This window comes from Psychrobacter sp. AOP22-C1-C5, assembly GCF_052378885.1.
Classification (GTDB): Bacteria; Pseudomonadota; Gammaproteobacteria; order Pseudomonadales; family Moraxellaceae; genus Psychrobacter.
Map to the genome: position 1 here is coordinate 115,343 of NZ_JBQSYC010000005.1, position 115,343 is coordinate 230,685.

The window sequence follows — 115,343 nt, forward strand, 5'->3', positions numbered from 1 at the left end:
TGATTGAAGATGGCGATGTGGTGATGGTGTGCGTGTCAGGGGGAAAAGACAGCTATACCTTGCTAGATATTTTACTGCTGTTAAAGCGTATCGCACCGATTAATTTTGATATCGTTGCGGTCAATCTTGACCAAAAACAGCCAGGTTATCCTGAAGACATTTTGCCTACGTATTTAAACGAGCAGGGCATTGCTCACTATATCTTAGAAAAAGATACCTATAGCATTGTCAAAAGCGTGGTTCCAGAGGGTAAGACCTATTGCTCAGCGTGCTCGCGTCTGCGTCGCGGATCATTGTATGGCTTTGCCAAACAGATTGGCGCAACCAAAATCGCTTTAGGGCATCATCGAGACGACATGCTGGCAACTTTCTTTTTGAATTTGTTCCATGGCGGCGCCCTCAAATCAATGCCGCCAAAACTGCTCAGCGATGATAAGCAAAACCTTCTTATTCGTCCGCTAGCGTATGTTGAAGAAAAAGATATCATTGAATATGCCCGTTTAAAAGAGTTTCCTATCATTCCATGCAATTTGTGCGGCAGCCAAACCAACCTACAACGTGCGATTATCAATGATATGCTACGAGAATGGGATGATGCCCATCCACAGCGTTTGGCCTCTATTTTTAAAGCCATGCAGAACGTAGCGCCATCGCAACTGGCCGATCGTGAATTGTTTGATTTTGAAAAATTGAGTCTTGAGCGTGATGACAACGAGCGTGTCTTTGAAGGCGATAATATTCAAGCAGGGCAGACTGATAGTTTGGCTGAGATTGGCTTGCCCGTGTCACCAAGAACGCAGACTTTCAACCCGAAGTTTGCTAGCGATAAACCGTATGAGGCTAAGACAACAGAAAACCATCGTACAGCGCAAAAAATTCCGACGATTAACCCTGTGCTTTAACGCTTTGCTCTGATTGACTCAATTTTAAAAATACAGTAGTGCCGGGATAAATTTTAAAATTTTTTGTCAGCTAGACAATGTACAATCATAAAAATATAAAAAACCAGCGCATTATTATCAATGGCTGGTTTTTTTACATCTATAGATTATGTAATATCCATAAAATTAACTGTTTGCAAACACAGGCAATGGATTAAAAGTGACTTCCGAGCGCGGCAGTTTTGCCACATCTTGCATGCGCCAATCATCTTGCCCATCGCTACTTACTTGCAAGTAATACTTAGCTTTTATAGGATCAATATCCACTTTTGCACTGTACTTATTGCCTTCTTGATGCTCTAGTACCACATCACGATCTTTTTTGACATCAGTTGCGTGCGAGATTGATAAAGCCAGCTTGTCAGGATACGTCAAAGGTGTTCCATTCAGCAGTTTGCCGGATTGTAAGCTTTGCTCAGGATAGTTCAAATAAAATAAAATATCGCCATTGTCTGCGAACTGCATTTTACCATGCAAGTCTAAGTCATAAGTAAGCTTGTCACGTGACACATCTTGGTAAAGAGTCTTACCATCCATGTACCAATCGTCACGTACCACACTGTCACGGATTTGATAAGAGTAGTAAACAAACCAGAGACAAGCGATCACAACCATACCTGGCATGCCAATAACAAAAATCAAAACCATGTAGTTTTTATACCATGGCTGAGCATCTTGGTGCTTAAAGTTCGGTGCTGGAGTAGACATAAAGTACCTATTAACTGTATCAACGGATAATCTGACGGCTAAATGCGGCCAGCTTAATAGTAAACTGTCACCTACTAGCGCTTGACTAATAGATGACGTATTAAAAATTAAATTGCTGATTTCTCAAGAAATTACTGACCTTGGGTAGTAAAAACATTTTGTTTACTGACCTTGTACTGACCATCTTCACTAGTCACATTTAAGGTTACAGGGGTTTGGCCAAACTCAATAACATCAGGGTCGCCATAAATACTGACTGACATATTGAAGCTTTCTCCCGCTTCTAATGGCACATCATTAAAGCGTAACTCTAAGCTTAGACCATCTTGCGGTGCAAGCGTTATCTTATAGTTATGAGCATCCTGTGTTTTATTGGTCAGTTTGATAATATAGCTATTTTCAATCATGCCCTGAGTGTTGACAGACGACAATTGATTTCGGTCACGACGAATATCGAGCTCTAATGGAACGCGATCCGTCAGTGCATATACAATGCCCCCACATAATAGCGTTAATAATGCCAGATAGGCAAATAGACGTGGACGCAGGATGCGACTTGGTTCTTTTTCGGCCAATTGGCGCTCTGTCGTATAACGAATAAGCCCGCGTGGATAGCCAACCTTGTCCATAATCTCATTACAAGCATCAATACAGGCAGCGCATTGGATACAGCCCACTTGTAAGCCATCTCGAATATCAATACCAGTTGGACAAACCTGAACACACATCTGACATTCGATACAGTCGCCTAGATCATCAGGATTTGTGCCTTTTTTACGTGCACCGCGAGGCTCACCGCGTTCATAATCGTAAGAGACAACCAAAGTATCCTTATCAAACATTACACTTTGGAAGCGGCCATAAGGACAGATTTGGATACACATTTGCTCACGCATATAACCTGCGTTGGCATAAGTTGCAAACGTAAAGATAAACATTGATACCCATACCCATGTTGGCCAGTCAGGGATTGGCATAAAGCCCATCATTTGCCAGCTCTGATACAAATAATCAGTGCCAGCCACGTAGCTTACAAAGGTTGCCGCAGTAATCACTGAGAAGACAAACCAAATAAAATATACCAAAGAACGTTTAAAAACCTTCTTCGCAGTCAACGGTTCTTTGTCAAACTTAATCCGTTTGTTGCGATCGCCGATTACCCATTTTTCGACATATTGATACAGATGCGTCCAAATCGTTTGTGGACAAGCATAGCCACACCATACGCGACCTGCATAAACGGTCACCATAAACAAAGCGAAGGCTGCGATAATGGCAAATGCGGCAATAAAATAAAAGTCTTGGGTCAAAAAAGTCATGCCAAAAATATAGTAATGCTGTGAGGGAACATCAAACCATATTGCTTGCCTATCGTTATAACGTAACCATGGCAAAAGCAAAAAAGCAGCCAAAAGCGCATACATCGTGATGACACGAATGTTTTGATAAAACCCTGTGACAAACCTAGGGTGTACGCGATGTTTGGTCGCATCTAGATCGATTTGCTGTACAGGAATTTTATTGGATTGTTGAGCTGACATAAACGTGCCTCTTCTAAAAAAGAATCAGTTTGCTGGCATGATGAACAAACACCTGTGTGAATCAGATGTATGAATGTGCGATGTTATCAATGTCAGTAAGTAGCGGATAAAACTTTGATCAGAAAAATTTTATAGACCAGCTACCAAGTGATCGATTGCAAATAAATAGCTTAATAAAAATCAGTGATTACCCTTAAACCAGCAATTAATAAGCTGATGGTACATACGATTATTTTAACATTCTCCCTACTTTAAATGGGGTAATAATGATAAAAAGCAATCTTTGGGTAAGAATAACTGTCGATATAACAGTCATATTTTGCATACTGATTTATAGTAAATAGAGTCCAAATAAAGTTATATAAAAAAGGGAGGACTGTTACGACAGTCCTCCCTTTATTCAATCCTATCCATTTATACTAGAGCCTGACTTAAAAATATCAGTTAGCTGTCGCTGTATCAGTTGTTGCTGCTGGTTGAGAAGCTGTAGCAGCATTATTGCCAGTAGCAGTAGCAGTAGCAGTAGCAGTAGCAGTAGCAGTAGCAGTAGCAGTAGCAGTAGTAGCGCTAGTAGAAGTAACAGGTTGAGCGGTCTTATCTGATAGTGAATAAACATAAGCAGCAAGAAGCATAATACGCTCGTTACCTAGTTTAGTTTGCCATTCAGGCATAACACCTGCGCGTCCATAACGTAAAGTCTCACGAACAGTCTCGCGGTCTCCGCCATATAACCAGATATTGTCAGTTAAGTTTGGCGCGCCAGTTGAGTACATGCCTTTAGCATCTTTACCATGACAAAGTACACAGTTAGTAGGCTCGTTAAAGATTACCTTACCCTGAGCCACTTTTGTCTGATCAAGCTCATAACCTTCTTGGTTGCCAGATATGGCCAATACATACTCAGCTACCGCACGTACACCATCTTCACCGATCTGATCACGCCATGCTGCCATACCACCCACACGACCATTATGCAGCGTCGTCAAGATATTTTCAGGTGCACCGCCATATAACCAGTCATTATCAGTCAGATTAGGAAACCCAGGTGCGCCTTTAGCATTTGAGCCATGACATACCGAACAATTCTGCAAGAACAAACGGCTACCAACCTTTAAAGCATTTGGATTTTCAGACAGCTTTTCAACATACGGAGCAAGTTCTGCAACTTTGCCGTCAATTTGCGCCTGTAAGTCTGCTGGTGGGTTTTCGCTATGATTTCTTGCTGATTGAAGCTTAGTAAGTTCAGTCAAAGTAGCAGTAGCACCGCTGGCATCGGCTTGCGCTAGAATGTTTTTTTCAAAGTTATCAGTAAATACTTTGTTATTACTTTCTAAATCGCTAAACAGCTCGTTTTTAGACGTCCATGGTACAGTTTCGCCATCGACTTCTACCGTAGCAAGTCCTTCCCACTTCGCTGGAAACATAGCTGGAAAAAATACCCAATATGCAATACCCCAGATGATAGAGCCAAAAAATATTACTAACCACCACTTAGGTAGTGGCTTGTCATATTCTTTAATACCATCATAGGCGTGGCCTGTTGTACCGTCGTCTTCTAGTTCTGGCTTGTACTTCAATACCATTATTAAGATGCCGAGGATAAACGCCCAGCACGCAAAACTTATTAAGGTAATCCAAGAACTCCAAAAAAATGTCATCGTTTATCCTTATTGCGCTGCTCTTCAGACAAGGATTTGACATCCTCATCATCAAGCGCAAGTTGTGCATCTTCTTCGAAGCGTTTTTTGTTTTTTGGCGAATATGCCCACCATGCAATACCTATGAAGGCAATAAAGGCGGAAACGGTCGCGATTATTTGTAATTCACCAATGCCCATTAGCGCTGTCCTTCCATCGCGGTACCTAACTGCTGTAAATAGGCGACCAAAGCATCAAGCTCGGTGGCACCAAGAACGGCATCAGGCGCTCCTTCGATATCTTCTTCAGTATAAGGCACACCGAAGCGATCACGGAATAAACGCATTTTAGTTTGAATTTTTTCACCACTCAACTCATTAGTAGCTAGCCAAGGAAACCCTGGCATGACTGACTCAGGTACGAGTGAGCGTGGATCGATCAAATGCTGCTTTTGCCAATCTTCAGAGTAGCGTCCACCAACTCGTGCTAGATCCGGCCCAGTACGTTTTGAGCCCCATAAGAATGGGTGATCCCACGTAGATTCAGCAGCGCGAGAGTATGGTCCATAGCGTTCAACTTCAGCACGTAGCGGACGAATCATCTGAGTATGACAAACATGACACCCTTCACGAATGTAAATGTCACGACCTTCGAATTCTAGTGCGGTCCATGGCTCCATTGAGGGAAGGGGTGCGTTCACCCCACCTTCTTCAGGGCCCTTGTAATCATATATTAGTGGTACGATTTCGACTAGCGTTGCAAAGCTAATAGCAATAACGATACCGATGACCAACAAGCCCGTGTTTTTTTCAATAATCTCATGCGGTGTACCAGCCATGATCGCTCCTTATACGTTAGCAGCTGTCGAGGATTTATCGACACTAGGTTCATGATCAGTTGGATCTGCAACATCTACAGGTTTACCTTCCGGCATCTTGAGTGTTTTATAGCAGTTATATGCCATAACAAACATACCTGACACATAAAGCAATCCACCAAAAGCACGACCCATATATGGAAAATGTGAGAATTCAACAGTATCAACAAAACTGTATACCAAAGTACCATCAGGGTTGGTTGCAAGCCACATCATGCCTTGACCAATACCTGAAATCCACATAGATACGATATAGAAGATAGTACCCGCGGTCGCCAACCAAAAATGCGTTGTGATCAAGCTAATAGAGTACATTTTTGGCTTGTTATAAATACGTGGTAATAACACGTATAGCGAGCCAATCGTAATCATACCAACCCATCCAAGCGCACCTGAATGCACGTGACCGATGGTCCAATCTGTATTATGTGATAATGCGTTAACCGTTTTGATAGACATCATTGGGCCTTCAAACGTTGACATCGCATAAAACGATAATGCCACGATCATAAAGCGAATGATGGGATCGGTACGCAGCTTATCCCAGCTACCTGATAAAGTAAGGACACCATTGATCATACCGCCCCAAGATGGCGCGAATAGGATAATAGAGAACACCATTGCTAGCGACTGTGTCCAATCTGGCAATGCTGAATAATGCAAATGGTGACCACCAGCCCACATATAAGAAGCAATTAGTGCCCAAAAGTGAACGATAGATAGGCGGTATGAATAAATAGGACGACCAATCTGTACAGGGACAAAGTAATACATCATCCCAAGGAAAGCTGCCGTCAGATAAAAACCAACCGCATTATGACCGTACCACCATTGCACCATGGCATCAGTTGCACCACTAAATATTGAGTACGACTTAAATGCACTAACAGGAATTGCCATGCTGTTTACGATGTGCAATAGAGCAATCGTAATAATAAAGGCTGCAAAAAACCAGTTAGCCACATAAATATGTGAGGTTTTACGTTTGATGAGCGTACCAAAGAAAACAATGGCATAAGATATCCATACCAAAGCAATCAAGATATCAATCGGCCATTCAAGCTCAGCGTATTCTTTAGTCGAGGTCAAACCTAGAGGAAGCGTAATAACGGCTGATACAATAACCGCTTGCCAACCCCAAAAGGTAAACCAGGCAAGATAAGGGGCAAACAATCTTGTCTTACAGGTGCGCTGAACAATATAGTAGGACGTTGCGAACAGGGCAGAACCACCGAACGCAAAAATGACCGCATTGGTATGTAGCGGTCTTAAACGACTAAAGGTCAGCCATGGAATGTCAAAGTTAAGTGCTGGCCATACTAACTGTGAAGCAATGAACACCCCGATACTCATACCGACGATGCCCCAAACAACGGCCATTGTCGTAAAGAATCTTATGACAGTAATTTCGTACTCACGGTCCACTGGGGCGACTGCTGTGTTTTGTAAACTCATTGGATGATTCCTTTACAGCCCGAATTATCAACAGAATTAACTAACGCTCCGCGTCATCTGTATCATAAAAAATAATAACCAGATAATAATCGCGGTACATGCTGCTTTTTGACTTGCCTATCACTGTAACGCCTATTAACTACCGACTGAAATTGCCACTTCCTATTAATACGTAATAGAAAAAACAGCATTTGAGACACTTTGCGCTCATTGCTAGTCGATAGTAGGATTGTTAATAAATCGTTAGGGTAAATAAGAAGATGCGCCGTTTTTGAGCATCAAACATCTAATGAGGCTAAGTATTTATCTTAATTATTACTAAATTTGTACTAATGAAGATAGATACCAATATTCATAAAAACGTAATGCCATAGAAGTGTGCTAGCGGCGGCTGACAAAAAAACATGTTTGAGTAATGTTTAGTTAAAACTCCCGACTCTGTTTAAGGGTATTGTAACGCAATCTTAATGAAATATCATTAGGACTATGCGGCAAAATACAAACTCTTTAGTAAAAATCTTGGGAACCATTTATTATTGCTATGGTAACTGTCTATTTTATACCCAATTGTGTCACTATTCTAGAGGTATGTTTGACTCAAAAAAAGACACTATTCTTCAATTCTAGACACAAACTTAGCAAGAAATTTTGTAACAATGACAGTAAAAGCTGTATGAATGGGTTTTACTTATGATCAAGTCGACCCTTATAATGAGACTGAACTGGATTGATAATAGTGTTTTTTATCTTATTATTATCAGCTCTATTTTGTGATCATATATTCAGTCGGGCAAGGGCAAGACCTTTGGCCTCACATAATACTAATTAAGGACTATAACATGGCCGTATTTTTGACAAATGAATGGTTTGAGCAAGTTGAGCAGATGGGTAGTGAAGCGGGTGAGCTTAACTTACCTCCTGCACTTGCCAATATGATCGTTAATCTAAAAGTGTCTGACGCTGAGCAAGACATTGAAGCCAATTTTGCCAATGGTTTATTGCATCGCGGTTTAAATGATTCAGCAACAACGACTCTATTACTTGATCGCGATATCTTACAATCCATCATCACAGATTTTGATACCAATCAAATCATGGGTGCATTTATGAGTGGTAAGATTCGTGTTGAAGGCGATATGTCACAACTGATGGCAGTACAGACCGCTCGTCCAAGTACAGAGCAAAAAGAGCTGTACACTCGTATCAAATCAATGACAACGATGGCTTAATATTATATTTTTATTCATATTAAAAGATTATGGCGACCAGCAAAAAGCCCCTAATTTATATTAGGGGCTTTTTATTGCTTGATACGTTGAGTAATTGCTGGATTAAATAACCAAATGCTCTTCTATTTGATTAGCTGGCCTTTGATTGCTGTGTTGCGTCTTGCTGGTTTTCTTTATAGATTGCTGCTTGAAGCCATACATTTGCTTGCACGTAGTCATTCACATGAATAGATGCTGTTTCTGGCGTATTGAGCGCACCGATACGCATCACAAATGGATCAGCGTCTTGCTCGCGTAGTACCACCACGTCAAATAAAATGATGGATTTGCCATTGAACACAGTGTCCTGTTTGCCAAGTACCTGACCTTGGCACCATGCTTCGTCCTCTTGCCCTAACGTATCCCCAAATAAATAAGCACACATATGACCCAAGTTGATTTCTACTGGCGCCATTTGTGCATCTGTTTCAGGCTTCCATTCATTGATCTGCGCTTGTAGATCTTCTGGAATCTGCCCGTCGTTAGCGGCGACAATATCATTAAACGCGCGATGATAGCGGATCGACTCTTGGTCTTCTACCATGATCACTTCGTTTTGTTCACTAGGCTTAATCTCATGTGCCCAAGCGCTCAAGTTCACAAAATAAGACGTATCACGTTGATATAAATAGCGGTTGGTTGTATAAAGCTGATCAAAAGCATAGATAATACTACCGTCAGCTGTACGCAAACGTAATACAGCATCGTGTGAGTTGTCGTTGGCGATAATGCGCTCAATTTTACAATTTAAGCCATAAGGACTGTCAACACAAGGGTAGGCATTGATGAAACGCTCAGGCTTGCCGTCTTTCATCGCCAATACTTGATTGATATGACAAGGCTGATCTTCGGATAGCAATAAGCAGCTGTCTTGCGCGCTCACATTGCCATTTAGACCTTTAGGCATTGCTGCTTGTTCAATCATCTTCTGTAGCCATTCTGGCACGTCTTCACTCATGTCGTCGGTCAAGATACGCCAATGATCAGCATGACCCGCAGATTGCTCGTCGGTTAAAGTGATTTTGGTAGGGGTTTGGATATTTTTATATTGATAATTAATAGTCATGAAAATACTCAAAATTAAGTCAGCGTGAGGTTTGGACCCAAAACTGTCGTTGCTTATAAACCATACAGCATTTCGTAGTAAAGATTTATGATAGAGAGCAACTTTATCCTCAGTGTAGGGTTAACAAACAGCAATGAATGGTTAATGACAGTTGTCCTTAGCATACAATATATAGGTATTGACGCAAGTAATAGCAAGTCCCTCATGAAAAATAGTAACAAAAGCTGATTTATTATCAGAAAATACACCCATTTTTTACTAATCAACGCCACATATCAGCCAAATTGTGTCAAACTAGCTCCTTTTTGACGGCTGTCTTTGGCTCGTCTTAAACCCTGTTTTTGTGTTCGATTTATATGTGAGTATGGCAAGTGCAAACGTATGATGCATTTGATGCTGCTCATTTTATAGCATATATAAAGTCGCACTTGGATAAGATAAAGAGTTTGAATATGTTTCGTCCTTTAGCGTTATTTATCGGCTTGCGATACACCCGAGCAGAGCGTAGTAATCGTTTTATCTCCTTTATTTCGCTCATCTCGATGATTGGTTTGACTCTTGGAGTTGCCGTATTGATTACGGTGTTGTCGGTCATGAATGGCTTTGATCGTGAACTCAAAACTCGGATTTTGGGTATGGTGCCGCAAGCAACTGTGGTCTCAACTGAAATCATCGGTGATTGGAAGCAATTGGCTGATAAGATTAAAGAAGACCCAGAAGTGGCAGCCGTCGCACCTTTCATTCAGTTACAAGGCATGCTGACCTCGAACGGTCAAGTCGCTGGGATTATGGTCACAGGTATTGATCCTGAATACGAAAAAAAGGTATCAATCATCAACGACCACATGATTGAAGGCAGTATTGACACCTTACAAAATGGTGATTTTAGTATCGTGTTAGGTGAAGAGATGGTGCAGTCATTGGGGCTACGTCTTGGCGATAAAGTCACTTTAGTATTGCCAGAGGCGTCGCCCTCACCAGCAGGCGTGATACCGCGTTTTAAGCGTTTTACCTTGACTGGTATTTATACCATTAGTCCAGAAGTCGATAGTCTTATGGCTTTCATCCCTATGAATGATGCGGCAAAACTGCTACGTCTTCCGGATGGAGCACAGGGCGTACGTATGAAGCTTAATGATATCTTCAGTGCCCCTATGGCAGCAGAAAAAGCAGCAGCAATAGCACCTGAGCAGTTATACCCTAATAATTGGACACAGACCCACGGCAATCTATTTGGTGCAATTCAGATGGAAAAAGCCATGGTGGGGTTATTACTTTTCCTCATTATTTTGGTTGCAGCCTTTAATATTGTTTCTAGTTTGGTCATGCTCGTCACCGATAAAAAGGCAGATATTGCTATTTTAAAAACCTTTGGTGCATCTCCTCGTCTGATTACTCACGTCTTTATGGTGCAAGGTGTGGTTATCGGTGTTATCGGTACGATTGCTGGTACGATATTGGGAATTATATTTGCACTCACAGTGAGTGATATTTTAGGTTTTATTAACCAAGCCTTTGGTCTAAATCTATTCGATGCTTATTTTGTTAACTATTTGCCGTCGCAGCTGCGCTTGTTAGATGTTGTGTTGATTACAGGAGCGTCGTTTGTACTGAGCTTCTTGGCAACCATTTACCCAGCACGCAGAGCAGCCAGAATTCAGCCAGCGCAAACGCTACGTTATGAGTAAGTAAGTTTATAATTGACCTAAGCTTGCATCAGTGTGTTCATACTTTCATGCGAGCTTAGGTTTATAAGCGATTAATAAAATTCGATGAAGCATCAATCTTAGTATAAATAGAATAAAGGAAGTGTCATGTCTGCCATCTTAGAGGCAAAAGATATCAATAAGATATACGATGAAGGAGCGGTGAGTACGCAAGTATTGACTGGCCTTGATTTGAGCGTCAATGCTGGCGAGCGTATCGCTATTGTTGGCACCAGTGGTTCAGGCAAAAGCACATTGCTCCATCTACTAGGTGGCCTTGATACCCCAACAAGTGGCGAAGTCTGGCTGCATGGTCAGTTATTGAACAGTATGAATGAGACTGAACGCGGGGCAATGCGTAATAAGCATTTAGGCTTTATCTATCAGTTTCATCACCTATTGGCTGAATTTACTGCCATTGAAAACGTTGCCATGCCGTTGCTCATGCGTCCAAAGGTGTCGATATCAGAAGCACGTCAACAAGCAATTGATATTCTAGAGAGTGTTGGTCTTGAGCACCGTTTGGCGCATAGACCGGGTGAACTGTCGGGCGGTGAACGTCAGCGTGTGGCTATCGCTCGTGCGCTTGTCACCAAGCCATCGCTTATTTTGGCAGATGAGCCAACAGGTAACTTAGATTATGACAATGCACAAAGTGTGTTTGGGCTGCTAACAGAATTGCAGAATACCATGCAAACTGCCTTACTCATGGTGACACATGATCGCAATTTGGCCGCTCTTGCTGACCGTCAGCTTTTGCTACGTAATGGTCATTGGGAGCAGTATTAGTCCTCTTGCATAGTCCTATTAGACGAGCAAGTAACATTCATTTTCAAAGTAAAACTAGATTCGAGTCACATTAGGATTTATCGTAGTCTTAAAAGAAACCGATAAAATACATTATCATAAAAATAAGTGTGATAAGACTGTTTTCTAGTGACCTTGTCCACTGTTATGAGGAGAAATATCATGAACAAAGATGAAGATCCAATCGAAGCTTTTGGTAGTGCTGAAGAAGGCAATGAGCCCTTAAAACCTTATATGGATTCGACGCTATTTGATACGATCGACAAACAAGCGCAAGTAGAGATCTTGACACCTGTTTTTGATGCTATTACTTTGGCTGGCGTTGACTACAATCTAAGAGCTCAAGACAGTGCTACAGGCAAGCGCTATACGTTACTAAAAGACGATAAAGTACTTGAGGTTTTTGCAATGGATACAAACCTTGCTGACAATATTCAAGCAGTCATAGACAGCAGTAAAGAAATAGACTAACTGAGAATCAAAAGAATTCTTTTGATTCTCTCGAAATCATCAGGTTAGAGCGTCATCTATAAAAGTGTTAGACAATTTAAGACAAAAAATATAAAAGGCTATCGCTGATAAGTGATAGCTTTTAAATATGTATAAGCTAAGTTTGCTTGGTATGGGTTCTGGAATGATTAGATTTTACTAAGTTTCGGGCGGTTTATCAGAAGGGTCTTGTTGACGTTTTTGCCAGCTAATAACTGTTTTGTAACGCCAAACTGCTTTAAATGCCAGCCCGCACACAATACTAGTGATAATCGCTAAAAGCGTTAGTCCTATACAAAACGCAGTAAGCGATACGGCACCACGATAAGTGATGAAGGGGTTAGGACCATTTGATAATACCCACAAGCTAAAATCTGCAATCATACGACCAATGAGTCGTAGGCTTACCATCGGTACATCAAGAATCTTGGCACCCACATAGTAACTTGCATAAAAGATAGGTAGGGTAGTAAGTGGATTGGTAATCCAAGTCAAACCAAGGGCCATAGGAACATTGGCACGAAAGACCAGCGAACCGACTAAAGCCAGTAGCATCTGTCCTGGCAACGGGAAAAATGCGCTAAGCACACCAATATAGACCGCTTTATTTAGACTATGACGATTAAAGTGCCATAATCTTGGATCAGCCAAATGCGGTGCAAACAATTTTAAGGTGCGACTTTCTAAGATTTTTTCTGGTGTAGGAAGTAGGTCTTTGAGACGTTTATGGGGCACAGGATCGCCTTTAATCATTAACTACAGTCCGCTCAATCGTATCGATGGACTGGTATAAAGTAATGTTATGAATAGAAAATATATGTGAGAAGATATAGGATAATAAGGTCAGATTGTTATTATCGCAATATGTCTAATCAGTATAGGGTAATATAAATATAAATGCTATTACATGACGTATTAGTTGTTGCTGGTTTGAGTACCAGTCTGTATTCAGACGTATTTTTCCGATAATAAATGGTTGTCTTTAACTACATTGTCATATCTATATTATCGATCAAGGAGCGTGGGTGTATTGGTTGATTGGCAGTTTGGTTGTTATCGCTATGATGGGTGTTCTAGCAGTCGCAGATAGTGTTGCGATGGCGAACAATCCATTTTTGTTGGACATCATTAGCGCGCCTATTTTGTTTTTATCACTCATTATTTTTAGCATCATTCTAGTGCTCATTGCTCAGCTCAATATCTCTTCGACAAGCTCTCAAAACCTTTCTAATGGTCTGCCTTCTAGCTCTAAACCTCCCTTTCGTATTGTCGCTTATATCTTAGTTGCTATACTCGCAACTGGAGTCATTATTGGCAGTGCGTTGCAAGCGATGGTTAGTCATCAGAAAGCAAAAGCTGCCGAAATTACCGAACCCATGCGTGTACAAGCATTGGTAACCGTTGAGGGAATAAGCGATAGCGTTTATGACGCCACCACAGATAGTGGATACCGACAAGTTGCCACTATCAGCCACATTGCACCCTTGGTGTCTAGCTTAACGGAGCAAGAGTTAAATAGCCTTACCAACAGCTATTTAGCGGATAACAAAAATAGCTTAAGCATTAGATCTGCGCATGATACTAATGATAGCAATACCAGTACCAATAATAACAATGGCGGTCATGCCAAATATCGCGTATTACTCAATGCTTATCCAAAAAAGCCATTAAAATCTTCATTTGGCAAACCTGCCAATGATGATCAGTTGACACGCTTAAATCAATTGCATCCGGGTGATCAGCTGTTCATGAGTTTGACATTGGTCCCGCTTTCTACCTCTCAGCAAGCAACAGACAATCCATCAGGCTTTGATAGCTATCGGTGGCTACGAGGTCGTCATATCGATGGGGTGGCAAACATACTAGTGACCAGCACATCAACTGTTACCAATGCCAGTGAATCTCTACTAGCGCCTTCTGCTGATTCGTATTTTCAAGGTTTTCTCACACGTATCGATCAAGGTCGTTGGCAATTACGCCAGCATTTTTATAAGAATTGGACAGAGCAGACTACTGTAGAACAGCAAGCAAAAGCGGTCACTCTAAGTTTGTTGACAGGTGACCGCAGTTTAATTAACCGTGATACTAAAGATCTTTATCAACTGGCTGGTATCTCGCATTTACTCGCAATATCCGGTACTCATATTTTATTTTTAACGATCATGTTATCGGGTGCAGTTGTACTGGTTTTTGATCGACTATGTCCACTGGTTTATCGGTCAGTCCCGCGCTGGCAAGTACGCTGGTGGGTAATGGTTGGTGCGGCGTTTATCTATGCATTATTTACGGGGTTTGATGTACCAGCTGCACGTACCGCATGGATGTTATTGGCAGTAGGGTTGGTGCGTTTAACGTTACTGCCCATTAGTACGATACGTGTTTTGTTTGCCTTGGCAATACTGATGGCATGGCATGATCCTTATGTACTATGGCAAGCAGGTTATTGGTTGTCTTTTATCGCCGTGGCATTATTGCTCAAATACGACGATACGTCAGATAGGTATGTGCAACCTGATGCCACTCACGGGGCCAGCCCCGTAAATGTGTTTTTTAAGCGTATCTGGCTTATTGGTAAACGCCTATTCAAACTACAGTTTTGGTTATTTGTCACTTTATTACCCATCACGTTGCTTTTGTTTGGCAAAGCATCATTGTGGGGGCTCATCATAAATTTATTTGCGATAGGACTGTTCGGCTGGGTGATTGTACCGCTGAATTTGCTGGCAGGAATTTGTTATCTTGTCTCACCTTTTATAGCCGATGGTATTTGGTCGCTTGTTATTGCCATTGTAGCTAGATTGCATGAACTGATAACAGCACTCACATCACTACCTGCATTGTCAAAAGCATGGTTATATACTCCTGTGAATATGGCGATAGTGCTGATGGTATTACTGAGTATGTTGCCTTGGCTATTACCACGAGGGTTTATCAGTCGCTGGCTGGCACTGCCTCCTCTAACTTTGTTAATGATGACGGTATATGCGAATCAGCAATCTTTAGTAACGATGCCGACCTTATATGTTTTGCCAACTGGTGATCATCATGTGAGCGCCACCTTATTGCAGTATCCTATTGTCAATCATGAAGATGCTAGTAAAAACAAGAATGCAAAAAATGCCAGTTGGCTGTTTTTAGCTGACCACAGACCGACCACTGCACGAACGCTGCCCAGTAGTTTGACAGCAGACAAGTTGTCTATAACACTAGAGCAGCAATTGGGAAGTTTGTCTGTTGATAAGCTAGAAGGAATCTTAGTGCAAAGCAGTAGTATTGGGTTAACGACTACACCGATTACTGACAATAAGCGTACTACGTTTGGTGCTGACACCTCTGAGTTACTGCCAATGACAGTTGCACAGTTGCATGGGCGTCTGCCCATCAGTCAGTACTGGCAAGCAGGGCGCTCTGATCGTTGGCATGACTTGCAGCAGGCCTACAAAGTAGCCAGTCGCGCTAAAAATAAAGCGAATATCAATGCGCAACGCTGTGAGCAGGGAAAAACATGGCAGTTAGGGGAGCTATCCATACAAGCCATGACAGGTTGGAGCAAGATAAATGATGCCAGTGTGTGGGATTGTACCGTGGCTATTGATACAAGTTTGCCTATACGAGTACTGAAATATGATGCGTCTGATCCACTCAAATCGTCACCTGTTGATGCTCAAGTATTGATGTCAAAGAATCAATCAATTGCTCATCAAGCGCACAATGTGTCATCACGCATTATTCTAAATGCTGATACCCATCCACGCGTCTGGCAAATGTGGTCATTGCTGTGTGCTACTGAGTTGTCTAACAATGAAACACTATTTAATCACACGACATGGCTTGGTCACAGTGCTTCGCACATAACAGCTGATATAGTAAGTCAGCAAGGTATAGAGGAAGTCATTACCTATGATGATAAAGGGTTAGAGGCGGTATTATCTCTAAGCGCAAAGGTTGAGACTAAACCTTAAAAATAGTGCTTATATAGAGAGCGTTACAATATCGTGATATTTCACAGTTATACTATTGAACCATGAATGAAATACCACCATACTTAGCAACCTATTAATATAGATGATTATGACAGCTCAAAAATAGCTAACGTGAGAATCAGCTTCTCATGCTAAGTATTTTTTATGTCATATTTTTTGTTGTTTTAGATTGTTTCTGACTTAGGAAGTTATATGCCCAATTGGCCACCAGACCCTAACAAACGTCCTGATAATTCGCCAAACCAGCCAGTGTCAATGCAGCAGCCAAATCCGCCGAGTGGACAAGAATGGCGCGTGCTAGAAAACACTTTATTGGCTAGTGTGGTAGAGCAGCGCCGCGCTCGCCGCTGGAGTATCTTCTTTAAACTGCTGACCTTTGGTTATCTCTTGCTATTGTTTTTGATACTTGGTCGCGGTTGTACCAGTAAAGCGCCAGCTGGGTTGGATGGAGTCGATACCAGTAAACCACATTTGGCTGTGGTTGAATTACAAGGCGTCATCAGTAGCGGCGATGTGGCCAATGCGTACGATGTTAATGAAGCATTGACTCGTGCTTTTGAAAACAGCAATTCAACAGCAGTGGCCTTAGAAATCAACTCGCCTGGTGGTTCACCTGTGCAGTCTGATGAAATTTGGCAGAACATGATGGATTTGCGTCAAGAATACCCAGACAAAAAGCTTTATGCAGTGATTGGTGATATTGGTGCTTCAGGCGCTTACTATATTGCGTCAGCAGCCGATGAGATTTATGTAAACCCGTCAAGTTTGGTCGGCTCTATTGGTGTCATTATGCCAAGTTATAATATTGAAGGCTTGATGGATAAGGTAGGTGTAGAAGACCGTACCATCACTGCTGGCGAATATAAAGACATCTTGAGTTTGTCGCGTCCATTGACTGAATATGAAGAAAACCATGTCGAAAAAGTATTGGCCAATACGCACCAGCATTTCATAAACGCCGTTAAACAAGGCCGAGGTGATCGTCTGAAAAATCCTGAACAAAATAAGCTGTTCTCAGGGTTGTTTTGGACAGGAGAACAATCCATTGCGTTAGGTTTGGCAGACAAGAAGGGTAGCATTGCCAGCCTAGAGAAGCAGCTAAACGTTGATGATGTGGTGAACTATAGCCCAACCGATCCGTTCCAGATGTTTATGGATCGTTTCGCCATCAAACTGGGTGCAGGGATTGGTTCTAGTGTCAGTCTTGACGTATTACCAAAAGAAAGTGGTAACGCGCAAATGCGTTAAGCGTTTTATATTTAAAGTTTACTGTGTATGATTACTAAGGCTGAGCATATTATTATGTTCAGCCTTAATTGTAAGTGATGACTAAAAGCATTTGATAACTTGTCAAACGCTTGTGTTAAGAACGACACGAGTGCCAATCACGGTAAAATACATAACTTATTCATAATGATCTAATGCGAGCCTATTATGAGCGATGAAATCAATTTGCAAACCTTTGCTGCTCTGCCTGTATCTAAAATAACAAACAAGCCTGTGATTCATTTTGCCCATGCCAATGGAATGCCAAGCCCAGTTTATGAACCATTTTTTGAAAATTTGGCAAAATATTTTACAATTGAATACATTGTAATGTTGGGCGCTACGCCTGATTATCCAGTAGATGATCACTGGCGCAGTCTCACACGGCAGATTATCGATAGTGTAAGAAGTGTCTGTCAGAAGCATGGTATCACGCAAGTAATAGGCGTTGGTCATTCGCTTGGTGCTATGTGTACTTTGCAAGCGTTGTACCGAGCTCCCGAAATCTTTAGTCAAGCTGTGCTGATGGATCCGCCTTGGATTTATGGCAAAGTTAGTCTGCTTTGGCATTTAGCAAAGACAGCTGATAGGGTGCCATTTATGAATCATCGTCTGATGGATAAGCTGTCACCATCTGGTGTGTCTAAGCATCGCCGTGACGTCTGGAACAGCCGAGCAGAAGCTTATGAGCAGCTACGACACAAAAGCTTCTTCAAAAATTTTGATGAGCGCAGTTTTCAAGGGTATATTGATTTTGGATTACATGAGCGCGCGGATAGCAAAGTAACACTAGCCATTCCTAAAGCGACTGAGGTGGACGTATTTCGTACCAATCCCTCTTGGTATTGGCTCATACCGAATAAAAGCCCAAAGCCGCCTGTTACCTTGATCATCGGTGAAGACAGTCTGTTTTTAAAACGTCGCTTCCCCCAACAGGTCAAATCACGACTGGGCATTCCGTACCAGACCCATGCCGGTGGTCATATGTTCCCGCTCGAGCATCCAGAGTCGGTAGCAATACAGGTGTTGACACTGATTCAGCAGCAATTGCCAAAATAGTCCCTGACTAGTATTTATATTTATGTAGATACAGACTGATAAAAAATTATCTTGAGTAATGATTTATGCTAAAAAACGCGATTGGCTTACACAATGCTACTACTTTGCCTAAACATGCCCCTTTGTTTTCACGCTTAGGAGCATTTTTACTTACTATAGGCATTGTAATGGCGTTTTTTATCAGTCAATTGCTGGGTGTGTATGTCGCAGGCAAGTTAGTATTGCCGTCTACCAAAAACACGACAGTCGCTGATATATTCTTTTTTGGTGGTAACGATGGCACAGTGGTCAGCCTTTCTATCATTATTGGTTGTGTGCTGCTTGTAGCAATTAGTGTCTTAACCATTCAATTAAGAGGAGGCAATAGTCGTCAGTATCTGGCACTAAAGCTACCTTCTTTATCAATAAGTTTAAAAATGCTGGGTCTGCTACTGATATTTATGATTGGCAGTCAGGTATTGACGTATTTTCTCGATGAGACGCCATTAGAGTTCGTAGATCCGTTATACGAGTCTGTTAGCTCCGTATGGCTGCTGATTTTTGCGATGGTGATTGTTGCGCCATTATATGAGGAGCTGGTTTTTCGCGGCATATTGTGGTCTGCCATCTCTGAGCAGTTTGCAGCATCCTTTCTAAAGCATTACGGCGCAATCGTTGCAAGTGTTGTAACTAGCCTGATATTTGCGGTGATTCATGTACAGTATGGCATTTATGAAATCAGCACTATCGTGGTGTTGGCATTGTTATTTTGCTATGCCCGTATTCGATCAGGGTCTCTATTACTGCCGATGTTATTGCATATTGTCAATAATGGAGTAGCCATGGCACAATATCTTATCCAGACTGCCTAGATAAGATATCTGTGGGAAGTAGGGTTGGTGAATGACAGTGAGAACGTCAGCTAGGCATCAGGATTTAACATCAAAACATCATCTGCTGCTCGTTTAATGTCTTCAATCGTCAACTGAGGCTTGCCACTAAGGGCTTGACGCCACTTACGTGCCCCTGTCAATCCTTGAAACAGACCCAGATAATGGCGAGTCATTGTTGGTAACGCTTCACCTTTTGCGATTTGTGCTTCTAGGTATGGATATAGTTGCTCTAAAATCTCTGATCGCTTAGGTGCGGGCTCGCCCCACAAGCTGTTAGCTTCTGCCAGCAAATAAGGATTGTGATAAAACGCTCGTCCGATCATGACACCATCTACGTGCTGTAAATGTGCTTTGATATCTTCGATAGTCTCGATACCACCATTGATCTCGATATCAAGTGTTGGGAAGTCTTGTTTGAGGCGATAGACATCTTCGTAACGTAATGGCGGTATTTCGCGGTTTTGTTTGGGACTAAGACCTTGTAACCAAGCGGTCCGTGCATGGACAATAAAACGTGTGCAGCCCGCTGCGGCTACTGTTTGTACAAAATCTACCATAAACTCATAACTATCAAAATCATCAATACCAATACGATGTTTTACCGTCACAGGAATATCGACAGCCGCTTGCATGTGTTTGACTAAGCCTGCAACAGTAGCAGGCTCTGCCATGAGACACGCACCAATTTTATTGTGTTGAACACGGTCAGAGGGGCAGCCAACATTGATATTGACTTCATCATAACCATGTTGCTGAGCAAATTCTGCACATTGGGTCATTTCGGTTATATCCGCTCCGCCAAGTTGCAATACAATGGGATGCTCAAGCGTATCAAAGCGCAGATGGCGTGCACGATTGCCATGTATCAGCGCACCAGTACTAATCATCTCAGTATAAAGATAAGTATGCGGATTAAACAGCCGCGCAAAATATCTATAATCAGTTGTGGTCCAATCGATCATCGGCGCTACAGAGAGTCGTTTGTTGGTCATATCAACCATGGTTGTTAGGCCTTAATATTAGAATGTTTGAATCTTAACGTGAACGTGGTTTGGAAAAAAATAAGGGGCGTCAAATGAAAGCGCCCCTTATATTGAATCGATGTACGACATATTTGATGCTTAATTAATATAGGAGCACAGGTCAGCTACTCACTAAATAACGTGATCAATCTTTTTAAATTCGGGCAAATTATAAAAGTAAATGCCCATTATGATGCCAACAAAACCGATGAATGCAATATAGAGAGCTGGTGAGAAGCTCACATACAGAGTGGCATAGCCAAGCCCAAACGGCACCAATACCCCCACGATACCGTAGGCCATATTATAACAAAAAGCGATTCCAGTGAGTCGCACATTGGTTGGAAACAACTGTACGAGAATAGCGGGTATCATGCCAACAATGCCCGCACTAAAACCTAAAAGCGCATACATGATTAAAATGTAGTCGCCGCTTGATTGTAAATGATAAAAGAAGGCAAATATCTGGACGATTAGAAGGGTAGAACCGATCGCCAAAATCTTACCAAAGTTTTGATGGTTTGATATTATTCCATAAAACACACAACCAAAAATCATGAAAACGATACCCAGGCTGTGAGAGAACCCAAATAAATCTCTGTCTAGTGTAAAACGCAATTCAATCAAATCAGGCAGTAAAAGTATAACGACAGTCGTTATGCTAGAAATAATTGTCGTCAGCACCATACCGATAAATATTGAATGTTTGCAATGCTTAAGAATCAAGCTGAATGGTTTAATCACATAATCGCTTGGTTTTGAATTCTTCATTTCAATAAAAAATGGTGACTCATCTATCCAGCGCCATACTAATAAGGGCAAGAGACTTAAGACTGCCCCAATGAGAAATGGTAAGCGCCAACCGTAATCGGCCAACTGCTCAGGCGTCATGGTATTGGTCAGCCAAAGAAAAAAAGCGTTAGAGAATAATACACCTACATAAAAACTGGCAGTGACATAGCTACAGGCTACTGATAAATACTGGCGCGGAACATGCTCTGCGACAAAAACCCAAGCAAGTGGCGCATAAAGTCCAAAGGCAATACCTTGTATCAATCGCAATGTAATAAACAAAGCAGGCGCAATCAACCCCCATTCCGCGTACGTTGGTAGTAATGCCATCGCCAATAAGCTGGCTATTGTGACCAACATACTGATCAGTAGCACGGGTTTTCGACCCTTAATATCACCGTAACGCCCAAAAATAATGCCGCCAAGTGGACGCGCCAGATAACCAATGGCAAAGATTCCAAGTCCTTGAAGTCTTGCAACAGTAGGGTTGGCATTAGCAGGGAAAAAAGCGGCCACCACAATATCTGAAATATACAAATAAATCAGAAAATCGAAAAACGCAACTGCGCTGCTAAAACATATGAACAGTAAGGTATTTCTGTCTTTGGAGGACATTAAGGCATATTGAGAACGAGAAGGCATAGTAAGTTGCGCATCCACATATAGAAGTGCTCGTTAAGCCAATTATTGTCGAAATAACTGGCTATAATAAAAAACGACAAATCAGTACAAATAGCTAATGATTTGTCGAAAAAATAAAAATACTGAGCAAAAAAACCGTCAAAAAAAACAAGCACTCTAATGAAGAATGCATCCTTTAAAAGTGACTACTTTAAATACTCTGATGCCGGTTAAACATCAATAAATGCGCATTTTGAAAGTTTTGAGTGTAACTGCTATAGTAGCCAGTCAATAGGTAGCCATGACATGATAGTCAGCCAAACATGATCGCTTATATCAACGCGCGGCTCCGAGTCATAGACCACCTTTTTATCATCTTCCATGGTGTGCCATTGCAGTTTGCCATTGTCTGATATCTTGACTTCGTAAGCTTGGTTCAATAAATCATCACTAAGCGCACCATGCAACTGTTTTGCCAGTTGATCATCATTGATAATTACGCCCATTTCGGTGTTGATATTGGCAGAACGAGGGTCGACATTGTAGGAACCAATAAAGACCTGGTAATCATCAACCGCAAAAGTCTTGGCATGTAAGCTGGTCGAAGATTGACTGCGAGCTTTCCACAGCTTGTTTTCACGTTTTTCTTCAGAAGCCGTCGATTTTAGCTCATAGATTTTGACACCAGCACGAAGCAGAATAGGACGCCATTGGATATAACCAGAGTGGACAGCGGTCACATCAGTCGCATCAAATGAATTGGTCAAAATTTTGATGTCAATACCAGATTCAGCCAGTTGTACCAATGTATTGACCCCATTTTTGGTCGGTACAAAATACGAAGAGATAATGGTTAGCTGTTTGGTTGGACTGCCTAACAAAGTGCGCAGCTGATGTACCAAATTGGTTTCAGATGGGACGGTTTTAGTCAGTTTGCCAACATCATCACTCAAAAATTGCATGTCAGTCCAGCGAAACGGCACGCGCTTATTAATTAAATCCTTATCAATAGTGGATTCTTCTAGAGCCGCTTTGTAAACCGTCAAATCACTACTATCGGCACTTTTATCTTCTGGGCCAAGCTTGTCTAGCCCTTCTAAGAAGTCAGTCGTTGTATTTTCGTCTGCTGTGACCAAGGTTTCGATATCGAAGGATAAGGATGATGACCAGTAGCTCGCAAAACTGTTGTCAATGTCTGCGACGACTTTACCAATAAGTAGAACGTCCAAGTCTGCAAATTGACTGTTTTGGTCATTACTTAGATACTCATTGCCAATATTGCGTCCACCAATGATGGTGATTTGCTTATCAAAAGTCATGCTTTTATTATGCATGCGTCGATTAATACGTGGCAATCCTGTGACATAATTCAATGTTTGCAGCTTACGGTGAACCAAAGGATTGATGATACGTACCGCAATATTTGGGTGACTAGCAAAACGCAATAAATGCTGATCAAATTCGGCATTATTATTAAAATCATCCAATAATAAGCGCACAATCACCCCACGTTCAGCCGCTTTCCACAAATCTCTCAATAGTAGCTGACCGGCTTGATCGTTGTGCCAAATATAATATTGTGCATCAATATTGCGTGTGGCCATATCAGTTAAGATACTACGGGACGCAAAGGCATTGGCACCCGTCACGATAGGATGATAGCCTGACAATTCAGGGTGAATATCGTTCTGCTCGCTGATAGCGGCGACCAAATCGGTATTGTTGGTTGGCGCCGTTTCACTTTGTCCGACGTTTTGGCTGTCTTCAGGCTGATATAAGGCAGCCACGCGTTCTGTTAACGCTACGCTCTCGGGTAAATGCGGCTGCTTTGGTAAAATCTGACACCCACTAAGACCTAAGGTAAGTCCAAGTGCTAGGCTCAACGATAAGTTGCTAGGTTCTATACTGAACATCGACATAAATGAATGACCTTAGTGAGCCTTTATATAATGAATTAAGTTGTTAAAAACGCGCTTGTGCTTACAGTCCGTTTTGCAGATGATAGCACTGATTAAGAGGCTTATGATAATACCGCCTAAGGCAAAATTCAAATCGCCGCTAAGCTTAGCAGCTGTCGTTATCTGTGCCTATTATAAATACGTTATTTTTACGAGATTCAGTGATTCATTTGGCAATCATCTGAAATCGGCTGTTTAGAATAAGTTGACATGTTATGATAACGCTGGTGCATGAGGACATGCCCTAGCTTGATAATCAAAAAAATAAGCAGTTATTTCAATACCCATCAGAGTAACGGAAGATTTATGAGTCAGTCGCAAACGCATGATGAGAATAATATTAATCCATTAGATCCAAACTGGCGCAATGATGCCTTAGATTTAGGGCTGGATTACGGCATGCAGACCATTGCCGTACGCGCAGGCCAACATCGTACTGATGAGGGCGAACATTCAGAACCTATTTTTACCACCAGCTCTTATGTGTATCACTCAGCCGCTGACGCCGCCGCACATTTTGATGGTACCAAAACGGGCAATGTCTACTCGCGCCATACCAACCCAAGTGTGCGCACTTTTGAGCGCCGTTTAGCTGCGCTCGAAAATGGTGAGCGTGCAGTAGCAACAGCCTCGGGTATGGGGGCGATTTTGACCATGTGCTTGGCGTATCTAAAGGCAGGTGATCATTTATTGGCTGCCAATCAGCTTTTTGGCTCGTCCATTGGTTTGTTTAATAATTACATGGTCAAGTATGGCGTTGAAGTCAGCTATGTTGATTGCTTCGATAATGACGCTTGGGCAAAGGCAGTTCAACCAAACACCAAAGTGATTTATTGCGAAAGCCCGAGCAATCCATTGGCGCAGATTTGTGATATCGGTTATTTAAGTCAATTATGCAAGGCCAACGACATATTGCTGGTGGTTGACAACTGCTTTGCCACGCCAGCGCTGCAACGGCCGCTGGACTTGGGCGCTGATATCGTCATTCATTCTGCTACTAAGTACTTAGATGGACAGGGTCGCGTATTAGGCGGAGCGCTTGTAGGTAGCGATAAGTTGATGCAAGAAGCCTTTACGGTGGTACGTTCAGGCGGTATCAGTATGAGCCCTTTTAATGCTTGGGTATTTACCAAAGGGCTTGAGACGCTTAAATTGCGTATGCAAGCGCATTGTGATAACGCCAACCAAGTGGCAGAATTTTTGGTCAATCATCCCAATGTCAGCATGGTGCATTTTTCAGGTTTGAGCGATCATATGTCGCATGAAGTTGCCACACGTCAACATCATATGAAAGGCGCATATGGTGCTATCATGGGCTTTGAGATCAAGTCATCTGATGGCCACGATTCAAAAACTGCTGCTTGGCATGTGATTGACTCCACACAAATGATTTCTATCACCAATAATCTTGGCGACGCCAAAACCACGATCACTCATCCTGCGACCACCACTCACTTTCGCTTGACGCCTGAAGCTCGTGCAGAAGCTGGCGTCAATGATGGTTTGATTCGTTTGTCGGTGGGTTTGGAAGACATAGAAGATATTATCAAAGATTTGGCACGTGGTTTAGACAGTTTATAAAGATAACGGTATAATCACCGTCAACGCATTAACTTTACGTTATCAATAATTACTCACTACTATAAAAGACAAAGAGGCAGTTATGAATATTCAAGCATTGATGCAACAAGCCCAAACGATGCAAAAGAAAGTAGAAGCAAACGTCGAAAACGCCAAAAAAGAGCTGGCGAATAAAGAAGTACAAGCAGAAGCGGGCAGCGGTCTAGTAAAAGTAACGATGACTGGTCGTCATGTGGTCAAGCGTTTGACCATCGATCCAAGCTTGCTAGAAGATGAGCCAGACATGATTGAAGATCTAATCGCTGCTGCCATCAATGATGCGGTTCGCCAAGCAGATGAGCTATACGAAGAAACCATGGCTGGAGCGACTTCAGGTATGGGTCTACCACCAGGCATGCAAGGCATGTTCTAAGCACTAAATACTGTATTTTGAAGACAAAAATGGGGTTGTTATCGGCATGATACGACCCCATTTTTATAGCTACGGTTTACAAATAAAGGAAGTAACTTTGCTGACAGCCAAATTTGATCAGCTGGTCAAACAGCTGCGTGTGTTGCCGGGTGTGGGCCAAAAAAGCGCCCAACGTATGGCGCTACACTTGCTCACCAAAAAACGTCCGCAAGGAATTGCGCTTGCTCAAGCACTTGATGAGGCGATGCGAGATATCGTCGAGTGCCAGCGTTGTCATAGCTTTAGTGACGAGGAAGTGTGTCCTCTTTGTCAAGATCCTAGGCGTGATGACGGACTTCTATGCGTGGTTGAAACAGCAGCAGATGTCATGGCGATTGAACAAACCGCAGGTTATCGCGGCCGCTATTTTGTTTTGGGTGGTCATCTATCGCCCATTGATGGTATTAGTGCGGATGACTTAAATATAGATCAGCTGGTCTGGCGAGTCAAACAAGAACCAGTTGCAGAGTTGATACTGGCAACAGGCACCACTGTCGAGGGACAGACCACTGCGCATTTTATCAGTGAAGCAGTCGGTCGTCATGTCGGTAAAGTTACGCGTTTAGCACAAGGTGTACCGATGGGCGGTGAACTTGAGTATCTTGATAGTATGACGCTTGGTCAAGCCATGCAAAATCGCTCTTTTTTATAGTATTTTTATAAAATCGAAGTCTGGTCTATTTTATGACGTGATATTGTTATAATAGTGCTATTGTTTTTTTTATTCCTTTTTATTAAGACGCTATCTAGTGTTTTATCTACTTTTATTTATGCAGGTATCTGCCCGTGTCCAATCATGCTGTCAACGCTTCAAACCCTCAACAAGACCACTCTGATAATACTGATGACTCAATGGCTAATAAAACAGTGAATGTGTCTTCAGAAATAGATATTGAAGCATTGCTGGAGACGGCTGATAAGGCTGTCGTCACTTGGGTGCGCGAGCAAGACCAATTGGATGAAGTGATTACTGCGCTGACCACGTGCGGGCGCGTGGCCTTGGATACCGAATTTATTAAGCGAGATACGTATTATCCGCGCTTAGCACTAGTGCAGTTAAATACGGGCGATCATATTTATCTGTTGGATGCGCCGCAATTGCAATTAGACGAACTTTGGCAGGCGCTCAGTCAAGTTGATGTCGCTATTTGGCATGCGTGCGGCGAGGACTTGGGTATTTTTTATCTGTTGTCTGGTTGCCCGCCATTGACCAATATTTTTGATACGCAGATTGCGCTGTCTTATTTGACAGGTCAGTTGCAAATCGGCTATCAACAAGGGCTTGCTGATCAGTTAGAGATACACATTGATAAAGAGCAAAGCCAATCTGACTGGTTACAACGCCCGCTGTCTAATGAGCAAGAGCAATATGCCATTGACGATGTGCGATTTTTGCCAGCGCTGTATTTACAGCTTGAAAACAAGCTAAAAGCCCAAGGTTTGTTTGATTATGTGTGGGCGGACTGTCAGCTTTACGCCAGTGATTTGTATGAAGCCCAGCAGGTTGAGGACGAAGCCATGTACCTAACGATGGCAGATTATCGATATACCTCAGAGCAGATGGCAATTCTAAAAGCGGTGGCGACTTGGCGCGAGGGGCTGGCACGTGCGACCAATCAGCCACGTACTTTTGTGATTAAGAAACAAGCCGTGCGCGAAATTATTACGGAAAAGCCGAGCAGTATGCGGGAGCTGGCACACAAAACCACGATTCACCGTAGCATGTTGCGATTGTACGGTGAAGAGCTTCTCAAAGTGATAAGAGACGCAAAAAATCTGTCACCTACTGAGCATCCAGCTTGTTTGTTGCCACCTTATCGCTCAAAAAATAAAATCCTGTCAAAAGCGGTACAACAAGCCATCGATGAGCATGCCGAAGCAATGGGTATACCTGCCAATGTATTGATGCGTAAAAAATGGCTAAGCCAACTCTATGAGGTGATCGCTTTTGATCAAGACATAAGCAATCTGCCGCAAGGGTTGAAGGGTTGGCGCAATGAGTGGGTCGTACAGACGTTGATTCCTGTCATTGAAGCGCATAAAGCAGAGTTACAACAGGGCATGGGTATTAGACTCTGATAAGTTTTAACGATTTTGTTAGTCAAGTGTCTTATGTTTAAAGTGTCCGTGTTCTAAAAAATAGCAGGCCTGTTCGGCGACTTCCTTATTGACCAACATACCCGTATGTGACACTGGCAGGACGATATGATCGCTTGCGCCCTCGATTTTAGTCTCTTCTACATAAACGGTGCCGTCGTGGGCAAGCTGATGTTCTAATAAAGGGTCGCCCGCCTTACGCCGTTTGCGATTATGATACTGCAGAAATACCTGTCCCAAGCCATAAGGGTAGTTGCCAGCAATCACGCCAAGGGTGATGTGTGTCGGTAGGGGCGCGACGGTTCCGTCTAGCGCATCAATGTATGAGCGTCCCACCACAGCGGGCGTTAATCGCCAAATATAATCAGCACAAATACTACCTACGTGCGGCGTCCCCAGTGTGACGCAGCGTCCAATCTGCCACTCAGGATATCGAGCAACAAAATCACGGATAATCAAACCGCCTAAACTATGACCGACAAGATCGATTGGCTGATCTGGGTTGTGATTTTGTTCTAACCATTCATTAAGGCGGGTGCTATGGGTCTTGATATTATCACGTAGACTGCGGTAGCCGTACTGGTGAGTTTTCAATCCTGTCTTTTGTAAGCATTTGGCAAGAGGACGCATAATCCAAGGCGTTTGATGCAATCCATGTATAAGAATGACGCGGTTTCTATGTTTAAGCGCTTTTTGTTGCATAAGAATGTCCAAGTGAGTAATAACATAAGCCTTATTATTGACGCTTGTTTATTATAATAAGCAAATAGATGGTCTTCTTATATTAACGCTTTAGGAGTAAGAGTTGTCAAATCATCTAGGGATTTTTGTCTCAATGTTAGCGGATCTCTTGTTATCAGGATGCGTTAGTCAAAAGTTGGAAAAGCCTGAGTTTATTCAAGGAAGCGTACCGAAGACAATAGAATCGAGCCAGCCGTTAGTAGTTGAACCGCCTCTGCAAATTGCGACTTGGTCTCCAACCAAGTATAACGGTCGATTTACGGCTATGGGACTTGGCTATTTAACAAAATTTAATAATTGCCTTACTTTGACTATGGATATTAAAGGATTGCCGACGAAAGACAACACTTTGTTGTTGGTATTAGCGGATACTTCATTTTCATGGGATGCTGCTAAAGAAATGCTACTGTTTGAAGGAAAGCCATATACAATTGGCGATGAGCTTTATCTTGGTGGTGCGGCGTTTGTTTATCCTAACCCAAATATCACTGATCAAGTAAAAGTGAACTGGATAGACTGTGGTTTGGATAAAGGTTGGTTAGGTGGTTAAAACTAATGGATAGGAAAAATTTTGATAACGTACACACGAAACAAAACCTCCAAATCAGTTGCTGACTTGGAGGTTTTTTATATCATACAAATTATCTTTTAAGTAAAACGGCGATTACATATAGTTTTCGATACTAGGGCAAGAACACATGAGGTTCTTATCGCCATAAGCATCATCGACACGTGCCACACTTGGCCAGAACTTATTCGCACGGATGTAAGGCAGTGGGAAGGCAGCGGTATCACGACTATACGGATGCGTCCATTCTTCACTAGTTACCATAGCAGCGGTATGCGGTGCATTAACCAATGGGTTGTCCTCTAGCGTCCAGCCATCTTCACCTGCTTTGGCTTTCATGGCTTCAGCTTTGATTGATTGTAATGCACTGATAAAGCGATCCAATTCCTCAACAGATTCAGACTCTGTCGGCTCGATCATCAATGTGCCTGCGACTGGGAAACTCATCGTTGGTGAGTGGAAACCATAATCCATCAAGCGCTTGGCGATATCGCTTTCCGTGATGCCAGTCTCTTCTTTTAACGGGCGAATATCGATGATACATTCATGAGCAACGCGGCCGTTTTTACCCGTATACAGAACAGGGTAATGGTCTTTAAGCTGAGCGGCCACGTAGTTGGCATTCAATAGCGCAAGTTCAGTGGCTTTTAGCAGACCATCACGGCCCATCATGGTGATGTACATCCATGATATAGGCAAAATGCTGGCTGAGCCATACGGTGCTGCTGATACGGCTGAGCAATCTTTTTGTGCGTTATGTACAGGACTTAAGACATGGCTGGCCATAAATGGTGCCAAATGTGATTTCATACCAATAGGCCCCATACCTGGACCACCGCCGCCGTGCGGGATACAGAAGGTTTTATGCAGGTTCATGTGGAGTACGTCTGCGCCAACATCGGCAGGTTGCATCATGCCTACCTGAGCATTCATGTTAGCACCATCCATATAGACTTGGCCGCCATGTTTGTGAATGAGATCACAAATATGACGGATACCTTCTTCAAACACGCCATGCGTCGATGGGTAGGTAATCATTAAAGCGCCTAAACGTTCACTGTGCTCTTTACATTTGGCTGTTAAGTCATCGATATCAACGTTACCGTTGTCATCGGTTTTTACCACGATTACCTGCATGCCCATCATCATAGCGGTAGCAGGGTTGGTGCCGTGCGCTGATTGAGGAATCAAGCAAACATCGCGGTTGGTTTCGCCAAGTGATTCGTGATAGCGGCGGATGGCGAGCAGACCCGCGTACTCACCTGACGCCCCAGAGTTTGGCTGCATAGACACATCGTCAAACCCAGTGATAGCTTTTAACTGGTCTTGTAAGCTATCAATCATTGCAATGTAGCCTGTGACTTGATTGCGCGGTGCAAACGGATGCACATTGGCAAACTCAGGCCAAGTGATGGGTAGCATTTCACTGGTCGCATTAAGCTTCATGGTACAGCTGCCAAGTGAAATCATGCTACGGTTCATCGCCAAATCTTTGTCTTCAAGCGACTTTAAGTAGCGCAGCATTTCGTGTTCGGTATGATGAGAATTAAATACTGGATGCGTCAAAATGTCATCAGTACGTAAATGAGCGCTATCAAGCGATACACTCGCCGTTTCAGGTAAGTCATGCGCTTGATTAACAAATAACTGGGTCAAGACACTAAAATCTTGCTGATCACTGGTTTCACTAAAGGCAACGCTTAGCTTAGTGTCACCGAGACGCCATAAGTTGTAACCAACGTTGTCCGCGTTCTCAAAGATTTGTGTGGCCAGTTTTTCTGAGCCACAATCCACAACGACCGCATCAAAGAACTGATCGTGTACCACGTTTAAATTTTCATCGTTGGCATCTTTGATCACTTTGGCGAAGGCAGTAGCAAATGCATGGATACGCGTGGCAATACGCTTGACGCCATTTGGACCATGATAGACAGCATACATACCTGCTAAGTTGGCCAATAATACTTGTGAGGTACAGATGTTTGAGTTGGCTTTTTCGCGGCGAATGTGCTGCTCACGAGTTTGTAGTGCCATACGTAGCGCCGTATTGCCTTGCGCGTCTTTTGATACACCAATGATACGACCAGGAGCAGAACGCTTGGCTTTATCAGAAAAAGCAAAGTAAGCGGCATGTGGACCACCAAAGCCCATTGGAATACCAAAGCGCTGGGTACTACCTAGTGCCACGTCTGCGCCCATTTCCGCTGGTGATTTTAATAGCACCAAGCTCATGATGTCACTGACGACACTGACGTATGTCTTGTTTTCTTTTACCGCTTTGATGACGTCTGTTAAGTCTTTAACATCGCCTTCGACACCAACGTATTGAAATAAGGCACCGAAATAGTCGCCTGATTTTGCGGTTTCAAAATCACCAACGACGACATCCCAACCGAAATATTTGGCACGAGTATTGATGACATCTAGCGTCTGTGGATACACGCGGTCATCAACAAAAAACTGCGTGGATTTGCTTTTACTCACGCGCTTTGACATGGCCATGGCTTCTGCTGCTGCCGTTGCTTCGTCTAATAACGATGCACCAGCCAGCTCAAGACCAGTTAAATCAATACAAACTTGTTGGAAGTTAAGCAAGGCTTCTAGACGACCTTGAGCAATTTCTGCTTGATAAGGAGTGTAAGCGGTGTACCAGCCTGGGTTTTCAAGCACATTGCGCTGAATGACCGCAGGCATACGGACAGGTGAGTAGCCTTGACCAATATAGCTTTTATTGACCGTAATGTCATCAGCCATGGTACGCAGTTTGGCAAGAGCAGCATGCTCACTCATTGCTAATGGCAGATCCAATTCTTTGTGCAAACGTACTGGCTCAGGCACAGTATCATTGATAAAGCTTACCATATCCTGATAGCCGACCGCGTTTAGCAAATCTGCTTGTTTGGTGTCATTTGAGCCGAGGTGGCGATAAACAAATTCAGCTTCGTTGAACAAGCCTTGAAAAGTATCAAACGTTGGGTTTTGAGAGATAGTCATGACAATCCTTGGTTAAGGGAGTAGTAAAGGAATTAACTAAAATAATGACCTATACGTAATGCACGAATTGGTCTTGGTCAAAACGAAATTGAGTGTTGTAAACGCCATTGTCAGCACGCTCGCCTGCGCCAAGCATCATAATAATGTGGTGGTCGTCACCCAAACCTAATAGTTGCTTCATGGCAGGCTCATCAAACCCACCCATCGCACAGCTATCAAAGCCGTAAGCGCGCAGTGCCAATATTAAGTTTTGGGCAGCAAGTGCTGTGTTGTTGGTCGCCCAGTTTTTGACATCTTCAAACGTGTAGTAGGGCGATTTTATTGGGCCTTTGACACGTCTGACCACTTGAGTTGCGCCCCATTTCGCGGCGGATACCACATTGGCGGGACCTCGCAAAAAATCCATCGCGACGACTTTGGTGTAGTAATCTTTAACTTTTTTTGGAACTGGCTTATCAGGATATTCACGCAAGATCTGCTCAGCATGATCGTGCCAAATATCGGTACGGGCAACGATAGCAATTAGGCGGGCTGAGGTTTTAGCTGCGTTTTGATTCATGCAGTTTTTTACTGCTTGCTTGCGACTGTCAGTACTATCAATCACATAAAACTCCCACGGCTGTAGATTGCTAGAGTTTGGCGCTAGCATAGCCAGACGCAGACAGTCTGCTAATACATCGTCAGGGATCGGTGTGTCTGTAAAACGGCGTACTGAACGGCGGGACTCTACCACTTCACGAAACGCTTGTAGCTGCGGCGTATGATTGGGTGTCGCAGCACTGTCTTTATTGTCAGTGTTTGGGTTCATATTAAGATCCATGCTAGTGATTGAGTGATCCACTTGAGTCACTATCGCTTGCACATCTGCAATAATATAGTCCAACAAGTGAGTAATACGAATAAAGTAGATAGCAGTTGAGAGTCGTTAATTAGGCAATGATTTTTTAAAAAAAAGTGTGGATGCCAGCTGACGCCAGTATCTGTAGTAATGGTTAATGATATTAAAAGCGATATTTAAATCAAATACCGCTTTTAACATAGGAAGTGAAGCTGTTATTACAATGATTACAGCTCGCTTTCGTACTCATCAGCAGTCATCAGTGCTTCATAGTCAGCGATATTGTCAGGCTTGATTCGGAAGAACCAACCTTCGCCATAAGGGTCAGAGTTGATGATTTCAGGATCATCTTCTAGCGCTTCGTTGATCTCAACCACTTCGCCTGAAATAGGTGCATAAACGTCAGAAGCGGCTTTTACTGACTCAACCACTGAGATTTCATCATCAACAGCGATGATGTCACCAACGTCTGGTAATTCTACAAATACCACGTCGCCCAGTAGGTCTTGAGCATGATCAGTGATGCCGACCGTGATAGTACCGTCTTCTTCTAAGCGTAACCACTCGTGGCTGGCGATGTACTTTAGTTCTGCTGGAATGTTGCTCATGATGTCTCTCCGAAATAATAGAGGTTAATTAAAAAAATAGGGAAAACTACGGCCAATCGAGGCTAATAATAGAATTTATAAGGCCTATGAGTCAAACTGCTGTTTGCCATTACGGACAAAAGGTAATTTGAGAACGCGCACATCAACGAACTTGCCTTTGCCGCGTAAGTCGACTTGCACGATATCGTCATCCGATATACTGGCAGGTACGCGAGCAATGGCGATTGAGTTTTTTAGGCTAGGTGAGAATGTGCCACTAGTAATGATGCCAGTCTGCTCATTGTCAGTGCCTTGATTGATGGTCACAGTCATGCCCTCACGTAACACGCCGCGCGTCGTCAGTAGTAGGCCGACCTGTTTCATAGCAGTGTTATCATCTTTTGATTGTTGGCGTTTGCTGACAAGTGCCTCGCGACCGACAAAATCACGCTCATCTTTTAGCGCGAGTGTCCAACCCATGTTGCATTCATAAGGGTTGATGGTTTCGTCCATGTCATGACCGTAAAGGTTCATGCCTGCTTCCATACGCAAGGTATCGCGCGCACCAAGACCGGCAGGTTTAATACCGCTCGCTTTTAATTGTTCAAAGAACGCAGGCGCATCATCACCATGCATGATAATTTCGACACCATCTTCACCAGTATAGCCAGTGCGCGCTACAAACCAATCTTTGCCTTCGATGTCTGTTAAATCAGCACCAACAAACGGCTTTAGTGCGGTTAGTGTCTCAGCCCATCTCGGTTTGGTTTGTGCCAACTTTTCAATGGCATTAGGTCCCTGAACTGCCAGCATGGCAAGCTCTGGACGCTCGGTGATGGCAATGTCGAAGCCTTCGGCGACTTTATGGAACTGTGCCATGTCTTTGTCACGTGTGGCAGCGTTTGAGACGATACGGTATTCTGTTGCTTCATCATTCATCAGGTAGACGATCAAGTCATCGATGACGCCGCCTTGCTCATTTAGCATGCCAGAATACAGCGCTTTGCCTGCGGTTTTTAATTTATCGACATCATTAGCAAGTAGTTTTTGTAGCCATACTTTGGCATCCGTACCTTCGATGTCTGTGACGACCATGTGTGAGACGTCAAACATACCTGCATCTGTACGTACGGCTTCGTGCTCTTCGATTTGTGAACCATAATGAATAGGCAATTCCCAGCCAGAAAAATCCACCAGTTTGCCATCGCTATCGACGTGAGACTGGTAAAGAGGAGTACGTTTAGGGGCTTGGTTTTGTGCATTTTGAGAAGCGGTATTTTGAGTGTCGGTCATAACAAATCCTTATGTGTACATCAGTTGTACTCAGTAAAAGTACACGGGCTGATGCGCATTATCATAGTAGCGAGAAGCAATATTGCAGGGTGCAAATACTACATCCGAGGGTGGCACAGAAATCAAATATAAAGCCGTCAGCCAAACAGACGCTGAACGCCAGTTTAAGCAAAAGCCCTATCTGTCCTGTGACCTGAGATTTTCAACACGAACCATCTTGATTGTTTAACCTACAACCGATGATAGCGTATTTTCTCCCCTTCGGTGGGTAAGACGTCGTCCGTACTTACCACTCTCCAGATTTGTTATGCCTTATGGTTGTGTGTCATGCGCGATTGGTGGCAGACAACGAAACCATAATGACATGTGTTTTTCAGTCCTTTTACCTGAGCGATTGGCAGGGTGGATGCGCCTTCGGTGGTCGTGTAGCCATTAATACGTCGTACGACCAATGCAGCCTAGTACGAGGTTTTTGCTCACAAACTCTCTCCTGAAAAACGCTTTTATTATGAAAGGTTCAAAGCGCTTTTACAAGTCATCAACAGCATTAAAATGGATAATTTTAGCAAATGCTCGGTTTTGCGATCATAATTTGTCAAAGCAAAGATATGCTGTCTAGGTAACTTCTACCGCTGTATGGCATCAATTTTAAAGCGATTGCTCATGGTAAAACGTAAAGCAACTACTGATAATTGCCTAAAATATGCTAACCTATGACCATAGTTTCTGATAGGTCATTATTATGCATTGCGATATTTATAAATTCCCGAAACATAACGATATGTACGTCTATATTGCACGTCCTGAGTATCCTGACGATACCGAAGAGCTCAAAGATTGGCTGGGCGTTTTACCAAAAGACTTCCGTGCAAGCTTAGGTCGTAGCGAATTTGTCATGCATTTGGATTTGGCGACCAGGTCGTCACTTGCTCGTGTCGATAAAGAAGAAGTGCTGGCAAAGCTACAGTCGCAAGGGTACTTTGTGCAGATGCCACCGCAAGATGTCATGCGTCGTCAAGCAGAACTACGTGCACGTGAAGCACAAGACAATATTTATGACTAATGTCATTATTAAGAAATACTGCTCATAAGATGCTTTCTATAAAAAGCAACTCATAAAAAATCTGCTAAACATTTGGTCACATGCATTTCATTAGGAAGTCGTGATAAACTAGCACCCTATCAAGTGTGAAGACAAGCGTATAGATTGACGATATATCCAATCTTATTAGTAGTATGGCAGGACGTATCGAATACGACTAAACGTAAAAACGTGTCGCACCATTTATAAATGCAGGTAAAGAAACGCGCATGGACTGGTTAAAAAATATCTTATATAGCTTACCGCTAGAAGGCATCAGTGATATTCTCGGCGAGATTGCTATTTGGTGGGGACAACTGGTAAAAGACGTACCACCCGCCGACTTACCCATGTATGCCTATCTTGGCGGTGTCGTTATCGTACTGGTATTGTGGTTGTTAGTCGCTCGTATGCTGCCTCGACCATTAGGCGGTATGAGCTGGATGATGCTATTTGCCGTTTTATTAGCACCAGGAACCGCTCTAGGTGATCCTGGTGTGATTGCACCGGCCAGTATAGGCGTGGTTTATGCGATTATGATGAAAGACACTACTGGTGCGATTACGAATATGCTACCGATATTAGTCGTGCTAGTGGTGGGCCTATTCGTTGGTTTTGTTTGGCAACTTATTCGCGGGGCATTCGAGTCCAGTTTAGACAAAGCTCGTAGTCGTACGGCAGAGGATACGCAAGCGACGATGCAGTTGACGACAGGTAATTATTTGACCGAGAACGTTGCCTTAGATGAGCAGCCTGTTGCTGACAAGCCTGAGACACAAGTGAACTTAGAAAAAGACAGCACTTTAGCTAAAAATTCTGATAATAAAAACATTGATAAGCGTTAAATGAACATAGCGTTCTAAATAGATAAAAAGGACACCGTGCGTGTCTTTTTTTATGGGAGATTGTTTGTCGATAACGGTATGGTCAGCACAGACAATGTATCTCAGTAGTGCATGATAGGGTTTGTCTTTATTCAGTTTAGGACTGGCTACACCAATAACTGCGAACGCATGAGTATTTTGGCAATGAGTGAGGCTATGCTACTCTAAATAATTATTTATTCTTTATAAATCGCCTTTAAAATATCTAACGTATAACAATAACTGAGACTGGATTATGACGACTGATCACACCAAAAAAAGCTTCACAGGTACACAAAGCTATATTGCTACTGATGATTTGCAACTGGCCGTAAACGCAGCCATGACATTACAAAAGCCGCTACTGATTAAAGGTGAACCCGGCACTGGTAAAACCTTGCTTGCAGAAGAAGTGGCTGAGAGTTTAGGAATGCCGCTGATTACTTGGCACGTCAAATCGACGACCAAAGCTGAACAAGGGCTGTATGAATATGATGCGGTATCGCGTCTACGTGATTCGCAATTGGGTGATGACAAGGTTTATGAGATTGGCAACTATATCAAACCGGGTAAACTGTGGGATGCCTTTACCAGTCAAGAGCGTAGCGTGCTATTGATTGATGAAATTGATAAAGCGGATATTGAGTTTCCGAATGACCTGCTACACGAGCTGGATAAAATGTCGTTTTATGTCTATGAGACGGGCGAGACTATTACCGCTGAGCAGCGCCCTGTAGTCATTATCACCTCAAACAACGAAAAAGAACTGCCCGATGCGTTTTTGCGTCGCTGTTTTTTTCACTATATAGATTTTCCTGAAGAAGACACCATGCGCCAAATTATCGAGGTGCATTTCCCTAATATTCAAGAAAAATTGGTCAATGATGCGTTGGATGTTTTTTATAAACTGCGCAATGTTCAAGGACTCAAAAAGCCACCATCAACCTCAGAGCTGGTCGATTGGTTAACGCTATTACTTGCTGATGATATGGCACAAGAAGAGCTTGAAGAAAATCTGCGCGGTGAGAAATCTATTCCGCCACTGTATGGTGCGCTGCTTAAAAATGAAGCCGATGTAAGCTTGCTACAGCGTTTTGCCAATATGATGCGTCGTTAAGCGCCTGCTAACTTTCAACTTATAACCATATCAGCCAATAAGTGATGCGTATTTTATGTTTATCAAACTGTTCTATACCTTACGTACTTACGGCGTGCCAGTCAGTACGCGTGAGCTGCTAGATCTTAATGCGGCATTAGATCAAGGGTTGATGATGCAGCCGCATCCTGAGAATCCGCAGTTATGCACCTTTGCTAGCCGAGAGGATATGTATCGGTTGATCCGCTTATGTATGGTCAAAGACGAGCGTCATTTTGATAAATTTGATCGAGCGATGGCGGATTATTTTGAAGGGGTTGATAGTCTTGATATGGATGAGTTATTGGCTAAGCTGACAGACATTCCGAAAGAGTGGTTAGATTTAAAGCTCGATCCGAAAAATTTGACGGAAGAGCAGCGCCGATTGCTGAAGAAATACGGCTCGCTTGAAGAGCTAATGAAAGCCCTTGAAGAGCGCTTAAAAGAACAAAAAGCGCGCCATCAAGGTGGCAATAAGTGGGTGGGGACGGGCGGTACGTCACCTTTTGGCGCCTATGGCGACCATCCAGAAGGCGTACGTGTCGGCGGTGAGTCGCGCAAGCGCAGTGCTGCAAAAGTCTGGGAGCAGCGTAAATACCGCAATCTCGATGACGATAGTCAACTTGGCACGCGTCAAATTCAAATGGCACTACGAAATTTACGCCAGTTTGCGCGTACAGGCAGTGCTGATGAGCTCGATATTCATGAGACTATCAAGCGTACTGCCAAAAAGGGCGTGCTCGACATTCACATGCAGGCTGAACGTCGCAATCGTGTCAAGGTGCTGATGCTATTTGACGTCGGTGGTAGCATGGATGTCCATGTCGAAACGCTGGAAAAGCTGTTTTCTGCGGCAAAAAATGAATTTAAAACCTTAGAGTTTTTTTACTTTCATAACTGTTTGTATGACTATGTGTGGAAGGACAACAATCGTCGTCACAGCGCCCCGATGCCGACTTTTGAGCTGCTCAATAAGTATGGCCGAGAGTATCGCGTTATCTTTGTTGGTGATGCGTCGATGTCGCCTTATGAGCTGATGACAGTGGGTGGCAGCGTGGAATATATGAATAATGAAGCGGGTATCGTATGGCTGAAACGGGTGCTTGAGCACTTTGATAAAGTGGCTTGGCTCAATCCTGAAAACCCTGCGTATTGGCAGTATACGCAGACTATCGTCGAGATCAAAAAACTGTTTGATAATAAAATGTATCCCATGACGTTGCATGGCGTGGAAGAAATGACCAATTATATGGCGCGATAGTTTTAGTACTTGCGCTCATTTCTGAAGCTCAAGATTAACTCATGTTTATTAAATCACATATTATACAAAATCGCCGTTATGACATCATAACGGCGGCTTTTTTGGTTTAGAGAAGCCAGTTTTATAATCAAGAGTATTGGTAAATACCATAATGTATGATAACATTCATTTACAATGAATCTTATAAAATGTATTATTAAAATGGGTTCAGTAGCTTTCAAGGCACATAGGTCTTTATTCTATGCTGCTAACTGTAGAGTCCAGTTATTGCCATTAATCCGTTAACGTAAGCAATTCATTTTTTTCTTTTACTTATTAATATGATGAATTATTGGGAGAGATAATATGGCTTCACCTCAGACTTTAGCGATTGTAAAAGCAACCGTTCCCGTACTTGAAGAGCATGGAACGGCAATTACCACTGTATTTTATAAAAACATGTTTGCAGCGCATCCTGAGCTATTGGACATATTTAACGAGACGAACCAAAAATTGGGCCGTCAACAAACGGCATTAGCAACGACAGTGTTGGCAGCGGCTAAACATTTGGATAAATTGGCAGTATTATTGCCGCAAGTGACCCAAATCAGCCACAAGCATCGCGCCTTGCAAATCCTACCTGAGCATTATCCCATCGTTGGTCGGCATTTGATCGTTGCGATAAAAGAAGTGCTAGGAGAAGCGGCGACTGATGACATCATTACGGCGTGGACAGAAGCGTATGATGAGATTGCGTCGGTATTTATCCAAATAGAACATGGCATGTATCAAGAAGAAATGTGGCAAGGATTTGCCGCCTTTACCGTAGTTGAAAAGGTAGCAGCAGCTACGGATATTGCAGCCTTTACCGTTGTGCCCGTGCATGACCAGTCGGAGCGAGGTCAAGAGATTGACCTAAGCAAGTTGAATTTAACTGCTGGTCAATATATCACCGTAAAAACAGACCCAAAAGACAGCGATCATATTGCTCTGCGTCATTACTCTTTATACTCAGCGAGCAACGAAAAAGGCATTCAGTTTGCGGTCAGACGTGATAACCGCAATGAGCACCATGGTTTGGTATCCAATTATCTGCACGACTATGTAGAGATTGGCGATACGGTTTTATTGTCTGCACCTGCTGGCGACTTCGCGCTTAATCAAGATTTGATACAACAAAATGAGATTCCACTGGTATTGGTGAGCGCAGGCGTCGGGGTAACGCCTATTTTGTCCATGCTAGAGACGCAAGTGGCTGCCAATCCAAAACGTCCTATTATTTGGGCATATGCTTGTCAAAATGAAGCACATCACGCCTTCGCGGCTGAGGTGGATGAGTTTTTAGAAAAAGCCGAAACCGTAGAAAAGCATGTCTTTTACTTTGAATCTGGGCAATTATTAGATGAGGCGTGGCTGGCTACTTTACCTAAGCCTGCTGATATTTACGTCTGTGGCTCCATGCCGTTTATGGAAAGTATGATTGATGGATTGGTAGCTTTAGACCATGGCGTCGATAGCGTCCATTACGAGCCATTCGGTCCTAAGATGAGTTTGGGCGGCTAGCATTTAATCGCACTTGAAAAAAGCCCTTAGCATGAACGATTCATGTTAAGGGCTTTTGTATTTGAATCGGCTATATAATGGTAAGTAAGGCTACTCCTCATGCTCAATCACGCCAATCATTACGCCCATCTCTTTTTTATCATGTTGCTCAATACTAGGCGCATATAACGCTGACGCAATCCCGCCGTCCAAAAATAACGCATTGGGACATTGGAGTGTATCTTTGAATAACGCAGCGAACTGATAAAATGTCACAGGCATCTCGCTAGTCACAAATTGGATGCTGCCATCACTGCAAACACCAGCCCCATTACGAATTTTGAGAGAGGTACTATCAGGATTAAACTGTGGGTGTATCTCATCGTTGATGACCAGCATAGGGCCAGATTGAGTCGCATACCAGGGCTGTGCAGTGCCATCATTCATCTGCTTCTTTAAAGTATGGCTTTCGGTAATCTGTACGTTGCCAGCTTTATTCCACCAAAGTACGCCATTGGGCAGTAAGTGAAAATTGCCACCGCCTTCTTTTAGGTTTAGAGCGCGCTTCTCAGTACCTTCGATGACGGTGTAGCCAATCGGTGCATAGTTTTCATTATACATACCCGCATTCATGGCAAAGCTCAATGTTTGGCTGGCAGGCAATTCCGCCAATAACGCATCAAAAGTGAGTAGGGGCTGCGTGCTATCAGGCTGTTGCCAAAACAGTTGTAATGAGTAACGTCCATCAGTCAACGCTTGGGCTTTAATGCTGCAAGTGCTGTAGGCAAAAGGTGCGGTTTGTGACTGACAAGACCAGTTCGCCGTGTCACTGTTAGCGTCATCAGCGCTCATCGGCTGACAAGCACTAATGCTGAGTGAAAGTAGAGCGATTGACCATAAAGGTGAAGGTAGAGTGAAACTTGGCATCAATCAGGTATCTTTTATAATATGGGATGAGATACGGTTGAGACTAAATAAAAAAGGCACAACCATACTGCTAGGGTAATATTTGCTTGCTGTGCCCATGCAGACAAAGTAAAGGATTTATCCTAGCAGCACTGTATCCATTTTATAGTGGATTTACTATGGAAATAATTGGAGTTTGCGTATTTTTAGTCATTGCTAGGCGGAAAGTCGCGAAAGGTATTATTGACATTACCAATGAGCATACCACCGTCGATATTGCTTTCGAAGCTGCCCGTGCCAAGACTTTGCTCAGTCGGTGCGCTGGTTTCTTTGCCTTTGTCTCGTGAGTCTTTATTATAAGCGATAAGTGCATCGTTATTGGCTAAGAAGCTGTCTGGGTTTGCCATGACCCACATCTGATTGAACACGTCCGCACGTGCACTATGGTCAAGTAATGCGTTTTGATCCGTAAAATAAAAGAACTTCGATAGTAGCTTTATCTGTCCATCGTCTAAGCGTCGCGCAATATGATAAGGCTGTAATTGGCTTGGGTGTTGTAGACCAACGGCACCGACGATACTGGCAAGCGATTTTAGCGTATTTTTATGAAAGCTGGCAACGCGCTCAGCTTTACTTGGGACATCCAAGGCTTTTTGACGATAAGGGTCTTGAGTGGCAACGCCTGTCGGGCAAGTGTTGGTATGGCAAGAGCGCGACTGAATACAACCAACGGCAAACATGAAGCCGCGTGCTGAATTACACCAGTCTGCACCCAAGGCAATCATCCGCGCAATATCAAAACCAGAAACGATTTTACCACTCACGCCAAGCTTAATCTTGTCACGAATGCCTGCGCCGACCAAGGTATTGTGTACCAACAAGAACCCTTCAACCATTGGCATACCGACATTGTCCATAAATTCAACGGGAGCGGCACCTGTACCGCCTTCTGCGCCATCGATGACAATAAAATCAGGATAATTTTGTGTCTCAATCATGGCTTTAACAATGGCCATGAATTGCCAAGGTTGACCGACGCACAATTTAAAACCAACAGGCTTACCGCCTGATAACTCACGTAGCTGCTGCCAAAAAGCAACCAGTTCGCGTGGGGTACTAAAGGCGCTATGAGAAGAAGGCGAGACACAATCTTGCTCCATCGGTACTTGTCGCGTGTCAGCAATCTCTTGAGTGATTTTTTCTGCGGGCAGTACGCCGCCTTTACCAGGTTTGGCGCCTTGTGAAAGTTTGATTTCGATCATTTTTACTTGTGGATCGACCGCTTTTTCGGCAAAAGACTGCGGGTCAAAGTTGCCGTTTTCATCGCGGCAACCAAAGTAACCCGTGCCCAGCTCCCAAATCAAATCACCACCGAACTTACGATGATAAGGACTGATTGCGCCTTCACCTGTGTCATGGGTAAAGCCGCCCATTTTTGCGCCTTGATTGAGTGCCATAATAGCGTTGGCTGATAAACTACCAAAGCTCATTGCTGAGATATTAAACACCGACATGTCATGCGGCTGCTGACAACGCTCACCGCCTACCATAATGCGAAAGTCTTGGTTTTCTAATGGCTGACTAATCGCGGACTGCAAAAACCATTCTTTACCATGCGTGTATAAATTGTCTAGCGTACCAAAGGCATTGGTGTCGCTAACATTTTTAGCCCGCTGATACACAAGAGCGCGTTGCTGACGTGAAAATGGCACCTGCTCTTTATCATCCTCTAGCAAATACTGGCGAATCTCAGGACGAAAATCTTCGAGCACGTAACGAATATGTCCCGCAATGGGATAATTGGTTAAAACCGAATGCTTAGATTGAAGCAAGTCATAAATACCAAGTGCGACCCCAAAACCACCGATAACCATCAGCCACCAGTTAGTCAATAACAGACCCGCTAATAGGATAAAAATTGCCGCGCCAAAAGTGCTATAGCGCAGTAATAAACCCACCAAATAAGGGGAGCTGGTCTTGGGTTCAGGGTTTAGATTGGTACGAGATTGGGGCATAGCAACACTCAATAGTCATGACATAAATAATAAAAAAGACAAAAACGATTCAAAAAAATAGGCTAAAAATAGCCTTGTTTGTCTCATCGTGATTGAGCGCGAATAAAGCGCTCACATTTATCGCTTATATCATACACGGATGATACCGCCGCACCTCAGTAATTGAGTAACAGTGTGCAAATGCCGACCCTAGTTATTAGTTACTTTAAACCACGACTTTGACCAATATTTTATTATCATCGATAGTGTTAAACCTAATCTGAACAGGTAAAAACTGCTCAATCAGCCACGCTTGGGTCTCAGTATGACCACTAATCATACGAGTACTAAACTCGCCGCCACCAGCTAAGGCCAATGGTAATAGCAACTGATCGGTTAGATATTCATCAACGAGCGCATCAGTGTTAAACAGATAGCGCTTGACCAATCCTGCTAAGCGACTGCCCATATTTTCTGCTGAGCTGCGCTTTTCACCAAGTAAAGTGAACATCTCTTGATGCTGCTGTTGAGTGGATAGCTCACCAACTTTATGCGTAACCTGTGCATAACAGGTATTACCTTCGCCAATGCCCTGTAATTTGCGACTATGAGTGGTTATCAGTGTCTTATCAATGCCTGATTCCACCAATGACGCTTGCGCGCTGGCAAGCTCGCGTTTGCAAATGTCATAATCCAAATTGAGCACGTTCGCGACCAAAGTGATATTAACCAATTCGCCACGTTCAGTAAGTTTAAATGGCAATGTATTCGCACGTCGCAAAAACGGCGCTATCGTCGCTTTGATCGATCCACCGCCGATGGGCGCAAACCCCACTTGTTGTAATTCAATATCAACCTGCATGCCCAATTTAGCAAGAGCGGGGACAAACGCCTCGGTTAAAAAGTCCGTGGTCGGCGCGAGTGGATTGTGCGTACCACCTTTAATTATGACGGTTGATTTTGAGTGTTCATCGACATTGGCAAAAAGTAGGGCAGGCAACAGCGTTTGCAGTACGAGACTGGTACTGCCTGCTGAACCAATGTCAAAGGTATAATCCCCAGATTTGATTGCATGAGGAGTGAAACGAAACGTCGTACTACCCAAATGTGCGTCTGTCACCGTCGCATCCGATATCGATTGCGAGGCTTGTACACAAACCAAATGCTGACGCATCAATCCGGGTTTGGCACGTCCAGCACGAATATTGATTATCTCAATTGGTGTACCAGTGAGCATCGATAACGACAGCGCCGTACGGATGATTTGTCCGCCGCCTTCGCCTGTGCTGCCGTCGATTTTTAAGAGTTCTTGTGTTGATGCTGGCATGTTAAATATCTTTATGGTTTGGGGTTATTGTCTCGTGATGTTCTTAATAAGGAGACAATAAAATGCGACCCGAAAAGTAACGAGCCGCATAAATAATAAAATTGAAACCGACTGTCAGTGTCTGGTGGTAAGGTCTAAATGGTGCATTGTGCCAAGTGATGTGTACGGGGCATGAATGGTAAAAAAAGCGTTTGCCCGCAACGCGCGGCAGCCACTACAGTATATTTTCAACCCCCTGCTGTGGATCGCGGGGTCTGACACTCGCCCAGTCGGTTCCAAAAGGGGAGTCTACGCGCTTAAAGCAAGCACATAGAAATTCTAAAAATTTGTTATTTAAAAATAATTATTCAACAAGGTCAATCTGCCAGTTATTGGCTTGAATGACAAGGTTAATCTTGCGCAGTTTCATCGCGATATCATCGGCTTGCTTTTGTAAGCCTGCGACTGAGACCATGACATGCCATTTAATCTCGCGGGGACTATAACGATCAATCTCGGTGTCGGTGGCTTCAATCGCCTCAATCAATAGCTTGTGACGCATCTCTAACGTATCACGTTCGATCAATAGCGTCAGCATCGACTGACCTTCATTGGTTTTGGCAATGGCATTGGTACGATGAATACGCTCAATTAAGACACTCAATTCGGTAATGATTTGGCTAGCATCGATCATCAGTGCATTTGGGTCTTCGTTTGGCGTATCGCCTTCTTGGACTTTGATATTACTGCGAATGCGTCCTTTGATTTGCGCCAGCTTTTTTTGCATATCGCTACGGATAAGTAGGGCTTCTGCGAGTTTCATTTTTGTTCCTTATAATTATTGATGCTGATATATGGTGATAGTAATACCTATTTTTTAAATTTAAACTGAAGTAATTAGCTGAAAAACTCAGTAAGCGGTATTACAAACAAGTGGCTATTTTTAATCACTACAAAGCTATCACCACGTGCCCATGGATAAGAAAAGCCTTCTCCCACCTTAAGTATGTTTTCTCCGTCATATTCAAAAATGATTTGTTGAATAATCCGCGCTTGATGTTCTTCCTGTAATTCAATCAAATAAAATAGCGTTCTATGCTCATAACCGCCATCAAATACGGCTCTATTACTATCAATAATAAAAGCACTACTACCAAAAACAGGCATATGCCAATAATCAGTAATCTTGTGGTTTTGAATACGTACTAAATCAAACTCGCCGCAGTAATTATCGTCATTGTAAAAATAATAAGCATAAGTTGCGGTATTTGAGGATACATTTAGTGCATAACAGTCGTCCATATTATATAAACCATCTGAAGGTTCAAACTCATATACTCTTTTACTATCAGTATCCTGTGCAACCAATCCTGTTGACCCTAGAAGGTCATACCAGTTAGAACTATAGCGGCCAAATATACCTTGGTCAAAATAACTGACCCAAATGATATCATCTTCGGTGACTTGCACGTTAGCAACACCATCACCTAACAGAAACTGTTGCTTTAACTTACCATCAATGGAATAGATATAGCCATTTTTATCGTAGTCATTTTCGTCTCTATATTTAGAGTGCTTAGAGACTAATAAAATGTCGCCGTTGGTAAAGCATTGCACGTTATGAAAATCAACCTTTGCCATAATTTTTGCATACAGAGACAATACGCTACTATCATTTGTTGTCTGCCAAATCTGATACGTCTGTTGTTGGTTTAGCGTTTTTTTGACAGAGACAGTATTGTTGAAGTCTTCACTGTTATCTGCCGATTTGATAGATATCAGTATCAATAATTGACCCGCGTAATCTCTAGACAAGCTAATAAACTCGCCTTCAGGTAATTTAGTATATGGCTGGATATTCTTTGTAATAGTTTGCACTTTGTTCTCACTATGTTTATAAGCTCAAATATGGTGGACATGACGGGAGTCGAACCCGCATCAATGCAATAACTGCCGTTTTTAGTCGAACAGCCGAGATATCTCATTGGAAACGCGCGCCAGTGGTAGACCATTTGACATAGCCAGCACCTGCATCCACAACCGTACCGAGACTCCCACTTACGTATCGCACCAGATTTTACTCTGACTACCTCTTTAATAATCATTTTTAGTAGCGGCGTTCCCTGTTTGCCAACATGCCCATATTTTTTTGCTATCAAAACCACTCATGACCAATTACTTTCCAGACTTCATCTCCATAACTATTAAGGTTTTTCGGCATCTTAGGATTACCGAGATAGTCCATATTTTGATTACGCATAAATTCTACAATGCTTAATTTCAACGCTTTGCAAAAAGCCAGTCTATCGAAGCGAAATTTTTCCATATTATTAACTACAGGTATTCCTAAAATTAACCAGTCCATTGGTGGGTTTGGTGAGACTTTAAAGTTAACCTCTTGGTCATAATCGGTAAGAGTAAAGTAGTAAACTTTGTTAACTGGCTCTCGTTGCAATGCAAAACCAACCTCAACTAAATTTAGAATATTTTTGAATAAGTCTAAAAACTCATATTTAAAGATAGTTTTTTGATTAATTTCAAATTTAACGTAGTAAAAGCCTTGAGAGTAACCGATTTCAAAGACTATTTTATCTAAGGTCATACTTTATTCCTTGAGAACTTAGCCTTTAACACAAACCACCTGTCGCAGCGTATGCACCACTTCTACCAAGTCGCTTTGTGCTTTCATGACGTCATCGATATTTTTATAAGCCGCTGGGATCTCATCTATCACATCGCTGTCTTTGCGGCATTCCACACCTTCGGTTTGCGCGATTTGGTCGGCGATCGTGAATTCCTGCTTTGCCTGAGTACGTGACATCACGCGACCTGCACCATGCGAACAAGAACAAAACGACTCCTCGTTGCCTTTACCGCGCACGATGAATGATTTTGCGCCCATTGACCCTGGGATGATACCGTATTCGCCAACGCGAGCCCGTACCGCGCCTTTACGTGTGACAAATACTTCTTCACCGTAGTGCTCTTCTTTATCGACGTAATTATGATGGCAGTTCACCGCTTTCACTGCCGCATCAAACGGTTTTGTCACGATTTGACGCAGTGCTTTGATGGCTTTTTCCATCATGATTTCACGGTTTTTGAAAGCGAAACGCTGCGCCCAGCCTACGGCAAACCAGTAGTCATCGAAGTGTTCAGTCCCTTCGGCGAAGTAGGCCAAATCCTTATCGGGCAAGTTGATAAACCACTTACGCATGTCCTCACGCGCCAACTCAATAAAGTAGCGACCGATGGCATTGCCCACGCCGCGCGAACCTGAATGCAGCATGATCCACACCTGATTGGTCTCATCCAAGCACACTTCTACAAAATGGTTGCCTGTACCAAGCGTTCCCAAGTGCGTCAGGTTATTGGTGTTTTTAAGCTTAGGGTGCTTTTGGGTCAGATAATTAAAATCATCGACCAATGTACTCCAGCCATCCTTAACCGAATTATCAGGATTTGTCCATGCACCGACATCACGACGAGAACCGCGACCACGAGTCTTACTACGACCATGCGGAATCGCTTTCTCAAGTTCTGTGCGCAGACCGCGCAAGTTATCAGGCAAGTCATCAGCGGTCAGCGTCGTTTGCACCGCCATCATACCGCAGCCAATATCGACACCGACAGCCGCAGGGATAATCGCTTCCTTGGTTGGCAATACGGTACCAATCGTCGCGCCAATCCCCACATGCACGTCAGGCATCACCGCGAGCCACTTATAGATAAAGGGCATTTGCGAGGCTTTGATAAGCTGGTCGTGTGCTTTTGGATCGACAGGAACACCCTTCGTCCAAAGTCTGATAGGGGTTCCACCGTCTTGAATAACATTATGATTCGTTGGCTGCATAAATAATTCCTTAATATTTGAAATATTAGCTTCTAAAAATAATTTATTTTCTTATCTTTTATACGATGCGAAGAGTGTGCCAGTTTTCTTGATTTATTAATAAATATATGTAAGTTAATGATATTAAAATAATTAATTTTTTTCATTATTTATACTAGAATGATTTCATAAATAAATAAGGAAAATAAATATAGAAATTTTTCTAAGTAGGTAGAATATAATATAGATAGAATTCACTAAGAAATTACTAATAAGTAGCATTATGAACGATTCTTCAATTAATAAAACCGCCGTTATCGGCTTTCTCGGTACCACTTTAGACAATGGTTTTAGTGAAAACCGTTGGCAACGCTGGCGTCCCACCGTGAGCCTTGGTTTACACGATGAGTTACTCGTTGATGAGCTGCATATCTTATATAGCAAACGCGATAAGCGCCTGTTTAAGATAGTGGCTGATGATGTGGCACAAGTTAGTCCGTATACCAAGGTGATTGGTCATCACGTGACGCTATCGAGTCCGTGGGATTTTGCCGATGTCTATGCTGAGCTATATGACTTTGCAGCGGGGTTTGATTTTCAAGATAAGACGGATTACTTGCTACACCTGACGACAGGTACGCATGTGGCGCAGATTTGCTGGTTTTTATTGGTGGAAGCGGGTTTTATCCCAGCAGATCTGATTCAAACGTCGCCTTGTCCAAGACCCGACCAAACCGATCCGCAAGGTCGCTATCAAGTGATCGACTTGGATGTCTCTCGTTACGATGGCTTGCGCGAACGTTTTGAAGCAGAAAAGCAGCAGCATTGGCAAACACTGCAAGCCAATCTGGTCACACAAAACGCCGCTTATCAAAAGCTGATCTCCGATATCGAAAAGGTCGCCACGCGCTCGACGGCACCAATATTGCTGATGGGCGCAACAGGGGCGGGTAAATCGCAACTCGCAAGCCAAATTTATACGCTAAAAAAGGCTAAAGCCAGCAGTACAATGCAAAGTAAGTACACGCTCGATAAATTCATCGAAGTCAACTGCGCGACTTTACGCGGTGATACGGCCATGAGTGTGTTATTCGGTCATGTGAAGGGTGCGTTTACGGGCGCGGCATCGAGTCGGGAAGGGCTGTTGAAATCCGCCGATGGTGGTTTGTTATTCTTAGATGAGATTGGCGAGTTGGGTCTGGATGAACAAGCCATGCTACTCACAGCGTTAGAAGAGCAGCGCTTTTATCCGCTTGGTAGTGATACAGCAATTACTGTCTCGTTCCAACTGATGGCAGGCACTAATAAAGACTTACGACAAGCGGCTGTTGATGGGACATTTCGTGCGGATTTGTTTGCACGATTGAACACATGGACGTTCTTTTTGCCGTCATTAAAAGATAGGCTTGAGGATTTACCAGCCAATATCGACTATGAGCTGGCGCGTTTGGGTAGTGAGCAGCAACAGCAATATCGATTTACGCCCGAGGCAAGAGCAATGTATGAAAATTTTGCCACGAGTACTGAAGCAACATGGCAAGGGAATTTTCGTGATTTAACCGCCAGTATGGTTCGTCTGACCACATTGGCTGAGAGCAAAGTAATACGAGTCGATGACGTACAGGCAGAGATTGAGCGTTTAACGCATCTTTGGGGCTTATCCAATAACTTGAGTGTCTCAAACCATTTCAATAATGAGATGAAAAATAGCCTAAGTAATAATGAGTCAGAGTTAATATTTAATAGGCAATCCATAGAGCAGGCAAGTCATACGCTTCTAAGTGCCTATCTAGATGCGCAAACTCTAGCTGATATTGACCCCTTTGACGCGGTGCAATTGGCGTATGTCATTGAGGTTTGCATCAACCATAAAAACCAAGCAGCAGCTGGACGTTATCTATATGCCAACTCACGCGATAAGTTAAAAAATCCGAATGACAGTGACCGCTTACGTAAGTATCTAATGAAGTTTGGGCTTAGGTTTGATGAGTTGGGTAGGGTAGGTAATCGTAGCTCATAACCTCAGTGCTAACATTAACTACTATATCAAGGACGTTTATATGGAATCTTTCAAGTCAACATTTTTTGTAATTCTAGCTCTATCATTGACGGCTTGTAATTCAACATACCAATCAGAGCAAATAATTAACTCAATCGTAGATAATTCGACTGTGATGACAGGCATTACGGAGCAGACTGCATTCGAGTGGTTGCTTATTGATTTAAAGAGGCAACAAGTCGCAGATCTTGACTGTTTAAAATTTCGTATTGAGGGTAATGAAGATAGTGATGTAGCTGAGGATACAATAGCAGCAGTTTGGGATTTTGCTGCTATTGAGATTCACGATGAAAATTGTGGTGGTGACCCTAGCATTACTCATGTACGTGACCGCTACCAAATTAGTTCAGATGGTTCAGTGAAGGTCTACGACGTCAAAAATGCTCACTATAAACCGCTTTAAATTCCACTCCCAATCCGTTCAGCCAACGCCTGCAATTTTGGCACAATCATCGCTTTATATTCAGCCGCATCCCAGTTCGCTCGTGGCACACTGGCATTTAATGAGTACGCATACTGTCCAGTTGCGACATCAAAGACGCCAACCGCTACCGCCAATATATCATGAGAAAACTCACCATCAGAAAGCGTATAGCCATGCTCGTTATAGTGTTTAACTGCTTCATCTAAAGCAGCTTGCGCACGGTTATAGTCTTCTTTGGAGGCGTTTTCTTGCAAATTACTGCGAATCACAGTCTGTCTTGTCGGTGAGCTGACAGCATAAAAAGCTCGTCCAATCGCGGTATATGCCACAGGCACTGCTGAACCAACTTGTAAGTTGACTGAGAGGCGCGCAGGGCTACGACAGCAAGCGTGATAGCGCATTTCCCCTGCAACCTCTGTCGCCAAGTTCACTGAAACTTCATTTTCGCTGGCGAACTGCCATAACAAGGGTTCAGCAGATGCGACCACATCATGACGACTCCATGCAGTCACACTGAGTCGAACAGCACTGCTACCTAAGTGGTACTGTCCGTGTTCAGTGCTGCGTAAAAACCCAAGTAGGACTAAGGTATGAATGAGGCGGGTAATGGTCGCTTTTGGTAGTCCAGTTATCTGACATAGCTGCTGATGACTGAGTGCATCGTGATGCTCAAATGCTGCCAATAACATCAGTCCACGTCCAAGCGCAGTCACAAATTGTCTGTCGTTTTCTGCTTTGCTTTGGTCAAGCGTGCTATTTATTTTATCCATCAATGCCATGTTTTTTGATACAGATTTTGTCATTTTATGCCTATCTTTTTCGATAAAGGTTTACAGCGTAGACGAATTTTGCTTAAATGGTTTATATTATGAAACTAAGTTTCGCACAGCGGAATTAGGAAGTCAATAATCTGCTTACCCTGTTTATGACATTTATCAATACTCATCAGTCAAAAAAACCGATATCAAGGAGAAACACATGGCAACATTGACCAGCCCACGTTTTGATTGGGAAGATCCTTTTTTAATGCGCAATCAGCTCACTGACGAAGAGCGCATGGTGACCGACAGCGCTCACCAGTTTTTTCAAAAAGAGCTAATGCCCGGTATTGTTGATGCCAACCGCCATGAGAATTTTGACCGCAATATCATGCGCCAAATGGGTGAGATGGGTCTGCTTGGCGTGACGATTGATGGCTACGGCTGCGCAGGCTTGTCGAGCGTGGCTTATGGTCTGATTGCAAAAGAAGTGGAAGCTGTCGATTCAGGTTATCGCTCAGCGATGAGCGTGCAGTCAAGCCTAGTGATGCATCCTATCTGGGCGTATGGCACAGAAGAGCAAAGAGAGAAGTATCTGCCAAAGCTTGCTACTGGCGAATATGTCGGCTGCTTTGGTTTGACAGAACCAGATTCGGGTTCAGATCCAGCTTCAATGTCAACGCGCGCCCGCGCGGTCGATGGCGGCTACGAGCTGACGGGTAATAAGATGTGGATTACCAACAGTCCTATTGCTGATGTATTTGTTGTTTGGGCGAAAGATGACGCAGGGGACATCCGCGGGTTTGTCTTAGAAAAAGGCATGAAAGGTCTATCTGCACCAAAGATTGAAGGGAAATTCTCATTGCGTGCGTCAGTCACGGGTGAGATCGTTATGGATAAAGTGTTTGTGCCAGAGGCCAATGCTTTCCCGGATATCCGAGGCTTAAAAGGGCCTTTTGGTTGTTTAAATAAAGCCCGTTATGGCATTGCGTGGGGCTCAATGGGTGCCGCTGAATTTTGCTGGAAAGCGGCGCGTCAATATACGCTAGATCGTAAGCAATTTGGTCGTCCGCTGGCAGCGACGCAATTGGTACAGCTAAAGCTCGCTAATATGCAAACAGAAATCACACTTGGTCTACAAGCCGCGCTACGTGTTGGTCGTTTGATGGATGAGGACAATGCAGCACCTGAGATGATTTCATTGATCAAACGCAATAATTGCGGCAAAGCGTTGGATATTGCGCGTATTGCTCGTGATATGCATGGTGGTAATGGTATCTCCGATGAATTCCATATCATCCGACACGTTCTAAACTTAGAAGCGGTCAATACTTATGAAGGCACGCACGATATCCATGCACTTATCCTAGGCCGTGCACAAACAGGTATTCAAGCGTTTTATTAATAAGGCTAAAGGAACATTATGACGGTCGATATGATGAACTCAGTGCTGTCTGAATCTACTGGCGATAATGGTAGTGTTAATAAAGGTGCGCTACAAGGAGCATTGCATGGTATTCGGGTGCTCGACTTATCGAGAGTATTGGCAGGCCCTTCTTGTACCCAAGTGCTCGCAGACCTTGGTGCCGAAGTCATTAAGGTCGAACGTCCTAACATTGGGGATGAAACCCGTCATTGGGCACCGCCAACGTTCAGCGATGACACCTCTGCTTATTACGCCACAATCAATCGCAACAAAAAATCGCTTACTGTAGACATCACTACGCAAGCAGGGCAGACCATTATCAAGCAACTGATCGCAGAGAGCGATATTGTGGTGGAGAACTTTAAGGTTGGTGGTCTAAAAAAATACGGCTTAGATTATGACAGCCTAAAACAAGATAATCCACGCCTGATTTATGCATCATTGACGGGGTTTGGGCAGACAGGTCCAGATGCCAAGCGCCCCGGTTATGACTATATTATCCAAGGTTTGTCAGGGCTAATGAGTATTACTGGGCCAAGCGATGGCGAGCCGCATAAAGTTGGGGTCGCTGTCGTAGATTTGTTTGCAGGTTTGCAGCTGACGATTGGCATTCAAGCTGCATTATTGGCACGCCAAAAGACTGGATTGGGGCAACAAGTTGATGTGGCGCTTTTGGACAGTGCGCTGGCAATGTTGGCAAACGTTGGTATGAATCATTTGGCATCAGACAAAATCCCGCCCAGACTGGGCAATCAACATCCCAATATTGTGCCTTATCAAGTGTTTGCGGCTGAAGAAAATGCTCACTTTATCTTGGCCTGTGGTAATGATCATCAGTTTGCCAAACTCTGCGAAGTGCTTGAAGTAAATTGGCACAAAGACGAGCGTTTTATGACCAATCCCGCTCGCGTTGTCCACCGTGAGCAACTATGTGATGCGCTTAACACGCGATTTGCAAAGCAACCGCGAGCCTATTGGCTAGAGGTTTTGGATCGCGCAGGTGTGCCATGCGGCGCGATACATAATGTCGCTGAAGCATTGGCCATGCCGCAAGTAGAGGCGCGGCAGATGATTGTCGATTTTAAGTCATTTGGCAGTCCTGTTAAAGCTCTAGGCAACCCAATTAAGCTATCTTCCTCACCCATCACTTATCGTACGCCGCCGCCGTGCTTAAGCGAGCACACTGATAGCATGCTTGCTGATTTGGGCTATGACAGTGAGACGATTGCTAAGCTCAAAGCTGATGGCATTGTTTAATATATTTTCAAAGCCACTTCAAATCTGATTTTACGATATAGGTCATGTACGCCATGACCTTATTGTTACTTTACTATACCCTATTAGAATTAAAACCCAAACGCTGCTCCATTTGCTCTGCCAACTCAATCAGTACCGCACTGACTTCCGCCCGCTTAGCTTCATACTCTCCTTGCAAAAAACTGACGGCCATGCCAGCAATAGCATTTCCTGAAGCATTCCTAACATAAGTCCCTAAGCAATACATGCCCTCTCGCAGTTGCCCATCATCAAGTGATATTCGGCTGTCCTGAATCGCTGCAAGCTCAATTGCCAAATCATCAAAGTTATTGACACCATACTGTGTCATGGGCGTGGGAAAGCCTGCGGCGTACATGGATTTTATGCTGTCCATAGATAGCGTTGAGAGCATGGCTTTGCCTGTTGAGGAAAACACCGCAGGTACGCGTACACCAGCACGAAAGGTAAAGCCGAGCGGGGCAGGTGCTTCATGACACGCCAAAAACACCACTTCTCCCAAATCCAATTTAGACAAAGTGACGGTATGCTGCAATAAGATAGGATATTGCGTAATGAGATCTTTGAATAACTGGATAACGCCTTGCTGTTGCTCGTATTTGCCCGCCCAATACATCAGGTAAGAGCCTAGATGAAAACGGTTTTCAGCATCTTTATAGATCACATGCTTGGCTAGTAAGCTTTGCAAAATATTATGAGTTGAGCTACGAGGAAGGTCCAACTCTTTAGCGATGTGAGCAGCTGTTAAAGGTTGCAAGCTGTCTGTAATCAAATCTAGAATTTGAAAGGTTTTGTCTAGTGCAGGAACGGCAGTTAAGCTCATAATAAACCCATAAAGTGAGTAAAATTAACAAGATATAGAGACACTACAAAAAAATCATCACAGAAATGATATTAGGGGTTGCAAATAAAAGAACTTCATTCCTATAATAATGTCTCATATATAGAATTGTTGTTCAGTATATTGAACATATAATCAGTTATCAATCCCTATTTTATATCTAAATTTTTATTTATCGTGATGTTTTTATCTTGATAAATCTACTATTTATAATTGGCAAGGAGCGTTCATATGTCACAGACTACGCTAAAGCTATCAAATCCAGATCTATTAAAACAACAGTGTCTAATCAAAGACAGTTGGCATGATGCCGGCGATCAAACCACCATCGACGTGACCAACCCCTTTAATGGTGAGATTATTGGTACCGTACCAAGTCTCACAACAGAGGACATGAACGAAGCGGTTGCTTACGCTCATGACGTACAAATCGCATGGGCTGCCAAAACTGCGCAAGAGCGTGCAGAGCTACTACAAAAGTGGGCAGACCTCATTGATGCCAATAAAGAAGACCTTGCTATCATCATGACCGCTGAACAAGGCAAGCCTTTAACCGAATCACGCGGCGAAGTTGGTTATGCCAATAGCTTTATTCGCTGGTTTGCAGAAGAAGGCAAACGCGTTTATGGTGATGTCATTCCTGCCACCAAAGCACAATTGCGTCACGTGATCTTAAAACAACCCGTGGGTGTTTGTGCCGCGATTACGCCTTGGAACTTTCCAGCAGCGATGATCACTCGCAAAGTTGCACCTGCACTGGCAGCAGGCTGTACCATTATCGTCAAACCTGCGACCGAAACGCCATTTTCTGCCTTAGCATTAGGGGTATTGGCCGAGCAAGCGGGTATTCCAGCAGGTGTGATCCAAGTAGTAACTGGCAAATCATCTACTATCGGCGACGTCCTAACAGGTGACGCACGTATTCATAAGTTATCGTTCACAGGCTCTACCGAAGTCGGTCGTACGTTGATGGCTCAGTGTGCGCCAACCATCAAAAAGCTGTCATTAGAGCTGGGCGGCAATGCGCCGTTTATCGTCTTTGATGATGCCGATCTCGAAAAAGCGGCTGAAGGCTTAATTGCTTCCAAATATCGCAATGCTGGTCAAACCTGCGTTTGTGCCAACCGTGTTTATGTACAAGACAGCATCAAAGAAGCATTTTTAGAGATATTCGTAAAAAAAGTGTCTGAGCTCAATGTTGGTAATGGCATGGACGAAGGCGTGGATATTGGCCCATTGATCAACAAAAAAGCCTTGGAAAAAGTGCAAGCGTTGCTAAAAGATGCACTAGATAAAGGAGCGACATTGGTTACGGGCGGTAGCACAAACGATGCCTCAGAACTGACTTACAATCCGACCGTGATTACTGATATTAACAGTGAGATGGACATCGCATCGGAGGAAATTTTCGGGCCTATCGCGACCATCTTTACTTTTAAAGATGAAGAAGAAGTCATCCGCGCTGCTAATGACACCATCTATGGTTTGGCCGCTTACTTCTATAGTAGTAGCTATGCTCGCTCATGGCGTGTGACTGAAGGCCTTGAGTACGGCATCGTTGGTCACAATACGGGTCTCATTTCTACAGAAGTGGCACCATTTGGTGGCGTGAAGCAATCAGGTTTTGGCCGTGAAGGCTCAAAATACGGCATCGAAGATTATATAGTGACCAAGTACTGGTGCTCTGATATCAGCTAGCTGTTTGACCAAGCACTTCATAAACTATTTTTTAATGTTAAATGCTAAATCCTCAGTCCTGTATGTTGTTGCACTGAGGGTGTTTATATCAAAAATAAAGAAAAGGATATTTCCATGACAACCACCAATCAATCATTACTTGAGCGCCGCAAAGCTGTTTTACCAACAGGACTTGGGGTTGCTTTTCCTATCTTTGCCGAAAAAGCAAAGAACTCAGAAATTTGGGATGTTGAAGGCAATCGCTATATCGACTTCGTCGGTGGTATCTCAGTGCTCAACACAGGCCATAGTCATCCAAAAATCACTCAGCGCGTACATGAGCAGTTAGATAAGTTCACTCACACTGCCGCTCAAATGATCAATTATGAATGTTATGTTGATCTGGCTGAAAAGCTGTGCGAAAAAGCGCCTATCAGTGGTGATACAAAAGCTTTCTTTTTGACCACTGGCGCAGAAGCAGTCGAAAACTGCATCAAAATTGCGCGTGCTAAAACGGGTCGTCCAGGTGTCATTTCTTTTGTTGGTGGCTGGCATGGTCGTACGTTGATGTGCATGAGTCTCACAGGTAAAGTCTTACCATACAAAAAGAACTTTGGTCCTATGCCAGGCCCTGTCTTTCATGCGCTATTCCCTGCTGAAGAATTAAACGTCACAGAGGCGCAAGCACTACATAGCCTTGAGATGATTTTTCAAGCTGACATCGATCCTAGTGAAGTAGCGGCGATGATCATCGAGCCAGTACAAGGCGAGGGCGGTTTCCATCAAGTGACGCCATCCTTTGCTAAAGCCTTGCGTGCTATCTGTGATGAGCATGGCATCGTACTTATTTTTGATGAAGTACAGTGCGGCTTTGCGAGAACGGGTACGTTGTTTGCCAGTGAGCAATTGGGTGTTGAGCCTGATTTGATGACCTGCGCCAAGAGTTTGGCAGGTGGTTATCCTATCTCTGCGGTCATCGGTCGCGCTGACATTATGGACGCTCCGCAAGTAGGCGGCTTAGGCGGTACTTATTCTGGTAACCCACTTGCCTGCGTGGCAGCGCTTGCGGTCATAGAAGTGATCGAAGAAGAAAAATTGCTTGAGCGCAGTGTTGAGATTGGTGACAAGATCGAGTCATTCTTAAAAGATTTGAATCTCGACAGCATCGGCAATATTCGTCACAAAGGCGCCATGCTTGCGTTTGACTTGATCGATAGTGAAGGCAAACCAGATACTGAGGCAACCGCCAATCTAAAGGCAAAATCGTTTGAGCAAGGTTTGCTACTGGCGTCTTGCGGCATGTACGGCAACGCGATTCGTGTGATGGTGCCGTTGACGGTTGAAGATGAAGTACTACAAGAAGGTCTGGATATCATTAAAGGCATCTTGACTGCATAGATAGATATCTGTGTTATAGATATTGAACATTTATATTTAGTTACTGGGTAATGCATCACTTTTAGCCAAGTATGGACATGGGTTAAAAGGCTATCGTTAGTACAACAGCAAGGTTGCTCTTATGGCACTCATTTCGAGTGCATTTCCATCGCGGCGCCTTGCAAGTCAAGACGCCGTTGCTGTTTCTGATATTTGAAAATTCAACAAGTATCAAACGACTGTTTTGATGACCAGATATACGTGATAACTGTGATTGAGGCTACCCTGCTAAACAAAAAGTAGTGTCACTTTAAAAGGTGCACACGGATGACACAGACAAGGAGTAAGTTATGTCTGAATTAAAAAAATCGTTAGGTGTGTTTGATATCATCGCGTTGGCATTTGGTGCGATGGTCGGTTGGGGCTGGGTCGTACTAGCGGGTGGTTGGATCATCTCGGCAGGTATATGGGGTGCAGTCAGCGCCTTTTTGATTGGCGGTCTCGTGGTGGTATTGATTGGGGTGACCTATGCTGAACTGGCAGCATCCATGCCCATTACGGGAGGTGAGCACACGTATACACACCGAGCACTTGGGGTAAATGTCTCCTTTATCTGTTCGTGGAGTATTTTGTTTGGTTATTTTTCCGTGGTGGCCTTTGAAGCGGTAGCATTGCCTACCGTTGTCGAGTACATCGTTCCCAATTATAGCCAAGGTTATCTTTGGAATATCGCTGGCTGGGACGTCTATGCCACGTGGGTGGCGGTCGGTATGATCGGCTCAGTGATTGTCACATGGCTAAACATACGTGGCATGGAAGTCAGTGCTTGGTTCCAAAAACTGGCAGTCGTTGGCATTTTCCTTGTTGGTATATTGCTGTTCGTGGGCGCTGTATTGTTCAATCCTGAGACATCAAACTCAGTACAAGCCTCAGCCTTTATTGGTGGCATGGGTGGCATCATGACCGTGATGGTCATGGTACCGTTTTTGTTCGTCGGTTTTGACGTGATTCCGCAAGCGGCAGAAGAAATTAACCTGACCCGTCCAAATATCGGCAAATTTTTGATTGTCTCTATTATCATCGCGGTACTTTGGTATATTGGTGTTGCTTGGAGTGTCGGTAAGACATTACCGCTATTACAAGCACAAGATTCAACATTGGCAACAGCAGATGCAATGACCAATGCTTGGAATGGTAAATGGGCTGGTACCTTACTGGTTATCGGCGGTGTGCTCGGTATTTTATCAAGTTGGAACGCGTTTCTTATCGGTGGTAGCCGCTTGTTATATGCCATGGGTAAAACGCACATGTTGCCGCAGTTTTTGTGCAAGCTACACCCTAAGTACAACACGCCAGTCAATGCGATCTTATTGATTGGTGGTTTGGCAACATTAGCACCATTGTTTGGTCGCAAAATGCTTGTGTGGATTGTTGATGCTGGCGGGTTTGGTATCGTTATCGCTTATACTTGCGTAGCATTATCGTTCTTGGTGCTGCGCTACCGTGAGCCTGATATGGTACGTCCGTTTAGAGTACCAGCAGGTAAATTGGTTGGTATTATTACTATTCTGCTCAGTCTTGGTATGTTGGCGCTTTATCTACCGGGTATGCCATCAGCCCTCGTCGCTATTGAGTGGTGGATCTTCCTTGGTTGGACGGTTCTAGGTGTTGCATTGTATGGTTATGCCTCAATGAAAAATCCTGGTAAGAGTAAAGAAATTATGGATCATGAGTTGCGTGAATTAAAAGTTGCTAATCAGCAATGGTTAAAAGAAAATCCATACAAAAAATAGTTTTACCTATCTTCGTAAGTCAGTCAAATCGTAAAAAAAGCCTAGCGTCAACGCGTTAGGCTTTTTTATTGTCTCAGTTTTTTCTTAAAATCAATTGGCATATTTAGGATACAAGAACAGGATTGAAAGCCAGCTCCCTTTGGTTTGAAGGCTCATTCATGTTTGGATAGTTGCTAAATCGTTTTGTATTAATCATCTACTGCAAGATTATCTGTTAATTTCGGATAAGAAATATTGAATAATAGTTAGCCAAAAAATATAAAAATCTCTTTTATGAACCCTCAATCGTTAAATATCTTTACTATTTTTTATTAGAAATAAGTGCTTAATTTATAACTTTATATAAAGTTACATAATACAATTTTTAACTTATTGACATTTGTCAGTATAAAAGCCAAATTAGTCACGCTTATTTACTTTTTCAATGTCATGGAGGATATATAAATGGTTAAGAGTGGTGATAAACTAAAATGTACTTGTGGTAACGACTTCTTTTCGGAAGGATGCGTTTATACAGTAGGCAACATTATAAACGAGAAGTTTTTCCAGATAAATGTCGGCTTAAACGATGAGTGTTGGTACGCTACAAGAGATAGTGAAGGAATATATGTGCGATTTAATGCAGAAAACCACCTCGTAAACGATGCGTGGTTTTCTTTAGTAAAATATCAAAACTAGCGTTTCAATAAAAAGTCTTCAGGACTTAATTCTTTGTTTGAGAGGTAGTAGATGAAGTAACGGATTACTAACTCTACCCATATATCGATTTTATTCTTTATTGTCTATGAAATATCAGCCAGAGGATAGTGACACTAATATGTATTGAGTAATGAATGGTTAATATTATTCTAATGTTAACCTTATTTTTTTCTATTTCCAGAAATGTCATCGGTATTGCTTTGCTCGGTAAGCTGATTTACCCTAAGTTTATAGGGTGCTATCGTCTCGAAGCGTTTCCATAGCAGTTTCTGTCTTTAGAGTATTCATTGTCTTAGACGTGTCTTTGAGCAGTTTCACTTTTGAGCTTTTACTAATAGGTGCGCGCTCTAATTGATCGATTGAGCCACCTTTATCAGTCAACTCATCGTTAGACTGAGGAGCAGATTTAGCAGCCTTTTTTAAACTTTTCCGGATTCTTTTTAACGCTATAGCATCGATTGCTGCTTGTTCTTCTGCTATTGCCATATCGTGGAGACCCTGATAGACGGCAAGAGTTTCCTCAATCATCTCGCGCATGGTGAATTTGTTTGTCATTTCAGGACGTGTGACACTTTCTAGCTGGTTTCTGACGGCCTTACAAAGGGCATTGGCATTGTATTTTTTTACCAGACCTTGCGGATAGAGCGGCTGCAAAATTTCACTAAAGGCTGCTTGATCCCAACCAATCACGGGCGTTCCCAAATGAATGGCTTGCAAGGCATTAATACCAATTGATTCAGGCTCATTAGCCAATGCCATAACGATATTTGCCGCTGAGAGCCACTCGCGCATGTCGTTACGTTTGCTACCGACATAAGTGATACGGTCAGCCAAACCTAGCGTATTGGTGCGCTGACGAAAGTCTTGATGAGCAACGTCATTTTCCCGATAGTCTTCGTCCATGATGATGGCATGAATGTTAGGAAACTGCTCTTGCAAATTGCCTAAGATATCAATCAGCCACTCTTGACCGTATTCATTACCGATAATGGTGGGAAATACCAGCCACTTTTTATGTTCAAGCTCAGGATATTCAGCAAACGTGTGCCGTAACCAATACACAGAAGGGTTGTGCCGATAAGGATAACGGCGAGTATCGACCCCGCGGTAAATCCGTTTGATCGTTTTTGGGTCAGCGTCTTCGAGCCGCAGACCCTTTTTTAGATAATTGGTCACACTATCAGACACAGTAATGATGGTATCGACATCAAGCAGTGCTTGCGAGTATTTATTGATAGGATAAAAGCCATACATGGTCGACACCAGCTTTGGCCTACGTTTAACGCGGGCACGGCGTAGTGCTAAATGCAGTATCCATGCAGGTGTACGTGAGTGAACATGAATGACATCAGGATCGTATTTTTCAATCAAGTGTCGTAGTGCGGTGACTTTCAATAACGCCAGCCAAGACTTTTTATTCATGTGCAATTGATGATAGATATTACCGTCACGCTTAAGACGTCTTACTAAGTCATTGTCTTCATCTGCGCTTGAAATAATGATGGAAGTATGTCCATTTTTGACCAATGCGCGTCCAATATGAAAAATACCGCGCTCGGATTCATCATGCTTTAAAGACGATAGTAAGCGCATAACTTTCATAATAGCGTAGGTCACTGGTTAATGATATCAAGCTGCTATTGTCAGTTAAAAGTGGTAAAAACTCAACCATCAAGATAAAAGATAAAGTCAGGCTATGGGTTTTTTAAAATGGGCAGAGTGTTTTAGATAAAACTGTTCAGACGATTAACGACGTTTTTGCAAATGCTCAGCACTGGGTAGTACCTGTTTTTCACTCAAATATTTCCAGTAACGCTGCGGTAGATACTGCTTATGCAACCTTGCGTTTTTACGCTCCTTAATATTGACGTTGGTAAAGTACCCTTGCCAAAACTTTTGGTAGCGCTGCTCGTCGTCACTATGAATGCTGGCAGGATTGCGTATCACCGCATCGTCAAGATGAGTGATGGTTTGTAATTCAGCTGGGCGCGAAGGTGTACTGTGACTTTTGTCATAATAAATACCATAGCCGCGATTCAGATCATAGATTGCCCAGTGCTGATCTTGATAACGCTGGCGAAAGTGCTCGCCAATCAGCGGTAAGACGTTAAAATCAGGCGCCACGCGCGCAAAATAAATGTCATCCGTTGTATGCTCAAAGCGCACAAACGCTTCCATACGGTGCCGCTCACGCGCGACAGATTTGACGGTCTGTACTAATTCAAGCACTTCTAAACGACCTAAGTCCTGCATAATTTGACGATTAGGATAATCGATAGCGTACTTAACCACATGAAATAAAGTGGTGCCAATATCCTTTTTCTCAGACAAAAATCCCCACAGAATATTGCGCATACCCGAGCGGCCCAGTAGCTTATTTAGTCTGACTAGCACACGCTCAGCGTTGTCTTCATCGGTATCAACGTTAACTGCTTGCGCGATCAATGATGGTACATAGTCATCTTGCGCTGACAGTTGTAACGTTGGCTCGTGTTGCATTTTATGCTCATAGACATAAAATACCGCACTGAGCCAGCCCTCAAAACTTGGCTCATAAAGCACAATACTGGGCGTTAATTGACCGACCGGATAAGAGGCTTTTAGTGCAAGTGTGGACATCTTTTATCCTATAATAACGGTAGAGATATTGTGGCTCATTTTAAAAGCGACATTTAACAGAGTATTTCAACTACAGAGGACTTGGAATATCAAATATGATCTCAAGTGCTACTGGTAAATATTTTTCTTGCTTGCTGTTCGCACAGCGTGACAGAGGCTGCAAAAAATATTACCAATAGCGCAAGCTATGTACAGGCTTTAGAGTAATCTTACTATATTTAAAACAACGCCAGCTGGCCACTGCGCTGATCTTTAAACTTAGTTTGCGTTTGCGCCAATACATATTGACGAAAGTTATTGCGCGTTAAATGCGCTAAATGCTCGTTTTTACCCGTGGTTGCGATAAAATACTTGGCACGATTGACCGCTGCGCCCATCTTTTTTAGATGATATAAAGTCAGCTGATTAAACTTGCGGGCCTTCAGTATCTTTTTGGCAGTTTTCGTGCCGATACCAGGAATACGCACGATCATCTCATAAGGCGCTGTTTGAATATTGACTGGGAAATGCTCGCGATGACGAATTGCCCACGCCAGTTTTGGATCACAGTCCAAATCCAGAAATGGCGACTCAGGTTCTACAATCTCATGCGCGCCAAACCCATAAAAACGCATCAGCCAATCCGCTTGATAGAGGCGGTTTTCACGTACCATCGGCACAGGCGTACCAATCGCCGGTAAGCGACTGTCAGACAGCATGGGCACATAACCAGAATAATAAACGCGCTTAAGATCATATTGCTTATAAAAATGGCTGGATAGTTGAATCACTTGTAAGTCTGTCTCGTTACTGGCACCAACGATCATTTGGCTGGTTTGACCGGCTGGCGTGAATTTTGGCGCTTTTTTATGAGTTTTACGGCTCTCACGAATGGTGATGATCTCTTCTTTCACTGTCTCCATTGGTGCTTTTAATTGCTCGTGCGATTTTTCTGGCGCAAGTAAAGCAAGGCCTGATTTGGTAGGAATCTCAATATTTACGCTCAGGCGATCTGCATACAGTCCAGCTTCTAATAGCAACTCTTTCGAAGCCCCAGGAATGGTTTTTAAATGGATGTAGCCATTAAAACGCTCGCGAGTACGCAGTATTTTGGCGACCTCGACCAGACGCTCCATCGTGTAATCGCCACTTTTAAAAATACCTGAACTTAAAAACAGTCCTTCGATATAATTACGACGATAAAATTGCATGGTCAAATCAACCACTTCTTCAACACTAAAAGCGGCGCGCGGCGTGTCATTGCTCTTTCTAGACGTACAATACGCACAGTCATAAATACAATGATTGGTTAGTAGGATTTTTAAGAGACTGACACAGCGACCATCTTCTGTGTAGCTGTGACAAATACCTGTTTTTGAGGCATCACCTAATGCACCGCCTTGATTCTTGCGGGTGCCAGCGGAGGAAGAGCAGGAAACGTCATACTTAGCGGCATCCGCCAAAATATTGAGTTTGCCTTGTAATCTTTCATAATTGATGGTCGCCATAAGCGGATATTTACCAAGTCATTGATGAGATACTATTTTAGCAAATGTAGTGCTAAGTTATTGTATTTATAAGAAAATCACTAAAACAACACGACATTTAGTGTCGCTTTTTTAGATATTTTTTGTAGAGAAGGCATACATTATTGCACCAAATAATGACCGATAACTATTCATCATTATTAGCTAGCGCATACTAAAAAAGGCCTCGTTAGCTACTAATCTAGCGGACAAGACCTTTTATTAAGAGTCGTACTTATTTACTTTTTATATTTTAAGAATGGCTCTGTTTTTATTGCACCTTTGCACGTATAACCACTGTCTGTGCTGCACTGGGATCAAGGTTTACTAAGTTCCATTTAAGTCCAGAGTAGTTTTCTTGAATGACAGTGGTATTGCCAACCTGTTGAATCGTTTGATAGCTGCCACCACCTGTAGTTGCAAGCGTTGGTAGCGGACTGTTTAAAGACACCAGTCTTACGTTAGTTGGCAAGGATACCATCGCATTGATATCGTTGACTGGCTGTGCGGTGGTGTTGGTATAAGTGGTATGGTATTCAATAATATCGCCTGGTGCTATGTGATTGGCAGGCACTGCGACGTCACGTCCAGCGCTATTTTTTAGAATTTTCATGACCTTGGTTTGCGCGTTAACCACATCGGGCGTACTAAACGTTGGTGTGAGTTGTAGAGCATCTAAAGATGTTACTGATGTTGATTGCACAACTGGCAATTGGGTCGTTGTTGCAACCGGCAGCACTTGTGTCACGGTATTGACAGGAGTTGTGATAACGTCAACCTTTGTGACGGCATTAGTAACCTGATTGGTCACAGGTACACTGGTGACGGTGGTGCTGCCTTGAGTGACGATCGTATTATTGCCACTTTGACGTACAGTATAACGCGGCGCAGTCGTGACTTGGGTCACTGCATAAGGCATACCGTCTTGCATAGTAATACCGTTTGGTGTCGCTGTAATGGTCGCTGTTTTACCATCAGAATACTGCTCAACGACAGTTGTGCTACCACCAGCAGAGGAGCTAATGGCTATTCCGGGTGCAGCGTGTGCTGAGGATACGGCCAGTACTGTACCCGCTATAATTGCCGATACCGCTGTAGTGATTGACTTATCAACGTTCATGTCCATAAAAGATTCCTTTAAAATAACAGTAAATGTAACAGCAATAAATAACGCTTAGACAAGAAAAACCCCCGCTAAATGACACAATAGAGTAGGCCAAATAACAAGGGTCTCGGTACTAATGACAGTTAACGTGTACTATCAAGCCATCATTGTTTTTTATCAGATGCCACGCCAGATGGTCTAGTCATCTAATATACTTAATAAAGCAATTATGCGCTAAAACAAATTGAGTAGAAAAGCAGAATTGTGTAACTGCTATCACATACAAAGTAATGCTTTAAGCGATGTTATTGTCTATTATTCAAGTCAAGTGCTGTCTTCTACGCGTTAAAACACCATTATTATTAAAAAAACTTTTCAAAAACGTTTAAAATTAATCGTAGATGACTTTCATCACTTCATATTCGACCACACCTTTTGGGGTTTCAATACGTGCTTCATCGCCTTCGACCTTGCCAATAAGGCCACGAGCAATAGGCGAATTGACTGAGATCTTACCTGCTTTAAAATCAGCTTCATCATCCCCCACGATTTTGTACTGTTTTTCTTCTTCAGTGTCCATATTTTCGATCACGACGGTCACGCCAAACACCACGCGGCCCTCTTTTGGTAATGTAGCAGGGTCGATAACCTGTGCGCCGCCAAGTTTGGCTTCGATATCACGGATACGGGCTTCACAAAAACCTTGTTGCTCGCGTGCAGCATGATATTCAGCGTTTTCTTTCAAATCGCCGTGTTCACGGGCTTCAGCGATAGAAGCGGTAATGCGTGGACGGTCGACACTTTTTAACTGTTTTAATTCGGCTTCTAAAGCCGCATGTCCTTGCGGAGTCATGGGGTAACGTTGCATGTTTTTTCCTTAAACCAATAACACCACACCATCTCATAAGGAGATGGTGTCAGTGTTGTTGCAATGAGTATGAAATATAAAAAGAGCGAGGTTCAAATGACGTCATCAGTAAACGGACTATCATGTATAAGCGTGTCTATTCTTAAAGCTAGGCACACTGAACCTTACGTAATAAAAAGCATAGTCGCAGTTCAGCCACTATGCTTTTGTAGGGTTATCTCTTTAGAGATATTGTTTTTTTAAAGCACTATTGTCATATAAAAATCTATAACAAGTTTCGCCTAAGCTTTTATATAAGCCCAACGGTTATGCTTAATCTACTGAAATTATCCAGCCACGTCAATAGTCTTTGCTTGTTCATGCAAATCTTGCAATTTATAGACCTCAAACGGCAAGTCAATAGTGTAAGATTTACATATCGCATCAGCCGCCCCTAAGGTGGTGACATAAAATACTTTGCCTTGTAGCGCACTACGGCGAATAGAGAATGAATCCTCTTGTGCCTGCTTGCCTTCGGTTGTATTGATGATAAGGTCAATCTTACCATTTTTCAAGGCATCGACAATATGCGGGCGACCTTCAGTGACTTTGTTGATTTGCTTACACTCAATACCAGCATCGCTCAGTATTTTCTGCGTGCCTGTCGTTGATACGATATTAAAACCAAAGTCTGCAAGCTGACGGGCGATAGGGGCAATTTGCGCCTTGTCACTATCACGAACTGAAATAAAGACCGTCTTGGTTTCACCTTCTGTTGGCAGACCTGGCAGACGCTCGTTACTACCGATAATGGCTTTATAAAACGCTTCGCCAAAAGTTTTGCCCACGCCCATGACTTCACCCGTTGATTTCATCTCAGGGCTTAAGATTGGATCGACACCAGGGAATTTGGCAAATGGGAATACCGCTTCTTTGACTGCATAAAATGAAGGAACAATCTCAGTCGTAAAGCCTTGGTCTTTTAACGATGTGCCAGCCATACAACGAGCAGCAACTTGCGCCAATGATGTACCAATACATTTAGACACAAATGGTACGGTACGGGCAGCGCGAGGATTGACTTCAAGAATATAAACCGTTTCGCCTTTGACCGCGAACTGTACATTCATCAGACCAATCACGCCCAGCTCTTTTGCCATGGCGACCGTTTGCGCGCGCATTACATCACATAGCTCGTCAGATAGTGAATAAGGCGGTAATGAGCAAGCCGAGTCACCAGAGTGGACACCCGCCTGTTCGATATGTTGCATGATACCGCCAATCACTACGTCTGTACCGTCACATACGCAGTCTACATCCACTTCGATGGCATCATCTAAGAAGCGATCTAGCAATACAGGCGCTTCATTCGATGCTTGTACTGCGGTGCGCAAGTAATGTCTTAGCTCATCTTCGTTATAAACAATTTCCATGGCGCGACCACCCAATACGTAAGAGGGGCGTACAACCAAAGGATAGCCGACATCTTTTGCTTTTACCAAGCCGTCTTCTAGACTGGTTGCTAGTGCATTTGATGGCTGGACTAGATTTAGCTGCTGAATCATGTGCTGGAAGCGTTCACGATCCTCAGCGCGGTCAATTGCATCAGGGCTCGTACCGATGATTTTTACGCCAGCAGATTCTAAAGCGCGGGCAAGCTTCAATGGCGTTTGGCCACCGAACTGAACAATCACGCCATCAGGATTTTCGATGCGGACAATCTCAAGCACGTCTTCTAACGTAATCGGCTCAAAATAGAGACGGTCAGAAGTGTCATAATCGGTCGAAACCGTTTCAGGGTTACAGTTGACCATAATGGTCTCGTAGCCATCTTCACGCATCGCAAGTGCTGCGTGCACACAGCAATAATCAAACTCAATACCTTGGCCGATACGGTTGGGACCACCGCCGATAACCATAATTTTTTTGTTGTTTGTCGGGTTGGCTTCACATTCACTATCGTACGTGGAGTACATATAAGCGGTACTGGTAGCAAACTCGGCGGCACAAGTATCGACGCGCTTATAAACAGGATAGACGTTTAAATCCCAACGTTTGGTACGCAATTGCTTTTGTGATACGCCTAATAGTTTAGCCAAACGCAAATCTGACAAGCCTTTACGTTTAAAGCTACGTAGGTTTTTCTCGTTCAATCCACCAAAACCAAGTGATTTAACCATAGTTTCAGTTTTGACGATGTCTTCAATCTGTACCAAGAACCATGGATCGATTTTAGTGAAGTTAAACACTTCATCAACACTCATACCTACACGGAACGCATCAGCGATATAAAAAATACGATCAGGCGTTGGAATCGTCAGACGGTTGATGATTTCAGAGCGCGCTTTTTCAACACTTACTTCTGACAAATCGATTTGCTCATCGAATCCATCCGCACCTGTTTCCATACCGCGCAGAGCTTTTTGCATGGATTCTTGGAAGTTACGACCAATGGCCATCACTTCACCTACTGATTTCATCTGTGTTGATAAAATATCATCTGCTTGTGGGAATTTTTCGAAGTTAAAACGTGGAATCTTAGTCACGACATAATCAAGTGCAGGCTCGAAGCTCGCTGGCGTTTTGCCGCCAGTGATGTCGTTTTGTAGCTCATCTAGCGTATAACCAATGGCCAGTTTGGCTGCGATTTTGGCAATCGGGAAGCCCGTGGCTTTTGATGCCAATGCTGATGAGCGCGAGACGCGTGGGTTCATCTCGATGACAACCATACGGCCCGTGTCAGGGTTGATACCGAACTGTACGTTTGAGCCACCCGTTTCAACACCGATTTCACGTAGTACTGCGAGCGAGGCATTACGCATGATTTGGTATTCTTTGTCGGTCAAGGTTTGTGCTGGCGCGACTGTGATTGAGTCGCCTGTATGCACCCCCATTGGGTCAAAGTTTTCGATCGCGCAGATGATGATACAGTTGTCGTTTTTATCACGAACCACTTCCATCTCATACTCTTTCCAGCCAATTAACGACTCATCGATTAGTAGCTGATGGTTTGGCGATAAGTCAAAACCGCGCTCACAAATCTCAATAAACTCGTCACGGTTGTACGCGATACCGCCACCTGAGCCGCCCATGGTAAATGAGGGGCGAATGATACAGGGATAACCCATTTTTTCTTGGGTTGCAAACGCTTCTTCCATGGTTTCAGCCGTTTCAGCGCGCGGACATTCAAGGCCGATACGCTTCATGGCTTTGTCGAACAAGTTACGATCTTCTGCCATTTCAATCGAGTCTTTGGTCGCGCCAATCAGCTCGCAGTTGTATTTGGTCAATACGCCGTGCTTGTCTAGGTCTAATGCACAGTTTAGCGCGGTCTGTCCGCCCATGGTTGGCAAGATGGCATCAGGGCGCTCTTTAGCAATGATTTGCTCAACCGTCTGCCACGTAATCGGCTCAATATAGGTAGCGTCAGCCATGACAGGATCGGTCATGATGGTCGCAGGATTTGAGTTGACCAAGATGACGCGGTAGCCTTCTTCTTTTAGTGCTTTACACGCCTGTGCGCCTGAGTAGTCAAACTCGCACGCTTGACCGATGACGATGGGGCCTGCGCCAATGATAAGAATGCTTTTTATGTCGGTACGTTTTGGCATTTAGATTTGTCCTTCAATAATAGGTTTGGCAAGGTTGGCAATTTTACTCAAATCATTGTCTTGACTCATCCATTCTAAATCGCGTATTTCAGCGACTACATAATGAAAAACGTCAAAACTACGTTTATCTAATCTCTGGTTTTTTACGAGGGCTAAACGATAGATATCAGAAGCTCTGTTACCTTCTACATCAGTAATTTCGAACTCTTCAAAATCGTTCAGTATCTCTACCATTTGCTCTGTAGGCACACGACGCACACCGCGTAATACTTCATAGCGAATCAAAGGCGTAATAGCGATTTTTACAGTATTGTCTAATAATAAAGATTCGACAATTTGTTTGGACTCAATGTGCTTTGTGTTTTCTGAATCGTGATCGAAAGCACCGATAAGTAAATTAGCATCTAGAAGAATATATTTACTCACTAGTGTCACCTGCTGGATCTTGAAGTAACTTCAACAAGCGTTTCTTTGCTAGATCTTGGCTACTATCCTCCATTGATTCTCTTTTAAGAGCATTAAGATCTATATCGAATGCATCGCGTAAAACATTGGCTAAGATACGCTTATTCGGTGAATCAATAACATGTGAACGCACTACATTGTCGTCTCCACGTTTAAGCAGATAAGCCTCGCCTTCATCAAGCTGTGATAAAACCAAGGGCGAGTGCGTCGCAATATAAAAGGCTGTGTTTGGGAATAGCTCTTTTAGCGTTGGAATAATTCGTGTTTGCCACTCAACGTGCAAATGGCTTTCGATTTCATCTATAAAAACAACGCCTCTTGTATCTAGTAAGTTTTCATTCTGAGAGAATAGGGCATATGAAGATACTATAGTTTGAATGATTTTAAGTACGGAGATAAAGCCTGAACTTAATTCAGTTAATTTCCTTTCTTCTTTATCAATAGTTAGATAAACGTTATTAGATGTATCAACTTCCATATTTTCTTTGATTCGCGAATCAATTTTGTTCAATGCTTTAAGAACTGTATGTATTTCATTTTTTATACTTAAAGCTTCTTTTTGAAAGCTGTTACTTGCTTGTGCTCTAACTACAAACCAATCATTTAAGAAGCTAGATCCACCAAGTTCTTTTAAAGTGTTAGTCGAAAAAGCTTTCCCGATTTTTTTGAAATAAAGGTTTTGTCTTTCTTCAATTGTGCCTATACGCTGAACATTCTTATTAGGTGTATCTACTCTTGAACGTTGTTCTGAGCCTATGTAGGCGAAAGCAAGCATTTCGTCAGTTTCTAATTGCAGCTGTAGGTATCTAAAATGAGTCTTAGAATCAACAGAGTCAATTTTATTTCCATTGATAACTACATATTTGAATAGTGGATAGGGAATAAGAAAATCTTTCTTTTTGAAGTAGTTATTCTTTATTAAAGTACATAAAAATAGAGCTTCGAGAGTTTTAGTCTTACCAATACCATTACTACCAAAAAACACAAAGACGCGTTTGCTAGCATCAAGCGATAGCTCAACATCACCAACGCCTTTGAGTTCCTTTATTTTCCATTCTTGAGTTGATTTTATTGACATTAGACAGTCGCCTTAGCCTTTTCCATCATATCTGCAAACTTATCAAACAATGGCGCACAATCATGAGGGCCAGGACTGGCTTCTGGGTGACCTTGGAAGCCAAATACGGGCTTATTGGTCAGCTCAATACCTTGGTTGGTACCATCAAATAATGAGCGATGGGTAGATTTCACATTCTCAGGTAGCGTGTCTTCATCAACAGCAAAACCATGGTTTTGACTGGTAATCATCACTGTGCCAGTCGCCAAATCCTGTACTGGATGGTTGGCACCATGATGGCCTGTTTTCATTTTGATCGTGTTTGCGCCACTGGCAAGACCAATCAGCTGATGGCCGAGACAGATACCAAAGGTTGGGACGTCCGTCTCTTCAATGATATGACGTACCGCATCGATCGCATAATCACAAGCAGCAGGATCACCAGGGCCGTTTGATAAGAAGATACCGTCTGGGTTCATCGCAAGTACGTCGGTGATAGGTGTTTGTGCTGGCACGACGGTTACGTGACAACCACGGTCAACTAGCATACGTAAAATATTGGTTTTGCTGCCAAAGTCATAAGCGACGACATTGTATTTTGCGTCAATATGAGTACCAAGCTGCTTAAAGAAGCCACCAGTACCGCTGTCATGGCTACCTGCTACATCACGGTTGAGTAGGGTGTCTGAGAGATCCCATGTACCCGCTGTCCATTCAAAGCTATCCTTGGTACAGCACTCTTTTGCTAAGTCCATGCCTTCGAGACCAGCAAATGCTTGTGCCAGTTTGATGGCTTGCTGCTCGTCGTCTGTGGTGATAGTTTCGCCGTTTGAGGCGGTAAATATACAGCCGTTTTGAGCGCCTTTATCACGTAGTAGGCGAGTCAGTTGACGTGTATCAATTTCGGCGATAGCAACGGTGTCATTGCGCCCTAGATAATCAGCAAGCGATTCAGAATTGCGGAAGTTTGAGGTAACCAAAGTCGCGTCACGGATGATAAGACCATCTGCCCAAACTTGATGACCATTACCAGACTCAGTGTCCTCGCTGTTGGTGCCTGTGTTGCCGATATGCGGATAGGTGAGGGTGACCAATTGACGGGCATAGCTTGGGTCAGTTAGGATTTCTTGATACCCTGTCATGGCTGTATTAAATACCACCTCACCGACACGATGACCAAGGCTACCGATACTGACACCGCGAAAGATTGTACCGTCTGCTAATGCCAAAATTGCTTGTATTTCTGTCGATGAATTCAAGGGTTGCCTCCGCTATTATTGGTGAGTGCCATGGTTATTCATGATAAAAATTTTGGCCTAACATTGCTCTAAATATTCATATGCTTGCAGTCAAATATGAATAAGAAAAGCCGCAAACCCAAAATTTTTCCACAAAAAAGCGAGAAGACATTATTGATGAAAACTACAAATCCCACTAGATAGTGAATAGGTAACTTGCATCATGTCCGCTCGCTTAGGCACAGATTTTGCGCATTATATACAATGTAGTCATAAATAGCCAGCCGATTTTCTTATCTAAGTGACAAACATAAATCTTGTATCCATAAAATATACAAGATGCAGCATTATTTGTAGGGAAGCGTTTGGTTGTAAAAAAGCATGGAAGCTCAGAGATTTTATTAGTTATTTGCAAGACGATCATTACTTAACAAGGCATCCTTAGAGAGCAAAGTGGCACAAGTATGAGTAATAAAATAGCCTAAGCAGAACAAAGTTTTATCTTTATAGTAAACTTACGCCTCATACAGGCACTAATAGAACTGGATTTTAACAAAGAGCTTTGCCACAATGGACAGCGTTATCTACTAAACTCATTTAATCGAAATTGCCTACACTGGGTTTAGTATAAAAATGACAATAAATATAACAAGGAGTGGTTATGATTTATCAATATTTAGACAAAGTACCTAAGTTTGCTATGCCATTTAATGGCTGGGTAGCAGACTCAGCACAAGTCATGGGCGATGTGTATTTGGGGCATCAAGCAAGCGTTTGGTTTGGCGCAGTCATACGCGGTGACGTCGGTCACATCCATATTGGTGACTATAGTAACGTACAAGAAAACAGTGTGCTTCATACCGATGCTGGTATCGAAATCAAGATTGGCGATTACGTTACTATCGGTCACTTAGCGATGCTGCATGGTTGCGAGATTGGTGACAATAGTTTGATTGGTATCGGAGCGGTGATACTAAACAATGCTAAAGTTGGCAAAAACTGTCTGATTGGTGCCAAGGCTTTGGTCACAGAAGGCCAAGAGATTCCTGACAATTCATTGGTGATGGGTGCTCCAGCAAAAGTGATTAAGACGTTATCCGATGAGCAAGCATCAATGCTAAAGTTATCTGCGCTGCATTATGCTGAGCACTGTCAAAGTTTTAAAGCGGGTTTAAAACAAATTGCCATCCCAGACTAAAATAAGTAGTAGAGAAGTAAAAACTTAATAGGATAAGTAAGAAGAGGATATGTGGCTAATCAGTCCTTTTCTTCTCGTTTTTTATACTTTTGCGCTACAGTTTTATGGTTTCGATACCAGTAAATGCTACGCCATGAGCATCATAATGAGCCAAATAATGGCGAAGATAATAATACCAATCATCAATCCGCGAAAAACACTATGGCGGGTAGAGTAGTCATCAAGATAAGCGTTGTTGCCCGTCTCGTCTAGGTTTAACGCATTGACGCTTTCTGCGCCAGCGGATTTGCCAACGATAAAGCCCATTAACGCCCCAAGTACCAACATAAAAGGGGTGAAGAGCCAGAAAATGTCGCCATTGCCATGACCAAATATTGAACGAATGACCACAATGGCTAAGTCTATCAGTAAGCCACCAACGCCATACATTAGCCCGTTTAAGAGCGCATACACCAGACGATCTAAGAATGACTGGTCGCTATTTCCTGACTGGCGCTGCCGAATTTCTCTGATTGAGCGAGCAGGTCGACGTGGTCTGTTAGGCAGGTCAAGTTTATCATTCGGTGATTTCATAGTGTTCTCTAGATTTTTTAAACAAACTATGAAAAATAAGTTACCATCATTTTGTTCGGTAAACAGTAGCGTTTTCGAAAGCTTATTTATCAAATTTTTCATAAAAATATTTACATCAGAAGTGATTTACATTAAAAATCCTATTTTTCAACAAACAATAATAAGGTCTCACTATGCAGGCGACTCAAGCACAGAATTATCAAAAAGAATTGGCGTTATTTGATTTAGATCATACGTTGCTCGATGTCGATAGTGACTATCTGTGGGGCGAGTACATCGTGAAGCATAACCTTGTGGACGAAGCCGAATATCGTACTGCCAATCAGAAGTTTTACCAAGATTATATCGAAGGCACGCTGGATGCGACTGAATACAATGAATTCGTCGCTCAGTTTTTGAGTAGTTTACCGATGGACAGACTCCATGAGCTGCGTGAAGACTATATTAAAAGTGAAATTGAGCCGCATATTCGCCCAAAAGCAATGGAGGTGCTGTGTCAGCATATTGAGCAGGGTCATGAAGTGGTAATCATTTCTGCGACCAATGACTTCGTAGTGTCGGCCATTGCCAAACGGTTTGGTATTGAAGACGCTAATGTGTTATCAACACCGCTTGAGATAAAGGACGAGCGCTATACGGGTAAATTGATTGACAAGCCGAACTTCCAAGGAGGCAAGATTTATCATCTTAATAAATGGCTCGATAAGCAGCAAGCGGCAGGCATTACGTTTGAAAAAACCTATGCGTACTCAGACTCTAAGAACGATATTCCATTGCTTGAATGGGCGGATATCGCTATCTGTGTATCACCTGACGATGCGCTACACGCCCATGCTTTGGCACACCGCTGGGCAGTAGAGGATTGGTCAATTTAGTGGTTTTAAGATGAAGGATAAACAATTAGCCAACCCTTTGGCATCAATCTCCTTTAAAATAGCAGCACTATATTAGTCAGATATAGTCGATTCTATACCAGCAATACTATATTCTTTCTAAATTGAATGCACTAGATCAGAACGCTATTAGTTAGATATTTTTTCACCATTATCATAAAAGACAGGAACACTTATGGAAATCAATCCGTATCAGGAACAAATCAAAGATTTATCTGAGCGTGGGCAGGACTTGCGGAGGTATCTTTGACTTCGATGGTAAGCAAGAACGCTTAGAAGAAGTCAATTTAGAGTTAGAGAATCCTGAGCTTTGGAATGATCCAGAGCGTGCGACTAAGATTAATAAAGAAAAAAGTCATCTTGATGGTGTCATCGATGTCGTGGTCTCGCTTGAAACCACGTTGGCAGATGCAGCCGCAATGCTAGAGCTGGCGGTTGAAGAAGACGATGAGTCATTGCTTGCTGATGTGCAGAGTGAGCTGGACAACGCGGAGAAGCGGGTTGCTGATTTAGAGTTCCGCCGTATGTTTAGTGGTGAGATGGATCCAAACAATTGCTATTTGGATATCCAATCGGGCAGTGGTGGTACGGAAGCGCAAGATTGGGCAGAAATGCTGCTGCGTATGTATACGCGCTGGGCAGAGTCGCATGGCTTTAAAGTAGATGTGATAGAAATATCTGCAGGCAGTGTCGCTGGGATTAAATCAGCGACGATTGAGATTAAAGGTGACTACGCCTTTGGTTGGCTCCGTACCGAAATTGGCGTGCATCGTCTCGTACGTAAGTCGCCATTCGACAGTAATAATGGACGTCATACGTCATTTGCGGCGGTATTTGTCTCACCTGAAATCGATGACAATGTTGAGATTGATATCAATCCTGCGGATTTACGCATCGATACGTATCGCTCATCGGGGGCAGGTGGTCAGCACGTCAACACGACCGACTCTGCTGTGCGTATTACCCACGAGCCAAGTGGCGTGGTTGTGACCTGTCAGAACGAGCGCAGCCAACATGGTAACAAAGCCACTGCCATGAAAATGCTGCGTGCCAAGCTTTATGAGCTTGAGATGCAAAAACGTATGGAAAAACAACAAGCGGTCGAAGACAACAAGTCTGACGTTGGTTGGGGCAGTCAAATTCGCTCGTATGTATTGGATGACTCGCGTATCAAAGATTTGCGTACCGGCGTTGAAACCTTTAATACTGGTGCCGTGCTCGATGGCGATCTCGATCAATTCATCGAAGCGAGTCTCAAAGCAGGTCTGTAAGAACCATACTGACCTATTTATTTAACTTTTCGTTTAATACTCATTAAGGACAATTATGCCAAGTGTTAACAATTATTTTGATAATAAAGTAACTTCTATCGCCTTTCAAACGGCAACGCTGCCTGCAACTGTCGGAGTGATGGAAGTTGGTGAGTACGAGTTTGGTACTAGTGAGTTTGAAACCATGAGTGTGGTGAGCGGTGCTTTGACAGTCAAGCTACCAGAAAGTGATGAATGGCTGACCTTTAATGCAGGCGAGCAATTTACGGTGGATGCTAACAAAAAGTTCAATGTCAAAGTTTACGTAGAAACCGCTTACTTGTGCACTTATGGCAAATAGACGCTGTTGAACTTTTAGCATTATGAAATTAAGATCATAAAAAACGCTCAGTGATCAGCACTGAGCGTTTTTTTATGCCTATCATCAGCCCAAAATAAAATATTAGAAAAGAGGCGCTATGCTGGTATAAATTTTCCACACTTGCTGTGCGCTACGCCAGACAAAGGCTTTGAAGAATTTATCCCAGCAACACTGTACTCTTTTTAAATTGGATCAAATATATTTTATTTTTGCGTCTATTTTGAGCAGCAAGCGCATCAATACTTATCATAAGTTTTTACGGTATTGCACCATATCGGTTTTAGTCGCAATGGCATCGTATAGTTTACGCGCTGCGGTGTTTCCTTCTTGCGTCGTCCAGTAGACACGGTTGCAGTTTTTTTGAGCGGCAAAGTCATAAACCTGTTCGATCAGCGCTCGTCCAACGCCTTGACCACGCACGTTTTCACTGACGTATAAATCTTCTAAGTAACAACAGTCGGTAGTGTTCCAAGTGTTGGGATGGAGTACCACATGAGTGAAGCCTACTAGCATATCGTCTTGCCACGCCCCAAATCCATAAATAGATACAGTGTTGTCTAGTAAATTGCGCCACGTTGCTTCTATGGTGCTGAGTGGCAAACTGGTGTCATAAAATGCCAGATACTGCTGCCACAAATCCAACCAAGCCTTGTGATCAGCTTCAGAGAGTAGTGCTATTTTTGTAGAAATGTTTTCCATTATATTTTATTAAACTTAAGTTGTGAATGCCTTTGGAGTATGCCTCAAAAACTTATAGTTTAGAACCTTTTAAAGATGATTTTTACACAGGATTACACTTTGTCCGTGGCAAATAAACAGCTAAAACAACCATATTTAATTATGCTAAAACGATTCACGAATCAGACGAGTATTTTTATGTCTAAGGCAGACCCAGAAACCACCACGCAAGATGTGCGCCATGATTATGAGCACTTAGCTCGCTTGGCAAATTTGCGCTATGTGACCGACGATGAACCCGGATATGGACGCAGGCGTTGGGGGCGCGGGTTCACTTATCGAGACGCGACTGGCAATACGGTAAAGGATAAGGCACTGCGTAAACGATTTGATGCGTTAGTCATACCGCCAATGTGGTCAGAGGTTTGGATATGCCAAGATGACAAAGGGCATCTACAATCGACAGGTCGTGATGAAAAGGCACGCAAACAATACTTGTACCATTCAGAGTGGGATCGCGTCCGTGATCAGGCCAAATTTACTGCCATGATAGGGTTTGCAGAAGCATTACCAAATTTGCGCGCTCAAGTTGAAAAAGACTTGGACGCGACACCGCTATCACGAGCCAATGTGCTTGCTGCGGTAGTCAAATTATTAGAGACGACCTTGATCCGTATCGGTAACAGTCGCTATGCTAAGTTGAATAAAAGCTATGGTTTGAGCACCTTGAGAAGCAAGCATGTGAGCGAAATAGACAACGGTCTGGCGTTTGACTTCGTTGGTAAAAGCTCAAAAGAGCATCATATTGAGCTACAAGACGAACGTTTGATTGAGATTATACAAGCGTGTTCTGAGTTACCTGGCTATCAGATTTTTAAGTATTTGGACGACAATGGTAACAAGCAAGTGGTCGATAGTGCCGATATTAATGACTACTTACGAACACATACTTGCATTAGTGGCAGCAATGGTCAGCTCTATAGTGCAAAGGATTTTCGTACATGGATGGCGAGTGTCCTTGCAGCCAGTCATTTGTACGATGCACTGCAAGCACCAGAAGGCGCGTCCATATTAGCCAGTGAGCCTGAAAGCGCTGAGCGCCAAAAGCTGGTCACTGATATGGTCAAAGCGGTAGCAGAAGCGCTTGGTAATACTCCTGCTGTCTGCCGTTCTTCCTATATTAATCCTATTATTATTGAACGATTTTTAGCAGCTCAGTTTTTTGAATCTTATAAACAAGCCCGCCGTGGACGCACCAAACAATATCAAAGTTTTGAAGAAAAGGCATTACTAGGATTCTTGAGTGCGGAGATGTGAGAAAGCGTTTTAGAAACCGATGTGATGCATTGTTTGATAAGGGTTTTTGTATTGTCTTACAGCTGTTTAATGATAATCAGTAATGAACCGTGTAGCTTTATATTAAATAAAAATGATACGTTGTGTATTGAAATAAATATAAAAATGCGTTACTAATAGATCATGTTGAATACTGACGATTGCAAACGGTCTATAGGATGTGGCCACTTTGCAATTATAAAAGCCTTTTTACCCGTTATCTGTTTTTGCTAAAGGATTAGCTTATGAAAACCTCATCTCCAAGTGCTTCTTTAAGCCCTTCATTTTTAGATGCTGATATAGATGCTAAAAACACGCCAGCTAACTACAGCGATTATTATCATAACTTCGATATAAATACCTTATTGACTGAAATATTTGGCGAACATTTAAACGATCGTTTGAATGCCTATATGGCTTGTTGTGGTCGTCATGTGCGTGACGGTCGCGGCGATACTATCGCACTGGTGCACGAAGATACGGCAGGCAATGTGACGACAATGACGTTTGCCGAGCTTGATAAGGTGAGCGCGCAAGTCGCCAATTTACTACAGTCCTATGGCGTACAAGAAGGCGATCAAGTGGCGACCATGCTACCGCGTACGCCTGAGTTATTGACCATTGTCTTGGCCACATGGCGGATTGGTGCTGTATACCAGCCGTTATTTACCGCTTTTGGTTATGATTCTATTAAGTATCGAATGGACAAAGCCAACACCAAAGTCGTTTTTACCAATCAAGAGAATCGCGACAAATTTGAAGATTTGGCCGAGCAAACCAAAATGGTACTGGTTGGCAGTGTAGCGGACGCTCAGACGTGGGGTGACGACAACTATGGTGAGTCATTGGCGACGCAGCCGCAAACGATAGAGTCTGCGACATTAGATACAGATGCGCCATTTTTGCAGATGTTTACCTCGGGCACTGTTGGTAAGTCCAAAGGGGTTAGCGTGCCACTATCGGCGCTGTCCGCTTTTTATCTGTATATGCGCTACGCCATTGATTTACGCGATGAGGATAATTACTGGAACATGGCAGATCCTGGTTGGGCTTATGGACTGTATTATGCCATCACAGGGCCTTTGTTATTAGGCGTCACCACTTATTTCAATGAAGCTGGCTTTGATGCTGCCAATACTCGTGACTTTATGATACGCCATAAGATCACCAATTTGGCTTCTTCGCCAACGGCATTTCGAATGATGAAGTCCAGCGGCGTTTTTGACAAGGTTAATGAAGACGCTCATAGCGATGCTAATGACAGCAGTAAACTATCTTTACGCTGTGCCAACTCAGCAGGGGAAACGCTTAATACCGAAGTGGTCAACTGGGTTGAGACGTACTTAAACTGCAAGGTCTGTGATCAGTATGGTCAAACAGAGACAGGTATGACGTGCTGTGCGCATCATGCGCTGACCCATGAATCCCCAGTCGGCTCAATGGGTATGGCGCTACCGGGGCATACCCTTGTCGTATTAGATGATGATATGAATATATTGCCTGATGGCGAGCAAGGACAGCTGGCAGTGGTAGTGAGTCAATCACCTGCGTTCTTTTTTAGAGGCTATAGCTGGAATGAAAAACAAGCGTTCGCTGATGATTACTATCTGACGGGCGATGTGGTCGAGCGTCATAGCGACGGCAGTTATTGGTTTTCAGGACGCGATGACGACATCATTATTACCGCTGGTTACCGCGTGGGCCCAACCGATGTTGAAAACACCGTGTTAGAGCACGAAGCGGTTGCAGAATCAGCCGCCGTCGGCGTGCCAGACGAGGTGCGCGGCCACACCATCAAGTCTTATGTAGTACTAAAAGAAGGTATTGAAGGGACTGAAGAAATTGCCAAGCAAATTCAAGATTTGGTGCGTAAGCGTCTATCGACTCATGCATATCCGCGTGAGGTTGAATTTGTGGCTGCCTTACCTAAGACGCCAAGTGGTAAGATTCAGCGTTTTTTACTTCGTAGTCTATCGGCAGCTTAGAAATAGTCCGTTACAGCTAAAGGTATTACATAAAAATCATTATGCTGGTATAAATTTGTCTTAATAAAACATTGAATGAAAACGTCGAATAAAAATAGCAAATTAAAGGAATAATTATGCAAATTGAAAAAAACAGCTTCTTGGTCACAGGCGGTGCGTCTGGTCTGGGTGAAGCAGTGGTACGTGCTATCGTTACAAAAGGTGGCAACGTGGTGATCGCTGATCTTAATGAATCCGCTGGAAAAACATTGGTTGATGAGCTGGGCGCTAATGTCCGTTTTGTACGTTGTGATGTGACCAATGGCGATGAGGTGCAAGCAGCTGTTGATATGGCAGAAAGCGTGTTTGGTGGTCTGCAAGGCTCAATTAACTGCGCTGGCATCGCGGTTGTACAAAAACTATTGGATCGTGAAAACAATCCAGCGGATCTTGAATCCTTTAGTCGCGGGGTTAACATTAATCTTGTTGGCTCTTTTAATGTCGCACGTTTGGTCGCAGCCAGTATCGCCAAGCGCGTGGCTAATAATAGCAGTGAAGAGAAAAATATCGATCAAGGTATTATTATCAATACGGCTTCTATCGCAGCTTTTGATGGGCAAGTAGGGCAAGCCAGCTATTCATCATCCAAAGCAGGCGTGGTTGGCTTGACTTTGCCGCTGGCTCGGGAGCTTGCGCGTCATGGTATTCGTGTCATGACTATTGCCCCTGGCGTTTTTGCTACTCCGATGATGCAAAGCATTCCCGAAAAAGCGCGTGAGCAATTAGAGTCAGGCGTTCCCTATCCTAAACGGTTGGGTGATCCTAATGAGTTTGCCAAATTGGTTACGCACATCATTGATAATGCGTATTTAAACGGTGAGGTCATTCGCCTAGATGGCGCGATTCGTATGATGTAGCTGTTTTTAAGTGCTTTTAAATCTTTAATGTTTTTAAGTGTCCTCAGGGCTTTATTCATTAATTCTGCACAAAGATTGACATAGCGCTTTGTTATATTATGATTCATTGCTATTAAGTATGGGTTATAGGGATCAAAGTCTATGTCATTTTTTCGTACAGAGTCTCGTAAATACTCAAGCTGGTTTCTCGTTGCAATAGGGCTTAGCCTTGCGACCATTGTTAGTGCAAGTGCCATTGCTTATGCCAAAACCGCCTCAAATACCAAATCTTCCATTCCTAATGACGTTGTCATCGATAAAGTTTTCGTCATCAAATCAGAGCGTGTCTTAAAACTATTAAGCGGAGACACTGTGATTAAAACGTATCGCATTGCGCTAGGAAATAACCCTGTAGGTCATAAACAGCAAGAAGGCGATGGCCGAACGCCAGTCGGGCACTACCTATTGGATTATAAAAACGAGAATTCTATCGCTCATCGTTCTATCCATGTCAGCTATCCTAACGCTGCTGATATAGCACATGCGCAGTCACTTGGTGTCAGTCCGGGTGGCGATATTATGATTCACGGTCAGATGAATGGGTTTGGTCATCTGGCATGGTTCAATCAAAAACGTGATTGGACGGAAGGGTGTATCGCCGTGACCAACGATGAGATGGATGAGATTATGGCGGCAGTAGACGTTGGTACAATGATTGAGATAGTTGAGTAAGAGTCATTCAATTTCACGAAAAAATTAGCTATAGATATCAATGTTCTGACTTTAACTATCCTAAAAATACTTGTTAATCCTACTTTTTACTGAGTTTTCTCCTTTTATGTAAGTCTTTATTTTTACTGTTTTTTATTTATTTTCTTGAAATACATTCTTAATGTACCTATTAAGGTTTGATGATGATATCATCAAAGTTAGTAAGGTTTTTTTACTTCATGAAAATCTAACTTTTATGCTAATTACCAACAAGTCATCATTTTTGGTTGACACTCATTTATCTGAGTTGAAATCTTGCAGGCTATACCCTATATAAATAATAACTAACAGTGATAGATACTCGATAAAATTGGTAGTAAATACCATATTTCGGTATCTTGTTTTATATCAACTGACTAATAAATACTAATTATAAAAGGACACAATCATGAGGTTCGAAAAATTTACCCAAAAACTGCAATCGGCGATTCAAGAAGCACAGAGCCTAGCGTTAGGACGTGATCATACTGGCATTGATCCTGTGCATCTGTTGGCTGTATTGCTACAAGATGAATCCAACTTGTCTATTTGCCAACAAGCGGGTGCCTCTATCCCTGCGTTAAAGAATGGCGTGGCAAAGGCGTTAAACAATCAAGCAACGATTTCAGAACCAACAGGTGACGTCAATCTAAACCCAAACTCAGTCAAAATCTTAAATTTAGCGGATCGCCAAGCACAAAAAGAAGGCGATGACTTTATTGCAACTGAATGGGTGATGTTGGCACTCGCTGAGCAAGGCGAAACCAAGAAAATATTTGAAAGTGCTGGCGTGACAGCAAGCAAGTTAAAAGCAGTCATTGAGCAATTGCGCGGCGATGAGACGGTCAACAATCAAAATGCTGAAGACCAACGTGATGCTCTAAACAAATATACGATTAACCTGACTGAGCAGGCGGAGCTTGGCAAACTTGATCCCGTGATCGGTCGTGACGAAGAGATTCGCCGTACCATTCAAGTGCTCTCACGTCGTACCAAAAACAACCCAGTGTTGATCGGTGAGCCAGGTGTTGGTAAAACTGCAATTGTCGAAGGCTTAGCACAAAAGATCATCAATGGTGACGTACCAGAAGGTTTACGCCGGAAAGAAGTGCTGTCATTGGACTTAGGAGCACTGATTGCGGGTGCAAAATTCCGCGGTGAGTTTGAAGAGCGTCTTAAAAGCGTTTTGAGTGACTTGGCAAAGCAAGAAGGTAACGTCATTTTATTTATCGATGAGCTGCACACCATGGTCGGTGCCGGTAAGTCGGAAGGGGCGATGGATGCGGGCAATATGTTAAAGCCTGCTCTTGCGCGCGGTGAGTTGCATTGCGTTGGTGCCACCACATTGGATGAATATCGCCAGTATATCGAAAAAGACGCGGCGCTTGAGCGTCGTTTCCAAAAAGTGCTGGTCGATGAGCCAACGGTAGAAGACACCATTGCGATATTGCGTGGTCTCAAAGAGCGTTATGAGTTGCATCACGGGGTTGATATTCAGGACAGCGCGATTATTGCGGCCGCTCGCATGAGTCACCGCTATATTACCGATCGTAAGCTACCGGACAAAGCGATTGACTTAATCGATGAGGCGGCCAGTCGGTTGCGTATGGAGATGGACAGTAAGCCTGAATCTTTAGGTAAGCTCGACAGTCGTTTGATTCAGCTAAAAATGCAGCGCGAAGTGCTAAAAAATGAAGAAGATGCTGGTGCGCAAGCCGAGCGTAAGGTACTGGATTCACAAATTGAAGAGCTAGAAAAAGAATACGCCGATCTCAATGAGATTTGGCAAGCAGAAAAAGCCTTGGTTAAAGGCAGTCAGCAGTTAAAAGACGAACTGGATAAAGCCCGTATTGCTTATGACAAAGCCAGTCGCGAAGGCGATTATGAAACCATGAGTAAGCTACAGTATGAGACCATTCCGCAATTAGAGCGTCGCATCACTGAGTCTGACTTGGCTGAGCAAAAAGAGCAAACAGGCGAAGGCAGTACTGTCAAACTACTTCGCAATAAAGTCACAGACAATGAAATTGCTGAAGTGGTTGCCGCAGCGACAGGTATTCCAGTCAGTAAAATGATGCAAGGTGAGCGTGACAAAATGCTAGCGATGGAAGAAAAACTCCATGAGCGCGTCATCGGTCAAGATGAAGCGGTCGAAGCGGTGGCAAATGCGGTGCGCCGTAGTCGTGCTGGTTTGTCTGATCCGAACCGTCCTTCAGGCTCATTCTTATTTTTAGGGCCAACGGGTGTGGGTAAAACGGAGCTGACCAAATCACTGGCAAACTTCTTGTTCGATAGTGAAGATGCGATCGTACGTATCGACATGAGTGAGTACATGGAGAAGCACAGTGTTAGTCGTTTGGTGGGTGCGCCTCCAGGTTATGTCGGTTATGAAGAGGGCGGCGCATTAACGGAAGCCGTACGCCGCAAACCTTACAGTGTGATTTTGTTTGATGAGGTTGAAAAAGCGCATCCTGATGTTTTCAACATACTATTGCAAGTATTGGATGACGGACGTTTGACCGATTCGCAAGGCCGGGTGGTTGACTTTAAAAATACGGTTATCATCATGACCAGCAACTTGGGTTCGCATAAAATTCAAGAGATGGTCGGTGAAAGCTATGATGATATCAAGGCTGAGGTCATGGAGTCTGTTGGGCAGCATTTCCGCCCTGAGTTTGTCAACCGGATTGATGAGATTGTGGTCTTCCATCCGCTTGGTATGTCGCAGATGTCAGGCATTGCGTCCATTCAGTTGGATCGCTTACGCAAGCGCTTACATGAGCGTGAGATGGATATCGAACTGTCAGTGGATGCCATGAATAAACTGGTGGCGGTTGGATATGATCCTGTTTATGGTGCACGTCCTCTAAAACGTGCTATTCAGCAGGAGATTGAAAATCCATTATCATTGAAGCTGCTGGCAGGTGATTTTGTCGCTGGCGATATCATAAAAGTTGATGTCGGTGCAGATGATAAGCTGGTGTTTGACAAGCTTAGAGTGAGCTAGTAATAAATAATAATTTTATAAAAAACCCCTTACTTGCAATGGCAGGTAAGGGGTTTTTGTTTGGTACGCTGATATTTAGTATTATTTTACCTTTTTAACACATTTCCTGTGCTAAAAATAATTTAAGCTCTAGTAACATTAACTTAACATGGATGGAGAGGACAAATGACGACAGTCAATACCAAATATAAGAGCGCACCGTTAACCTTACCCCTTATTATATCAGCACTTCTGTTTAGTACGGCGGCTTGTTCTAATCAATCGGGTCTCAGTACCAATACAGACTATAAAGAGCCAAAAACCTCTGCCACAAAGTCACCAGCAAATGCTGACAAACCTGAATTTACTACCAAGACCGTCGCTACTTTTGATGAACCTTGGGCCATGACTGCACTACCTAAGATGAACAATAAGGCCCCAAAATTTCTTGTGACACAAAAGACGGGCGAGTTGTTTATTGTTGATACGGCAACAGGTGCCAAGACCGCTGTGACAGGTATACCTAATGTGGCTTATGGTGGTCAAGGCGGGCTGGGAGACATTACCCTTGCACCAGATTTTGCCACGTCCAATAACGTCTATATTAGCTATGCAGAAGCGGGGACTGGCAGTGACAGTAACAAATTTGGTGCTAAAGTAATCAAAGCGAAATTGTCAGGGATGAACACTAGCACGCCAAGCTTACAAGGCATTACCCCAATTTGGCAACAAGTACCAAAAGTGACTGGTCAAGGACATTATAGCCATCGCCTGCTTTTTTCACCTGATGGACAGTATTTGTATATCAGTTCAGGAGAACGTCAGAAAAAAGATCCTGCACAAGATATGAGCATGAATTTGGGTAAAATCATTAGATTAAACGCTGATGGTTCAGTGCCAAAAGACAACCCATTTGTAAATAACAGCAATAAGATTGCATCTCAATTTTGGACAATGGGAAATCGTAACGTACTTGGTATGGCGTTTGATAAAAAGGGTAAGTTATGGGTAAATGAGATGGGTCCAAAAAACGGTGACGAATTTAACCTAATTGAAAAAGGCAAAAATTATGGTTGGCCGCTCGTTTCTAACGGTAGCGATTACTCTGGTGCTCCCATTCCTGACCACGATACTCGGCCTGAGTTTGAAGAACCTAAGATCACATGGACACCTGTCATATCTCCTTCATCAATGACTATTTACTCCAGCGGTACTCATAATGATTTTCCAGCGTGGGAAGGAGATTTCTTAATTGGCGGTCTATCATCGAAAGCACTTGTCGTTGTAAGTACTGACAATGATACTGCTTCCGAGCGTTATCGCTATGACATGGGTGAGCGCATTCGTAGTGTATTAGCAGTAGATGGTCAAGTATGGGTATTAGAGGATGAGAGTGATAGCAAACTATTACAGCTATTACCGAAATAACAATCGGTTTGTTTTACTTTGTCTAACTGATCATTGTAAAAAATTATAAGTACATTAATGGGCAAATTGGCGTAGATGTTGCTACCCAATTTGCTTAATTTTTGCAATACTAGAAAAGCAAACAAAATATAGTTCTAGGGTCTTTCTATCAGCGCCACACCTGTAAGTATTTGAATTAGATTTGATAATTTTGAGTTACCTTGTTAAGGTGACCCTTCTAAAAATTGAGGCTAACAAATAATGGATCATGTAAAAGTTGGCAGATTGGGCCCTTTCCCCCGGGTTAGCAAACCTGTGTTTATTACTTCGGCGTTACTTATCGTTGGTTTTATTATCTTCGGTGCTTTCTTTACTGAAACGGCAGGAGCCCTATTTAGCTTTTTACAAAGCTTTATTACCGATAAATTTGGCTGGATGTTCGTTATTCTAATGAACGTGGCGCTGATATTTTGTATTTATCTAGCGGCGAGCCGTTATGGTGACATTCGTCTCGGTCAGCAAACAGAACGACCAGAGTACAGTCTGTTCTCATGGATTGGTATGTTGTTTTCAGCAGGTATCGGTATTGGACTGGTATATTGGGGCACTGCTGAACCTCTATATCACTTTATGGCACCACCACTTGGTGAAGCTGAGACCATAGAAGCTGCTAAACAAGCCATGAGCATCTCATTTTTGCATTGGGGTTTACATGCTTGGGCGGTTTATACCATCGTGGCCCTTTCCTTGGCCTACTTCCATTTCCGTCGAGGGCTGCCGCTTTCGATTCGCTCAACGTTATACCCTATATTGGGCGAAAAGATATACGGTCGCTGGGGTCATACGGTTGATATCTTAGCGGTGTTCGGTACGATGTTTGGGGTGGTGACTTCTTTAGGTTTGGGCGTCATGCAAATCAACTCCGGCCTAGAGAATTTATTTGGGATTCCAAATTCCTTGGTAGTACAGTTCGTTATTATTGGTTTTGTGACTGCGCTTGCGTGTGGGTCATTAATGCTTGGTCTTGATAAAGGTATCAAGCGTTTAAGTGACATCAATATGGGTTTTACGGGCTTGCTTTTGGCCTTCATGGTCGTTTTGGGACCAACCTTATTTATTTTTGATAGTTTTATAGAAAACATCGGAAACTATGTAGTCGCTTTGATACCGCTTTCAACATGGGGTGAGGCTTATAGCAATACAGATTGGCAAAGCAGTTGGACAATGTTTTATTGGGCATGGTGGGTGAGCTGGGCCCCATTTGTAGGGATATTCATTGCGCGTATTAGCCGTGGTCGTACTATCCGCGAGTTTGTATTGGGTGTACTACTGATTCCAATGGTGATTTTATTTTTCTGGTTCACAACTTTTGGCGGTGTGGCCATACATATGGAACTGCTAGCGGCGCTTGATCCCGCCCTTGTCAATCCGGGACTGGTAGAGGCGGTACAAGCAGATTTGGGTAGCGCTATTTTTAAGCTGGTTGAATACTATCCGTTTGCAAAACCCATTACCTTGCTTATTGTTGTTATGATTGTCTTATGGTTTGTTACTTCATCAGATTCAGCAAGTTTTGTGATTGATATGCTGACCGCTGGTGGTGATACCAACCCACCTAAGATTCAGCGTTTATTTTGGGCCATAATGGAAGGGTTAATTGCTGCCATATTGTTGGCAGCAGGTGGGTTAGAAGCCTTACAGGCTGCTGCTATCGTAGCTGGCTTACCGTTTGCTTTGGTTATATTTTTAATGATGTATGCGTTGCTCCGTGGTTTAGGTAGAGATCGATTGATACTTTATCGAGCGCAGCAGTACTTTATCACTGAAGAGTCGGCAGAACACAACTCGGCCAATACTTTTACCGATGAGCATTTGTTAAAAGGACCACCTAAGATTACTAAAGGGGACTAAGTAAGACTAGACGGTTTACTTAAAATAAATATCCATAAAGTACGACTCACAAAAAATCCTAAGACACATAACTGTCTTAGGATTTTTTTATTGATATCGGACTTTTTTAACAGGTGAAGCTCATTAACTATGGTTGAGCAGCTTGAACATGTCTGTTATTTGCATTCGCCTTTCACATAGCCTATTGCCTCAGGCATGTTGCAAGCAGAGCAAGCATTGCCTGCCGTACGGTAGCTAATCACTGAACCAACCTTAGTTTTTACGCACACAGGATCATACTGCATGGTACACATGGTATCTCCAGGCTTAGAGGTAGTAGGCGGACATTGAGTAAGGTTGCCTTTAAGTAGCGGATTGGTGGTTTTGGCTGGCTGGGTAGGAGTGGTCTCAGGCATTGCCGGACTTGGTAAGTAACTACAGCTTGCCAATGCCATGGTCAGAGTCAGGCCAATTAGTGAGGATTTAAAAAACTTGATCATAAAAATATGTCCCTATAAGTGAGAGTTGTGATTCCCTGTTAGCGATAATTGGTTTTCTTATTTATAGTAGCGTATTTGTAGCTGTCCATCTATAAAATATCATTTTTAAAGTAAATTTATCTCATCAGAATTTAGAGTGTGGCCCATAAAAAACCCAAGCTCATTATAGGGCTTGGGTTTTGCGAATATCAAAATATTGTCTAGGTTTTACAGCATCAAGTGAGCAAGAAAACCTTATTCAGCTGACTTCTCGTCTTTATTGATTTGCACGTATTTGTCAAAATTCTGTGCATAATCCGTCAAGTTGTCGCTTAGCATTTGACGATACTGTTTGACATAGAACTCGACGATATCGTCTTTTTCTTTGGCAAAATCATCGCCTTTGATAAAGCCGATAGAAGCGACTGATGCGCTATAACGAGCGGCTGCATACAATAAAGAAGCGCCTACTTGTCCTGAGTGTGCTTCTGGGCCCAATTGACTGTTAGCGATACCGATGATGGCATCAGCACGTTGATAAAATGCCTGCATTTCAGGGGTAATTTCAATGCTTGTATCAACATTGTTGTCTTGCATGTCGTTCTCTTGGATATTGTCTTGAGACATAAGCGGCTCCTAATAAGTGTAGGGGATTTTGAATATAGAAAAACGGTTTATAAAAGGTATAAAAAATTGCTTTTATAGACCAGCGTCTGCTTTTAAGATCTCAGCTTTGTCTGTTTTTTCCCATGTAAAGGCAGTCTCTGACCCTATACGACCAAAATGACCAAAGGTAGCAGTCTGCTGATACATTGGCTGCAATAAATTCAGCATACGGGTGATACCGTAAGGACGTAAATCAAAATGGGCACGAATCAGACGAATGATTTCATCGTTGCTGATTTTATTGGTACCAAAAGTATTGACAGAGATAGAAGTTGGTTCAGCAACACCGATCGCATAGCTGACTTGTATTTCACAGCGTTCAGCAAGTCCTGCAGCTACGATGTTTTTTGCGACATAACGCACAGCATAAGCGGCGCTACGGTCGACTTTTGATGGATCTTTACCACTAAAGGCACCGCCACCATGACGCGCCATACCACCATAAGTATCAACGATGATCTTACGACCTGTCAATCCTGCATCACCAACTGGTCCGCCGATGACAAATTTGCCTGTTGGATTGATGTGATAACGAGTGCCCGCGTGTAATAGCTCAGCTGGTAGCACTTGCTTGATGATAGATTCCATGACTGCTTCTTGCAGATCTGTCTGCGATATGCTCGGGTCATGCTGCGTTGACAAGACGACGGCATCAATCGCAGCCGGTCTGTTTCCTTCATATTTTAAGGTTACTTGTGCTTTGGCATCTGGACGCAACCAAGGCAGCTCGCCTGAACGGCGCAACTCTGACTGACGCTCCATCAGGCGATGAGCAAATTCAACAGGTGCGGGCATTAATACATCAGTTTCATTGCTGGCATAACCAAACATCAGGCCTTGGTCGCCTGCACCTTGCTCTTCAGGGTCGCTGCGATCGACACCTTGGGCAATTTCAGGAGATTGTTTGCCGAGCATGTTAATCACTGCACAAGTCTCGCCATCAAAACCTAAATCAGAATGGTGGTAACCAATGCCGTTCACTGTATCACGAACAATACGCTCAACATCGATATTTGCCGTCGTGGTTACTTCACCTGCTAATATCACCGCACCCGTTTTAACCAAAGTCTCGCATGCCACACGTGCATGCAAGTCTTCACGTAAGATCGCATCAAGGATAGCGTCTGATATTTGGTCAGCCATTTTATCAGGATGGCCTTCGCTCACAGATTCTGAGGTAAATAAGTTGTATTCACGCATAATAAGATCGCTTAATTGCAGGGACTGTAGTTAATGTACTCAGTCATTATTAAATGTATATAAAAATAAAAGACTAAAACGAATCAAAAAATTAGCATATTTTACCGTGTATCGAGGTAAAACTCTAGCGATGGATGGTGTTATGAGGTAACTGGTTTTGGATTAAGCGTGGTAAAAGTCATCAATTTCGCTATCCTCTTGCCAGCGGTATTCAGTATGGTTAGCAATTTGACGTGCCACATCTACGCCATGTCTGTCAGCAATAAAGCCAAGCGCCATATCCATACCGGCACTCACGCCTGAGGACGTATAAAACTTATCATCGACTACCCAGCGTGCTTGCTCTACCCAGTTCACCTGATTGGATTGAGAAATTACCCATTGCCAAGCGAGTTTATTAGACGTTGCTCGCTTACCATCCAACACGCCGCTCTTAGCCAACAAGGCGCTACCAGTACAGACGCTAAGTACCCAATCAGCCTGATCAGCAAGCGTCGCAAGCGTTTGCAAAAACAAATCATTATTAACCTGCTTTCGAGTGCCCATACCACCAACAATCAATAAAATATCCGTCGGATGCTCTAGTTCTGCTACAGCGATGGTTTGCATAGCGACACCATGTTTACTGCTGGTAATACTACCGGTCATTGAGGCAAACTGCATACGATAATGGTCAGGCAAGCGGCCAAACATCTCGATAGGACCGAATAGATCTAAGGTTTCAAAGTCGTCAAATAATAGGGCGGTAAGCGTATGCATTTGGCTTCCTTAATTTTAAAGTGGTTATAATTCTAAAAACGCCGCTTTATCCTTAAACATACATTCGGTATAGACAGGGCAAGCGCCACATTTGGGTGTGCGTGCCTGACAGGTATAGCGGCCGTGCAAAATAAGGTAATGATGTGCATCAACGATGAAGTCGTCTGGGATACGTTCGATCAGCTTTTCTTCAACGATTAATACGTTTTTGCCAGTAGCGAGACCTGTGCGGTTGCCCACCCGAAAGATATGCGTATCGACCGCCATGGTTGGCTGACCAAAAGCGGTATTTAAGACCACATTGGCCGTTTTGCGCCCAACCCCTGCTAATGATTCTAAGTCTTTGCGATTGTCAGGGACAGTGCTATCAAACTTCTCAATCAAATCACGACAGGTCTTGATGACGTTTTTGGCTTTGGCATTATATAAGCCAATATTTTTGATATAAGATTTTAATCCCTCTTCACCAAGCGCCAATATTGTCTCAGGCGTATTTGCTACGGGGTATAGCTGCTGAGTGGCAATGTTGACGCTAACATCTGTTGCCTGTGCCGATAGTATCACCGCAATCAGTAACTCAAAATTACTGGCGTAATTGAGTTCCGTGACAGGCTCCTTAATCGTCTCTGCCAGTTTTTCAAAGAACGGACGGACATCACGATTGGGCATTCTTCTCGATGGTGGTGTATCAGCTGTTTTGTGCTTGACGGTTTTACTCATGATGTTTTTACTGTTTATTTGGCGATTGATGATTCAAAGTCGTATATCGATTGTCTTATAGTGAGGCAATCGAGAGCAGAGTTTATCAATTGGCTATGGAATAGTTATATCAGGTGGCTATCAAGTTTTTCACAAACAACTATCAAATAATTATAGCTGTAAAAGCTCGGCTTGTAATGCTTCAAGCTCGGCCTGCTTTTGCTCATTGGCACGAACACTTAGCTGTTTCTCTAGCTTTTTAATTTTGGTGCGCAGCTTAGCAGCAGCGATGGTGTTTTTTGCTTGGGCTTCACTGATGTTTAACGATTGACTGGCCGCATTATTCAACTTTGCCTCCACCATACTGACCACAGGCCTACTGTTGCTGCTGTCAGCGAGCTGCTCGGTTACTCGTCTTAAATGAGTATGATAACGCAGTCTTAAATCTTCTTCCTCAGCGGCTCGCTCAGATACAGAAAGCTCACGCTCTATCGTAATCAAGTCGATACAATCTACAGGACAGGGTGCGATACACAGCTCGCAGCCCGTGCACAAGTCAGTAAAAATGGTGTGCATGTGCTTGCCAGTACCGACAATAGCGTCCACTGGGCAGGCAGGGATACATTTGGTACAACCAATACAGTCATCTTCACGAATGACCGCGCGTACCTCGGTAGGACGCGCTGAGCTAACATTTATCGGCCACTGAGAGGGAGCCGCTTTAAGCACTACATTATGGTCATCAGGATAAAGAATTTGAGCGATAGCGTTAGTGACAGGCTGGCCACCGGGTACGCATTTATTATAGGGTTCATCGTCTAACACGATAGCCGCTGCATATGGCAAACAGCCGTCAGGATGCTCACAAAGACCGCACTGTGTTTGCGGTAAACAGGCATCAATACGTGCAATTTTATCCTGTATCTCAATATCTAGTGTCTGTACAGCTAAGCTATCAAATAAAATAGGCAAATCAGTCAAACGTGTCAAATTAACGGGCTTATCGACGTTTGGTTCTATCAGGTTGGTAGTATGGATCTGGGGCATTGAATGAGTGGCCTTAACATCGGTCATTACTGGCTATTTGGCTTATAATCCGTAAGCGGGGAGATTGGCATGCGTATTTTGATAATACATGCTCACGTAGTGAAAGATTAACATATTTAGGGTCTGAAAACATCTGTGTCAGAGACATTCCAGCAGCACTCACTGTCTCAGTTGTAGGGCGAACCTATTGTATTACCTATTTTTACTATATCTAAGATATCTATACTGATGTCTATGTTTTCACAAGTTTTTTGGAAGTTAAATGATGCGTTCGAAAAATACCAATGCTGTACTGCTGCTTTTACTGTGTACGTTTTTTTGGGGTGCAAGCTTTCCTGTGGGCAAACATGCGCTAGCAGAAGTGAATGCATTTACTTTAGTCATGTGGCGTTTTAGCATAGCAGCGGTTTGTCTGTTCATATATATCAAATACAAGCACATACCTCTGCCAAGTATGACAGCAAAGCAGTGGGGATGGGTAATTGGTGTGTCTTTGATGGGGGTGGGCGGATTAAACCTCGGCTTATTCACCGGTTTGGCTCAGACCAATGCCAGTAACGGCGCGTTAATTATGGCACTTAGTCCGCTAATGACATCTTTGATGGGCTCAGTGGCTCAGCGCAAATTCCCCACGCTTGGTGCATTATTTAGCCTTGTAGTATGTTTGTCTGGGGTGTTGTTGGTTCTCACAAATGGTACGATTACAAGCTTACTCAGTTTTGAGCCAAATCATGGCGATCAAATGATATTTTTTGGCATGTTGTGTTGGAGTCTCTATACCTATCTAACCCAAGGCATTAGTCGCTGGATGCCAATGATTCCTTACACCTTGGTCGGTATGTTGTCAGGTCTTGGCATGATCTCGCTAATGGTGATGTTTAGTACAGAGGTACATCCATTGCAAGAGAGCTTTGCTATCAGTAAAGGGGTGTTTGGCGACTTGATATTTATTGGCGTCTTTGGCACCGTTGGCGGCTATCTTTTGTGGATTTCGGGGGTGAAGCAACTTGGCGCTACCAATGCCTCTTTATTCTTTAATTTTGTGCCAGTTTTTGCTGCGCTCACTGCATTTGCTTATGGTCAGCAGGTTACGGCTTTACAGTTAGTAGGTATGGCCATTGTGATTGCGGGTTTATTGATACCCAAAATGTTTAGCTGGCAATATCAGCGTTTGACTAACCGCATTTGATTCGCCATAAAGCTGCGAGCTTAATATGATTTATGCAGACAACACAACGCCTTGTTCCTGCGCGATTTGTGCAATCAACTCGTAAGCTATACTGCCTTTAAAAGGAATTTTAGGTAGGTTTGAGAGATCAAAAAAATCAGCATGCGTCAGCTCCTCTTCTTGAATGACAATATCACCCCCTGCATAAGACGCTCTAAAACCAAGCATCAAATTAGAAGGAAAAGGCCAAGGCTGGCTACTCACGTAGCGTAGGTCGGTCACGCTGATATTGACCTCTTCTGCGACTTCACGGACTACGGCATGCTCCAGACTTTCACCCACCTCGACAAAACCTGCAATCAAGCCGTACATTGCTGGTAATTTTTGTACCCCATGCCGTCGATGTTGAGCCAGCAGAATTTGCATCTCTCCTGTCTGTGGATTGGGACGCGTGATGGCAGTGATGACACACGGCTGAACACGAGGATACTGGCGTAATTGACACACAGGGCAGACCATGGCGCGCTCATCTGTTTTGGCAGCAGTGACAGGTGCCGCGCAGCGACTACAAAACTGTGTGTCTGTTTGCCAACGCAGTAATTGTATGGCTTGGCTGATCTGCGTAGATAAAGCGATCGGCAACTGAGTGATCAGCTGTCTATAAGGCAAAAAAGCGTGATCGCTATTTTCAGAGATGGTAGGTAAGGCGATATTGTGTGCGATAGCATAGTCATCAGTAATGGCGCTGGTAGCCTTAGCTGTAAAGGTATCGATAACCTCTTGCTCCGCTTCTACCGAATCATCAAAAAGACTGTCAGATACCCAATAACTCGGCGCTAGGCTGTCAACTAGCGTGACATGACCAAGCTGATAAGCTGGTCGATACTCACTATTGTCTGAGTTTGAGATGGACTGTGGTAATTGAACCTGCAATGGCCACCAGCCATTAGGCGTTTGACGACATAGGACGGTGTCATCACGAAACACAAAAGCATGGGTCATATACAACATTCCAAAACGGCGAAAACAAGTTTGTAGTGCGTAACACACAAACTTGTTTAAAGTGAGATAAATAAATTAACAACGATGGCAGAAAAAAAAGATCACAAACTAACTGTCATAAGGGCGAAGCCGCATTACGATTAAGCCGCGAGCAAGTGACTCAAGCTTTGCTGGCCTATATCGAGCGCCTGCTTACTAACAGGACGATTGTGCTCAAAACCATCTAAATGATAATCGACAGCCATGATCACATCTGCAATACAGGCAAGCGTATCGTCTTCTATACGTTGTCCGCTTGCGATACGCTGCTCAATATAGTTAGCCAATTGGCTCAGCATACTGGCAGGCGTCGGTAATTGTAAGAAGCGCACAGCTCCTGAGACTTGGCGCATCATCTCAGGTATGTTCTGAATATTGAGCATGTCTCGCTCAGGCTCTGCCAAATAGTCATTGATGGCTTGTTCGGCACTGGCGATAGCGGTACGACTTTCTTGTATCAAGGTGTCATTGGCCGTATTTAGCTGATGCAATGAGATATGAGGATTGTTCAGTGGCAAATAAATGGCGCCAGGTGTGTGCATTTCTGCCATTGCGATAGTGGCGTTTTCTGCATGCATCAATGCCAATAGTAAGTGATCAAAATCATCAGGTGAAGGCGCGCGCCAATGTTGAACGGCATCAGCAGCTGTGCTGAGGCTATTGGCGGCACTTGATAGACCAAGTAAGTGTAGTGCTGAGCTTAATGTAATAAGCTCTTCGATAATCTGGGCGGTCAGCATGTCAGCTGGGTGGATTGAATCACCGCGCGCGTAGCTGTCTACCTGTTCTTTAATCGAATTGATTTGGGTTTGGATAATGGTATTCAAAGTGTCGGTCAAGGCGCGATTAGGACCGAACAAGAAGCGCTTCATTTGCTCAATCTGAGCACCCTCTAACCGATTATTGGCATACTGTTCACGCAGTTGTTGCGCTGCTGCATTGTCACGCTGACATGCAAAACTGACCAAATCAGCAAAACGCTTATCCATCACCGGTAAGTAACTTTGAAACTGCTGTTCTAAGTAAATGAGTGTATGTTTTTGACTCAGGTTCAGTGGCAAGATGGTTGCGATATCAGTCACAGCTGCAGACGCCGCTTGCCAGAATAAGCTGGTGGTGTTTGACGCGATCAAAGCACAGGCGGCACTCATAGCATCAAGTTTTTGTTGATCTTCTGAACTAACATAGCCGTCTTGATTGAACAAAGCGACGCCAAGACCACTACGATAAGCATAGGTTAAAAGCTCGCTATCAAGGTTAAGCGCTTTTAGTGGTTGGAAGTTTTTTTCAGGATTGGCAATGATGACACTACTGCTGCCAAACGCAGAAAAATAATCGTCTGGAACTGGAGTTTGTTGACTATGAGCGTTCAGCTTATTAATAACCGGTAGCAACAAAGTTGGCTCTACCGACTCTGTCAATAGCACAAACTCAACGTAGCGATCTAGCGTCATAATCGCTTCTGATAAATCCATGATTAAGTTAACATCGTTATTGTTACCATTGTCATGAAGGCGTTGTAACCCGTTAACAATCGCAGTATTTAAAGCCTCTGCACCAACCAAAGAAATCAGCTTAAAGATGTAAGACAGCTGCTTTAATACCGTAATAGAATCTAATAGCAAAGGCGCCTGAGTGTCATCATCATTGAACTCGCTTAGATGAATCTCGGTATCTCTAAGCGTTACGATGATCTCATCATGTAGCAAATGTAGTGAGGGTAGGTTGAAATCAGTAACACTAAGTGTGGGGGCAGTTAACTTCATTTGCGCAGACTGGTTCATAGGTGTTTTTCCATAACGTACTGATGAGAATGGCGATAGGTTGAATAATGCTACAAGGTAAATATGAGTGCTGTTTTAACTTTTACTATAATAATCAAGACGATACTGTACAAATGGTATGGTAAAAATTATATAACTGGCTATTCACTGCACAACCAATGATTAGCTGACAACTAACAACATGGATAATGCTTACATATTGGCTTTAAGCTCAGGATAATCCTCTGAGAGCGAAGCATACCACTGTTGGTTGGCATTCTCATCTGTGGTCGATTCTAGTAATAAAGCGGCTAGATTGGCAAAATTTGCATGGGCAGTTTGACCGCCGTCAGTTTGCGTGTCTTCTTCAATGGCAAGTGTGACTTGTCCACCTGTCATCGCCAAATATACTTCGGCTAAAATCTCTGAGTCAAGCAATGCCCCGTGGAAGGTACGATCTTGCTTACCAACGTCTAGGCGTCTTACTAATGCATCTAGAGTGTTTTTTTGACCCGGGTATTGCTGTTTTGCCATAGCCAGCGAGTCAGTCACCTGTACCCGTTCAGCAAAGTCGTTCAAACCGACTTTGGCAAACTCCATATTTAAGAAGTTCATATCAAATGATGCATTATGAGCGATGATTTCTGCGCCGTCCATAAAGTCATATAAAGATTTTGCGACTTGATCGAATGTTGGTTTGTCAGCTAAAAACGCTTCAGAAATACCGTGAATGCGAATAACTTCCTCATCCATGCCGCGCTGCGGATTGATGTAGACGTGTAGTTTTTCGCCCGTAAATTTGCGTCCGACCATCTCAACAATACCGACTTCAATGATACGGTCACCTTTGAGCGCATCAAGTCCTGTGGTCTCGGTATCCATAATCAGCTGGCGATCAGATTCATGACGGTATTTTGGTTCAGGTAATAGTGGCCTAAAGTGCGGATTGGCACGGCTAGTATCACCATCGAACTTTACAACCTCGTCCGTCATATCGGGTGAATGACTGTCTTCGATTGTACCTGTCATTGATGCGTGGGCTTCTGGCATAGCTGTATTACTCATTGGTTTGGTCGCATGGCTCTGTTCGGCTGCATGACTCTGCTTGGTCGCATGGTCTTGATAACGATCTGTTTCTATTATAGCGTCTTTATTCATCATGTTATGGTCATGATGGTTATTGTTATGACTGTCTAGTAACTCTTCCTCAAACTCATCATCCTCTTCATCAAGACCGAGAGGATCAAAACTTAACCAGTCATTGCTAGAGACAGTAGACGCTCTATCAATCGTTATCTGAGCTTTTTTTTTAGATGTATCTTGAGCAGGTACTGTTGATAAATCCTCGCTACTGGAGGTCACGCCCAGATTTGCCAATTCGTCTGCTTTTTCGTTGCCAGCATGACCAGCATGACCCTTAACCCAGTGCCAATCAACATCACGCTTTTGAGTCAATGCATCCAGTTGCTGCCAAAGGTCTTGATTGGCAACAGGCTTCTTACTGGCTGTTTTCCAGCCTCTTTTTTTCCAACCTTCAATCCATTCAGTGATGCCTTTTTTGACATAACTCGAATCAGTCCAAATCTCAAGATTTTGCTCAAGCGGGCTGTGCGTCAACGCTTGTATCGCACCCATCAACTCCATACGGTTATTGGTCGTCTCTTTATCACCATCATACAAATCCTGGGTGCGCCCGTCACTAAAAATAAGATGCGCCCCCCAGCCACCAGCACCAGGATTGCCTTTGCAAGCACCATCCGTATAGGCAACGGTCGTATTTGATTTAGCGGCCAACGGATCTATCGCGTGATTGGGGTTGAATGGTGATGTTTTGCGATTGTCTGACATAAAAACTTAAGGACCCAATAGATGATAAATGTAGGAGAAAATGAAGAGGATTTTCATATGATTTTTACGATAATTGTCCCTTCGGATGCTGGGGCTGAGTATAGCAAATCTATCGCTGATATGGGCAGTCGTCATACACAAAATCGCAAAATCCTTGACGAGCTTTTATATGACAATAGTAACGGGCTGGTTTTCTGTTAAAATAGCGCGAACTGCTAAGAGCTGTCTCTGAAAAGTGTGCTTTTTTAGGATAACTTTTGGTAAAACAAACACTGGTAATATCAGCGTGCTGCTTGCCTCAAAAAGTCATAATCACTGTGCGAGTTGACGATAGTGATTGGACGGTCATAACCTTAACAAGTGCTTTTCACGCATGAATGCAGGATAACCTTATTATGTCCTTATGCTCAAACGTTTTTTCAAAAAGTTTAACGGTCGGCATGGCCGTAAGCTGCGCACTATTTCTGACAGCTTGTAATGACAGTAATACGCAAACCGATACAAAGGTAGAGACGGCAGCAGATCTGTCTGTTTTTGAAGGGTGTTATACGGTGAGTCATGATGAGCCTGCTCAAATAAAGGTCAGTCAGCAAGACGGCTCTTGGGTTATGCAAATGAAAGAACCTGCGAGTGCTAAACGCGTTTGGGACAATCCTGAGCCGTTAGAAGTGATTGAGAATAGCGATGTACCGCAATTTTTCTCTATTGACCCCGATAATGTCGATGCCGTCATTGGCCGTCCCGACAGAGTACTGGTGCTCGCTCATGTCAAACCCGTTTATGCCAATATTGACCCACTATTAGACAGTGAGTATTTGTCTTATATTTATCGCGGTGCCAATACGATCTACCGCGTCGAATGTGATGACGTCAATACCGATATTTTGGCCAATCCTCATGCCAATATTATTATCGATAATGTCAATGAGGCCAGTTAGAAAAGTATGTGTTTAACGTTGTTTGTTAGTAGATACACTTTGTTATAAACCGTCATGTCAATAGAGTCAGGCAATATGAATTTTTTTAGTTATGTGGTGTTGGGTGGATTTTCTTATGCAGCGGGTTGGGCAATAAGAACGTATGTTTTGGACAAAAAGCCACAACCTGAACAGCCTTATAATCTTAAGCATCCTTTGATTTTGGCGTATTTGGCGGGATTTTTTATTGTCATGTTGATTGTCTCTTGGCTCATTGGTCGCTATACACTTGGACATGCGACCCTTGATCTCCCTTTCATTATTATTAACAGCCTCGTTGCGACCTTTGTTTATTCGTTTGGCCTTAATCCTGAAAAAGCCCGTTATGATGTGCCTGATTAGCGATCATAGATAAATTAATAGTAAAAAATAAAAAAGCCACGGCCGATAAATGCATTATCGACGGTGGCTTTTTTACTATCGGTAATCTATTAAGTTTAAAGTATTTTTGATAATCCGTAGGGTTTGACGACGCGTAGCGAAAAAGCAAATATGGGAAAGGGTTGAGTAACCATGGCGGCCAGTGACCGCGCTATACTTTCATCTGCCAAAAACAGTGACAGTCGATACTAAGTTAAATAGACACATGGCATTATGATGGGTGACTGGCACAAATTTTTCTTGCTTGTTGTGCCAGCGCCGACAAAGGCTTCGAAAAACTTGTACCAGTCCCGCTTTAGGCTTTTTACATTGAACTGATTATAGATAAAAAATATAAAAAACCTTCAACCTATTACTAAGATAAAAATGAAAAGGCAGTAGCAAGATATGGGTTCAAAGACACCGTACATACCACCATCTACAAACGCCAAAAATAATCAATCTTTAACAAACAGCGCTTCAACGACGAGCACTAAGACTGGGTTAAATCGGCGTCAATTTTTGGGCCGCATTGGAATAACGGCGGGTACAGGGTTGTTGGCGACGCAAACCATCGCCCAAGTACTGACTGCTGATACGACTGATAAAAACAGCAGCTCCCAACTGACCAAAGATGATCTGCCCACCGCTTTAAGAGATGAGAGTCTATCATCGCAGGCCTTATCAACACAAACGAGCTGTATTGCACCGACTATCGAGACCCAACTTTTTGCCAGCTCAAACGTTGGTGGCAGTGATGAGCGTAATCAGTTGGCATTAAATCGCTTGGCTTGTGCGGGTTTTAAAGTAGATAATCCGGCCATTACCAGCCGCCAGTATTTACGTTTTGCTGGTACGGACTCACAACGCGCAAGCGACCTACAAAATATCGCCACTGGGGCGATAGCGGCACCTAAGCTGCTATTGGGTGTGCGCGGCGGATATGGGGCGATGCGGGTATTACCCATGGTTGATTGGTCAACACTTGGGCGTATTATGAAGGAGCGCGGCACAATACTCGCAGGCTTTAGTGATGTCACTGCTATTCAGTGTGCACTATTGGCAAAAGGAGACATGAGCTCGCTTGCTGCGCCAATGCTTTATAGCGAGTTTGGTAAAATAAAACCCGACCAAGTGACGTGCAGGCAGTTTGCTGAAGCTTTGAGCAATCCTAATCTGACCATCAGCATAAAAGATGCATCTTTAACGAGCCAGAAATTGCCCAGCATTCTGACAAAGAGTCAGCCAAAAATATTGACTGGCACTATTTGGGGCGGCAATTTGAGCGTGGTGTCTGCGCTGGCAGGCAGTGAGTATTTACCACGGATTGATGGCGGCATTGTGTTCTTAGAAGATGTGGGCGAGCAAGCCTATCGCATTGAGCGCATGCTGTATGACTTGTATTTGGCAGGCGTGTTCAAGGGTCAGCAGGCAATTGTGTTTGGGGCATTGTCAGGTTCAGGGGAGGACAGTTACGACAAGCGTTATGATGTCGCGGCAGTGATTCGTCAATTGCATAAGCTGACAGGACTGCCGATTTATAGTGGCATGCGTTTTGGTCATATCGGCCAAAAACACAGCTTCCCGCTGGGTGCGACTTGCCAAATTAGCCCAAATACAGACGGTGGTTATCAATTGGTATTTACGGATTATCCAACCATCAAGGCAGATGCCATCCATGTGGAAGGGTTGTGGCAGAGCTTGTAATGTTACACTTTTAGTATTAGAGCTAAATCACTTTAAAGATGATAACACAAGACTACTGAGATAAATGTTACGCAGCCTTTGTGTTAGCCGCGTCAAATAGCTAGGTAATATCTCGATATTATTTGCGCTGTTTTCCTTGTTTGACGGCAATTTATCTCATTTTTATCACCATTTTTGAAATGAGGACACGCCCTAGGCTAAATCGCTAACCGCGAAAATTTATCCTGATATTCTTTAGGTGTCAGTTCAGTGGCACGTTTAAACAAGCGGGTAAATGAAGAGATGTCATCGTAGCCGACTTGGTCAGCCAGTGACTTTATCGTTACATCACCTGACTCTAACAAACGCTTTGCTTGCTCAATTCTGACGGCCTGAATGTACTCAATCGGACGCATGGCAACACAAGACTGAAAGCGTCTGTTCAAGGTGCGCGGGGTGACATTGACCATCGCCGCCAATCGACTGACTTGGATAGGTTGATTGAAATGTTGTTCAATGAATTCTTGTACTTGTTTGACGAGCTGATCAGAATGCGGTTTGTGCAATGTCACATTGGTATAACTGTTTTGGTTGCCTCTTTTGCTGTCGATAATCTGAGTTTTTGCTACTTGCGTGGAAATCTCACGTCCACAATAACGCTCTATCAATAACAAGCCCAAGTCATAAAAGGCGCTACCACCTGCGGCGCAAAATATATTGCCAGATTGCGTCACAAACTGATTTTCCTGCAAATCAACCAACGGAAAATCCGCCTTAAATTTACTCGCATAACCCCAATGGGTGGTGGCGATTTTGTCGTCTAACAGTCCTGCTGCGGCCAGAAAAAAAGCGCCACTACAGTTGCTGGCAATATCCCCTTTAGTATTGGCCAGCCTTTTTAGATGGAGCAATAGCTCACTGTTTTGACGCAATACCTTGTCGATTGAATCGCCGATGGTGGGGATTAACAGTAAGTCGCACTCGGCTACTTCTCGAATATCACAATGCGCTTGCATGATTAAGCGATTGCTGCATCGAATATCGACCCCGCCCAAGCTTGCTATCTGTACATTAAATCTAGGTGCTACCGCCTCATTCAAAAATCGTTGCCAGCTGACACCTGTAAACGAAAACAAGTCCAATGCCCCAGCGAGTACACTGCCCAGCACGCCATCGAAACCCAGAATAATTACTTTAAACGGTCTTAATTGAGACATGAGTCTTTGTTTTCCTTTATTGCTTGCCAATACTTTACGAGTCTCGCGTCATAATGTCTGGTATCCAGTTTATTCAGTATCGACGTATTGTCTTATTTGACCATAATTATGTCATAAATGACAATACGGAAGCCCATAAAATTAGCTTAGTATTTAGGGATAAGCACCGCTCATTTGTTAACGACAATACTAACGAGAACACTATGGCAGCAGATAAACTTATCAACGACTTTGAATTACCCTTCCAATTATATGATGTCTTAGGTACTGAGACGTTAACCGAACATCCAAAATTTGCAGAACACAGCCGTGACACGTTTGACGCTGTATTAGACACAGCAGACAAAATAGCCACCGATTTGTTTTTGCCGCACAATCACTTGGCCGATAAAAACGAGCCGCAGTTCGATGGCAAAAAAGTGAGCATGATAAGCGATGTAAAAGTTGCTTTTGATGCCTTTCGCGAATCAGGCTTTATCGCTGGTCGCTATCGTTTTGACGATGGCGGGATGCAATTACCTGAGACCGTCATGACCGCAGTGGCAGGCTATTTTATGGCAGCCAATCCATCAACCACCGCGTATCCATTTTTGACCACCGCTGCGATCAATGTCATCTCGCATTTCGCGAGTGATGAGATCAAAGAAGCGTTTATGCCGCGTATGTTGACGGGTGAGTTTACTGGAACGATGGCGTTGACAGAGCCGCACGCTGGCTCGTCGCTGGCTGATATCAAAACCACTGCCGTCAAAAAAGAGGACGGCTCGTATCGAGTCAAAGGTAGCAAGATCTATATCTCAGGAGGCGATCACGAACTGTCTGACAATATCGTCCATCTGGTCTTGGCTAAAGTGCCGGGCGGCCCTAGTGGCGTGAAAGGTATCTCTTTGTTTGCGGTGCCAAAGTATCGCTTAAATGACGATTTGTCCGTTGGCGCGCGCAATGACGTGCATTTAACAGGACTCATTCATAAGCTTGGCTATCGCGGCGCGACTTCTACGGCATTAAGCTTTGGTGATGACGGCGAATGTTACGGTTATCTCATTGGCGAAGAGCATTTTGGCTTGCGTTATATGTTTAAGATGATGAATGAGGCGCGTATCGCGGTTGGTTTTGGTGCGGCGATGATTGGTTATCGTGGTTATCAATATTCGCTCGATTATGCCAAAGACAGAACGCAAGGCAGGATTGCACCCAATAACAAACCTGAAGATGCGGCAACTGCCATTATTCAGCACGGCGATGTAAAGCGGATGCTGCTGGCGCAAAAGGCGTATTCTGAAGGTGGTATTTCACTGTGCTTATACGGCTCAAACCTAATTGACCGTATCAATACTTGTGAAGATGAAACGTTAAAAAATGAGCTGTCAGAATTATTGGATTTACTTACTCCTGTATTAAAAGCATGGCCGTCTGAATATGGTCCCAAAGCCAATGATTTGGGCATTCAAGTATTGGGCGGCGCTGGCTACACGCGTGAATATCAAGCCGAGCAGTTTTGGCGTGACAATCGCTTAAATCCCATTCACGAAGGTACAAATGGTGTACAGGCATTAGATTTGTCATTCCGCAAATTGTGGCAAAACAAGGGTCTGGGTATTCAGATTTTAAAACGGGAAATCACCCAAGATTTGGAAAGTATTACCACACCTGAGACTGCTAAATTGGCAGGTAAGTTGACGCCTTATATGGCGCATTTGCATGAAGTGTTGGTGCATTTGGGCAAAATTTTACAAACAGAAAAAGCAGTAACGCTCACGGGTAACGCGCAGGCCTTGATGAATATTTTTGCCTCGATCGTGGTGGGCTGGATTTGGATTCGTCAAGCCAGTAAAGCTGAGCAATTATTAAGCGAATCGCAAGGCAGTGGTTCTCAAGACAATGAAAAACAAAACTTCTATCGCGGCAAAATACAAGCGGCAAAATACTTTATCGATTGGGAATTACCACTAATCAAACGTGATATTGAATTACTCACCAACACCAACTCGGTCTGCACTGACATGCAAGCTGAATGGTTCTAAGGAAAGAGAAATGACAACGATGAATAAGCAGTGGCGACTAAAAGCAAGACCTGTTGGCGAACCGAGCGCCGATACTTGGGAATATACCGAAACAGCATTACCGACCATCACTGACGGACAATTACTGATAAAAATCGCATACCTCTCTATAGATCCGGCGATGCGCGGATGGTTAAACGATGCTAAGTCTTATATAGAGCCTGTGCAGGTTGGTGATGTTATGCGTGCTGGTACGGTGGGCGAAGTCATTGAGAGTAAGCATGAAAAATTTGCAGTCGGCGACTATGTTTGTGGTCACAATGGCGTGCAGTCGTATGCTGTGAGTGACGGTACTGGATTATATAAGGTTGATCCAAATCTTGCACCCCTGTCTTATTATTTGGGTGTGCTCGGTATGCCGGGAATGACGGGATACTTTGGTTTATTAAAAACAGGCGAGCCAAAAGCTGGCGAGACCGTGGTTGTCTCTGGCGCGGCTGGCGCAGTAGGTGGCCTAGTTGGGCAAATTGCCAAAATCAAAGGCTGCCGAGTGGTCGGTATTGCGGGCGGTAGTGAAAAATGTCAGTTTTTGATAGATGAGTTGGGTTTTGATGCTACCATCGATTATAAAAACGAAGATGTAAAAAAAGCGCTTAAGCAAACTTGTCCAGACGGTGTCGATGTCTACTTTGACAACGTGGGCGGCGACATATTAAACGACGTACTTACCCAAATCAATCTGCGCGCGCGTATCGTAATTTGCGGTGCGATTAGCCAATATAACAACACAACACCGATCAAAGGTCCATCAAACTATCTGTCGTTATTGGTCAATCGCGCGCGTATGGAAGGCATTGTCGTCTTTGATAATATTAAAGAATACCCGACGGCAATGAAAGATATTGCAGGCTGGATTCAATCAGGTGACATCAAAGTTAAAGACCATATCGTTGAGGGTATCGAGACGTTCCCTGACACACTGATGATGCTTTTTAAAGGTAAAAACTTTGGCAAATTGGTTCTTAAGGTAGAGGGATAAATCATGACACTGAGTACAAATGGAATTGCATCAGGCGTGGCCAGTAATGTGGCCGGCAAACGGATTTTAATCACGGGCGGTGCATCTGGTATCGGTGCCGCCAGTGCGCTACTGCTGGCAAGTCGCGGTGCCAAGGTTGTGATTGGCGATTTGGCAGAGGAGATGGGGGCGGCCGTTGCCAAGCAAGGGCAAGATGCTGGCAATAGTATCGTGTTTAAAAAAGTGGATGTCACTAGTGGCGATGAAGTGCGCGCGTTGTTTGCTTTTGCGATGCAAGCGCTGGGTGGTCTCGATGTCGTAATCAATAATGCTGGTATCGACCATCAACCCGCACCGATGCATGAGCTGAGCGATGACGATTTTGATCGTAATATCGCGGTCAATTTAAAAGGTGTTTGGCATTGTATGCGAGCCGCTGTTGCTTGTATGGCGACCAATGGCGGTGGTCATGTGATTAATGTGGCGTCCATTGCAGGACTGCGTTCCGCGCCTTTATTGTCAGCTTACAGTGCTGCCAAACATGGCGTGATGGGTTTGACCAAATCTGCAGCCCACGAATACGCGCGGGTTAATATCCGCTTTAACGCGGTATGCCCAAGCTTTATCGACACACCAATGGTACGCAATACCATGGCCAATATGAATGAGCGCGCACAGCAAGCAACCATAAAGGCCAGCCCACTACGACGTTTAGGAGAAGTCGATGAAGTGTCTGGCGCGATTGCATGGCTTGCCAGTGATGAGAGCAGTTTTATGAATGGTCATGCCTTTACTTTGGACGGCGGCATGCTAGCTTAATATCAAACAGATTTTTGATAAGGCTTTTATTCAAATATTTAAAATATAGGGAATAGTGATGAAAGATTTATTTGATTTAACGGGCAAAATTGCGTTGGTGACGGGTGCCAGTCGCGGTATTGGTGAGTCTATCGCCCGTCTGCTGGCGTCAAAAGGTGCGCACGTTATTGTGTCTAGTCGCAAAATTGATGCTTGCCAAGCGGTTGCGGACAGCATCACAGCAGCTGGTCACAAAGCCAGCGCGTTTGCTTGTCATGTGGGCGACATGGATCAAATTGATGCGATTTTTGAGCATATTAAAAGTGAGTTCGGTCAAATCGATATCTTGGTCAATAATGCAGCGGCAAACCCTTATTATGGGCATATCTTGGACACAGATTTGGCTGCTTTTGATAAGACCGTAGAAGTAAACATTCGCGGTTATTTCTTTATGTCGACGGCGGCTGGCAAAATGATGCGCGAGCAGGGCGGCGGCGTGATTTTGAACACGGCATCTGTCAACGGCTTGGTCGCAGGTGACAAGCAGGGTATTTACTCAATCACCAAAGCGGCGGTCATCAGTATGACCAAAGCTTTTGCTAAGGAATGCGGCCCGTTAAATATTCGTGTGAATGCCTTATTGCCGGGCTTGACGGATACTAAATTTGCATCCGCACTGACCACCAATGACAAAATCTTAAAAATGGCACTGCATACCATACCGCTAGGACGTGTGGCTGATCCCGATGAAATGGCGGGGACAGTATTGTATCTGGTGTCTGACGCGTCAAGCTATACCACAGGCGCGACCGTGGTGGTTGATGGTGGCATGCTTGCCTAACGACACGCTCTAATGACAAAGAAAGGATATTGATAAAAGAGTTACTCCTTTATTTGTCAGAGACGTTATACAATAAAAACCCGCATAAGACGACGCTCTATGCGGGTTTTTTGTTCTATTTTTTGATGCAAATATCCAAAATAAGGTATGCTCAGATAGAAGTTCAAATAAATGGGTGGCGTCAACGGTAAAGAGGCAAATATGGATTCAGTTAGTAATAATAAAGATAGTAATAAAACGAAGACTACTGCTCACAACAACACATGGCTTTTTGTCCCTGCAACTCGTCTTGACCGAATAGCAAAAGCGTTTGATAGTGGAGCAGAAGCAGTAATTGTCGATTTGGAAGATGCCGTCGCCCAAGAAGATAAAGCGCAAGCCCGAGACGCATTAAAAAAATACTACGACAATCAAAATGAGAAACAAGGCTATCAGCCGATTTGGTTACGTATCAATCAAGCGGGCAGTGATGCATTTTTGGCTGATTTAGTGCTATGCCAGCAGATGCCAACGCTGGCAGGTGTGTTATTGGCAAAAGCAGAGCAAGCCGCAGACATTGAACACGTCCATCAGCGTACGGGTATGCCAGTGATTGCGCTGATAGAAAGTGCTGCTGGTTTATATCAAATAGACAGTATGGCAAAAGCCACTGGTCTTGCCGCGTTCAGCTATGGATTTTTAGACTTATGCAATGATCTACGTGTACAAGTGGGCACGCCCGCCGCAGACATTGTTGCCAATCAGATTCGCTATCAATTGATTTTAACGTCAAAAGTGCATAGTCTTGCGCCGCCCATCGACACTGTCTATCCTGATTTTAATGATGAGGAGGGGCTATGCACTCGAGTACAATTATGGTCACAAATGGGCATGTCAGGGATGCTGTGTATTCATCCCAAGCAAGTAGCCGTTGTCCACAAAGCCTTACAACCGACTGACAAGGAAATTCAGTTTGCCACGCGTGTGGTAGCAGAGTATGAGGGCAGCGGGCAGGCAGTGTTTAAAATAGACGGCGAGATGGTCGATGCACCAGTGATTGCGCGCGCTCGTCAGTTATTGACTCAGTGGCAGACGGATGGATAATGCTTTATCATAAACCATCCATATTCATATTATATAAAAGCACCTTATGATTTTTATTAGCAACACCATTAGTCTAAATGACAATGAAGTCGATATCAGCGCCATACGTGCGCAGGGTGCAGGCGGCCAAAACGTCCATAAAGTCTCCTCTGCCATTCATCTCCGCTTTGACATCAATACTTCAAGTCTGAGTGATGAGTACAAGCAGCGTCTGCTCGACAGCAAAGACAGTCGTCTCACCAAAGAAGGCGTACTCATTATTAAAGCCCAGCAGTTTCGCACGCAAGAAAGGAACAAAATCGATGCCATAGAACGTCTGCGCAGCTTTATCCTAACAGCCACTCATGTCAATAAAACCCGCAGGCCAACCAAGCCAAGCTTTAGTGCCAAGCGCAAACGGGTGGATCAAAAAACTCAGCGCGGCAAGACTAAAGCGTTACGCGGTAAAGTAGATTTTTAGAAAAATTGCTTTTTAAAGGAATAATAAAAAATGCCAGCCCATTATCTGAGCTGGCATTTTTTTGCTTATTTTACCATTCGCAACCAACTCAGGCGCGACTAGCCAAGCTTTCTGCTCAACTCAGGAAAGCGTCTTATCATAAATAGCATCAGTAGCAACGCCACAGCAGCGATAGCTGCCCCAACATATCCCACGCTCGACAGAGAAATGTGCGTCACCGCATAACCGCCGAACAAAGCACCTGCGCCAATTCCTAAATTAATAATGCCTGAGAACATCGACATCAGCATGTCTTGCGCAGTGACATCCACCATGAGCACCTTAGCTTGCATAGAAATAATCAGCAGCATCAGTGCCGCTCCCCACAATAAAGCAATTGTACCAAGCGCCCAGATAGATGTGACAGCAAACAACAACACGAGCATTGACGCCAGCATCAGTATCGTCGATATCAGCATCAATCGTGTATTAAATCGATCACCCCAACGACTGAATATCACACTGCCCGCAATACCTGCCACACCGAATAATAAAAGGATAAAAGTGGCTGAGTTTTCACTGACTGAGCCAACTTGACGCATGAAGGGCTCGATATAAGAGTAAGCGGTATAGTGTGCTGTAAAGACGAGCAAAATAAGCAAGTAGAGGGAGACCAGCATCGGGTTTTTTAATAACTCTGGAATTTTTCTAAAAGACCCTTCAAACATGCTTGGGAGTGTGGGCAAAAGCCTTGCTTGTAAAATAAATACGATAAGCGCCACGACACCAATACCGCCAAACGTTGCTCGCCAGCCAAACCACTGACCAATCAATCGTCCTAGTGGCACACCCATTACCATTGCTAATGACGTACCCGTTGCCAGCACACTAAGCGCCAGTGCTTTTTTGCCTTCAGGTGCCACGCGTATGGCAATTGCCGCCGTGATTGACCAAAATATCGCATGCGATAGCGCAATCCCAACGCGGCTAATAAGCAGCACGTTGAAGCTCCATGCAAATACTGACAAGGCATGACTGGCAATAAATACGGCAAACAATCCCAAGAGCAAACGCTTGCGCTCAAATCGACTGGTGAGCAGCATCAATGGCAATGACATGGCGGCGACGATCCAAGCATAAAGCGTCAACATCCAGCCAGTCTCTGCCGTCGTGATGGAGAAATCCTGAGCAATGTCACTTAATAGGGCGACTGGGACAAATTCGGTGGTATTCATAATGAACGCACTAACGCCCATCAAAAATACTTGGAAATACTGAGTTCGGCGCGAGCTTGTGCTCGTCTTAAGGTTATGTGTCATAAAATCCAATACAAATCAGGTGCCAATACCATAAAGGGATTAGCCAAAAGTGAGGTCGAAATATTAGGTGATATAGGGATGGGGTGGCAAGATACCAAGCTAATAGCTATAGTTAAAGTAGTTTTTTGATAACGGGCGCTCCTATCAGTATTTATTTTCTATTATCTGATGTGCTATCATCAGTGAATCTTCTATCGTGGGTTTAACAGTTTTGTGTCGCAGCAATTTAACGCTGGCGTCCAAACCTTGCAACTTCCAGCACGATATAAAACAATTCTGGTAAAGCGCATGAGCCTGTACTCCGACACCTCATTTGTGCCTGTTTTTATTTGCCTGTTTGGGCTTATTTCATACTTTTTCGTCGGAGTCTAAGGTGTTCAATACTATGAAGTACACTGTCAACCAATCCAAATATACCCGCCGTTACCATCCGCGTCATCCGCTTGCGCAGTATGCAGTGAATCAAATAGACATACTAGAGCTGTGTTCGCAAGACATTATCAAAGCCATGCGTTATCCACTTAAGCACACCATACCTGCTTGCGACCGCCTACGTCATGTATTGTCGAACAAATATCTTGGGCTAGATGGTAGCTATAGCGACAAATACTTTACGGCTGACGAGTTTTTAACCAAACTGTTTGCCGTGCTTGAAATACCGTATGAACCGTTTGCAGAAGATATTGCCAAGATCAAATATGATTTGGCGCATTATCCCCAATCTTCACCAAGCTATAGCTTACAAGCGCAGATAGCATTTGAGTTTGATGATGCTAATTGGTTGTCTCGTAGTAATGCTGCGCGCTTGGCTTATGTACATCTACCAGAGGGATTTGCTGAATTAGAAGAAGCAGAACGTGAGGCAATAGTAAAAGAGAGTATCTGTGAGCATTATCAGCAGTATGAAACCAATTTGCCTTTTGATGGCACAATCATAGGCTATCGTCTTCTTACTGAACAAAAGAATGAAGTCATCGATAAGGTAGAATACGGCCTGCCGAAATCCAGCGGTGTGTAATGTCATCGACTATATATGTTTACAGATGAGCCATATAGAGCATAGTTTTAAGTACTGGTATTCAAGACATAAAAAAAGCCTCCTTTCATAGTGAGGCTTTTTTTATGCTGACGAGAATCGGCTCTGAGGTATCAGGTAACGTGACTCACCGTTAATATTTAAACCGTTGCGCATGCCTTTTTACTGGCCTAGTATAAGTTTTATATTATCGATCAAAAATAAAAAGGGACTTTTATGAGTGAGACGGCTTATATTTATGAGGCTATCCGTACGCCGCGTGGTAAAGGAAAAAAGGACGGCTCTTTGTATCAGGCATCGCCGATTTGGCTGGTTCGTACCTTATTAAAAGAGATGCAGCAGCGCCACAATTTGGACACGAGCTTAGTAGATGACGTGATATTGGGCTGCGTGACACCCGTTGGCGAACATGGCTCTGATATTGCCCGTATCGCCGTCATTGATGCTGGTTGGGCACAAAGTGTCGCAGGTCTCACCTTATCTCGATTTTGTGCATCAGGGCTTGAGTCCATCAACTTGGCGGCGGCTAAGGTCATGTCAGGTATGGAGGATATGGTGGTGGCTGGAGGCATTGAATCCATGAGCCGCGTAACGATGGGCTCTGATGGCGGCGCTTGGTATATGGATCCACGAGTCAATGAGGCCACGCATTACGTCCCGCAAGGGGTTGGCGCAGATACCATCGCGACACTTAAAGGCTTTAGTCGTACAGACGTCGATACATTTGCGGCCGAGTCGCATCGCCGCGCTGCTTATGCTTGGGACAATGGCTATTATAATAAATCAGTTGTCCCTGTCACAGATATCAATGGGCTGCTGCTGCTCGCAAAAGATGAGACCATTCGTCCTCAGACCAATGCTGAGACTTTATCTACTCTTAATCCTTCCTTTATTAAGCTTGGCAAGATGGGCTTCGATAGCGTGATACTAGACAGGTATACCACCATCGAAACCGTCAACCACGTGCACCATGCGGGTAACTCGTCGGGTATCGTCGATGGCGCGGCAATTTGCTTAGTGGGTAGTGCGGCGGCTGGTCAAAAAGCGGGTCTTAAACCGCGTGCCAAAATCACAATGGCGTCAGTCATTGGTTCAGAACCCGCTATCATGCTGACTGGCCCAACACCTGCCTGTCAAAAAGCGCTAAAAAAAGCTGGTATGCAAGCCTCAGATATTGATCTTTGGGAGATTAATGAAGCTTTTGCTGCCATACCGCTAAATACCGCCGATGATTTTGGTATCTCGCTGGATATTGTGAACGTCAATGGCGGTGCCATCGCTATGGGTCATCCGCTTGGTGCGACAGGCACTATGCTCTTAACGACTGTTCTTGATGAGTTAGAGCGCCGCGACCTAAACACAGCAATGATCACATTGTGTGTGGGTGGCGGTATGGGTATCGCGACCATTATTGAGCGTGTGTAGTCGATTAAATACAGTCGATCCAATAATAGAGTAAACGCAGTGCTACTAGGGAAATTTTACGCAGCCTCTGTCGGGATAGGCACAGCAGGCAAGAAAAATCTACCTCAGTAGCGCGTTATAAGGTTGGTCTTTGTTTTGTATAAGACTGACTATGGAAAATATCAGTAGTAGAAATCATTTAAAAGACTATTTATAAAGGACAACACATGACGGAATATGAAGACAAATCAGATAGCGTAACGGTCATTAATAAGCAGGACAGTTTTTCAGCCGAGTGTGATAACGATGGCATCATTACGGTAACGATTGACCAAAGTATGCACAAGATGAATGTCATCGGTGAGGGATTTTCAGAATCCTTTGCTGCTATGACGGA

Annotated in this window: 98 protein-coding genes and 2 riboswitches (2 of these 100 running past the window's edge); of the genes, 51 read left to right on the top strand and 47 right to left on the bottom strand. The window is 43.5% G+C overall.

From position 1 onward, the window contains the following. Window positions 1-902, top strand: partial view of a tRNA 2-thiocytidine(32) synthetase TtcA gene (ttcA, locus tag ACT3TH_RS08750; RefSeq protein ID WP_444755464.1) — the 3' portion only. It extends 250 nt beyond the left edge of the window; the window shows 902 of its 1,152 coding nt (coding positions 251-1,152); the start codon falls outside the window, past its left edge; the stop codon is at window positions 900-902. Between the two features lie 165 nt (window positions 903-1,067). Here ttcA and ACT3TH_RS08755 read toward each other — a convergent pair whose 3' ends face one another. From ACT3TH_RS08755 to ccoN, 6 genes are all read right to left on the bottom strand, one after another. Beyond that, window positions 1,068-1,649 (bottom strand): FixH family protein, encoded by a 582-nt coding sequence (locus ACT3TH_RS08755; RefSeq protein ID WP_444755465.1) that lies wholly within the window; start codon window positions 1,647-1,649, stop codon window positions 1,068-1,070. Window positions 1,650-1,780: 131 nt separating this feature from the next. Further along, the gene (gene ccoG, locus ACT3TH_RS08760; protein ID WP_444755466.1) at window positions 1,781-3,190 is read right to left on the bottom strand and encodes a cytochrome c oxidase accessory protein CcoG; all 1,410 of its coding nucleotides are present in this window, start codon (window positions 3,188-3,190) and stop codon (window positions 1,781-1,783) included. 440 nt (window positions 3,191-3,630) lie between these two features. Then, window positions 3,631-4,848 carry a cytochrome-c oxidase, cbb3-type subunit III gene (gene ccoP, locus ACT3TH_RS08765; protein WP_444755467.1) on the bottom strand — a complete coding sequence of 406 codons (1,218 nt, stop codon included), beginning with the start codon at window positions 4,846-4,848 and terminating at the stop codon, window positions 3,631-3,633. Then, on the bottom strand, window positions 4,845-5,027 hold the full coding sequence (locus ACT3TH_RS08770; RefSeq protein ID WP_444755468.1) for a cbb3-type cytochrome oxidase subunit 3: 183 nt from the start codon (window positions 5,025-5,027) through the stop codon (window positions 4,845-4,847). Before ACT3TH_RS08770 ends, ccoP begins: the two co-directional genes overlap by 4 nt. After that, window positions 5,027-5,665: a cytochrome-c oxidase, cbb3-type subunit II gene (gene ccoO, locus ACT3TH_RS08775; RefSeq protein ID WP_444755469.1), complete on the bottom strand. Its 639-nt coding sequence runs from the start codon at window positions 5,663-5,665 to the stop codon at window positions 5,027-5,029. The genes ACT3TH_RS08770 and ccoO overlap by 1 nt, the downstream gene beginning before the upstream one ends. A gap of 9 nt (window positions 5,666-5,674) precedes the next feature. After that, a complete protein-coding gene (gene ccoN, locus ACT3TH_RS08780; protein ID WP_444755470.1) occupies window positions 5,675-7,159 on the bottom strand; it encodes a cytochrome-c oxidase, cbb3-type subunit I in 1,485 nt (494 codons plus the stop codon). A gap of 839 nt (window positions 7,160-7,998) precedes the next feature. On the opposite strand from ccoN, the gene ACT3TH_RS08785 reads away from it, so the two are divergent. Continuing rightward, window positions 7,999-8,388: an SCP2 sterol-binding domain-containing protein gene (locus tag ACT3TH_RS08785; RefSeq protein ID WP_444755471.1), complete on the top strand. Its 390-nt coding sequence runs from the start codon at window positions 7,999-8,001 to the stop codon at window positions 8,386-8,388. 130 nt (window positions 8,389-8,518) lie between these two features. Here ACT3TH_RS08785 and ACT3TH_RS08790 read toward each other — a convergent pair whose 3' ends face one another. Continuing rightward, entirely contained in the window at window positions 8,519-9,493 is a 975-nt protein-coding gene (locus tag ACT3TH_RS08790) for a hypothetical protein (RefSeq protein ID WP_444755472.1), read from the bottom strand. Window positions 9,494-9,945: 452 nt separating this feature from the next. Here ACT3TH_RS08790 and ACT3TH_RS08795 point away from each other — a divergent pair, with 452 nt between their 5' ends. From ACT3TH_RS08795 to ACT3TH_RS08805, 3 genes are all read left to right on the top strand, one after another. Beyond that, window positions 9,946-11,181 (top strand): lipoprotein-releasing ABC transporter permease subunit, encoded by a 1,236-nt coding sequence (locus ACT3TH_RS08795; protein ID WP_444755473.1) that lies wholly within the window; start codon window positions 9,946-9,948, stop codon window positions 11,179-11,181. A gap of 126 nt (window positions 11,182-11,307) precedes the next feature. Further along, window positions 11,308-11,988: a lipoprotein-releasing ABC transporter ATP-binding protein LolD gene (gene lolD / locus ACT3TH_RS08800; RefSeq protein WP_444755474.1), complete on the top strand. Its 681-nt coding sequence runs from the start codon at window positions 11,308-11,310 to the stop codon at window positions 11,986-11,988. A gap of 180 nt (window positions 11,989-12,168) precedes the next feature. Beyond that, window positions 12,169-12,477 (top strand): hypothetical protein, encoded by a 309-nt coding sequence (locus tag ACT3TH_RS08805; RefSeq protein WP_444755475.1) that lies wholly within the window; start codon window positions 12,169-12,171, stop codon window positions 12,475-12,477. 177 nt (window positions 12,478-12,654) lie between these two features. Here ACT3TH_RS08805 and ACT3TH_RS08810 read toward each other — a convergent pair whose 3' ends face one another. Then, a complete protein-coding gene (locus tag ACT3TH_RS08810) occupies window positions 12,655-13,230 on the bottom strand; it encodes a DUF2062 domain-containing protein (RefSeq protein WP_444755476.1) in 576 nt (191 codons plus the stop codon). Between the two features lie 290 nt (window positions 13,231-13,520). Between ACT3TH_RS08810 and ACT3TH_RS08815 the strand changes: the two genes are divergently transcribed. The 4 genes from ACT3TH_RS08815 to ACT3TH_RS08830 all read left to right on the top strand — a co-directional run bounded on the left by ACT3TH_RS08815 (window position 13,521) and on the right by ACT3TH_RS08830 (window position 19,654). Further along, window positions 13,521-16,457 (top strand): ComEC/Rec2 family competence protein, encoded by a 2,937-nt coding sequence (locus tag ACT3TH_RS08815; protein ID WP_444755477.1) that lies wholly within the window; start codon window positions 13,521-13,523, stop codon window positions 16,455-16,457. A gap of 213 nt (window positions 16,458-16,670) precedes the next feature. Next, window positions 16,671-17,726, top strand: a complete 1,056-nt coding sequence (sppA, locus tag ACT3TH_RS08820; protein WP_444755478.1) for a signal peptide peptidase SppA — start codon at window positions 16,671-16,673, stop codon at window positions 17,724-17,726. Window positions 17,727-17,912: 186 nt separating this feature from the next. Then, a complete protein-coding gene (locus ACT3TH_RS08825; protein WP_444755479.1) occupies window positions 17,913-18,803 on the top strand; it encodes an alpha/beta fold hydrolase in 891 nt (296 codons plus the stop codon). A 65-nt stretch (window positions 18,804-18,868) separates the two neighbouring features. Then, window positions 18,869-19,654: a lysostaphin resistance A-like protein gene (locus ACT3TH_RS08830; protein WP_444755480.1), complete on the top strand. Its 786-nt coding sequence runs from the start codon at window positions 18,869-18,871 to the stop codon at window positions 19,652-19,654. A gap of 50 nt (window positions 19,655-19,704) precedes the next feature. Here ACT3TH_RS08830 and dusA read toward each other — a convergent pair whose 3' ends face one another. The 3 genes from dusA to ACT3TH_RS08845 form a co-directional block, all read right to left on the bottom strand. Further along, window positions 19,705-20,676: a tRNA dihydrouridine(20/20a) synthase DusA gene (dusA, locus tag ACT3TH_RS08835; protein WP_444755481.1), complete on the bottom strand. Its 972-nt coding sequence runs from the start codon at window positions 20,674-20,676 to the stop codon at window positions 19,705-19,707. Window positions 20,677-20,829: 153 nt separating this feature from the next. After that, complete coding sequence (locus tag ACT3TH_RS08840) at window positions 20,830-22,131, bottom strand: MFS transporter (protein ID WP_444755482.1); 1,302 nt, start codon at window positions 22,129-22,131, stop codon at window positions 20,830-20,832. 254 nt (window positions 22,132-22,385) lie between these two features. After that, complete coding sequence (locus tag ACT3TH_RS08845; RefSeq protein ID WP_444755483.1) at window positions 22,386-24,029, bottom strand: phospholipase D family protein; 1,644 nt, start codon at window positions 24,027-24,029, stop codon at window positions 22,386-22,388. Between the two features lie 345 nt (window positions 24,030-24,374). Between ACT3TH_RS08845 and ACT3TH_RS08850 the strand changes: the two genes are divergently transcribed. The 4 genes from ACT3TH_RS08850 (at window position 24,375) to ACT3TH_RS08865 (ending at window position 28,179) form a co-directional block, all read left to right on the top strand. Beyond that, window positions 24,375-25,649 carry an O-succinylhomoserine sulfhydrylase gene (locus tag ACT3TH_RS08850; protein ID WP_444755484.1) on the top strand — a complete coding sequence of 425 codons (1,275 nt, stop codon included), beginning with the start codon at window positions 24,375-24,377 and terminating at the stop codon, window positions 25,647-25,649. Window positions 25,650-25,731: 82 nt separating this feature from the next. Beyond that, window positions 25,732-26,061 (top strand): YbaB/EbfC family nucleoid-associated protein, encoded by a 330-nt coding sequence (locus ACT3TH_RS08855; RefSeq protein WP_025651278.1) that lies wholly within the window; start codon window positions 25,732-25,734, stop codon window positions 26,059-26,061. A 97-nt stretch (window positions 26,062-26,158) separates the two neighbouring features. Beyond that, window positions 26,159-26,752 carry a recombination mediator RecR gene (gene recR, locus ACT3TH_RS08860; protein ID WP_444755485.1) on the top strand — a complete coding sequence of 198 codons (594 nt, stop codon included), beginning with the start codon at window positions 26,159-26,161 and terminating at the stop codon, window positions 26,750-26,752. 134 nt (window positions 26,753-26,886) lie between these two features. Further along, complete coding sequence (locus ACT3TH_RS08865) at window positions 26,887-28,179, top strand: ribonuclease D (RefSeq protein ID WP_444755486.1); 1,293 nt, start codon at window positions 26,887-26,889, stop codon at window positions 28,177-28,179. Between the two features lie 18 nt (window positions 28,180-28,197). Here ACT3TH_RS08865 and ACT3TH_RS08870 read toward each other — a convergent pair whose 3' ends face one another. Beyond that, window positions 28,198-28,899, bottom strand: a complete 702-nt coding sequence (locus ACT3TH_RS08870; RefSeq protein WP_444755487.1) for an esterase/lipase family protein — start codon at window positions 28,897-28,899, stop codon at window positions 28,198-28,200. Between the two features lie 103 nt (window positions 28,900-29,002). Here ACT3TH_RS08870 and ACT3TH_RS08875 point away from each other — a divergent pair, with 103 nt between their 5' ends. Then, entirely contained in the window at window positions 29,003-29,488 is a 486-nt protein-coding gene (locus ACT3TH_RS08875; protein WP_444755488.1) for a hypothetical protein, read from the top strand. A 114-nt stretch (window positions 29,489-29,602) separates the two neighbouring features. Here the strand turns inward: ACT3TH_RS08875 and gcvP are convergent, their stop codons facing one another. From gcvP to gcvT, 4 genes are all read right to left on the bottom strand, one after another. Further along, a complete protein-coding gene (gcvP, locus tag ACT3TH_RS08880; RefSeq protein WP_444755489.1) occupies window positions 29,603-32,500 on the bottom strand; it encodes an aminomethyl-transferring glycine dehydrogenase in 2,898 nt (965 codons plus the stop codon). 49 nt (window positions 32,501-32,549) lie between these two features. Continuing rightward, a complete protein-coding gene (locus tag ACT3TH_RS08885; RefSeq protein ID WP_444755490.1) occupies window positions 32,550-33,308 on the bottom strand; it encodes a nitroreductase family protein in 759 nt (252 codons plus the stop codon). A 257-nt stretch (window positions 33,309-33,565) separates the two neighbouring features. After that, entirely contained in the window at window positions 33,566-33,946 is a 381-nt protein-coding gene (gene gcvH / locus ACT3TH_RS08890; RefSeq protein WP_444755491.1) for a glycine cleavage system protein GcvH, read from the bottom strand. Between the two features lie 84 nt (window positions 33,947-34,030). After that, a complete protein-coding gene (gene gcvT / locus ACT3TH_RS08895; RefSeq protein ID WP_444755492.1) occupies window positions 34,031-35,218 on the bottom strand; it encodes a glycine cleavage system aminomethyltransferase GcvT in 1,188 nt (395 codons plus the stop codon). A 171-nt stretch (window positions 35,219-35,389) separates the two neighbouring features. Next, window positions 35,390-35,528: riboswitch (glycine riboswitch) on the bottom strand. Between the two features lie 54 nt (window positions 35,529-35,582). Beyond that, a riboswitch (glycine riboswitch) is annotated at window positions 35,583-35,721 on the bottom strand. Window positions 35,722-35,960: 239 nt separating this feature from the next. On the opposite strand from gcvT, the gene ACT3TH_RS08900 reads away from it, so the two are divergent. From ACT3TH_RS08900 to ACT3TH_RS08920, 5 genes are all read left to right on the top strand, one after another. Continuing rightward, window positions 35,961-36,281, top strand: a complete 321-nt coding sequence (locus ACT3TH_RS08900; protein ID WP_444755493.1) for a YcgL domain-containing protein — start codon at window positions 35,961-35,963, stop codon at window positions 36,279-36,281. 248 nt (window positions 36,282-36,529) lie between these two features. Next, window positions 36,530-37,144 carry a hypothetical protein gene (locus ACT3TH_RS08905; RefSeq protein ID WP_444755494.1) on the top strand — a complete coding sequence of 205 codons (615 nt, stop codon included), beginning with the start codon at window positions 36,530-36,532 and terminating at the stop codon, window positions 37,142-37,144. Window positions 37,145-37,418: 274 nt separating this feature from the next. Further along, complete coding sequence (locus ACT3TH_RS08910) at window positions 37,419-38,279, top strand: AAA family ATPase (RefSeq protein WP_444755495.1); 861 nt, start codon at window positions 37,419-37,421, stop codon at window positions 38,277-38,279. 55 nt (window positions 38,280-38,334) lie between these two features. After that, window positions 38,335-39,558, top strand: coding sequence for a vWA domain-containing protein (locus ACT3TH_RS08915; RefSeq protein WP_444755496.1), 1,224 nt, complete (start codon window positions 38,335-38,337; stop codon window positions 39,556-39,558). Window positions 39,559-39,903: 345 nt separating this feature from the next. Next, window positions 39,904-41,100 (top strand): globin domain-containing protein, encoded by a 1,197-nt coding sequence (locus ACT3TH_RS08920; RefSeq protein WP_444755497.1) that lies wholly within the window; start codon window positions 39,904-39,906, stop codon window positions 41,098-41,100. A 90-nt stretch (window positions 41,101-41,190) separates the two neighbouring features. On the opposite strand, the gene ACT3TH_RS08925 is transcribed toward ACT3TH_RS08920, so the two are convergent. The 7 genes from ACT3TH_RS08925 to ACT3TH_RS08955 form a co-directional block, all read right to left on the bottom strand. Then, entirely contained in the window at window positions 41,191-42,006 is an 816-nt protein-coding gene (locus ACT3TH_RS08925; protein WP_444755498.1) for a phosphodiester glycosidase family protein, read from the bottom strand. 185 nt (window positions 42,007-42,191) lie between these two features. Then, window positions 42,192-44,000 carry an FMN-binding glutamate synthase family protein gene (locus ACT3TH_RS08930; RefSeq protein ID WP_444755499.1) on the bottom strand — a complete coding sequence of 603 codons (1,809 nt, stop codon included), beginning with the start codon at window positions 43,998-44,000 and terminating at the stop codon, window positions 42,192-42,194. A 205-nt stretch (window positions 44,001-44,205) separates the two neighbouring features. Next, the gene (gene rtcA, locus ACT3TH_RS08935; protein ID WP_444755500.1) at window positions 44,206-45,306 is read right to left on the bottom strand and encodes an RNA 3'-terminal phosphate cyclase; all 1,101 of its coding nucleotides are present in this window, start codon (window positions 45,304-45,306) and stop codon (window positions 44,206-44,208) included. A gap of 343 nt (window positions 45,307-45,649) precedes the next feature. After that, window positions 45,650-46,108, bottom strand: coding sequence for a DIP1984 family protein (locus ACT3TH_RS08940; protein ID WP_444755501.1), 459 nt, complete (start codon window positions 46,106-46,108; stop codon window positions 45,650-45,652). Between the two features lie 74 nt (window positions 46,109-46,182). Then, window positions 46,183-47,163, bottom strand: coding sequence for a hypothetical protein (locus tag ACT3TH_RS08945; protein WP_444755502.1), 981 nt, complete (start codon window positions 47,161-47,163; stop codon window positions 46,183-46,185). Window positions 47,164-47,440: 277 nt separating this feature from the next. Beyond that, entirely contained in the window at window positions 47,441-47,887 is a 447-nt protein-coding gene (locus ACT3TH_RS08950) for a hypothetical protein (protein ID WP_444755503.1), read from the bottom strand. 18 nt (window positions 47,888-47,905) lie between these two features. After that, window positions 47,906-49,138, bottom strand: a complete 1,233-nt coding sequence (locus ACT3TH_RS08955) for an RtcB family protein (protein ID WP_444755504.1) — start codon at window positions 49,136-49,138, stop codon at window positions 47,906-47,908. A 262-nt stretch (window positions 49,139-49,400) separates the two neighbouring features. Here ACT3TH_RS08955 and rtcR point away from each other — a divergent pair, with 262 nt between their 5' ends. Further along, complete coding sequence (gene rtcR, locus ACT3TH_RS08960; protein WP_444755505.1) at window positions 49,401-51,137, top strand: RNA repair transcriptional activator RtcR; 1,737 nt, start codon at window positions 49,401-49,403, stop codon at window positions 51,135-51,137. Window positions 51,138-51,177: 40 nt separating this feature from the next. After that, on the top strand, window positions 51,178-51,579 hold the full coding sequence (locus ACT3TH_RS08965; RefSeq protein ID WP_444755506.1) for a hypothetical protein: 402 nt from the start codon (window positions 51,178-51,180) through the stop codon (window positions 51,577-51,579). Here ACT3TH_RS08965 and ACT3TH_RS08970 read toward each other — a convergent pair. Further along, window positions 51,576-52,403, bottom strand: a complete 828-nt coding sequence (locus ACT3TH_RS08970; protein WP_444755507.1) for an IclR family transcriptional regulator — start codon at window positions 52,401-52,403, stop codon at window positions 51,576-51,578. The two genes, ACT3TH_RS08965 and ACT3TH_RS08970, sit on opposite strands and share 4 nt — an antisense overlap. Window positions 52,404-52,578: 175 nt before the next feature. Here ACT3TH_RS08970 and ACT3TH_RS08975 point away from each other — a divergent pair, with 175 nt between their 5' ends. Together ACT3TH_RS08975 and ACT3TH_RS08980 are read left to right on the top strand one after the other, a co-directional pair. After that, complete coding sequence (locus tag ACT3TH_RS08975; RefSeq protein WP_444755508.1) at window positions 52,579-53,763, top strand: acyl-CoA dehydrogenase; 1,185 nt, start codon at window positions 52,579-52,581, stop codon at window positions 53,761-53,763. 33 nt (window positions 53,764-53,796) lie between these two features. Beyond that, complete coding sequence (locus ACT3TH_RS08980; protein WP_444755582.1) at window positions 53,797-55,041, top strand: CaiB/BaiF CoA transferase family protein; 1,245 nt, start codon at window positions 53,797-53,799, stop codon at window positions 55,039-55,041. A 73-nt stretch (window positions 55,042-55,114) separates the two neighbouring features. Here ACT3TH_RS08980 and ACT3TH_RS08985 read toward each other — a convergent pair whose 3' ends face one another. Continuing rightward, the gene (locus tag ACT3TH_RS08985) at window positions 55,115-55,882 is read right to left on the bottom strand and encodes an IclR family transcriptional regulator (protein ID WP_444755509.1); all 768 of its coding nucleotides are present in this window, start codon (window positions 55,880-55,882) and stop codon (window positions 55,115-55,117) included. 249 nt (window positions 55,883-56,131) lie between these two features. Here ACT3TH_RS08985 and ACT3TH_RS08990 point away from each other — a divergent pair, with 249 nt between their 5' ends. The 3 genes from ACT3TH_RS08990 (at window position 56,132) to ACT3TH_RS09000 (ending at window position 60,747) form a co-directional block, all read left to right on the top strand. Then, window positions 56,132-57,598: an NAD-dependent succinate-semialdehyde dehydrogenase gene (locus ACT3TH_RS08990; protein ID WP_444755510.1), complete on the top strand. Its 1,467-nt coding sequence runs from the start codon at window positions 56,132-56,134 to the stop codon at window positions 57,596-57,598. Window positions 57,599-57,712: 114 nt separating this feature from the next. After that, window positions 57,713-58,975 carry a 4-aminobutyrate--2-oxoglutarate transaminase gene (gene gabT, locus ACT3TH_RS08995; RefSeq protein WP_444755511.1) on the top strand — a complete coding sequence of 421 codons (1,263 nt, stop codon included), beginning with the start codon at window positions 57,713-57,715 and terminating at the stop codon, window positions 58,973-58,975. Window positions 58,976-59,304: 329 nt separating this feature from the next. Next, window positions 59,305-60,747 carry an APC family permease gene (locus tag ACT3TH_RS09000; RefSeq protein ID WP_444755512.1) on the top strand — a complete coding sequence of 481 codons (1,443 nt, stop codon included), beginning with the start codon at window positions 59,305-59,307 and terminating at the stop codon, window positions 60,745-60,747. 927 nt (window positions 60,748-61,674) lie between these two features. On the opposite strand, the gene ACT3TH_RS09005 is transcribed toward ACT3TH_RS09000, so the two are convergent. The 9 genes from ACT3TH_RS09005 to carA form a co-directional block, all read right to left on the bottom strand. Continuing rightward, window positions 61,675-63,048: a glycosyltransferase gene (locus ACT3TH_RS09005; protein ID WP_444755513.1), complete on the bottom strand. Its 1,374-nt coding sequence runs from the start codon at window positions 63,046-63,048 to the stop codon at window positions 61,675-61,677. 144 nt (window positions 63,049-63,192) lie between these two features. Beyond that, window positions 63,193-64,065, bottom strand: coding sequence for a TIGR03915 family putative DNA repair protein (locus ACT3TH_RS09010; RefSeq protein ID WP_444755514.1), 873 nt, complete (start codon window positions 64,063-64,065; stop codon window positions 63,193-63,195). Window positions 64,066-64,283: 218 nt separating this feature from the next. Beyond that, window positions 64,284-65,552: a putative DNA modification/repair radical SAM protein gene (locus ACT3TH_RS09015; RefSeq protein WP_444755515.1), complete on the bottom strand. Its 1,269-nt coding sequence runs from the start codon at window positions 65,550-65,552 to the stop codon at window positions 64,284-64,286. Between the two features lie 289 nt (window positions 65,553-65,841). Beyond that, entirely contained in the window at window positions 65,842-66,696 is an 855-nt protein-coding gene (locus tag ACT3TH_RS09020; protein ID WP_444755516.1) for a hypothetical protein, read from the bottom strand. A gap of 370 nt (window positions 66,697-67,066) precedes the next feature. Continuing rightward, a complete protein-coding gene (gene greA, locus ACT3TH_RS09025; protein WP_021813841.1) occupies window positions 67,067-67,543 on the bottom strand; it encodes a transcription elongation factor GreA in 477 nt (158 codons plus the stop codon). Window positions 67,544-67,869: 326 nt separating this feature from the next. Further along, on the bottom strand, window positions 67,870-71,133 hold the full coding sequence (gene carB / locus ACT3TH_RS09030) for a carbamoyl-phosphate synthase large subunit (RefSeq protein ID WP_444755517.1): 3,264 nt from the start codon (window positions 71,131-71,133) through the stop codon (window positions 67,870-67,872). Continuing rightward, on the bottom strand, window positions 71,134-71,559 hold the full coding sequence (locus ACT3TH_RS09035) for a PIN domain-containing protein (protein WP_444755518.1): 426 nt from the start codon (window positions 71,557-71,559) through the stop codon (window positions 71,134-71,136). Continuing rightward, window positions 71,552-72,676, bottom strand: a complete 1,125-nt coding sequence (locus tag ACT3TH_RS09040; RefSeq protein ID WP_444755519.1) for an AAA family ATPase — start codon at window positions 72,674-72,676, stop codon at window positions 71,552-71,554. Before ACT3TH_RS09040 ends, ACT3TH_RS09035 begins: the two co-directional genes overlap by 8 nt. Then, the gene (carA, locus tag ACT3TH_RS09045) at window positions 72,676-73,914 is read right to left on the bottom strand and encodes a glutamine-hydrolyzing carbamoyl-phosphate synthase small subunit (RefSeq protein WP_444755520.1); all 1,239 of its coding nucleotides are present in this window, start codon (window positions 73,912-73,914) and stop codon (window positions 72,676-72,678) included. The genes ACT3TH_RS09040 and carA overlap by 1 nt, the downstream gene beginning before the upstream one ends. Window positions 73,915-74,554: 640 nt before the next feature. Here carA and ACT3TH_RS09050 point away from each other — a divergent pair. After that, on the top strand, window positions 74,555-75,091 hold the full coding sequence (locus tag ACT3TH_RS09050) for a gamma carbonic anhydrase family protein (protein WP_444755521.1): 537 nt from the start codon (window positions 74,555-74,557) through the stop codon (window positions 75,089-75,091). Between the two features lie 126 nt (window positions 75,092-75,217). On the opposite strand, the gene ACT3TH_RS09055 is transcribed toward ACT3TH_RS09050, so the two are convergent. Next, window positions 75,218-75,664, bottom strand: coding sequence for a hypothetical protein (locus tag ACT3TH_RS09055; protein WP_444755522.1), 447 nt, complete (start codon window positions 75,662-75,664; stop codon window positions 75,218-75,220). Between the two features lie 173 nt (window positions 75,665-75,837). Here ACT3TH_RS09055 and ACT3TH_RS09060 point away from each other — a divergent pair, with 173 nt between their 5' ends. The 3 genes from ACT3TH_RS09060 (at window position 75,838) to ppnP (ending at window position 78,168) form a co-directional block, all read left to right on the top strand. Beyond that, complete coding sequence (locus ACT3TH_RS09060; RefSeq protein ID WP_444755523.1) at window positions 75,838-76,539, top strand: HAD family hydrolase; 702 nt, start codon at window positions 75,838-75,840, stop codon at window positions 76,537-76,539. Between the two features lie 193 nt (window positions 76,540-76,732). Further along, window positions 76,733-77,828, top strand: a protein-coding gene (prfB, locus tag ACT3TH_RS09065) for a peptide chain release factor 2 (protein WP_444755524.1) whose coding sequence is annotated in 2 segments (ribosomal slippage) — window positions 76,733-76,804 and window positions 76,806-77,828 — 1,095 coding nt in all. Because the reading frame shifts where the segments join, the coding sequence is not laid out codon by codon here. Between the two features lie 55 nt (window positions 77,829-77,883). Continuing rightward, on the top strand, window positions 77,884-78,168 hold the full coding sequence (gene ppnP / locus ACT3TH_RS09070; protein ID WP_444755525.1) for a pyrimidine/purine nucleoside phosphorylase: 285 nt from the start codon (window positions 77,884-77,886) through the stop codon (window positions 78,166-78,168). A 267-nt stretch (window positions 78,169-78,435) separates the two neighbouring features. On the opposite strand, the gene ACT3TH_RS09075 is transcribed toward ppnP, so the two are convergent. After that, a complete protein-coding gene (locus ACT3TH_RS09075) occupies window positions 78,436-78,888 on the bottom strand; it encodes a GNAT family N-acetyltransferase (RefSeq protein WP_444755526.1) in 453 nt (150 codons plus the stop codon). Between the two features lie 177 nt (window positions 78,889-79,065). Here ACT3TH_RS09075 and ACT3TH_RS09080 point away from each other — a divergent pair, with 177 nt between their 5' ends. The 7 genes from ACT3TH_RS09080 to ACT3TH_RS09110 all read left to right on the top strand — a co-directional run bounded on the left by ACT3TH_RS09080 (window position 79,066) and on the right by ACT3TH_RS09110 (window position 90,116). After that, window positions 79,066-80,184 carry a DNA topoisomerase IB gene (locus ACT3TH_RS09080; RefSeq protein ID WP_444755527.1) on the top strand — a complete coding sequence of 373 codons (1,119 nt, stop codon included), beginning with the start codon at window positions 79,066-79,068 and terminating at the stop codon, window positions 80,182-80,184. A gap of 263 nt (window positions 80,185-80,447) precedes the next feature. Continuing rightward, the gene (locus ACT3TH_RS09085; RefSeq protein WP_444755528.1) at window positions 80,448-82,187 is read left to right on the top strand and encodes an AMP-binding protein; all 1,740 of its coding nucleotides are present in this window, start codon (window positions 80,448-80,450) and stop codon (window positions 82,185-82,187) included. Between the two features lie 116 nt (window positions 82,188-82,303). Then, window positions 82,304-83,083: an SDR family NAD(P)-dependent oxidoreductase gene (locus ACT3TH_RS09090; protein WP_444755529.1), complete on the top strand. Its 780-nt coding sequence runs from the start codon at window positions 82,304-82,306 to the stop codon at window positions 83,081-83,083. A 141-nt stretch (window positions 83,084-83,224) separates the two neighbouring features. After that, a complete protein-coding gene (locus ACT3TH_RS09095; protein ID WP_444755530.1) occupies window positions 83,225-83,794 on the top strand; it encodes a L,D-transpeptidase family protein in 570 nt (189 codons plus the stop codon). A 427-nt stretch (window positions 83,795-84,221) separates the two neighbouring features. Continuing rightward, window positions 84,222-86,819, top strand: a complete 2,598-nt coding sequence (clpB, locus tag ACT3TH_RS09100) for an ATP-dependent chaperone ClpB (RefSeq protein WP_444755531.1) — start codon at window positions 84,222-84,224, stop codon at window positions 86,817-86,819. A gap of 165 nt (window positions 86,820-86,984) precedes the next feature. Then, the gene (locus ACT3TH_RS09105) at window positions 86,985-88,226 is read left to right on the top strand and encodes a PQQ-dependent sugar dehydrogenase (protein WP_444755532.1); all 1,242 of its coding nucleotides are present in this window, start codon (window positions 86,985-86,987) and stop codon (window positions 88,224-88,226) included. Window positions 88,227-88,466: 240 nt separating this feature from the next. Then, window positions 88,467-90,116 (top strand): BCCT family transporter, encoded by a 1,650-nt coding sequence (locus ACT3TH_RS09110; RefSeq protein ID WP_444755533.1) that lies wholly within the window; start codon window positions 88,467-88,469, stop codon window positions 90,114-90,116. A 155-nt stretch (window positions 90,117-90,271) separates the two neighbouring features. On the opposite strand, the gene ACT3TH_RS09115 is transcribed toward ACT3TH_RS09110, so the two are convergent. From ACT3TH_RS09115 to ACT3TH_RS09140, 6 genes are all read right to left on the bottom strand, one after another. Further along, on the bottom strand, window positions 90,272-90,595 hold the full coding sequence (locus tag ACT3TH_RS09115) for a hypothetical protein (RefSeq protein ID WP_444755534.1): 324 nt from the start codon (window positions 90,593-90,595) through the stop codon (window positions 90,272-90,274). Between the two features lie 234 nt (window positions 90,596-90,829). Continuing rightward, window positions 90,830-91,201 (bottom strand): DUF3144 domain-containing protein, encoded by a 372-nt coding sequence (locus ACT3TH_RS09120; protein WP_444755535.1) that lies wholly within the window; start codon window positions 91,199-91,201, stop codon window positions 90,830-90,832. 72 nt (window positions 91,202-91,273) lie between these two features. Beyond that, complete coding sequence (gene metK, locus ACT3TH_RS09125) at window positions 91,274-92,440, bottom strand: methionine adenosyltransferase (protein ID WP_444755536.1); 1,167 nt, start codon at window positions 92,438-92,440, stop codon at window positions 91,274-91,276. Between the two features lie 162 nt (window positions 92,441-92,602). Continuing rightward, the gene (locus ACT3TH_RS09130) at window positions 92,603-93,199 is read right to left on the bottom strand and encodes a DJ-1/PfpI family protein (protein WP_444755537.1); all 597 of its coding nucleotides are present in this window, start codon (window positions 93,197-93,199) and stop codon (window positions 92,603-92,605) included. A 24-nt stretch (window positions 93,200-93,223) separates the two neighbouring features. Beyond that, window positions 93,224-93,919 (bottom strand): endonuclease III, encoded by a 696-nt coding sequence (gene nth, locus ACT3TH_RS09135; protein ID WP_444755538.1) that lies wholly within the window; start codon window positions 93,917-93,919, stop codon window positions 93,224-93,226. A gap of 150 nt (window positions 93,920-94,069) precedes the next feature. Next, window positions 94,070-94,945, bottom strand: coding sequence for an RnfABCDGE type electron transport complex subunit B (locus ACT3TH_RS09140; protein ID WP_444755539.1), 876 nt, complete (start codon window positions 94,943-94,945; stop codon window positions 94,070-94,072). A 262-nt stretch (window positions 94,946-95,207) separates the two neighbouring features. Between ACT3TH_RS09140 and ACT3TH_RS09145 the strand changes: the two genes are divergently transcribed. Further along, entirely contained in the window at window positions 95,208-96,134 is a 927-nt protein-coding gene (locus tag ACT3TH_RS09145) for a DMT family transporter (RefSeq protein ID WP_444755540.1), read from the top strand. Between the two features lie 30 nt (window positions 96,135-96,164). On the opposite strand, the gene nudC is transcribed toward ACT3TH_RS09145, so the two are convergent. The 3 genes from nudC to dnaQ form a co-directional block, all read right to left on the bottom strand. Further along, entirely contained in the window at window positions 96,165-97,115 is a 951-nt protein-coding gene (nudC, locus tag ACT3TH_RS09150) for an NAD(+) diphosphatase (protein ID WP_444755541.1), read from the bottom strand. Window positions 97,116-97,255: 140 nt separating this feature from the next. Next, on the bottom strand, window positions 97,256-98,938 hold the full coding sequence (locus ACT3TH_RS09155) for a hypothetical protein (protein WP_444755542.1): 1,683 nt from the start codon (window positions 98,936-98,938) through the stop codon (window positions 97,256-97,258). A gap of 192 nt (window positions 98,939-99,130) precedes the next feature. Beyond that, window positions 99,131-100,765, bottom strand: a complete 1,635-nt coding sequence (dnaQ, locus tag ACT3TH_RS09160) for a DNA polymerase III subunit epsilon (RefSeq protein ID WP_444755543.1) — start codon at window positions 100,763-100,765, stop codon at window positions 99,131-99,133. Window positions 100,766-100,786: 21 nt separating this feature from the next. Here dnaQ and ACT3TH_RS09165 point away from each other — a divergent pair, with 21 nt between their 5' ends. From ACT3TH_RS09165 to ACT3TH_RS09180, 4 genes are all read left to right on the top strand, one after another. Then, the gene (locus tag ACT3TH_RS09165) at window positions 100,787-100,966 is read left to right on the top strand and encodes a hypothetical protein (protein ID WP_444755544.1); all 180 of its coding nucleotides are present in this window, start codon (window positions 100,787-100,789) and stop codon (window positions 100,964-100,966) included. A gap of 239 nt (window positions 100,967-101,205) precedes the next feature. Further along, window positions 101,206-101,703, top strand: a complete 498-nt coding sequence (locus ACT3TH_RS09170; protein ID WP_444755545.1) for a hypothetical protein — start codon at window positions 101,206-101,208, stop codon at window positions 101,701-101,703. A 75-nt stretch (window positions 101,704-101,778) separates the two neighbouring features. Next, window positions 101,779-102,084, top strand: a complete 306-nt coding sequence (locus ACT3TH_RS09175; RefSeq protein WP_444755546.1) for a hypothetical protein — start codon at window positions 101,779-101,781, stop codon at window positions 102,082-102,084. A 426-nt stretch (window positions 102,085-102,510) separates the two neighbouring features. After that, window positions 102,511-103,809, top strand: a complete 1,299-nt coding sequence (locus ACT3TH_RS09180) for an LD-carboxypeptidase (RefSeq protein WP_444755547.1) — start codon at window positions 102,511-102,513, stop codon at window positions 103,807-103,809. A gap of 197 nt (window positions 103,810-104,006) precedes the next feature. Here the strand turns inward: ACT3TH_RS09180 and ACT3TH_RS09185 are convergent, their stop codons facing one another. Continuing rightward, complete coding sequence (locus tag ACT3TH_RS09185; RefSeq protein WP_444755548.1) at window positions 104,007-105,005, bottom strand: GlxA family transcriptional regulator; 999 nt, start codon at window positions 105,003-105,005, stop codon at window positions 104,007-104,009. A 203-nt stretch (window positions 105,006-105,208) separates the two neighbouring features. On the opposite strand from ACT3TH_RS09185, the gene ACT3TH_RS09190 reads away from it, so the two are divergent. From ACT3TH_RS09190 to arfB, 6 genes are all read left to right on the top strand, one after another. Next, complete coding sequence (locus tag ACT3TH_RS09190; protein WP_444755549.1) at window positions 105,209-107,029, top strand: acyl-CoA dehydrogenase; 1,821 nt, start codon at window positions 105,209-105,211, stop codon at window positions 107,027-107,029. 10 nt (window positions 107,030-107,039) lie between these two features. Beyond that, on the top strand, window positions 107,040-108,047 hold the full coding sequence (locus tag ACT3TH_RS09195; protein WP_444755550.1) for an NADP-dependent oxidoreductase: 1,008 nt from the start codon (window positions 107,040-107,042) through the stop codon (window positions 108,045-108,047). Between the two features lie 3 nt (window positions 108,048-108,050). After that, complete coding sequence (locus tag ACT3TH_RS09200; protein WP_444755551.1) at window positions 108,051-108,845, top strand: SDR family NAD(P)-dependent oxidoreductase; 795 nt, start codon at window positions 108,051-108,053, stop codon at window positions 108,843-108,845. A gap of 58 nt (window positions 108,846-108,903) precedes the next feature. After that, the gene (locus ACT3TH_RS09205) at window positions 108,904-109,665 is read left to right on the top strand and encodes an SDR family oxidoreductase (protein ID WP_444755552.1); all 762 of its coding nucleotides are present in this window, start codon (window positions 108,904-108,906) and stop codon (window positions 109,663-109,665) included. A gap of 201 nt (window positions 109,666-109,866) precedes the next feature. Then, window positions 109,867-110,748: an HpcH/HpaI aldolase/citrate lyase family protein gene (locus ACT3TH_RS09210; protein WP_444755553.1), complete on the top strand. Its 882-nt coding sequence runs from the start codon at window positions 109,867-109,869 to the stop codon at window positions 110,746-110,748. Between the two features lie 46 nt (window positions 110,749-110,794). Further along, the gene (gene arfB, locus ACT3TH_RS09215) at window positions 110,795-111,208 is read left to right on the top strand and encodes an alternative ribosome rescue aminoacyl-tRNA hydrolase ArfB (protein ID WP_444755554.1); all 414 of its coding nucleotides are present in this window, start codon (window positions 110,795-110,797) and stop codon (window positions 111,206-111,208) included. A 98-nt stretch (window positions 111,209-111,306) separates the two neighbouring features. Here arfB and ACT3TH_RS09220 read toward each other — a convergent pair whose 3' ends face one another. Continuing rightward, window positions 111,307-112,506 (bottom strand): sugar transporter, encoded by a 1,200-nt coding sequence (locus tag ACT3TH_RS09220; protein ID WP_444755555.1) that lies wholly within the window; start codon window positions 112,504-112,506, stop codon window positions 111,307-111,309. Window positions 112,507-112,891: 385 nt separating this feature from the next. Between ACT3TH_RS09220 and ACT3TH_RS09225 the strand changes: the two genes are divergently transcribed. The 3 genes from ACT3TH_RS09225 to ACT3TH_RS09235 form a co-directional block, all read left to right on the top strand. Next, the gene (locus ACT3TH_RS09225) at window positions 112,892-113,524 is read left to right on the top strand and encodes a hypothetical protein (RefSeq protein WP_444755556.1); all 633 of its coding nucleotides are present in this window, start codon (window positions 112,892-112,894) and stop codon (window positions 113,522-113,524) included. 234 nt (window positions 113,525-113,758) lie between these two features. Further along, complete coding sequence (locus ACT3TH_RS09230) at window positions 113,759-114,967, top strand: acetyl-CoA C-acetyltransferase (protein WP_444755557.1); 1,209 nt, start codon at window positions 113,759-113,761, stop codon at window positions 114,965-114,967. Between the two features lie 206 nt (window positions 114,968-115,173). Continuing rightward, window positions 115,174-115,343: the beginning of a 3-hydroxyacyl-CoA dehydrogenase NAD-binding domain-containing protein gene (locus ACT3TH_RS09235; protein ID WP_444755558.1), read on the top strand. 2,032 nt of this gene lie beyond the right edge of the window; only the first 170 of its 2,202 coding nucleotides appear in the window; its start codon is at window positions 115,174-115,176; its stop codon lies off the right edge, out of view.

Coding starts and splice junctions, on each gene's coding strand:
- ACT3TH_RS09115 (WP_444755534.1), bottom strand. CDS start 90,595: ATGATCAAGTTTTTTAAATCCTCACTAATTGGCCTGACTCTGACCATG.
- ACT3TH_RS08850 (WP_444755484.1), top strand. CDS start 24,375: ATGAGTCAGTCGCAAACGCATGATGAGAATAATATTAATCCATTAGAT.
- ACT3TH_RS09175 (WP_444755546.1), top strand. CDS start 101,779: ATGAATTTTTTTAGTTATGTGGTGTTGGGTGGATTTTCTTATGCAGCG.
- ACT3TH_RS09080 (WP_444755527.1), top strand. CDS start 79,066: ATGTCTAAGGCAGACCCAGAAACCACCACGCAAGATGTGCGCCATGAT.
- ACT3TH_RS09220 (WP_444755555.1), bottom strand. CDS start 112,506: ATGACACATAACCTTAAGACGAGCACAAGCTCGCGCCGAACTCAGTAT.
- ACT3TH_RS09145 (WP_444755540.1), top strand. CDS start 95,208: ATGATGCGTTCGAAAAATACCAATGCTGTACTGCTGCTTTTACTGTGT.
- rtcA (WP_444755500.1), bottom strand. CDS start 45,306: ATGCCAGCATCAACACAAGAACTCTTAAAAATCGACGGCAGCACAGGC.
- ACT3TH_RS09230 (WP_444755557.1), top strand. CDS start 113,759: ATGAGTGAGACGGCTTATATTTATGAGGCTATCCGTACGCCGCGTGGT.
- ACT3TH_RS08930 (WP_444755499.1), bottom strand. CDS start 44,000: ATGCCCCAATCTCGTACCAATCTAAACCCTGAACCCAAGACCAGCTCC.
- sppA (WP_444755478.1), top strand. CDS start 16,671: ATGCCCAATTGGCCACCAGACCCTAACAAACGTCCTGATAATTCGCCA.
- ACT3TH_RS08975 (WP_444755508.1), top strand. CDS start 52,579: ATGGCAACATTGACCAGCCCACGTTTTGATTGGGAAGATCCTTTTTTA.
- ACT3TH_RS09050 (WP_444755521.1), top strand. CDS start 74,555: ATGATTTATCAATATTTAGACAAAGTACCTAAGTTTGCTATGCCATTT.
- ACT3TH_RS08965 (WP_444755506.1), top strand. CDS start 51,178: ATGGAATCTTTCAAGTCAACATTTTTTGTAATTCTAGCTCTATCATTG.
- ACT3TH_RS08805 (WP_444755475.1), top strand. CDS start 12,169: ATGAACAAAGATGAAGATCCAATCGAAGCTTTTGGTAGTGCTGAAGAA.
- nudC (WP_444755541.1), bottom strand. CDS start 97,115: ATGACCCATGCTTTTGTGTTTCGTGATGACACCGTCCTATGTCGTCAA.
- ACT3TH_RS08905 (WP_444755494.1), top strand. CDS start 36,530: ATGGACTGGTTAAAAAATATCTTATATAGCTTACCGCTAGAAGGCATC.
- ACT3TH_RS08970 (WP_444755507.1), bottom strand. CDS start 52,403: ATGACAAAATCTGTATCAAAAAACATGGCATTGATGGATAAAATAAAT.
- ACT3TH_RS09190 (WP_444755549.1), top strand. CDS start 105,209: ATGGCAGCAGATAAACTTATCAACGACTTTGAATTACCCTTCCAATTA.
- clpB (WP_444755531.1), top strand. CDS start 84,222: ATGAGGTTCGAAAAATTTACCCAAAAACTGCAATCGGCGATTCAAGAA.
- ccoN (WP_444755470.1), bottom strand. CDS start 7,159: ATGAGTTTACAAAACACAGCAGTCGCCCCAGTGGACCGTGAGTACGAA.
- ACT3TH_RS09130 (WP_444755537.1), bottom strand. CDS start 93,199: ATGCATACGCTTACCGCCCTATTATTTGACGACTTTGAAACCTTAGAT.
- ACT3TH_RS09205 (WP_444755552.1), top strand. CDS start 108,904: ATGAAAGATTTATTTGATTTAACGGGCAAAATTGCGTTGGTGACGGGT.
- ACT3TH_RS09185 (WP_444755548.1), bottom strand. CDS start 105,005: ATGTCTCAATTAAGACCGTTTAAAGTAATTATTCTGGGTTTCGATGGC.
- ACT3TH_RS08885 (WP_444755490.1), bottom strand. CDS start 33,308: ATGAACCCAAACACTGACAATAAAGACAGTGCTGCGACACCCAATCAT.
- ACT3TH_RS09095 (WP_444755530.1), top strand. CDS start 83,225: ATGTCATTTTTTCGTACAGAGTCTCGTAAATACTCAAGCTGGTTTCTC.
- ccoG (WP_444755466.1), bottom strand. CDS start 3,190: ATGTCAGCTCAACAATCCAATAAAATTCCTGTACAGCAAATCGATCTA.
- ACT3TH_RS08925 (WP_444755498.1), bottom strand. CDS start 42,006: ATGCCAAGTTTCACTCTACCTTCACCTTTATGGTCAATCGCTCTACTT.
- ACT3TH_RS08950 (WP_444755503.1), bottom strand. CDS start 47,887: ATGACCTTAGATAAAATAGTCTTTGAAATCGGTTACTCTCAAGGCTTT.
- ACT3TH_RS08830 (WP_444755480.1), top strand. CDS start 18,869: ATGCTAAAAAACGCGATTGGCTTACACAATGCTACTACTTTGCCTAAA.
- ACT3TH_RS08870 (WP_444755487.1), bottom strand. CDS start 28,899: ATGCAACAAAAAGCGCTTAAACATAGAAACCGCGTCATTCTTATACAT.
- greA (WP_021813841.1), bottom strand. CDS start 67,543: ATGCAACGTTACCCCATGACTCCGCAAGGACATGCGGCTTTAGAAGCC.
- ACT3TH_RS09105 (WP_444755532.1), top strand. CDS start 86,985: ATGACGACAGTCAATACCAAATATAAGAGCGCACCGTTAACCTTACCC.
- ACT3TH_RS09110 (WP_444755533.1), top strand. CDS start 88,467: ATGGATCATGTAAAAGTTGGCAGATTGGGCCCTTTCCCCCGGGTTAGC.
- ccoP (WP_444755467.1), bottom strand. CDS start 4,848: ATGACATTTTTTTGGAGTTCTTGGATTACCTTAATAAGTTTTGCGTGC.
- ACT3TH_RS08920 (WP_444755497.1), top strand. CDS start 39,904: ATGGCTTCACCTCAGACTTTAGCGATTGTAAAAGCAACCGTTCCCGTA.
- dnaQ (WP_444755543.1), bottom strand. CDS start 100,765: ATGTCAGACAATCGCAAAACATCACCATTCAACCCCAATCACGCGATA.
- ACT3TH_RS09020 (WP_444755516.1), bottom strand. CDS start 66,696: ATGGACATGAACGTTGATAAGTCAATCACTACAGCGGTATCGGCAATT.
- ACT3TH_RS09210 (WP_444755553.1), top strand. CDS start 109,867: ATGGATTCAGTTAGTAATAATAAAGATAGTAATAAAACGAAGACTACT.
- ACT3TH_RS08825 (WP_444755479.1), top strand. CDS start 17,913: ATGAGCGATGAAATCAATTTGCAAACCTTTGCTGCTCTGCCTGTATCT.
- ACT3TH_RS08980 (WP_444755582.1), top strand. CDS start 53,797: ATGAACTCAGTGCTGTCTGAATCTACTGGCGATAATGGTAGTGTTAAT.
- gabT (WP_444755511.1), top strand. CDS start 57,713: ATGACAACCACCAATCAATCATTACTTGAGCGCCGCAAAGCTGTTTTA.
- ACT3TH_RS09225 (WP_444755556.1), top strand. CDS start 112,892: ATGAAGTACACTGTCAACCAATCCAAATATACCCGCCGTTACCATCCG.
- ppnP (WP_444755525.1), top strand. CDS start 77,884: ATGCCAAGTGTTAACAATTATTTTGATAATAAAGTAACTTCTATCGCC.
- ACT3TH_RS08770 (WP_444755468.1), bottom strand. CDS start 5,027: ATGGGCATTGGTGAATTACAAATAATCGCGACCGTTTCCGCCTTTATT.
- ACT3TH_RS08990 (WP_444755510.1), top strand. CDS start 56,132: ATGTCACAGACTACGCTAAAGCTATCAAATCCAGATCTATTAAAACAA.
- ACT3TH_RS09200 (WP_444755551.1), top strand. CDS start 108,051: ATGACACTGAGTACAAATGGAATTGCATCAGGCGTGGCCAGTAATGTG.
- ACT3TH_RS09120 (WP_444755535.1), bottom strand. CDS start 91,201: ATGTCTCAAGACAATATCCAAGAGAACGACATGCAAGACAACAATGTT.
- gcvH (WP_444755491.1), bottom strand. CDS start 33,946: ATGAGCAACATTCCAGCAGAACTAAAGTACATCGCCAGCCACGAGTGG.
- ACT3TH_RS09075 (WP_444755526.1), bottom strand. CDS start 78,888: ATGGAAAACATTTCTACAAAAATAGCACTACTCTCTGAAGCTGATCAC.
- ccoO (WP_444755469.1), bottom strand. CDS start 5,665: ATGGCTGGTACACCGCATGAGATTATTGAAAAAAACACGGGCTTGTTG.
- rtcR (WP_444755505.1), top strand. CDS start 49,401: ATGAACGATTCTTCAATTAATAAAACCGCCGTTATCGGCTTTCTCGGT.
- ACT3TH_RS09155 (WP_444755542.1), bottom strand. CDS start 98,938: ATGAACCAGTCTGCGCAAATGAAGTTAACTGCCCCCACACTTAGTGTT.
- ACT3TH_RS09165 (WP_444755544.1), top strand. CDS start 100,787: ATGATAAATGTAGGAGAAAATGAAGAGGATTTTCATATGATTTTTACG.
- ACT3TH_RS09180 (WP_444755547.1), top strand. CDS start 102,511: ATGGGTTCAAAGACACCGTACATACCACCATCTACAAACGCCAAAAAT.
- ACT3TH_RS09040 (WP_444755519.1), bottom strand. CDS start 72,676: ATGTCAATAAAATCAACTCAAGAATGGAAAATAAAGGAACTCAAAGGC.
- carB (WP_444755517.1), bottom strand. CDS start 71,133: ATGCCAAAACGTACCGACATAAAAAGCATTCTTATCATTGGCGCAGGC.
- nth (WP_444755538.1), bottom strand. CDS start 93,919: ATGAGTAAAACCGTCAAGCACAAAACAGCTGATACACCACCATCGAGA.
- gcvP (WP_444755489.1), bottom strand. CDS start 32,500: ATGACTATCTCTCAAAACCCAACGTTTGATACTTTTCAAGGCTTGTTC.
- ACT3TH_RS09055 (WP_444755522.1), bottom strand. CDS start 75,664: ATGAAATCACCGAATGATAAACTTGACCTGCCTAACAGACCACGTCGA.
- ACT3TH_RS08910 (WP_444755495.1), top strand. CDS start 37,419: ATGACGACTGATCACACCAAAAAAAGCTTCACAGGTACACAAAGCTAT.
- metK (WP_444755536.1), bottom strand. CDS start 92,440: ATGCGTGAATACAACTTATTTACCTCAGAATCTGTGAGCGAAGGCCAT.
- ACT3TH_RS09090 (WP_444755529.1), top strand. CDS start 82,304: ATGCAAATTGAAAAAAACAGCTTCTTGGTCACAGGCGGTGCGTCTGGT.
- ACT3TH_RS08785 (WP_444755471.1), top strand. CDS start 7,999: ATGGCCGTATTTTTGACAAATGAATGGTTTGAGCAAGTTGAGCAGATG.
- ACT3TH_RS09000 (WP_444755512.1), top strand. CDS start 59,305: ATGTCTGAATTAAAAAAATCGTTAGGTGTGTTTGATATCATCGCGTTG.
- ACT3TH_RS08845 (WP_444755483.1), bottom strand. CDS start 24,029: ATGTCGATGTTCAGTATAGAACCTAGCAACTTATCGTTGAGCCTAGCA.
- ACT3TH_RS09195 (WP_444755550.1), top strand. CDS start 107,040: ATGACAACGATGAATAAGCAGTGGCGACTAAAAGCAAGACCTGTTGGC.
- ACT3TH_RS08855 (WP_025651278.1), top strand. CDS start 25,732: ATGAATATTCAAGCATTGATGCAACAAGCCCAAACGATGCAAAAGAAA.
- ACT3TH_RS08840 (WP_444755482.1), bottom strand. CDS start 22,131: ATGCCTTCTCGTTCTCAATATGCCTTAATGTCCTCCAAAGACAGAAAT.
- ACT3TH_RS08795 (WP_444755473.1), top strand. CDS start 9,946: ATGTTTCGTCCTTTAGCGTTATTTATCGGCTTGCGATACACCCGAGCA.
- ACT3TH_RS09060 (WP_444755523.1), top strand. CDS start 75,838: ATGCAGGCGACTCAAGCACAGAATTATCAAAAAGAATTGGCGTTATTT.
- ACT3TH_RS08900 (WP_444755493.1), top strand. CDS start 35,961: ATGCATTGCGATATTTATAAATTCCCGAAACATAACGATATGTACGTC.
- ACT3TH_RS08940 (WP_444755501.1), bottom strand. CDS start 46,108: ATGAAACTCGCAGAAGCCCTACTTATCCGTAGCGATATGCAAAAAAAG.
- gcvT (WP_444755492.1), bottom strand. CDS start 35,218: ATGACCGACACTCAAAATACCGCTTCTCAAAATGCACAAAACCAAGCC.
- lolD (WP_444755474.1), top strand. CDS start 11,308: ATGTCTGCCATCTTAGAGGCAAAAGATATCAATAAGATATACGATGAA.
- ACT3TH_RS09170 (WP_444755545.1), top strand. CDS start 101,206: ATGGCCGTAAGCTGCGCACTATTTCTGACAGCTTGTAATGACAGTAAT.
- ACT3TH_RS09015 (WP_444755515.1), bottom strand. CDS start 65,552: ATGGCGACCATCAATTATGAAAGATTACAAGGCAAACTCAATATTTTG.
- ACT3TH_RS09085 (WP_444755528.1), top strand. CDS start 80,448: ATGAAAACCTCATCTCCAAGTGCTTCTTTAAGCCCTTCATTTTTAGAT.
- ACT3TH_RS08985 (WP_444755509.1), bottom strand. CDS start 55,882: ATGAGCTTAACTGCCGTTCCTGCACTAGACAAAACCTTTCAAATTCTA.
- ACT3TH_RS08790 (WP_444755472.1), bottom strand. CDS start 9,493: ATGACTATTAATTATCAATATAAAAATATCCAAACCCCTACCAAAATC.
- ACT3TH_RS08915 (WP_444755496.1), top strand. CDS start 38,335: ATGTTTATCAAACTGTTCTATACCTTACGTACTTACGGCGTGCCAGTC.
- ACT3TH_RS09140 (WP_444755539.1), bottom strand. CDS start 94,945: ATGCCCCAGATCCATACTACCAACCTGATAGAACCAAACGTCGATAAG.
- dusA (WP_444755481.1), bottom strand. CDS start 20,676: ATGGTTGATATGACCAACAAACGACTCTCTGTAGCGCCGATGATCGAT.
- ACT3TH_RS09010 (WP_444755514.1), bottom strand. CDS start 64,065: ATGTCCACACTTGCACTAAAAGCCTCTTATCCGGTCGGTCAATTAACG.
- ACT3TH_RS08755 (WP_444755465.1), bottom strand. CDS start 1,649: ATGTCTACTCCAGCACCGAACTTTAAGCACCAAGATGCTCAGCCATGG.
- arfB (WP_444755554.1), top strand. CDS start 110,795: ATGATTTTTATTAGCAACACCATTAGTCTAAATGACAATGAAGTCGAT.
- ACT3TH_RS08955 (WP_444755504.1), bottom strand. CDS start 49,138: ATGCAGCCAACGAATCATAATGTTATTCAAGACGGTGGAACCCCTATC.
- ACT3TH_RS09005 (WP_444755513.1), bottom strand. CDS start 63,048: ATGAAAGTTATGCGCTTACTATCGTCTTTAAAGCATGATGAATCCGAG.